The following is a 110,822-nucleotide window of genomic DNA, read 5'->3' as shown; positions in this document are numbered from 1 at the left end:
TCCCCAGGAGGGGCAGACATGAAACGATTCAATATCGATCTCGAAGCAGCCGATGCGTCGTCGTACAAAGACGGGATGACAGAAGTCTTTGTCAAAGTCACGGTTCGAGAGCCATCCGAATTGAACGCCGAGTTCAGCTCTCTGCACATGTCGGAGGCCACAATGCGCCGGTTGCACAAGATGCTCGGCAACCACATTCGAAATTTGGACGAATACAGAGAAAACACCTAGTCGCCCCCTTGCTTGCGCGGCGATTTCAGCAATGCAATCAATGCGCTCAGCTCCTCACTGTTGAGGCGCATAACGAAGCCACCCACATCAATGCACGCGGCGCCACTTGGCAACTCGGTAATGCTTACTGGGCGAATAGCCATAACCTCTTCCGAGGTCATCGCGGCGAACGCTTCCCGCACTCCTTCGTGCTTCGCCATGGCTTCTTCTAGCCCCGGCTGGAGCGCCGGATCCCTGAATTTCGGCGGGCTGAAGGTCTGTTCTTCGTGCAAGCGTTCGATGGCCGCAGCCATCGTGCGCTGCGCTACTTCCAGCGCATGTGTCGCGTCCGCGTATGACAAGCCATCCAGTTGGCGGAGCACATCAACAGCTTTCGCCTTGATGGATTCAGGGGTGATAAGGCTTTTAACCATGGGCCACCTCCTTGCGCTTGGGAGTAGGCTCAATTGAAGTTGCTCCTGCGACATGCATGCGCCACAAAGCAGCTTGAACGCGGTCGGCTAGCTTGGGAGTTAGAGGGTCGGGCCATTGGGAAATGGCCTGTGATTTGATTCCGATAGACTCTGCGGCCAGCGCCACTGAACCACCCAATAGTTGAATCGCTTCTTGCTTATTCATCGCACAAGGTTAGCATACTTACAGAATGATCACGAGCACGCTAACACAAATTGCAAGTAAGCTAACTTACATGAGCACACTCCAAGAACGCATTGCCGAAATCATGCGCACCGCCAATATGTCCGTTGGAGAGATTGCATCAATAGCGGAGGTGACTTCATCTGCGGTCACGCAGTGGAAAGACGGTCCCACTAAGACGCTAAAAACGGCTCCAGCAGCCAAGCTTTCCCAGCGCACTGGGTTCAATACCATGTGGATTGCGACTGGAGAGGGACAAAAAAAGCTCCCAACTTCTTCTGCGAACACCGAGCCTGGGCCTGATGTGCGGGGCAAAGTACCCCTTATTTCTTGGGTAAGAGCTGGAGAATGGTGTGAGGCTATGGATCCATTCCAGCCGGGAGACGCTGAGCGGTGGATGGAATGCCCCGTAACACACAGCAGCTCGACTTTCGCGCTTCGAGTGAGAGGCGACTCAATGACAGCCCCTAGTGGAGCGAACAGAACTTATCCCGAGGGTTGCATCATTTTTGTAGACCCTGAACGTCGAACCCCAGTGAATGGAGATCGAGTGGTAGCCTGCATAGAGGGTGCGAGGGACGTAACCTTTAAGGTGTACAAAAACGAAGATGGTCGGCAGTGGCTCATGCCGCTGAACCCACTGCACGAGCCGATCCGCGAACCGTTCCATATCTTGGGAACAGTTCTGGGCAAGTGGGAAGATGGTTGACATCAATAGGGACACAGCATATGGCGACGAATCGCACCTACGAGGATGCACTTAACCCTGAAAAAGCGCTGATCTTCCGGATTGTTCATGTCAACAACCTGCCTTGGATTTTGGACAATGGGCTATACTGTGGCAACAGTGCGATCCAGCATCCCCAATGGGTGTCAATCGGTAACGCTGACTTAACAAATAGACGCGCCACTCATGCCGTCAAAGCCCCGTATGAGGGGCTTCTGAACGACTACGTGCCGTTCTACTTCACCCCGTTCTCGCCGATGTTTCTTAACATCAAGTCTGGACGCAATGGTGTGACGCAAAGACCCAACTCAGAAATTGCTATTCTTGTATCTAGTCTGCACAAGATACAAAGCGAGGGACGTCGTTTTCTGTTCACCGATGCACACGCTTACTTTGTTGCAAGCAACTACTATCATGATCTCAGTGATCTGAACAAAATTGACTGGTCCATTCTTCAGCGTCGCGACTTCCAACGAGATCCGGAGAACGACCCTCGCAAAGTTGAGCGCTACCAGGCTGAAGCGCTGGTACACGATCACTTGCCAGTTGCGTCACTACTTGGCATAGTGTGTTACTCACCTGCTATCGAAAACTCCATCAAGCAGGAGCTGCTTCAAAGACAGTTAAAATTGTCAGTTTTTGCCCGGCCTGCGTGGTACTTCCAATGATCAGATTCGTACAAGGCAACTTGCTTGACTCTAGTGCGCAAGCGCTGGTCAACACTGTTAACACCGTGGGGGTCATGGGGAAAGGGATTGCGCTCATGTTCAAAGAGCGTTTTCCACAAAATTATCTGCTCTACTCCCGAGCTTGCAAAGCGGGCGAGGTCCATACTGGCGCTATGTTTGTCACCGCAACTGATGAGCTAGATGGGCCTAAATGGATCGTGAATTTTCCTACCAAACAGCATTGGAGGGGAGATTCACGTATAGAGTGGATAGAGGCAGGTCTGGCTGATTTACGCAATTGGATTGAGCTCTCTGCAGTCGAGTCTATCGCGCTTCCTCCACTTGGCGCGGGAAATGGTGGCCTTGACTGGAATCTAGTGCACCCGCTTATCACCAGAGCTCTCAGTGGACTGGAGGCTGAGATCATTGTGTACGAACCAACCACCCAGTATCAGAATGTGGAAAAACGCTCCGGCGTGCAGCGTCTAACGCCTGCCCGAGCACTGATCACTGAACTGGTTCACCGCTATGCAGTGATGGGAATGGATTGCAGCTTGCTAGAAATTCAAAAGCTTGCTTGGTTCTTAGAGCGGGCCATCCTACGCCGTGCAGAGCTTCCTAATACGCTGAATTTGGAGTTCAGGGCGCACCTGTATGGTCCATACGCACCAAAGCTCAGTCACCTACTCAACTCACTTGATGGGAGTTATTTGCACAGTGACAAGAGGATTGGCGATGCCAATCCGATGGACACCATTTGGATAGACAGGGAAAGAGTTCCGTTGATTCAAGCCTATCTTCAAAGCGAGGCAAAGATGTACGCTACGGCGTTGGAGGAGATCTCGGTGTTGATCGACGGTTTTCAGTCACCGTTTGGCATGGAATTGCTTGCCACTTGTGACTGGCTTTTGCACAAGGAAAAAGTTGAGCCCTCCATTGCAGGAATTCGCAATGGTCTCGCTAACTGGTCAGCGGGAGAATGGGCAGCACAACGCAAGTCACGTATTTTTCATGACGATGAAGTACTGACGGCAACTCTTGGCAGACTACAGTCCAGTTCATGGAACGCCTACGCATGAAAGATTAGGGCCGACAACCCCATTCAGTAAAACCGCCATAGGGCGGTTTTTTTTGCGCCTATTCAAAAACAATCCAGTTCACTTATCTTTTTCGTAAGTATACTTGACATAATTTGTTAGCACACTTACATTAAAGGCATTGCAGCAATGAACGCGAAACGACCCCGGCAAGCGATACGAAGCCGGTAAGCCCTACAGGACGCAGCGGGCGGGTCTAGCTCCAGTGGAGCGCAGCGTGCAGCGATAGCGAAGTGCAGTGTTAGACAGCGCGGAGCTAACCGCTATGACCCGAGGACGACCCACGTTCCGGCGAGTGCGAAGGGTGGAGGATTGGCTACCGCAATAGGCCAAGTGCTGGGACCGCTTCGGCGGGTTAGATCAGCCAACCCCGGTCAGGCCGGGGGAGAAAACCAAAGCGCTTCTCATGGAGTGCTTTGGTCTTCTAGTCTGCCTCTGCGCTTCCAAGCGGCATCTGCCACAAGGATTCGCTCTATCGCTTTGGTGAGCGAAAGAAGCGCTGTGACCCAGAGCAGCCATGCCGGCAGAAACAGCGCAATGGCTACCGCCGCGAGAAAGATCACGATGAATGGCCAAGATAAGAACGCCAAATACAGGTTGCGCGAGCGACTGTGTATGGCCCAGCGAAGCACCTTCTTAGTCATAGCAGGAGCCTGGAGCGTGGACTTCTTTTTGAAGCCTGCCGCTGCCATCGCTCTGTATTTGAATCTGCTGGTACTGGCTGTGATCATTGCTGCACTCTCGCTCCAGGTGGCGTTGATGCGCAAATAGTAACAGCCGGATACACCACCGAGCAATCGGTGCTTGCCTCTGGCTAACAACAAACGGAAAGCCTAAATCATTACGACCTAGTGTCTATTTTGGCCTACGCACAGCATTGCAATTTTCGCGTAGCTCTAGTCTCGAGACCAAATTATGAACGTCACGTACAGCGCATATATCAACGCAAACACGATCCAGATCATGAAAAACATGTTTGACCAGTAGTCACTAGGATGCGCTGCAAGTGTGTAGACCTGTCCAGAACAAGATCTACCGAGGCATGACACCTCACCCCGAATTAGCGCGCGCAGCGCACCGAAGACCAGGTAGCAGGTCAAGGCTGCAGACAGCAAAAATCCAAATGGCCCAAAAATTCCCGTGGTCGGTTCATCATTTTCATCACGATGCCCTTGACGAAGTAGCTTCTGCCCGAACTTGTACCAAGCATATCCAAGCATGAGCATCAGCAAGTAGTAAACGATGTTGCGCATTTCTTCATATGTTCATATTGCAATCGCTTGAATGGTAACCGAGCTTACAGATTCATTGCCGACAGAGATGCAATGCATAGATAAGGTCGGGGCTGGAATGCTTGATCCACCCTTCCCGCTCGATACGCCATCTGCGTACGAGCCACCCTAGCTTATGGATTTTTATCCCAAAGCACGCTGACCTTCCAGTCAGTGTCCCCGCCCGCCCACCAAGGCGGGCATTTTTATTCCCGGAATGAGCAAATGACCTTAGCACTCACACGCGCCCAGGCCAGCTGGGATTCCATGCTCCCTGACGATCCGACAGAGGATCCTGTACGGGCCCACCTTGAAGCCCAAAACGCCCAGTTGCTGGAACTGATCAAGGGTTACCAGGAAATTGGAATCGAGGCAGCGGACAAGCTCGACCGTATCTCACCGGCCGGCGGCCACCGCGTGCGCCGGGTGCTTGATGAACTGCAGGAGGATCTGAAATGCGTCATCCACTGAACCGCTCAACACCTCGAACGATGGGACAGGCCTGGGGCCACGGCCCAGGGTACTACGACCCCTTCGAGCACTACACCAAGCCGCTAACCCAGCGGCTTTCCTTTTGGCTGGCACTGGTCATCGTGCTGGGCCTGATCGCTTTCATCTGGAGCCGCTATGCGTAAGAACGCAATTCACACCGCATGCATGCTGGCCGCCCTCTTGGCGGTCATTTTCTTTTCTGACCCAGAGAGCGATCTCGCAGTCGAGCGCGCCACTGCCGCCGATGTGCAGGACGCCATCACTGTCGCGCAGCGCCTGGCTGTCGCACAAGCACAAGGAATCCAAGAATGAAGGACAAGCTGCTGTTCGCGGCCATCTACTGCGCTTTCAGCGCTATCTGCATCGCTGCTGCTGCGCACATTGCGGCATGGGGCGCCTTTTGATTTCCAGCTCACCACCCCAAAAACCATGACCACTTCACCATCCAACAGCCAGTTGGCGCCACGCCAAAACACGCAGGTCGACCTGTCGCCCCAAACCTTCGAGCAGGCGCTGACATTCGCCCAGTACCTATCCGACAGCAACATGGTGCCCAAGGACTTCCAAGGCAAGCCGGCCAACTGCCTGATCGCCATGCAGTGGGGCACCGAGCTCGGGATGAAGCCGCTGCAGGCGATCCAGAACATTGCGGTGATCAACGGCCGCCCCGCTCTCTGGGGTGATGCAGTCATCGCCCTGGTGCTCGCCAGCCCGGTCTGCGACTACGTCACAGAAGAAGATGACGGCACCACCGCCACCTGCCGTGTTCGGCGCAAGGGCGGTGAAGAGCAGATCCGATCCTTCAGCACAGAAGATGCTCGCATGGCCGGCCTGGCTGGCAAGCAAGGCCCCTGGACGCAGTACCCCAAGCGCATGCGCCAATTGCGCGCCCGCGCATTCGCCCTGCGCGACGTGTTCCCTGATGTGCTGCGCGGCATGGCAGTGGCCGAAGAACTGCAGGACATGGAGACTTCGGCCAAGCCTCCGATCAATAAAGACATGGGACAGGCTCAGGTTGTGAAGGAGCCCTACCCAGAAGACCAGTTCGAAGGCAACTTCTTGAAGTGGAAGGAGGTGATTACCGGTGGGCGCAAGACGGCTGATGAGCTGATTGCATTCACCTACTCGCGCAATCCAAGCCTGGAGTTCACCGACGAGCAGGTCAAAAAGCTGCGGGCGTTGGACCTCAAGCCAACCGCGGCAGCCAAGCAAGAGGTTACTGATGTCCAGCCCAAGGACACGCAGGACGCTGACGCGCCGGCGCTGAGCCCAGAGAAGCTGGAAGCCGACATGAAGGCCGCCGCCGCCTTGGACAAGCTCTACGAGCTGGGCAGCCTGCTGGAAGGCATCCCTGATGAAGCGCAGCGCCTGCGCCTGAACGAAGTTTTCGACGCTCGCGTGGCCGAGCTGGAAGGGTAATCAATGAAAGTCGTGAATCTCACACAGGGCACGCCAGCCTGGCACGCGCACCGGGCCGCCCACTTCAACGCGAGCGACGCGCCGGCCATGATGGGCTGCAGCAGCTACACCAGCCGCTCGGAATTGATCAAGCGCCTGTCCACCGGCATAGAGCCGGAAGTGGATGCCGCCACCCAGCGCCGCTTTGACCAAGGTCACCAGTTTGAAGAGCTGGCCCGGCCACTGGCCGAGAAGATCGTCGGCGAGGAACTGGCGCCGTTGGTGGGCACCAACGGCAAGAACAGCGCGAGCTTTGACGGCCTGACCCTCATGGGCGAGACGGCGTGGGAGCACAAGAGCTTGAATGAGCGGCTGCGCAACGCGATGACCCCGAGCGCTACTGGTACCGACCTGCCACTGGAATACCAGGTGCAGATGGAACACCAAGCCATGGTTGCCGAAACGGTGGAGCGAACGCTGTTCTTGGCCAGCAAATGGGTGCTGGACCAAAGCACTGGCGAATGGATCTGCGAAGAACAGCGCAGCTGCTGGTACACGCCGAACCCTGAGCTGCGTGCCAAGATCGTGGCCGGCTGGGCACAGCTGGAGCAGGAAGTGACAGCCTATCAGCCGGAAGCTGAGGCCGCCAAACCGGCCCCTGAAGCTAAGCTGCGCGATGCACTTCCCGCTCTGCGCCTCGATGCCAAGGGAGAGATCACCACCAGCAATCTGGATGAATTCAAGGCCGGAGCGCTGACCCGCATCAACAGCATCAACACGGTGCTGGAGACGGACCAGCAGTTTGCCGAAGCCGATGACGACGCAAAGTGGCTGCGCGATGTGGCTGAGGCCATGAAGCAGGCTGGCAAGCGAGTTCGCGCCAACATGCAGAGCGTGGACGAAGCGCTGACGGTGCTGGAGCAGCTGGACGAGATCGCCACTTCAAAGGCCATCGCTCTGGAAAAGCGCGTGAAGTCTGAAAAGGATGCTCGCAAACAGTCGCTAGTTCTCCAGGCTCAGCAGGATCTGGACAGCCACACTGCCGCGCTCAACCAGCGCTTGGGCACCAACTGGCTGCCGCGCCTGGCCGGCGGATTCGCCGAAGTGATCAAAGGCCTGAAGTCGCTCGACAGCATGCGCGACAGGGTGGCGGTGGCGCTGACCAATGCCAAGGTGGACGCGAACGCGCTGGCCGACCAGCTTGATGCCAACCGCAAGCACCTAGTGCAGGACAGTGGTGACTGGATCACCCTCTTCCCGGACTTTGGCACCGTGGGCGCTAAGGCCTCCGAAGACTTCCGGGCGCTGGCCGCCCTGCGCATTGGTCAGCACCAGGCGGCGGAGGCCAAAAAACTGGAGGCCCAGCGCGAGCGCATCCGCGCAGAAGAGCAAGCGAAAGCTCAGGCAGATGTTGCTGAAGAGCGCAAGCGCATTCAGGAGCAGAGCCTGAGCGCGCAGGCTGATATTGGCCAGGCAGTGCAGGCCGGCACGCTGGCGGCGCCTGTGGCAGACGACCTGGCTCACTTGGCCGCCAGCAATGCAGCGGAGGCTGTCGCCGGGATTGACGCCAAGCAGGTGATCAGCGCAGTTCAGGCGCGAGCAGCATCACGCGTTGATGATGGCCGGCGTATCACCTTGGGCCAGATCAAGGCACTGATCGCCCCCTTAACCATAGACTCTGCAGGCATGGCTCAACTAGGTTTTCCTCATGTGGCCGCAGAGAAGGCATCAAAGCTGTATCGCGCCTGCGACCTGCCCGCGATCCGCGATGCGATGGTCAAGCACCTGGCAGCCTTGAGCTTTGAACTGCCCGTGGCTGTCTGAGCTTCCCCAGACACTTTCCCGAGCCCGCCACTGTGCGGGGCTGCCGCATTTCTGGAACACCAATGTTTAAAAATCTGATCATCTACCGCATTTCCGAATCCTGGCAGCCCGACCAGGCGCAACTCGACCAGGCGCTGGCCAAGCAACAGTTTGAGCCGTGTGGCGCCACGCAAGAGCAGTCCACCGGCTGGGTGCCGCCACGCGGCGAAGAGCACGGCGCCATGGTTGAATCCGTGGGCGGCCACTGGATCCTGCGCCTGATGAGCGAGAGCAAGATGCTGCCGGGCAGCGTGCTCAACCGCAAGCTCGATGAGAAGGTGGCCCACATCGAGGAAACCGAGGGCCGCAAGCCTGGCCGGAAAGAGCGCCAAGACCTGAAGGAAGAGTGCAAGCTGGAACTGCTGCCAATGGCCTTCACCAAGCAGGCGGGCACCTGGGTATGGATCGACCCTGCCGCGCGCCTGCTGGTAATCGACGCCAGCGCGCAGGGCCGGGCCGACACGGTGGTGACCATGCTGGTGGAGGCCTCGCCCGGCTTTGCCGTGGCACTGCTGGACACCAAGGCCAGCCCTCAAGGCGCAATGGCCGCCTGGCTGCACAGCTACGACGCGCCGGCCGGCTTCTGCATCGACCAAGAGTGCGAGCTCAAGGGCACCGATGAAGCCAAAGCGGTTGTGCGCTACGGCCGCCACCCGCTGGGCATTGACGAAGTCCGTGAGCACATCGACCAGGGCAAGCTGCCCACCAAGCTGGCCTTGACCTGGGATGACCGGGTGAGCTTCGTGCTGACCGAAGGCCTGCAGCTCAAAAGGGTAGAACTGCTGGGCGTGGTGCTGGAGGACAAGCCCGACGAAAACGGCTTCGATGCTGATGTGGCAATTGCCACGGGCGAGCTGTCGAAGCTGATCCCCGATCTGATCGACGCACTGGGCGGCGAAGGCCGCACTGAGCTGGGCACCCTGCCCCAGGCAAGCGCCCTGACCCCTGCTGGATCTGGCGACGGCTCACAGGACCTGATGTACGAGCAGGCCGTGGAAGCTGTCCGTGCAGAGAACAAGGGCAGCATTTCCATGGTGCAGCGCCGCCTCCGGATCGGCTACAACCGCGCCGCCAGCCTGCTGGAGGCCATGGAGCACCAGGGCATCGTCTCCAAGATGGATAGCTCCGGCGCGCGAAAGGTGATCGGATGACCCAGCAAGTAACCCCGCCCAGCGGCCGTGGAGCGCGAACCAATACCAGGTGAAGGCCTGCCTTGCGGTCGTTGATTCTCCCATTAATCAACAGGATCGAGAGCCGCCCTCTTAAACACATAGTCCACTAATTTCCTACTGATTAATATTGACTATCAATCAGGAAATAGAGATTCTGCAAAATTGACGGATTAAAAGAGCATGAAGCTCAAACGCACTTTATGGTCTACACAAGATTTAGCCCAATTAATGCAAATGAGGCTTACACATAACGCACGACAAATAGCCGAAACGTTTGGCAGAACTGAGCATGCTGTGTTGCAGAAGCTGGGAAAGCTAAAGGTTAAGAGCTTACCAATACGGAAGTGGAGCGAAAGCGAAGAGTTTGTTATGCGAGGCATGTTTTTCAGAGGCGCTCATGCTGCAGATGTTGCAAAAGTTTTAGGCCGAACGGTTATGTCAGTACGAAATCGGCTATTTAGTAATGGGCTCACACGCCGCAAGCATGTATGTCCGGTTGGAACTGAGACATTGCTCAAATGCGGACTGAAGATACGAAAGATATCCAGCACTGGCCCTGCTAGTGACAGGTGGAAACGCGTTGACATCATTGAATGGGAAGAGATTCATGGGCCGATCCCGAAGGAATACACATTAATGATTATCAATAACTACTTGCCACGAACTCTGCAAAATCTTCGATTAATTAGGAAAGACGAAATATGGGAAGCCATAACAGGGTCTCACTTGCCTCCAGAGGTGCGCGAACTGGTTCAGTTAAAACGCCGAATCGAAAAAGAAGCCAAGAAGCAAAAGCAGAAATGATTGCAACGCTCCGCGCTTTACGAGCGGGCCATATCCCTCCTGAGCGAATGACGGCGGTATTAGGGACGATCTCAACAATCGTTGATTCATTCACATTGGACTATTTGGACGATAGAAAAAATGAACATCAGCAAAAACACCGGCGAACACCTCCGTCAAATGCTCTTCAAGCAGCTCGAAGCGCTGACCGATCCTGATAAGGACATCGACCTCAAGCGCGCCGAAATCGCCAATAACACGGCGCAGGCCATCATCAACAGCGCCAAGGTCGAAGTTGACTATGTGAAGGCCATCGACGGCGCTATCACGCTGCCCTACGTCGAAGGCCAGAACGGTGTCACAGAGCGGCCCTACCGCCCTGCTGTGCCAACAGCCGAGCCAGCGCCTCAATTCGCAGAGCCAGAGCCGCGAACGCCTGAAGAACGAGAGCAGGCTCTTTTGAACTCGGGCCCTCGGCCAGGCCACCCTTGGCACGGCCTCGGAAGTCGCAAGCATCTCATCAAAGGATAGCCATGACCCATGCAACCTGCCATTCAGCGGCACCGGTGGTCCTCAACGGTCACCAGCTGCTTGACGCACTCAATGCCATCGCTCCGGAGCGGACAGAAAAACAGCTGAATGACCGGGTTTGCATCGGCCTGGATCCGACCATTGCTCTCGTCATGCCAGGTGTGCAAAGCCTCCACTGCTGGCTGGCTGACTATCCGGAGAGCGGCAGCATCTTGTTGCACCAGGCTATCCCGGAAGGCGGCAAGGCGCCCTGCGACGTGGTGAGCATCGCCCTGCAGCTGATCGCCGCCGCGCGCTGGGTTGGCCAGCATGCACATGCCCGCAAGCAGCCCGAGGCCCGCGCGCTGGCCAAGGCCATCCTGAAGCTCACCAGCCCGATCATTGAAGAGTACGCCGTGAGCAGGGGCGGCCCGCCGGGCGACTCCGTTCTGGTCACAGGGCCCGCAGAAGCGGGCATTTTCTTTTCAGAGGCCGAAATCCTTGAAGTGCAGGCGGCTGGGCCTTCGGGCCCGGTCCACCAAAAGCGGCGCTCGGCAGACGAGATTGCCCAGGACACAGCAGACCAGGTCCACGACACCAACGCCCAGGATGCCCAGCGCTTGCGCGCGTTCGCCCAGGCAGCGCACTTCAACGACGAAACATTCCAGCGTGCCATGGACGCGTTTGGCGGCCGTGGCCAGCACTACGAGTCGGCGCTCGACCACCTGCGCGCCGTGCTCGATTCCGCAATAGAAGCAACCCGTGAACGGGAAGAAACATGACCAGCCACTATCCCAACACCGACCAGTCACAACCTAACAGCGACCTCCCCGCCGCTGGTGCAGCAGCGCTCAAGGCGTATCTGGACACCTGCGAGAAGAATGCCATCGTGCCCGATGTGGGCGGCGCTTGGGCCAACGCCTTCCGGGCCGGCGCCGACTATGCAGCCCAGGCGATGGCCACACAAGCGGGCCCGGCTACCTGGGACCTGATCGAACAGCTGGTGCAGCTGGAATGCAGCAGAGAGCGGCTGCATATGGAATACATGGGCAAGGCAATGCCGGCCGATGTGTACCTGCGCTTCCAGAAGCTGCGCGACGAGCGTATCCCTGCTCTGCGGGCCCAACTGCATGCCGACCTGGCTGCAACTGAGCGGATGCCGCTGAGCCATGAGGCAGCCCGAAAACTGGTTTGGTCTGCGAGTACCTGGAGCCGCTCCGAGGGGGTCAGTGAGGATGACGTGCTTGAAGTAATCGCCGCAGTCGAGCGTGCACAGGGAATAGGAGCCACCAATGACAACCTCTGACCATCATCGCATCAGCCCTGAGGGCCGCATGCTGGGCGCCCAGCTGGTGCGCCTAGTTGAGCCCGTCATCAAAGCGCTTGAGGCCCAGGGCGAACCCGACGAGCGCTGCAAATCCTGCGCATTCCGCGCCGGCACCGTGCCCAATGGCTGCATGCAGACCATGGCCGACGCCGTCAAGGCCACGCTGGAGCAGACACCATTCCTCTGCCATGTTGACCGGCTAGCGGACGGATCGCACAAAGCCTGCTCCGGCTGGCTGGCCGCCATCTGGGCCACCGGTGACAAGCCACCCACGCAATGCCCTTGGGAATTCTCCCCGCCTGACGATCCGGAAACCCCGCTTGAAGCGTAGGAAGGAAAGATGAAACCCAAGCTCTCACCTGCCCAGCGCACCATGCTGCACAACGCAGTCAGCGGCCAGCCCCTGCTGCTTGGGCTGACCCGCAACAGCTTTAGCCACCGCACGCACAGCACTGTGCAGGCCCTGCACCGGGCCGGGATGTTGCAAGGTTCGGACCGCAAACCCACTTAAGCTGGTCTTGCCAATTTCAAGCAACACTAGAACGAATGGCCCACCGATCCAGGGCATAAATGGGGATTTCGAGAATCATTTTCGACACAGACCGCCTACCGGCGGTCATTTTTTTGAGTCTTCGTCATGAGCACAATTGCTTTCCCTCCATACCTCACGGATGAAGAGATTGATGAAATCTGCGCGCCGCTGAAGATCGGTGCGGCAAAGCGTAAGCGCCTTGAACGCATGGGCATGCTGGTCAAGCTCAAGCCCAATGGCCGCCCGTTGGTGGCGCGAGCTGAATTCGACCGCGTAATGACCGGCGGCCAGGTTGAAGCGTCTTCATCGTCAAATCCAGAAATAGCTGGGCCCAATGTCTTGGGTCTGAAAGACTTCTTCATGAATCGTAAACATGGGACGCGCACGTAAAGATGGAGACCCATTGGGTCTCGCAGGAACACGGCTGTCGTTTCGCCACAATGCGTTTTATTACCGTCATCGGGAAGGTCGATGGGAGCGGCTTGGAACTGACCTCAGGCTGGCCAAAGAACGCGCAGCTATTTACAACAGCCCATCCGACAACTTCGGAACCATGTCATATTGGCTCGACCAATTTCTGGACAATTGCGCGGCGCGCGTCAAAGCAGAGGATCTATCTGCGCGAACGCTCAGCGACTACACCAAAGACGTAGTTCCGCTGAAAGTGTTCTTCGGGCGAATGCTCCCTGAGCACATCGAGCCACATCATGTTCAGGCATATCTGGACGCCGGAGCGGTAGCCGAGCGCCCAGTGCGCGCCAACCGGGAGAAAGCCTGTCTCAGCTCCTGCATTTCTTGGATGATCCGCACAAACAGGACCAAGCTCAAGATCAACCCATGCATGCAGAAAAGCGGCACAAAGGAAAATGCAGAGAGCAAAAGGGATCGTTATGTGACCCACGAGGAATATCGGGTTGTCTACGAAGCGGCTGGCACTCAGGTGCGGGTTCTCATGGAACTGACGTATCGCACCCTCCAGCGACCAGAAAGTGACATCATTTACTGGACGCCGCATGTACTAGCGAGAGATCCTCACACGGGTCAGCGGATCATCACCTTCGAGCAAGGCAAGACCAAAACCCGGTTGAAGATCGCCATGACAGAAACTCTTGAGAGGCTGATCAATCGGGTGACCGGTTCAAAGCCACAGATGGACTTGCCCTTGGTACACAACCAAGCTGGCGATTCCTACACCTACTCGGGCATCACATCCATGTTGGGCCAGGCCATCAAAAGAGTTAACTCTGGCCGGGAAGCCATGGGGCTGGGCCCTATCCCTTCCTTTGGCTTTCGAGATCTAAAGGGTAAGGGAGCAACTGATATGTGGCTCGCTGGTGTTCCGATCGAGCAGATTCAGTTGCTATGCGGACACTCGGATAAGACCACAACCGAGCGCTACATCAAGGCCAGATGGAACGCCACAGCCCAACCTAACGACACCCCTATGGCATGAGTTGCCCGGTACTGGATATGTGACACGTCTCATATCGCGTCACATAAACGAAAAACCCTGCTACCTAAAAGATAGCAGGGTTTCTTTGTTCTATATGGTGGGTCCTGCGAGATTCGAACTCGCGACCAACGGATTAAAAGTCCGCTGCTCTACCGACTGAGCTAAAGACCCGCCGTGCTTACTTGACAATTCCCGAAGAAGAGGTCTTGCTCACAACAGACTTAGATTATAGCGTAGGTTTTTTGTCATTTTTTGGAATGCGCTAATTTTTCCAAAATCCAACTGGCAGCGCACATGCCGAAGGTGGCGGTGACGGCTACCGATGAGCCATAGCCGTGGCAGTTCAGCGAGCCATCACCGTCTACCGCACAGGATGGATCCGGGCCTGCGACTGCCTCTTGGCTGAAGATACAGGCCACGTTCATCTTTTTGCCATCCTTGGGGGCACCGTATTCTTTGCGCAAGCGGTAACGCACTTGGGCCAGCAAGGGGTCGTGGGTGGTTTGGGCCAGGTCGGCCTGCTCTACCTTCCAGGCCAGGCGTTTGCCACCGGCAGCGCCAATGCAAACAAAGGGCCGCTGGTTGCGTCTGCCCCAGTTGGCCATGGCGGCCTTGGCACGCACTTGGTCGCAGGCATCGACAAAGCCGTCGACGCCATCCAGGAGCGCTGCACAGTTGTCGGCGGTAAGGAAATCCTCCACCACCTCCACCTGGCAATGGGGATTGATCTGGCGGATGCGGGCGCGCATGGCATCCACCTTGGCCATGCCGATGGTGTCGGTCAGTGCGTGAATCTGGCGGTTGATATTGGACTCGGCCACATTGTCCAAGTCGATCAGCCGCAGGCGAGAGACGCCACTGCGGGCAAGGGCCTCGGCAGTCCAGGAGCCCACGCCCCCGATGCCGATGACCGCAATGCAGCTGGCCTGCATCTGCGCGGCCGGAGCCACACCAAACAATCGATCCAGGCCGCCAAAGCGCCTTTGCATGTCAACGTCCGCCTCGGCGTCCTGCCGATCGGGCGCCGATGGAGACGCTGCGTTCATATCACTTCAGTTTGGAGAGGCGCTCTTTGGCGGCATTGGCTGCATCGCTCTGCGGGTAGGCGTTGATCAGGTCTTCCAAGGTCTTGCGGGCAGCCTTGGTGTCCTTCAATTCAATCTGGCAATTGGCGATGGACAGTGCCGAATCGGGCGCGCGCATGTGCTCGGGTGCCTGAGCCAGAATCAGCTTGAAATTATCGATAGCAGGCTTGTAGTCTCGGGTGGCGTAGTAGGCGTTGCCCAGCCAAAACCGTGCGGATGGCACATAGCCGCTCTTGGGGTAGCGCTGGATAAAGCTGCTGAAGACGCCGGCAGCATCGGCAAATTTGCCGCTGCGAAAGACGCCGAGCGCCGCTTCAAAATCACGCTTTTCGGCAGGGTCAGCCTTGAACTCCTGCCCATCTACGGTGACGGAGACGGGCTCAAACTGCTGGAGCCGGGCTTCTACGCCCTTGGCCAGATCGGTTTGACCCCGTTTCAAATCGGCAACCTCACGCCGCAGTGTCTCGTTTTCTCCGCGCAACTTGTTCATCTCGCCACGCATGGATTCAATCTGAGATTGGAAGTCCAGCAGGCTGCGACGCACTTGCGAGGTGTCCTCGCCGTTTTGGTTGTTGCCTTGCGTCAGCTGATCGACACGCTGACGCAATTCAATGATGGCGCGACGTGCGTCGCCATCTTCAAACAATGCGGCTTGGGATGTGCTTGCACAGGCCAGCAGAGCGGCCAGTGCAATCCAACGGGGAGTACTGCGGGTGAGGTTCATGGAGCCTATTAACGGTAGTTCAGTTCAACGCGGCGGTTTTGTGCATGCGCATCTTCCGAGCTACCTTCTGCAGCCAGCTTTTCCTTGCCGAAGGAGACGGCTTCGAGCTGGTTGTCGCTCACGCCCAGCACGTTCAGCGAACGACGCACCGCTTCTGCACGCTTTTGGCCCAGGGCCAGGTTGTACTCACGGCCACCGCGGTTGTCGGTATTGCCTTCGAGCATGACCTTGCGCGAAGGGTTGGCCTTCAGGAAGCGGGCATGGGCGTCGAGCATCGATTGTGCATCGGCCTTGACAGAGTAGCTGTCGAAGTCAAAGTACACAATGCGAGCAACACCGACCGGGCCTTGGCCGTTGGCAGCGCTGTTGTTCAGGTCCACACCACCAACGGTGCTTTGGCCAGCACCACCGGTGCCTGCGCCGTTACCGGCAGTGGCTGCACCCTTGTCTTCGACAGGTGCGTTATCCAGGGAAGGTGCAGAGCTGCAACCAGCCAACACGGCAGCGGCCACCAGGGCCAGCGAAGCTTTTTTCAATGACAACATGTAAAACTCTCCGAAACGATTTTCTCGTATAAAAATAATGACTCGCCAAAAACCAATCTTAGGGCTGGTATGGGCCCCAATCGGGCTCCCGTATGTCTCCACTCTGCCCTGCCAGTCGTGCCTTGATCTTGCCGTCCAACGTGGTGGTCATGAGGGCTTCACGACCGCCTTCACGGGTGGCATAGACGATGAGTCGGCTGTTCGGAGCAAAACTGGGGCTTTCATCGCTCGTGGTATCGGTGACCGATGCTACGCTGCTGGAAGCCAAATCCATGACCTGCAATTTATAACCACCACCGGCGCGGGTGATGTAGGCAAGTGTCCTGCCATCAGGACTGATGGAAGGAGAAATATTGTAGGAGCCACTAAACGTGACGCGCTCAGCGTTGCCGCCCTGGGTACCGACACGGTAGATTTGCGGGGCACCGCCTCGGTCACTGACAAAGTAGATGTAGCGACCGTCCTTGGAATAGGTCGGCTCGGTGTCGATGCCGCTGCTTTGCATCAGGCGGCGCGGCTCACCACCGCTCGATGGGATGGTGTAGAGCTGCGAGCCACCATCGCGGCTCAAGGTCACGGCCAGGGTGCTGCCATCAGGCGACCAGGCAGGCGCGCTGTTGGAGCCCCGGAAATTGGCAATCAGGCGGCGGCGGCCGGACGATACCTCGTGTACATAGACCACGGGCTTGCGCGACTCGAAGGACACATAGGCCAGTTGCGTGCCAGCAGGCGACCAAGTGGGCGAGATGATGGGCTCTGGGCTGGCCAGCGCCGACTGCGCATTCTCACCGTCCGAGTCCGCCACCCACAAGGTGTAGCGGGGGCCGGCCTTGGTCACGTAGGCGATGCGGGTGGAGAACACGCCTTTCTCGCCCGTGATTTTTTCGTAGATGTAGTCGGCAATCTTGTGCGCCACCAAGCGCAGATCGGCTTGCGGCACGTTGTAGCTCTGCCCACCCAGGTCAGCGCCCTTGACTGCATCCCACAAGCGGAAGCGCACATCAAAACCGTTGCTGCCTCGGGTGACGCTGCCTACCGACAGGTATTCCGCACCATTGGCCGTCCACTTGGCCACATCGGGGCGCGAGCTTTCGTCCAGTTGCTCGCCGGATGCGTCGATGGATTTGAAACGACCGCTGCGCACCAAGTCAGCCTGCACGATGGCGGAGATCTTTTGCGGCGCGCCGTCTTCACCACGAAACTGGGGCAGCGCAATAGGGATTTGCCTGATGCCAACGCCAGTGATTTCGACCCGGAACTGTGCCAGGGCGGGGACTGCAGGGGCCGCCAAAGCAGCACCCAAAACGTGACGACGATGGAATAGCGGCTTGGCCGCCTCCGTGATGAGAGATGGGAAGCGTGTTTTAGTCATTACCGACCATCATAAATGCGCTATGCATGACATGCCTTGAAGGCTGCAGGATGTTACACACCCCACAAATTCTTTATTATCGTCCAACGTCGACAGCCGTGCATTTTAGAATCACCTCCACATGTCCACAACTGAAAAACCATCTTCTGCGCGTGCATCTGATGCATCCACCGGTACAGCAGGCAACAATCCTGCTAGCGGCGTTGCGCAGATGCCACTGCGCGCGCGCCTGTCGCGCCTAGCGCCCTACTTTGGCTATCAACGCTGGACTTGGGTGCTGGCCATTCTGGCCACCGTCGTCGTTGCCGCGACCGAGCCTGCCATCCCCGCCCTGCTCAAGCCCTTGCTCGACCAGGGGTTTACCGGCGGTACCCTGCCGCTATGGGCAGTGCCAGTCACGATCGTGGGGGTATTTTTTATCCGTGGCCTGGCCCAGTTCATCAACCAATATGCGCTCGCTCGCATCGCCAACGACGGCATGATGCGCCTGCGCGAGAACCTCTTTGGTCGCGTGCTGGACGCCAACCTGAGCCTGTTCAGCAAGCAGTCGGCCAGCGCGCTGTCGAACACGGTGGTGTATGAGGTGCAAAACGGCTCCACCCTCATCGTGCAGGCATTGCTGATGCTCTCACGCGATGGCTTCACCGTTATTGCGCTGTTGATGTATTTGCTCTACCTCAACTGGCAGCTGACGCTGATCGTGTCGGTGCTGCTGCCCAGCGTGTCGTGGATCATGAAAAAGCTCTCAAAGCGGCTCTACCACATCACCAAGGCCAGCCAACAGGCCACCGATGAGCTGGCCTATGTGGTGGAAGAAAACGTGCTGGCACACCGCATGGTGCGCATCCATGCTGCGCAGCATGGGCAGTCCGGACGGTTCCAGATCCTCAGCCGCAAGCTGCGCCAACTCGCCATCAAGGCCACGATCGCCTCGGCAGCGATGACACCGCTGACCCAATTGTTGGCAGCGGTGGCCCTGTCAGCCGTGATTTGCATCGCGCTGTGGCAAAGCCGCACCACGGGCATCAATGCCAAGGATGTGACTGTCGGTGGCTTTGTGGCCTTTATCTCCGCCATGCTGATGCTGATTGCGCCCATCCGCCGCCTGGCGGATGTGGCCAACCCACTGACCCGTGGCGTTGCAGCACTGGAGCGCGGCTTGGGCCTGCTGGAGGAAATCCCCCCTGAACAAGGCGGCGGCTACAAGGCAGCGCAAGCGCGTGGCGCCATCAGCTTGCAGGATGTCAGCGTCGGCTTTGGCGTGGACAAGGCACCGGCGCTGCGCCATTTGAGCCTGAGCATCCACCCCGGTGAAGTCGTCGCCCTGGTCGGCCCCTCGGGCGCCGGCAAAACCACCCTGGTCAACCTGCTGCCGCGCTTCATCGAACCCAGCGAAGGCCGCATCAGCATCGACGGCGTGGCCTTGCCCGAGTGGGACCTGCACAGCCTGCGCAGCCAGTTTGCAATGGTCAGCCAGGATGTGGTGATGTTCAACGACAGCATCGCTGCCAATGTGGCGCTGGGCCAGGACGTGGATGAAAAGCGCCTGCTGGAGTGCCTGGCCGCTGCCAATCTGCAGGACTTTGTGGAGCGCCAGCCCCAGGGTATCCACAGCGTCGTCGGCCACAACGCCAACCAGCTGTCTGGCGGCCAGCGCCAGCGCTTGGCCATTGCCCGTGCGCTGTACAAGAACGCACCGATTCTGATCCTGGACGAGGCCACCTCTGCCCTGGACACCGAATCCGAGCGCCTGGTGCAAGAAGCCCTCTCGCGCCTGATGCAGGGCCGCACCACCTTGGTCATCGCCCACCGCCTGTCCACGATTGAGCATGCCGACCGTGTGGTGGTGATGGAGCGCGGCCAAGTGGTCGAGCAAGGCACCCACCAACAGCTGATGGACTTGGGCGGGCTCTATGCACGCCTGCAATCCCGGCCGCATTAAACCCCCGAGCTGCGCAGCCCCCAACATCTGCTTACCCGCCATCGTGCAGCCACGGGTTACGGATGGAGGCTATCAGATATAGCATTCCGATAGTCGATCATCCCGGTCGCACTCTCAGGGGGCTGCATGCGCATTCTTTCTTATCCATGGTGGCGGGCGCTGGCAGGGGCAGCGCTTTTCTCATGCCTCACTGCCCTGGCCCACGCCAGCGACAAGCCCGCCTTGTGGCTGGCCCAAAATTACCCGGGCGGGCTGGATCTGCAGCAATACTGGGTCAGCGAGAAATACGATGGCGTACGCGGCTACTGGGATGGCCGGGCGCTGTGGACACGCCAGGGCATCGCCATCGCCGCCCCGCTCTGGTACACGGCGGGCTGGCCCAGCACGCCGATGGAGGGCGAGCTCTGGGCCGGGCGCGGGCAGTTTGCACGGGCCCAATCCACCACCCGCAAAGCCCTGCCGCTGGATGCTGACTGGAAGGCCTTGCGCTTTATGGTGTTTGACGCGCCCGCAGCGCCAGGCAGTTTTACCGAGCGCCTGCCGGCCATCACGCAATTTGTAGCTGCCGTGCAGCAGCCCTGGGTGCAGGCCACGCCGCAATGGATCGAGACCGACGAGACCCGCCTGATGGCGCATATGGAACGCATCGTGCGCGATGGTGGTGAAGGGCTGATGCTGCACAAAGGCAGCGCCGTGTACCGCAGCGGCCGCAGCGATGATGTGCTCAAGCTCAAGCCCTACGAAGACGCCGAAGCCCAGGTCGTGGGCTATGCCCCCGGCCGCGGAAAGTACCTGGGCATGACAGGCGCCTTGCTGGTGCGCACGGCCGAAGGCATTGCGTTCAAGCTGGGCAGCGGTCTCAGTGATGCGCAGCGCCACCACCCTCCCGCCATTGGCAGCTGGGTCACCTACCGCTACCGCGGCCTGCACGACAGCGGCAAGCCACGCTTTGCGACATTCTGGCGTGTACGTGAAGAAGGCATGCCGCCCGCAGCCGCCAGCCACAAAAGGCCGGCACCCTGAGCCGCAACTGGGCATAAAAAACACCCCCTGGGTTGGACGGGAGTCCAACCCAGGGGGTGCAGTTCATGAGGCCGTGCTTTTCAGCCAGGGCAAGGCAGAGGACTCACCCCCCCGCCCACACCCGCCTGGCCATCAGACCTTGGGCATGCGCGGCTTGGCCACGCGGCGCGGCTTAGGCGCCGCCTGCGGGGTTTTGGCCACCGGCGAGACAAGACCGGCACTGGCATCACCCATGGGCTTTTCTGCCTGGAGCGACTTCTTCATCGCCGCTGTTGAGCGCTTTTTGGCCGATGAAGCGGGCGCCTTGCCAGCCAGCATGGGGCTGCGCTTTTTGGACGACGCCACCGGGGCCGAGACCACCTGGGTCTGCACGGCCTGGTCGCTGGAATCCAAGGCCACGCAGTCAGCGTAGTAGCGCACTTCACCGTCCTCATCCACCAACTCCACCAAACCGTGGATATCGGTCTCGAAGCCCGGGCAGAGCTTGGAGAACTCACGCGCAAACATGAGGTAATCCACAATCTTCTTGTTGAAGACTTCGCCCGGAATCAGCAGCGGAATGCCGGGTGGGTATGGCGTGACCAAGCCCACGGTGACACGGCCTTCGAGTTGGTCGATCTCCACCCGGTCCGTCTTGCGGCGTGCGATATGCGCAAACGCATCCGAGGGCTTCATCGCTGGCGTCAGGTCCGACAGGTACATCTCCGTGGTCAGACGGGCGATGTCGTACTTGGCGTAAAGCTGGTGCACGTGCTGGCACAGGTCCTTGAGGCCCATGCGCTCATAGCGCTTGTGCTGCTGGCAAAACTCGGGAAGGATGCGCCACATCGGCTGGTTCTTCTCGTAGTCGTCCTTGAACTGCTGCAGCGCCGTCAGCATGGTGTTCCAGCGGCCCTTGGTGATACCGATGGTGAACATGATGAAGAACGAATACAGGCCCGTCTTCTCGACCACCACGCCGTGCTCGGCCAGGTACTTGGTGACGATGGATGCAGGAATACCGGTCTCGTCAAAGTCGCCATCCAGGTCCAAGCCTGGCGTCACGATGGTGGACTTGATCGGGTCCAGCATGTTGAAGCCATCGGCCAGATCGCCAAAGCCATGCCAGTTATCGAACTCCTTGCCGTTCTTACCCTTGGTCTTGCGCGAAGCGTCGGGGCCGCGAATGATCCAATCCTGGGCCGAACCCACACCTTCGTCTGCCAAGGCATCGGGGCCCCAAACCTGGAACCACCAATCGTCCTCACCGAATTCGTCATCCACCTTGCGCATGGCGCGGCGGAAGTCCAGCGCCTCCAGGATCGACTCTTCCACCAGCGCAGTGCCGCCGGGCGGCTCCATCATGGCCGCGGCCACATCGCAGCTGGCGATGATGCTGTACTGCGGGCTGGTCGAGGTGTGCATCAGGTACGCCTCGTTGAACAGGTTGAAGTCCAGCTTTTGCGTCTGGCTGTCTTGCACCAGCACGTGCGAAGCTTGGCTGATACCGGCCAGCAGCTTGTGGATGGACTGGGTGGCGTAGACCACCGAGTGCTTCGGGCGCGCGCGCTTCTTACCCATGGCGTGGTAGCTGCCATAGAAGGGGTGGAAGGCGGCATGCGGCAGCCAGGCCTCGTCAAAGTGCAGGTTGTCCACATAGCCATCGAGCTTTTGCTTGATGGTCTCGGTGTTGTAGAGCACGCCGTCGTAGGTCGATTGCGTCAGCGTCAGAACACGTGGCTTGACCTTCTTCGCATCCACGCCCTTCAGCAGCGGGTTGGCCGCAATCTTGGCTTCGATGGTCTTGGGCGAGAACTCGCTCTCATGGATGGGGCCGATGATGCCGAAATGGTTGCGCGTGGGCTTGAGGAACACCGGAATCGCACCGGTCATGATGATCGAGTGCAGGATGGACTTGTGGCAGTTGCGGTCCACGACCACCACATCGCCCGGTGCCACCGTGTGGTGCCAGACCATCTTGTTGGAGGTGGATGTACCGTTGGTCACAAAAAAGCAGTGGTCGGCATTGAAAATGCGGGCCGCATTGCGCTCGCTCTCGCCAATCGCGCCGTTGTGGTCCAGCAGCTGACCCAGCTCTTCCACGGCATTGCAGACGTCGGCGCGCAGCATGTTCTCACCATAGAACTGGTGGTACATCTGGCCAATCGGGCTCTTCAAGAAAGCCACACCGCCGCCGTGGCCGGGGCAATGCCAGCTGTAGGAGCCGTCTTCGGCATAGTCCAGCAGCGCCTTGAAGAAAGGCGGCTGGATGCCTTCGAGGTAGTTCTTGGCTTCGCGCAAAATGTGCTTGGCCACGAACTCGGGCGTGTCCTCAAACATGTGGATGAAGCCGTGCAGCTCGCGCAGAATGTCGTTGGGCAGGTGGCGGCTGGTCTTGGTCTCACCGTAGATGTAGATGGGTACATCCGGGTTCTTGCGGCGAACCTCGGTGATGAAGTCACGCAGGTTGTGGATGATGGGGTCATCACCGCCGCCCAGCTGAAACTCCTCGTCGTCAATCGACAGGATAAAAGCGCTGGCACGGCTTTGCTGCTGCGCGAACTGGCTCAAATCGCCATAGCTGGTCACGCCCAGCACCTCAAAGCCCTCCTCCTCGATGGCATGCGCCAGATCGCGGATGCTCAGGCCGGAAGTGTTTTCCGAGCGAAAGTCCTCGTCAATGATGACGATGGGAAAGCGAAATTTCATGGGCGTTCCCGCAGTGCGGGCCTCAATAAAACAATCGAAACAGGCGCGAAGTGTACGGAATTTGCACCGCCTTTTTATGTATCCCGCGTCAATTGCCGCAAAATTGGTCGGCATATCGCACAATCGGGCAACAAACCTAATCGAACAAGGAGGGAGCTATGGAGATTTCAACCGTGTGGTGGCTGCTGACCGGCCTGGCCGTAGTCGCCGAGCTGCTCACCGGCACGCTGTATTTGCTGATGGTGGCCATCGGCATGGCCGCCGCCGCCATTGCCGCACACTTGGGCGCCAACGAAGTGGTGCAAATCCTGGTGGCAGCCATCGTGGGCGCCGCCACGGTGCTCGCCTGCTACATGCGCCAAAAGCGCCACGGCTCACTGCTCTCGGGTGAGCGCGATCAGGACATGCACCTGGACATTGGCGAGCAGATCCATATCGAGCAATGGGACGCCGACCGCAGCGCCCAGGTACGCTACCGTGGCGCGCCATGGACAGCGGCGCTTTTGGGCCAACACCCTGCCCTGCCCGGCACCTACCGCGTGGTGCGGCTCGAAGGCAACCGCTTGCTGGTAGAACCCGCCGAGCAGGCCGCGCACTAAAAACCGGGGCATACAAAACATAACAGGCGCAGCCAAACGCATGCCCCGCAACCCCCGCTTGGTCCGTCACACCACCATGGTGTAATGACCAAGACCTTTGAGCCAGGGGCCCACCCCCAGCCAATCACCGAAAAACTGGCGCGTTGTACTGTCAATGCGCCCATGAGGAGAGTCCATGGAAGTCGCCATCATCATATTTGTCATCGCCATCATTTTCATTGCGATGTCCGTCAAGATCGTGCCCCAGCAGCACGCCTGGGTCAAAGAGCGCCTGGGCCGTTACGCCGGCACCCTGGCCCCCGGCCCCCGCTTCATCATCCCCTTTGTCGACAAAGTCGCCTACAAGCACAGCCTTAAGGAAATTCCACTGGATGTCCCCAGCCAGGTCTGTATTACGCGCGACAACACGCAGCTGCAAGTGGACGGGATCCTGTACTTCCAGGTCACCGACCCGATGCGCGCCAGCTACGGCTCGTCCAACTACATCATGGCCGTCACCCAGCTGGCCCAAACCTCGCTGCGCAGCGTGATCGGCAAGCTGGAGCTGGACAAGACCTTTGAAGAGCGCAGCATGATCAATGCCCAGATCGTCTCTGCAATCGATGAGGCTGCACTCAACTGGGGCGTGAAGGTGCTGCGCTACGAAATCAAGGATTTGACGCCACCGGCAGAAATCCTGCGCTCCATGCAAGCCCAGATCACCGCCGAGCGTGAAAAGCGCGCCCTGATTGCCGCCTCCGAAGGCCGCCGCCAGGAACAAATCAATATCGCCACCGGCGAACGCGAGGCCTTCATCGCCCGCTCCGAAGGTGAGAAGCAAGCGGCCATCAACAAGGCACAAGGCGAAGCCGCATCGATCACCGCCGTGGCAGACGCAACCGCGCTGGCACTGGAGCGCATTGCCACAGCCATCCGCCAGCCGGGCGGCGAGCAAGCCGTGCAACTGAAGGTGGCCGAGCAAGCCGTGCACGCCTACGGCAAGCTGGCCAGCGATGCCACCACCACCTTGGTGGTGCCCAGCAACATGACCGAGGTCTCCAGCCTGATCACGTCGGCCATGCGCATGATCCAGACCGGCAAGGGCCAGTAACCGTCTGGCAAACGCACATGCAGCGCGTGCCCACTGGGGCCGCGCTGCATTTTTGCCAAACAACGCCCCGCTTTGCCGGAAGGCGCCAAATTTCAGGCTAGAATACACGCTTCACCGACTGGAGAGGTGGATGAGTGGTTTAAGTCGCACGCCTGGAAAGCGTGTGTGGGTTAATAGCCCACCGCGGGTTCGAATCCCGCCCTCTCCGCCAGTCAACAGGTGAAATGTCAGCCAAGCTGTCCACGCTTGGCTTTTTATTTCCTGGCCACCACAGGATTTAAAAAGTACAAAACATGCGGAGAGGTGGATGAGTGGTTTAAGTCGCACGCCTGGAAAGCGTGTGTGGGTTAATAGCCCACCGCGGGTTCGAATCCCGCCTTCTCCGCCACAGTCAATTAATTCAAAAGCTCGCAAGCGCTTTTGAATCTGGCGCTACCAGATGGCGCACAAAGCAAAGGCTGCAAACTTCGGTTTGCGGCCTTTTTTGTTGTTGGCTTGGGTCAGGCAATGCAGCCTAGCGCAGATAAAACCGGAACCGCGCACCAGGCTCCCCCACACCACTCAGCAGTTCAATAGAGCTGTCGTGCAGCTGCAAAATGCGGTGCACGATCATCAACCCCAAGCCCCCAGATCGGCCATCGCTGCGGCTGTGCATGCGGCTCAAGGTGGGGCGTTCGAACAGGCTGTCGCGCAGCGCGGGCGGGATGCCGGGGCCGGTATCCTGCACGGTCACGCTGATGCGGCCCTGCTCCGCCGCGCGCAGCTCGACCTGGATATCACCGCCTTGCGGGGTAGCGCGGATCGCGTTGTCGATCAGGTTGACCAGCACGCGCTCAAGCATGCCTAGGTCGGCGGTGACAGGGGGCAGATCGGGGTCTATCACGGCGTGCAGGCGCTGCGCTTTGGCCTCGGCTGCCAGTTCGAACTTCTGGAACACGTCCTGCAGCAGGTCGGGCAGAAAGAAACGCTCGGGCTCGGGCTTGACCACACCGTATTCCAGCCGCGCCAGCTCGAACAGTTTCTGCGCCAGATCGCCCAGCTTGCGGCTTTGGTCAAGCGCAATGCCCAGGTAACGGCGCCGCTCGTCTGGAGACAGCACATCCGCTTTGACCTGCAGGGTCTCCAGATAGCCATGCAACGAGGTCAGGGGCGTGCGCAGATCGTGGGAGATATTGGCGAACAACTCGCGCCGCTGCTGATCCTGGGTGCGCAGCTTTTGCCATTGCTCCGAGGCTCTTTGCGCCAGCTGTGCAAAGGCTTGGCTGAGCACGGCAATATCGGCACCACCGTGCGCGGCCTGCCGCAGTTTGGTTTGGGCTTGCGAGAGATCGGCCAGGCCATCGGTTTGCAGTTCCTGCACCGCTGCCGTCAAGCGCCGCAGCGGCCGGGTGATCAAACCAAACGCCACGGCTGCCGCTACCGCACCGAGCACCACCACCACGAGCAGCGACCAGAGCAGCGTGCGGAGTGCCCCATCGCTGCTCACGCGTGCGGCCAAGCTGTCGCGCCCCTGGCCTTGCAAGATCACATAGACATACCCTGCTCTCTGGCCACCCCGCATCAAAGGGGCAGCGCTGAATACCTTGCGCTCGGTCATGCTGCGCGGGTCGTCGCCCAACACGGGCAGAGCTGCACCCGCAAACAAGCGCTGCAAGGGCTCCAGATCGACCCTTTGGCGCAGCACGCGTTCTGGCGGCGCATCGTAAGCCTGGATGGCGCCCGCGTCATCGAGCAGGTAGACCTCAACGCTGGGATTGACCTGCATCAGCTTGCCGAACAACTCGCGGCTGGCCCCAGTGTTGAGGCCGTCGGCACGCATCAGCTCGGGGTAGCGGGCGATACGTGCCGCCAAATCTTGCGACAGGCGCTGCACCACCTCTTGCTCGCGCTGGTCAAACACCCGCATCTGCAGCCAGACCGTTGCCGCACTGCAGGCCAGCAGCAGCAGCACAAAGACCAAGGTCAGGCGCTGCGCCAAGGTGGTGGAAGCGAGCTTCATGGGGTAGTGTCCTCCGCCCATTTGTAGCCATGGCCCCAGACGGTCAGAATGCGCCGGGGCGTGCCAGGATCGGCTTCGATCTTGGTTCTCAGCCGGTTGATATGGGTGTTGACGGTGTGCTCATAGCCATCATGGCGGTAGCCCCAAACCTGGTTGAGCAAGTCAAACCGGGAGAACACCTTACCGGGGTTGCGCACAAAAAAATGCAGCAGATCAAACTCGCGCGGTGTCAGCTCGACCTGGCTGCCCTCCACTTTTACCTCGCGTGATATCGGGTCGATCACCAGATTGCCCAACACCAGCACCCCTGCATCCAACCTGGCGTTCTGCGCCAAGGCCTGGCTGCGGCGCAATAGCGCACGCACTCTTGCTACCAGTTCCAGTACTGAAAACGGCTTGGCCAGGTAATCATCTGCCCCCAGCTCCAAGCCCAGGATGCGGTGCATTTCGCTCGATCGGGCACTGGTGATGATGATCGGCACGTAGTAGGCCATTGCGCGGGCGCGTCGGCAGATCTCCAGGCCATCAACGCCCGGCAGCATCAGGTCCAGCACCAGGGCATCCCAGCCGCCGCGCTCCAAGGCTTGCAAGCCTTGGTTGCCATCGGCCATGTGCACCACCTCATAGCCCTCATCGCGCAGATGCAGCTGCAGCAGCTCGGCGATGGGGGCGTCATCTTCGACGATCAAGATACGTTTGCTGGCGTTCATGCTGTGATTGTGCGGCAGACCGCTGTGTTCAATACCGCAATGCGGAGGCTGCGAGGCGCGAACATGCGCAAATAGACTGCGGTGGTGTCCACCGCGCCGGGGCGGTGCCTGCGTACGGGACCGCTACCCGCGCTGAAAGGCCACTAGCGGTTAACCAGCTGCGCGGCCCCAGGCCAGCCATCAAACCCTCGCAGCCTGCGCTGCTTTTGCTGCTTTTGCTGCTTTTGCTGCCGCCAACATGCGCTTGCGCTTCAAGAAAACCCAGCGCGCTGCCAGCAAGCCCGCCAACACCAGTCCATACAGCCACACTTCGGCAAAGTTGTTCTTGCCCGAGCGCATCCACCAAAAATGCAGCACGGCCAGCGCTGCCACGCCGTACACCGCCCGGTGCAACATTTGCCAGCGCTTGCCACCCATGCGCCGGATCAGCTGGGGGATGGAGGTGATGGCCAGCACCAGCAATACCAACCAGGCCAAGGTGCCAATCAAAATGAAGGGGCGCTTGATCAGATCCGCGACGATGGCGCTCCAGTCCACACCCATGTCGAACACCACATAGGCCAACCAGTGCAGGCTGGCGTAGAAGAAGGCATAGAGCCCCAGCATGCGCCGGTAAGCGGCCAGCGCGTTCCAGCCCAGCCACTGGCGCAGCGGCGTCACCGCCAAGGCAACGCAGACAAAACGGATCGCCCAAATGCCCAATGCGCGCAGCAAGGCCTCTGCCGGGTTGGCGCCCAGGCCATCCGTGGCCGCCAGGTAAAAAAGCCATGCAGCGGGTGACAGACACAGCAGGTGCAACAGCAGCCGCTGCACAGATTTGGCAGACAAGCTCATCGGCGGCGTTCAGTAGTCTTTGCGCAGGTCCATGCCGGCATACAGTTGGCCCACCTGGGCTTCATAGCCGTTGAACAGCAGGGTTTTGTGGCGCTTGGCAAACAGGCCACCTTCGCCGATGCGGCGCTCGGTCGCCTGGCTCCAGCGGGGGTGCGGCACATCTGGGTTCACATTGGAGTAAAAGCCGTACTCGTTGCGCGCAGCCTTGTTCCAGGCGGTGCCGGGCTGCTTCTCCAACACGCGGATGGTCACGATGCTCTTGGCGCTTTTGAAGCCGTACTTCCAGGGCAGGACCAAGCGCAGCGGCGCACCGTTTTGCGGTGTCAGCTCTTTGCCGTACATGCCAAAGGCCAGCAAACTCAAGGGGTGCATGGCCTCGTCCATGCGCAAGCCTTCGGTGTAGGGCCAGTCCAGCACGCCGCTGCGCAGGCCAGGCATGGTCTTGCTGTCGGCCAAGGTGACAAACTCCACGTACTTGGCGCTGCCCTGCGGTTCCACCTGGGCCAGCAGCTTGGAGAGCGAGTAACCGATCCAGGGGATCACCATGGACCAGCCTTCGACACAGCGCAGGCGGTAAATACGCTCTTCTTGGGCGCTGAGCTTGAGCAGCTCTTCGATATCAAAGGTCTTGGGTTTGTTGACCAGGCCCTCGACCCGCACCGTCCAGGGCCGCGTCTTCAAGGTATGGGCGTAGCGCGCAGGATCGCTTTTGTCCAGACCGAACTCGTAGTAATTGTTGTAGGTGCTGGCATCCTGGAACGAGGTCGGGGTCTCCATCGACAGCGCACCCGGCACCGTGGACTTGACCGAGCTCAGGGCCTTGAGACTGTCGGCCTTGGCCGCTTGGGCCCATGCGCCCCCGGAGGCCAGCACCGAGCCGCCAGCTGCGCCCCATTTGAGCAGGTCGCGCCGGCTGAAATACAGGCCTTGCGGCGTGATTTCGCTGCTGTTGCCATGGTCAAAGCCCGAGTTGTGCGTACGTATCAGCATGGTTGCGCTCCGGAAATCAGTGATTGCAGATCAGGCAGATCACGAGGTCTGCCTGCGTTACCCCTGAATAGACACCAAGTGCGGCGGAAAGATTTCAACCACTGCTCAGCATTTGTTAAACAAAAAGTTATAAATGCGCTGCTTCACAGCGCTTGGCCCCAAGCGGCCCGCAGCAGCAATCGGCCAGTCACCAGTGGCAGCGTCTCACAGGTCGCGAAAGCCATTGTCGTAGAAAGCAATGTGGCGGGCTATCCAGATCTGCAGCCCCCGGCATACCACCACTTTGCTGGCCACCATGGCGGTGCTGCAGTGCTAGGCGCCAGGATGGTGCGCAAAAGCCACCCCATTCAGAGGTGGCCAGGGCTGGCAGCGCTACCAGACCACTACGGAAAAACACATGGCACAACTACGCCGGGAATGGGTTTGGGCCGAAGATGCCCTGCTGCATGCTGGGCGGGCAAGCCATACCGTTGATAGCGATGCAGGACCAGGCGGGCTCTTCCTCGTAAGAGGAAATGCCCCAGACGCTGTTGCGCGCCAGATGGTGCTTGAAGGCCTCTACCGCTACCGGGAAGGCAGGCGGCTGGGAGGCAGCAGAGGGCAAGACGCCCGTCGGTGCCGGATGGCTGTAGGGCTCCACTTCCTGAAAAAGGAAGTCCGGGGCGCTAGGGGGAGGCGCATCGCGCTGTAGCTCGTCGAAGACGTTCTGCGATGGATCAGCGCCGAACGGACCGCTGTCCGTGACGGCATAGGGTTGCGCCGACAGACGGAAGAACGCGCTGCCGATCACCCCGGGTGGCGCCGATGGACTGGCATGCATGACCGTGCTGGCAAGGCGCAACGGCGGGTTGAAGGCATGGCGCCCGGGGTTGACCACCGGCTCGAACCGGGTGGATGAGAAGGGCTGCTGATGCGGTATGGGCGCCGCATTTTGCGGATTGCCGATGGTGTTGAAGAAAGGGTTGCCGGATGGCATAGCCTGCGTCACCGGCCCTGTTTGCGCATGTGCGGGCAGGAATGCCAGCAGTACTGCGGCTGTGGTGATGGATCGAATAAACATACATCGCCTCCTATGTGGCTAAGACCGTTTAAAAACTCATTGATATTGACTATCAACGAGGATTCAATGATAGACTATTTGGTTTTTAAAAACCACGCAGGAATTGTTTGAAAATGAAATGCCTCCCCAGTGATTAATGGCTATCTGTATAACCACCAGATGGAAGCCCGGGGGAAATTATTCAATAGCAATAAATACCCAGTTTATATACGGCTGGCAGAGACCGCCATGCGCCCTCGCCCCCAGCACCCGGGCACCGGGCGGGCTACATGGGGAACCGTGATGTTTAAGGTTCTGAAATGCAAGAATGGCGGTACACGTATACAAGATATAAAAGGCAGACCTCCGCAGTATTTAATGCCTTGTTACTCCTTTGCATCCGCCTGCAAATCCATTACCTCCCGAGATTTTTTAAAGCTTGGTTTCATTTATCACCAAGCATCCCCGTCGCCATATTCCGGGAATCCGCTTGGCGCCCTCCCCTCCGGGGAGGAGCACCCGCCAAGCGCCACAACAAAGCGCCCCCAAGCTTGTAGCAGCGCACCAAGGGCTGTGCTGGCGGCGCTTAAAACTGGTAGCGTGCCGACAGATAAACACTGCGCGGATCACCATACACGCCGGTGCCATAAGAGCCCATGCCCGGCATATAGGTTTTGTTCAACACATTGCTCAAGTTGAGCGCCAGCGACAGCTGCGAATCCACCTCCCAGCGGGCCATCAGCCCCAGCAAGGTGTAGGCCGGCTGGGTGGCGCGCCACTGCTGGTCGCCAGCTTGCTGGTAATAGGTTTCGCTTTGCCAGCTGAGCGAGCCGCCCACGGTCACGGGCTTCCACTGCCCCGGCAGGCGGTAGCTGGTGCTCAGCTTGACCAGGTGCTTGGGCTGGTTGGTATTGACCGCGCTCAGGATCACATCGGGCTGGTAGCCCAAGGTCGACTCGCGGTAGGTGTAGCCCGCATACAGGTTCCAGGCCGGGGTGATCTGGCCGGAGACCTCCATCTCCACGCCCCGGCTTTTGACGCCCTTGGCAGCGATATAGATTTCCTCACCAGTAGCCGGGTTGGAATCCACATATTGCGCAGCGTTGGTTTGCTGGGTGTGGAACAGCGCCACCGAGGTGTTGAGCTTGCCATCCAGCAGCGCAGCCTTGATGCCGATTTCCTTGCTCTTGCCCGTCAGCGGTGGCAGGGCCGTGCCGCCCGCATCCTTGTAGTAGGTCTGCGGGTTGAAGATATCGGTATAGCTGGCATAGACCGACCATTGCTTGCTGAAGTCATAGACCACACCCGCATACGGAATTACTTTGTGGCTCACCTGCAGCCTGTCGTTGAGGGTATAGACACCGCTTTGCAGATCGGTGTCCCCATCAATCAGCCGGTACCAGCTGACCCGCGCGCCCAGAATGACGGACAGCGCATCGGTAGGCCGCAGACGCACAGCGCCAAAAGCCCCCTTCTCGGTCAGGCGCGCGTTGCGGTCGCTGATCCGATCAAATTGCGGCTCTGGTGCATAGCCCTGCCATTCAAAATAATTGTCCACGGGGTCGTAGCTGGAGGTGTAGCCCGGTGCTCCACGGCGCCCGCGCGACCAACCCGCCCCCAAGGTCAGCTCATGGCTGCGGCCCAGCAGCTCAAACGGCCCCGACAGCACGGCGTTGAGCGAGTCGGTGGTCGAGGTGGTGGGGATTTTGACCGACAGTCGGTTGATGCCCTGCCCCGTTACCGGATCGAGCTGGCCATAAGCGGCCACGCCCACCTGCACATCGCGGCTTTGGCGCAGGTGGCTGCCGGCCAGCTCCAGCTTCCAGCCGTTGTCAAACACATGCTTTAGATCCGCAAACAGGTTGGTGCTGTCGTTGTTCCAGTATGACCAGCGCGTAGCAGGGTTGAGCGATGTGGGGAAATGGGTCTGCCCGCCATCTGAGAAGAACAGCGGCAGATGGCCATAAGAGGCACCGTTGGCCCGGGTCTGCATGTAGTCGATGCCCAGCGCCGCCGTGGTGCGGGGCGCTAGGTCGGCCTCCACAATGCCGTAGAGGTTGCGGGTGTCACGGCTGTAGTAGTCCACATGCGAATCGGCATTCTGCGCGGCGGCCACCATGCGCGCGCGCACGCTGCCGTCGGCGTTCAAGGGGCCCGCTACATCGGCCACACCGCGCTGCTTGCGCCAGGATCCCACACCGCCCTCCACCGATGCCTGGAACGCCTTGGTCGGCCGCTTGCGCACCAGGTTGACGACCGCGCCCGGGTTGCCCGCGCCGGTCAGCAGGCCGGTGGCGCCTTTGACCACTTCCACCCGGTCATAGATGGCGCTGTCGGCCAACGAGGTGGTGTACTGGTTGGCCGAGTCCATCGTGTTGGGCATGCCATCGAACTGGAAGTTCTCGACCGTAAAGCCCCGTGAATAGAAGGTGGCACGCTCGCTGTCATTGCGGCCCACGGTAAAGCCCGTCACCTTGTCCAGAATCTCGGGCAGGTTGCTCAGGCCCTGGTCGTCCATTTGCTGGCGGGTGATCACCGTCACCGACTGCGGCGTCTCGCGCAGCGACAGCCCCATGCGCGTGGCAGTATTCGACTCGGCCGTCGTGTAAGAGCCCGTGTGCTCCGAGGCTGCTACCCGGTCTGCCTGGGCTTGCACGATCACCGGCGCCAGCAGCATCTCGCCCGCCACCGGGGCCTGGGTAGCCGCAACGCGCTTGCGCAGCACATAAGAGCGGGCACCCGCAGGCACCGCCTCCAGCCCCGTGCCAGCCAGTAGCTGCTGCAGTGCTTGGGCGATGGGCAAGGCCCCGTTCACACCGGGCGACTGCACAGCGCTGACCAGCTCTGGCGTGCCGCTGACGCTGACACCGGTTTGCGATGCAAAGGCCACCAGCGCGGCAGGCAGTGGCCCGGCCGGCACCTGCAAGGATTGCGCCGCGCCAGCCGCTGCGGTTGCCTGGTCAGCGGCGGTTTGGGCATGGGCCGGCACGGCCAGCCCCAGCATGGCGCTGACGCCCATGGTGAGCATGGCGGCCTGCACTGCGCGGGCCAGCGTTGAGGGCATGGGTTGTGCCAATACTTGGCCGGCTTGCGGGTGACGAGAGATGGTTGGCATAAGGCTTCCTGCTTGGGGTCGGTACAGATAAATTCGCTATCCCTACCCAGGACAGCCGACCGCCGCCAAAGGGGCCAAAATTGCAGAAAATTTTTTATGCGCTAGCCCATAGGCCGTTTTACAAAGGCAGCACCGTGATCCAGTAAGGGGTTCGGGCGCTGATCTGCACCGGCAGCAGATGGGCCAGGTTGGCCAGCACCGCATCGGTATCGGCCAGCTGGAAGGCACCCGAGACACGCAGCGCCGCCACCTGCGGGTCGCAGCGCAGCCAGCCCCTGCGGTAACGGGCCAGCTCGGCCAAAAAGGCATCCAGACGCATGTTGTCGGCCGCCAGCACGCCTTGCGCCCACTGGCTGGCACGGGCTTGCGCCGCTTGTGGCTGCTCAGCGTCTTGATCGCTAAAGCGCAGTTGCTGGCCGGCCTGCAAGCGCAGTGCTGCAGCGCCGCCGCGTGGCCGTACCTCCACGGCATCTTGCTGCACGGCCACATCGCTGTATCCATCACCACAACGCACACTAAAGCGTGTGCCCAGTGCGCGTACCTCGCCCTGCTCGGTGGTCACCAGAAAGGGCCTTGCGCTGGCCTGCGGATCGGGCGCCGTCTCCACATAGAGCGCGCCAGCGCGCAGATGGATGCGGCGCTGCAGCGCATCGAACTGCACATCGGCAGCGCTGGCGGTATCGAGCACCATACGGCTGCCATCGGCCAAGGTCCAGCTGCGCCATTCGCCCGTGGCGGTGGCGTGGCTGGCCGTCCACTGCTGCACCGGGGCCATGCGCCAGGCCAGCCAGCCTGCCGGCACGGCGGCAACCAGCACCGCCAGCGCGCGCACGGTATCGCGGCGCGTGGCACGGCGCTGGGGCCGCGACAGCGCGGGCGAGCCCAGCGATGCCGGAATGGAGCCCGCCTGCAGACTGACGGCCATCGCCCGCTGCCAGGCACGTTCATGCGCAGGCGATTGCGCCCGCCAGCGTGCCAGCTCCGCCTGGGCATCGGCGCTGCCGGCCTCCTCTTGCAGGCGCACAAACCATTCTGCCGCCTGCATCGCCACTTCGCGGGTGATGATGGGCGCGGGTGCCGGGCTCCAGGCGGTCATGGGCTGTGCCTCAGTCCGCCAGCAAAATGCATTCGGCCATGGCCTGGGCCATATAGCGCTTGACCGAGCGCAGCCCCACGCCCAGCGCCTGGGCGATCTCGCCGTAGGTCAGGCCATCGATCTGCGAGAGGATAAACACCGCCCGCACCTTAGCCGGCAGTGCATCGAGCATCGCATCGACCTCCTGCAAAGCTTGCAAAATGACCAGTTGCCGCTCGGGCGAGATGGCTTCGGGCTCGGGCAACACAGCCAGCGCCTGCAGATAGGCCTGCTCCAGCGACTGGCGGCGCAAGTGGTTGACCAGCACATGCTTGGCCACCGTGGCCAGGTAGGCACGCGGCGCGCGCAGCGCAGCGGCCGGCGGCGTAGCCGCGCTGGCATCGCCATGGCTGGCAGCTGGGCTCAGCAGCCGTACAAAGGTGTCTTGCGCCAGGTCAGCCGCCTGGTGCGCATCGCCGAGCCGGCGGCGCAGCCACCCTTGCAGCCAGCCATGGTGTTCCACATACAGCGCGGCAATATCGGGCAGTGCGGCTGTAGTGCGGAGGGGCACGGGGCTGGTCGCAGTCATGGGGCACACCGCAGTCCGGCTGTCAGCGCTTAAAAGTCCACACTGGCGCTGACCGTGAAGCTGCGCGGGTTGGACAGCACCAGGTAGCCGGTGGAGCCCACCGATGCCCAGTAGTTGCGGTTGGCGGCATTCTCGACACGGGCACGGAAGGTGACCAGGCGGCCATCGATCTCGGTCAGGTAACGGGCACCCAGGTCAAAGCGCGTCCAGCCTGCCACTTGCAAGCTATTGGTTGCATTGGCATAGCTGCTGCCGGTGGCCACCGCACGGCCATCCAGGGTCAGGCCACGCACGCCCGGCACATCCCATTCCAGGCCCAGGTTGCCCTGCTGGCGGGGCACACCAATCACGCGCTTGCCGGCGTTGGGGTTTTGGCCATCGGCCAGTTGCTTGGCATCCAGCCAGGTCAGGCCGCCCAGCACCCGCAAACCGCGCGTCACCTGGCCAAACACGTTCAGCTCCAGGCCGCGATGGCGGTCCATGCCTTCAGGGCCGTAGGCGCCCGAGACCGCGTTGCGGAACACCCGGGGCTTGTCGGTGGTAAACCAGGCCAGGCCCGCGCCGATATCGCCGCCATCCCACTTGATGCCCAGCTCCTTTTGCTTGGACACATAGGGCGCAAGCGCCTCGCCGGCATTGGCCACGGGCAGACCTGCCGACAGCGCTGGCGCAATCTCGCCCGGGGTCAGGCCTTCGATGTAGTTGGCGTAGAGCGATATCCGCTCCGCCGGCTTGAAGACCACGGCCGCCATCGGGCTGGTGCGGCTCTTGTCCACCTTGGGCGCTGCAATACCGGTGTTGTAGGCAAAGGTCTGTGTCTCGATGGTCTGGTGGCGCAACCCAACGGTCAGCAGCAGGCGCTCGTCAAACATCGACAAGGTGTCCGACAAGGCCAGGCTCGACAGCTTGATGCGCGCCTGCAGCGCCGGGTCATCGAGGTCATTGGAGCTGGTGCCCAGCGGCGGCGCCACGCCATACACCGGCGTGTACAGGTTGGTGGCAAAGGCGCTGGCCGCCGGCTGCGAATAGAAGGCGTTCTTGCGCTTGTCCGAGAAAGTCGATGCCGCCAGCACCAGGCTGTGGCCAATGCTGCCGGTCGTCAGCTTGCCGCGCAGGCCCACTTCACCGGTGTAGATGTCATCGGCGCGGGTATTGTCAAAGCGAGCCTGTGTGCCGCTGCCGGTGCTGCCGTTGTTCAGGGTCAGGTTGGCGAGCGAATTGCGTTCGCGCCCGAAGCGGGCGCCGCCTGCCACCCAGGCCGTCAGCCGGCTGTTGATGTCGTACTCGGCGCGCACCGAGCCAAAGCTGTCGCGCTCGTTCGAGTAGCTCCAGGGCTGGGCAAAGTTGCGGTGGCTGTCGGGCGCACTGGGCACCTGGGTCACGGCCGCATTCAAGGTCACGTTGGGGCGCGGCGATGTCAGCTTGTGGCTTTGGTAGCCCACATCGGCCGACAGGCGCAGTTGGCTGGAGCGCCAGTCCACCCCCAAGGACACCACACTCAGATCCACCCCTTCACCATCGATGGCGGTATCGCCCTTGCGCTTGGCCACATTCAGGCGCAGGCCGGTGGCTTGGTCCGGGCCAAAGCGGCGGCTGATGTCGGCGGCCGCATAGCCTTGCGCGCCGCTGGAGCCCCCGACGCTGACCCGCGTCAGCGGCTCGTTCGAGGCGCGCTTGGGCAGCAGGTTCAAAGCGCCGCCAATGCTGTCGCCTGCGGGCGAGGCACCATTCAAAAAGCCACTTGCGCCGCGCAGCAGCTCCACCCGTTCAAACAGCTCAGCCGATACGTACTGGCGGGGCAGCAGCCCATACAAGCCGTTGTAGGCAATGCTGTCCGAGCCAAGCACAAAGCCGCGCACAAAATACGATTCTTGGAAGTTGCCAAAACCGCGCGACACCCGTACCGAGGCATCGTTTTGCAGCACATCGCCTACGCTGCGCGCCTGCTGGTCGCGGATCAAGTCCTGGGTGTAGGCCGTGGTGGAGAACGGCGTGTTCATGATGTCTTCGGTGCCCAGAATGCCCACACGCCCACCGCGTGCCACCTGGCCGCCGGCATAGGGCTTGGACAGGCCTTGCGCCGAGGCATCGGCACTGGCGCTGACTGTCACGGTCGGCAACAGGCTGTCTTCACTGGCAGGCTGCGCTGTTGCAGCAGCAGCCCCATCGGCAGCGACTGGCTGGGTTTGGGCCCCAGCAGGAGCACCAGCAAAGGACAACAGCAGCGCGACCGCGCCAGCCACGGGATGGCGCGCAAAACGGGAAGAGAACAACATACAAAACCAGCCAAGAAGCAAATGAGACTGATTATCAATCATGCATTTAACGGACCTGGCAAACTGGCGCAAATCAGGGGCTTTGCCCCAGGCAAGTGTTGCCTGCAGCTGACATTTCCATACACTGGCCTGCCCCGCCCCAAAAGCAAAGGCCGGATGTGGTGCATGCACCCTCCGGCCTCGGTTCTGTTCGCAAGTGCCCAGCTTTAAGCCGGGCAGCCGCTATCAGGCGAAATTGCTTTCCGCAAACTTCCAGTTCACCAGCTTGTCGAAGAAGGTTTCGACAAACTTCGGACGGGCATTGCGGTAGTCGATGTAGTAGGCGTGTTCCCAGACGTCCACGGTCAGCAGTGCCTTGTCATCGGTGGTCAGCGGGGTGCCAGCGGCGCCGGTGTTGACGATGTCCACCGAGCCATCGGGCTTCTTGACCAGCCAGGTCCAGCCCGAACCGAAGTTGCCCACGGCCGATGCCTGGAAGGCCTTCTTGAACTCGGCGTAGCTGCCCCACTTCTTGTTGATGGCTTCAGCCAGCGCGCCGCTGGGTTCAGCGCCACCGTTGGGAGCCATGCAGTTCCAGAAGAAGGTGTGGTTCCAGATTTGAGCGGCCTGGTTGTAGATACCACCGCTGGCCTTCTTGATCACGGCTTCCAGCTCCAGGTTCTCGAACTCGGTGCCCTTTTGCAGCTCGTTGAGCTTGTCCACATAGGCCTTGTGGTGCTTGCCGTGGTGGTATTCCAGCGTTTCCTGGCTGTAGGCCGGGGCCAGAGCATCAATCGCATAGGGCAGGGGTGGCAGAGTGCGTTCCATCGTGGTTTCCTCGTGGTTGGTATAGGTTGCAAAGCCGGGACCAGACAGTGTTGGCAAGCAACACGCCCGGCAGGAGCTGCAGTGGTCAATTGTAAAAAGGAAAATCGACCCGTTGATGAATACGGGTTCAGCCAAATTACTATAGCGACGATAGCATGCAAGCCAGGCAGCACGGCGTCAGAAAGCGCCGCCAATTGCCCTGGCGCTGGCCTGCAGGGGTCGCGGCGCAGGCGACCGTTGGCGCGCGCTTGCCCCCTGCTCCTGCACGGGCTGCCACGCGGCCCGTGGCACTGTTGCCCGGCGCTATACCAGCAGGCGCTGGGTGACCACCACATCCACACTGCCATCCGCCAACTCGGCATGCAGGGGCTTGCCCGGTGTCGCCTGGGTTACGGCGCTCACCACCTGGCCCTGCATATCGGTGAGCAAGGCGTAGCCGCGTGAGAGGACCTGGCGCGGGTTGAGCAGCTCCAGCCGCGCATGCAACTGCGCCAGGCGCTGCTCGCTGCGCTCCAGATGGCGCGCCGCGACGGAGGGGAAGACGCTGGCCAAGTGCTGCACGCGCTTGTCCTGGCCATGCAACTGGTTTTGCGCAGCGCTTTGCAGGCGGCGGCCCAGGCGGTCCAGCAGTTGCTGCTGGCCATGCACCAGGGATGAGGGCCTGCCGATCTGGCGCGCGGCCATGTCCAGCCGCTGCTGCTGGCGGTCCAGATGGCGCTCGACGCCATCGACGAGGCGCTGCTCTGCGAGCTGCAGCGCCCCCAGCCAGACATCGCGCGGCTGGCAGACCAGCTCGGCTGCCGCCGTGGGCGTGGGCGCGCGCAGGTCGGCACAAAAATCGGCGATCGTGAAGTCGGTCTCATGCCCCACGCCGCTGACCAGCGGCACCGGGCTTTGCACCACGGTGCGGGCCAGTTGCTCGTCGTTGAAAGCCCAGAGGTCTTCCAGCGAGCCGCCGCCGCGCACCAGCAAGATGGTGTCGATGGCCACCGCAGGTGCGTCGATGCCAAGGCCGGCGTCGTATGCGATCTGGGCCTCTGCCATGCGGTAGAGCTTTTGCAGTGCCGCCACCATCGAAGGCGCGGCTTGCGCGCCCTGCACCAGCGCGGGCACCAGCAGCACCGGCAAATGGGGCACCCGGCGGCGCAGTGCCGTGACCACATCGTGCAGGGCCGCGGCGCCCAGCGAGGTGACGATGCCAATGCCGCGTGGCATCAAGGGCAAACTGCGCTTGCGCTGCGCGTCAAACAGGCCTTCGGATTCCAACTGCGCCTTGAGGCGCAAGAACTGCTCGAACAAGGCCCCCTGCCCCGCGCGGCGCATGCCTTCAACGATCAACTGCAGATCGCCGCGCTGCTCATAGACCCCCAGCTTGCCGACCACTTCCACCAGCTCGCCGTCGCGGGGGTTGAAGTCCAGCGCCTGCGCGGCGCGGCGAAACATCGCACAGCGCACCTGGCCGTTGGCATCCTTGAGGTTGAAGTAGCAGTGGCCGCTGGCGGCGCGCGAGAAACCGCTGAGCTCGCCGCGCACCTCTACCGGGTTAAAGCGGGCAGCCAGCGCATCGGCCACCGCCCGGCACAGCGCCCCCACCTCCCAAATGCGAGGGCTGGGCGGAGGGCTGGCAGTGGCGGAAGCGGGCAAAGAGTGGGTATCCATAAAAATGGCCTGCGGGGGGCAGACTCTGCATTACAGGTAAAAAGTGGCCTGCCTCGGGCGTGCTGCCAGGCAAGCACCCGGGCCGGCTGGCAAGGCCGATCCAGGGACCGATAAGGGGCTCGCCAGCTGCTGCCGAATAGCTGCCCAGTTGCTGCCAATTAGCTGCCAGCGCAACAACCAGCGCCTGGCATTTTTCTCCGTCACAGCAAGGACATACGCCGCGAAAGCGCGTGCAAAACACACAGTTTCTCACAGGCCGCTACGCCATTAGTCCACAAGAAGGCCGCTCTGTGACAGCGTCATGCATACGTCATACTCTGTAGCACAAAATATTGAACCCACGTACAAGCTTTTGATTTTTAAATATTTTTATCAGCTTATTTTTTAAGCAATCTAAGAAAAACCCCGTAAATTGGGGAATTTTTCCAACTGATGACACATTACCCACAAAGTTATCCACATTTTCTGTGGATGACTGGGTCTTTCCGGCATCCCGGGACTGTGGGTTGGACGCAGCGCTCAGCCGGATTTTAGGCTGTCCGGCGGTGGCCTTGGGCCATAATGGCCGCTGAAAAAAGAAAGAGCGGAGAGAGAATTTTGTTTTCCATCATCCAAGCAGCAGGCTGGCCGATCTGGCCCTTGATTGCCTGCTCCATCCTGGCCCTGGCATTGATCGTTGAGCGCTTTTTGGCGCTGAAAACCGCCAAGGTTGCGCCTGCCAACCTGCTCCAGGAAGCCATTTCCGTGTCCGCCAATGGCGTACCCAGCGCCGAAGTGGTCAACCAGCTCGGCCAGAACTCGTCCTTGGGCGAAGTGCTGGCCAGCGGCCTGCGCACCATCACGCTGGAGCCCCGCATCTCCGAAGCCGATCTGCGCGCTTCACTGGAGAGCACCGGCCGCCGCGAGGCCCAAAAACTGGAAAAGTACCTCACCGCGCTGGCCACCATCGCCTCGGCTGCCCCCTTGCTGGGCCTGCTGGGCACGGTGATCGGCATGATCGAGATTTTTGGTTCACAAAGCAGTGGCGGCAGCAACCCAACCATGCTGGCCCACGGCATCTCGATTGCGCTGTACAACACCGCGTTTGGCCTGATGGTCGCGATCCCTGCGCTGATCTTCTGGCGCTATTTCCGCAGCCAGGTTGATGGCTACCTGCTCACGCTGGAGCTGTCGGCCGAGCAGTTCCTGCGCCACCTGAACAAGCTGCGCCGCAGCTGATCGCCGGGCAGGAGCCAGCATGAACTTTCGCCCCCGCACCACGACGGAGCCCGAGATCAATCTGATCCCGTTCATTGATGTGCTGCTGGTCGTCCTCATCTTCTTGATGCTCTCGACCACCTACAGCAAATTCACCGAGCTGCAACTGACTTTGCCCACGGCCAATGCAGAGCAACTGCGTGACCGGCCCAAGGAGATCATCGTCTCGGTCGCCTCTGACGGCCGCTACGCTGTGGGCAAAGTCGCGCTGGAAGGCAAGACCGTTGCCGACATGGCCGAAGCTCTGCGCAATGCCGCCACCGCCGGCAAGGACAGCGTCATCATCATCAGCGCCGATGCGCTGGCGCCCCACCAATCAGTCGTCTCGGTGATGGAAGCCGCCCGCCGCGTTGGCCTGCAGCAGATCACCTTCGCCACCCAAACGGCCGCCCAGTAAAGGCCTGCCCCTTGCCGGGGCAGTGCTAGCATGCAGCTTGCATGACCGCCCCCCCCTCCTCCCCCCCGAAATCGCCGACCGCTGCCACGCGCCCCTGGTCGGCGCACATCACCGAGGCCTGGCAGCGCAAAGGGCCGCTCGCTATCGCGCTGCTGCCGCTGTCCTGGTGCAATGCCGCGCTGGGCGCCATGCGCCGCAGCCTCTACCGTGTGGGTCTGTGCAAGGCTTATCGCGCACCGGTGCCAGTGGTGGTGGTGGGCAATGTGATCGCCGGGGGCGCGGGCAAGACCCCCGTCACCCTGCACTTGGTGCAAGCGCTGCAAGCCCAGGGCTGGCGGCCTGCCATCATTTCGCGTGGCTATGGGCGCGAGAACAGCGAAGAGCCCGAGGCGATTGCCGTCACAGTCAGCAGCAACCCAAGCCTGGTGGGCGACGAGCCCTTGCTGATGGCCCAGCGCAGTGGCGTGCCCGTGTATGTGGCAGCCCGGCGTGCCACCGCCGCCCAGGCCGCCTTGCAGGCCCACCCTGAGGTGGATGTGCTGGTCTGCGACGACGGCCTGCAGCACCTGGCCCTGGCCCGCGATGTGGAGATTGCAGTCTTCAACGCCCAAGGCATTGGCAATGGCTGGCAGTTGCCGGCCGGCCCGCTGCGCGAGCCCTGGCCTAAACGGCTGGACATGGTGCTGTACGCCGGCCAGCCGCCACAAGACCTGGCACACAGCGGCGCGGCGGCCTGGCCGCTGCAGCGCAGCCTGGCCCCCTACGCCGTTGGGCAGGATGGCCGCCGCCATCCGCTGGCCGATTTGCGCGATCGGCCCGTGCATGCGCTGGCAGCCATTGCCTATCCGCAGGAATTTTTTGCCATGCTGCAAGCCCAAGGCCTGCAGCTGCTGCGCAGCGATGCCCTGCCCGACCATGCGCCGCTGGACGACCCGCAGTGGCTGGCCAGCTTGGGGATTGCAGCGGCGAGCGGACCTACAATAGCCGCTGCAGATACCCCCGTGTTGCTGTGCACCGAAAAAGACGCGCACAAGCTCTGGCGCATTGCCCCGCAGGCCTTGGCCGTCCCGCTGGAGGTGGCGATTGACCCCGCTTTTGGCGCGCAGGCCAACGCGCTGCTGCGCCAACGCCAGGCCACCCTCTCCCTTATCAAGAAAGACTGATTGCCGCTATGGACCCGAAACTGCTCGAACTGCTGGTGTGCCCCGTCACCAAAGGCCCCCTGCGCTATGACCGTGAACGCCAGGAACTCGTTTCGCGCAGTGCACGCCTGGCCTACCCGGTGCGCGATGGCATGCCGATCATGCTTGAAGGTGAGGCCCGTCCGCTCAGCGACGAGGAAATCGAGGCTTTGTCTGCTGCAGATTAAGAATGGGGGCTGATGCCGGCGACGCTGGCACCAAAAAGGTGCCTCGCACAGGCAAACCCCAATAGCGGTATTGTTAAAAACAGACACAATTTGCTGAAATTTTAGGCATCCGTCCATCCAGACATGTTCTTGAAACATGTTTCAGGGCCAGCCTGTTGGATTGCATCCATCCCTTTCCGCAAATTGCCATGCATACCCTCATCCTCAAAAAGACCGACAAAGGCATGGAGGCGCTGCGCGCCCGAGACCCGGCCTTGCCCCACCGCATGCGCCCCGCCTTCATCATGTTTGATGGCCAAAAAAGCATCGAGCAAGTGATGGCCCTGGCACCGTCGGCTGGCGGGCAGTTGCAGGTACTCGAAGACATCAAGCAACTGCTGCAGCAAGGCCTGCTGGAATTGCTGCGCAGCGGCGATGCCAGCCAGGCACCACCCAGTGCCAACGCCACTGCCACTGCCAGCGACATCATCGACAGCCTGGCGGTGCCCGCACCCATGGCACAGCCGGCCGCTGCGCCTGCTGCGCCGCTCACCGCACCGGCAACCATCAGCGATCCCGGCGAGCGCTATATCAAGGCCTACGCCGCAGCCAGCCAGCTCGTCAGCGGGCTGGGGCTCAAGGGCTTTCGCCTGCAACTGCAGCTTGAAAGAGCCCAGGGCTATGACGGCTTGGTGGCCATCCTGCCCAAGCTGCGTGAGGTGATTGACGCCAAAAAACTGCGCCCTATCGAGGCCATTTTGCTGGGCTCGAACGAGTCCAACACACCGGTCAAACCAGCCCCTTGAGCCCAGACGCCTAGCAGCGCCAACCCGCCTGCACCCTACGCGCCGGCTTGCGTGGGGCTTGGGCCGCCTGCCACACCGCCTGAGCTGACTACAATTCCTGCCGGGCCCACTCTCATCTATGACTGCACCATGGCATCCGCTCCCGCGCCGTTCACCGTTTTGATTCCTTCGCGCATGGCCTCCTCGCGCCTGCCCAACAAGCCCCTGGTCGACATTGCCGGCCTGCCCATGGTGGTGCGCGTGGCCAAGCGCGCGCAGGAAAGCGCAGCCCAGCGCGTGGTCGTCGCTGCCGACGATGCGCGTATTGTGGATGCCTGCAAAAAGCACGGCGTGCAAGCCGTGATGACCTCAGCCCAGCACCCCAGCGGCAGTGACCGCCTGGCCGAAGCCTGCAGCTTGCTGCAGCTGGGCGGCGATGACATCGTCGTCAATGTGCAAGGCGACGAGCCCTTGATCGCACCGGCGCTGATCGATGCCGTCGCCGCGCTGCTCAGCGAGCGCCCCGAGGCCAGCATGGGCACCGTCGCCCACCCAATCGCCGATCTGGAATCGCTGCTCAGCCCCAATGTCGTCAAGGTGGTACTCGACGCCCAGGGCCTGGCCAGCTATTTCAGCCGCGCGCCCATCCCCTGGGGGCGCGACTTTGTCAATGTGGCCTGGTGGAAGAACCCCGGCACCACCGGCACACCCGGGTTTGCGCCGCTGCACCATATGGGCATTTACAGCTACCGCGCCCAGTTCTTGCATACCTTTCCCACACTCAGCCAGGCGCCCACTGAACAGATCGAGATGCTCGAGCAGCTGCGCGCGCTGTGGCATGGCTACCGCATTGCCGTGCACGTCACGCGGCAGATACCGGGCTCGGGGGTGGACACGCCAGAAGACCTGGTGCGTGTGCGACAACTGCTTGGCGCGGTGATGTAGGGCCCTGCATGCACAGCCCACCCTGCCCGCTTTCTGCCCTGCAAGCGCTCCGTAAGCAAAAAGGCGCAGCATGCCACTTTGCGCCACCGAGACAGCGCATTGGCGCGCAGTTGGCTGACCCTCCCCTGCGGCGTGATATGCTCAAGCCCAGTTTCTGTGTGTAAAAGCGGGCTTTGATGCCCGCTTTTGCCGTGCAAGTTTTCTAATCTCCAAGGACCGTCATGAAATTAATTCTTTTGGGAGCACCCGGCGCCGGCAAAGGCACACAAGCTGCCTTCATCTGCGAAAAATACGGTATTCCCCAGATTTCCACCGGTGACATGCTGCGCGCTGCCGTTAAGGCTGGCACGCCGCTGGGCTTGCAGGCCAAGGCCGTGATGGATGCCGGTCAGCTGGTCAGCGACGATCTGATCATCAACCTGGTCAAGGAACGCATTGCACAGGCCGACTGCGCCAACGGCTTCCTGTTTGACGGCTTCCCCCGCACCATTCCCCAGGCCGATGCCATGAAGGCCGCCGGCGTCAAGCTGGACTATGTGCTGGAAATCGATGTGCCGTTTGACGCCATCATCGAGCGCATGAGCGGCCGCCGCAGCCACCCCGCATCGGGCCGTACCTACCACGTCAAGTTCAACCCGCCCAAGATCGAAGGCGTGGACGACGTGACCGGCGAAGCGCTGGTGCAGCGCGAAGACGACAAGGAAGAGACCGTCAAGAAGCGCCTGGACGTCTACAGCAACCAGACCCGCCCTCTCGTGGATTACTACAGCAGCTGGGCCGCCCAAGACCCTGCCGCCGCCCCCAAGTACCGCGCCATCAGCGGCATGGGCACGGTGGACGAGATCACGCAGCGCGCCATTGCCGCCTTGCAGGCCTGATAGCGCAACGCCCATCCGCACAGCCACTGTCTTGTCGACAGTGGCTTTTTTCATGGCGAAGGCGTCGTGCCAACCTTGGGCTGCAGCAGCCAACGCTGCTGTCGCGGCACTGCCTGCCGAGCATCAAGCTTGTGCTTGCGCCTGCACCAAAGCCAGCTGCAAGCTCACCCGGCATTTGCAGGGCGTCAAAGCCACGGCCAGGTCGGCGGCCAGGTCGGCAGGCCCGGGCAGCACCGCATCACTGATAACGCCCTCGCTGCAGCGGCTGCTGCGCCATACGGCCACCCCTTGCTGGCGCGCCCGCTCTGCAGCGCTCAGCAGCACTTCATGCACCGTGCCATTGCCCGTGGTCGCCAGCACCAGGCCTTCAACGCCCTGGCTCAGCAAGGCATCCACCAGCCCCGCCCTCAGCCCGGCATGGCTGCTGACGATCTCCACCCAGGGCCAGGCTTTTTGCGCGGGTTGCGGCAACGCAGCCAACCACTGGCTGCCGGTGTAGCCATCCGCTGCGCCTTGCGTATCGGCGGCACAACCCTGGCGCAGCCGCAGGCGCCTGCCATCCACCCAGCCCAGCGGCCCCTGCTCGCCCGATGCAAATGCCATCAAGCGGTGCGGATGGACCTTTTGCAGCCAGCGCGCACTGTGCAGCTCGCCGCCTCCGGTCACCGCGACCACTTCGCGCAGCAAGGGCTGGCCGTCGGCATCGCAGGCCGCAGCGGCTGCCACCGCGTCCTTGAGGTTCTGCGGACCATCGGGCATCAGCGCATTGGCCGGGCGCATCGCACAGGTCAGCACCACGGGCTTGGGCAGGCGGCCCAAGCAGCAATGCAAAAACCAGGCCGTGTCTTCCAGCGTATCGGTTCCGTGGGTGATAACAACAGCGCGCACCCCCTCATCGCGCATGGCCGCATCACAGGCCTCAAGCAGCGCATGCCAGACCCCGTCGTGCATGTCCTTGCTATCAATTTGCGCTATCTGCACCGCATCCAGTGGGCCTGCTGCGGCTTTCTCAAGGCCGCTTACCCCCGCCAACAGGGCCGCAACCGAGAGCGCTGCCGCACGGTACTGGCCGGGTTTCTCGGCATCATCGGCCATGCCGGCAATAGTGCCGCCGGTGCCGATGATCAAAATTTTTGGCTGCAAGGCTTGCCTCCTGCAAAAAACTGGTTAAAAATACAGGTACTGGATTGATGTACAGGTGTTGGAATGCACAGTAGCTTTGTTTGTGCCATACACCCCAGATCACACGGAGATCTTATGCGAGACCATCCCAAACTGACCGCGCGCCAACAAGAAATTCTGGACCTGATCCAGACCGCCATTTCGCGCACCGGCGCGCCCCCAACCCGGGCCGAAATCGCCAGCAAGCTGGGTTTCAAATCGGCCAATTCGGCAGAAGACCACCTCAAGGCACTGGCCCGCAAGGGCGTGATCGAGCTGGTCAGTGGCACCTCGCGGGGAATCCGCCTGCAAAGCGATGCGGTGCGCTCCATCAATGCAGCGCGCGGCACGCGTTTTTCGTCGCCGCTGGCAGCCGTGTCCAACGCCACGGCCGGCATGGGCCGGGTGGTGCAAGAGCTGGCCCAGCTGGCCTTGCCGCTGATTGGCCGCGTCTCGGCGGGCTCGCCCATCCTGGCGCAAGAGCATGTGGACCAAACCTATACCGTCGAAGGCGGTCTGTTCCAGCAGCAGCCCGATTACCTGCTCAAGGTGCGCGGCATGTCCATGCGCGATATCGGCATCATCGATGGCGATCTGTTGGCGGTCAAATCCACCCGCGAGGCCCGCAACGGCCAGATCATCGTGGCCCGCCTGGGCGATGATGTCACCGTCAAACGCCTGCAGCGCACCAAGGACGGCATCGAGCTGCTGGCCGAAAACCCGGATTACCTGCCCATCATCGTGCAGCCCGGCGAACCCTTCGAGATCGAAGGCATCGCCGTGGGCCTGATTCGCAACACGATGCTGAACTAGGCCCAGCGCCTTACCTCTCTCTGCGCAACCCCAGGTAGCGGGCGTTGTGGGCACCCGGCCCACAACCCTGAGGGATGCGCTCGCCTAGCGCAATCCTGCTGTTACCCGTATACCAAGGAGTCTCCTATGCTCGTAGCAGAAGCATTGCGCGCGCTTGCGCCCTTTTCCCTCGTCGCTGGCCTGCCCTGGTTCCAGTCCATCAAGCATGCCGCCGTGCGTGGCAGCCGTCGGCGCCAGCCGGGCCCAGCCTCCGCCAATGACGGCCAGCTTGCCGCCCGGGTGCACTGCTTTGCGGCAGCTTCCTCTGTCGCCGCACAGCGCGGTGCTGCGCAGCAACTGAGCCTGTTGGACGGCCCTGCGGACAACCCGGCCGCATCTGCAGCCAGCGATGGCGCTGACGAGCCTCCGGTGCAGCGGCCCATCGACCGCATCCGCCTGCCCCGCAAACCTGCTGCGCGCCGTCGCCTCTCTGTAGCGGCCCAGTCCCAGGCCCGCCCCTTTCTGTCGGTACAGCGCTGCAGCGCCCAGGCGGCCAATGATGCCGCTGTCAAAATGTACTGGGCCCAGCCTGCCAGCCTGCACCGCCAAAAAGGTATGCGCTGGGCCATGTCCGGCAGCATGGCCGACATCTGCGCCGAGCTGGAACGCCTGGAGCGGCTGGAGCACCTGCACGCGGTGTAAACCACTGAAGGTGGCCGCTACAAGCGTGCTGCTGATTGCAGGTGCAAGTAGCAGGTGCAACTAGCAGCTACGAGTAGCAGGCACAAGTAGCAGGTAGCGGCATGCGGTATGCAGCGGCAGGGCCGGCGCTGGCCTGTACCGGCCAGCCTGCCGCTCACACTGGTACACACACCCGGGAGCGAACGCCCAGGGTCTGCGGGCCCCCAGCCTTCCACTGCGAATTTCCGGTTGCCAGGCTGCCACTGCCTGGCCCGCTGGCCATCAACGCGCGGCGGTCAGGGCGCCTTGGGCCTGGCGCTTGAACGGTTCCAGCTGCGCTCGCAACACGTCACGCGCGGCATCCACCGCGGTGGCCACCGCATCGGGCCCAAACACCAGGCCCTGCAGCAAGACAAAATGCACATTGCGAATGCCGATGGAGGCCAGCGCGTAGCGCAGGTACGGCGTCAGGAAATCTTCCTGCCTCGCGCGGGGGCCCGTGTGGAAGCCACCTGAGCTCACCAGCACCAAGGTCGGCCGGTCTTTTATCAGGCCGATCTTGCCTTCAGGGGTGGATTCAAAACTGCGGTGGATGCGGATCACATGGTCCAGCCAGAGCTTGAGCGTGGCCGGAATCGCAAAGTTGTGCATGGGGGTCACGATCAGCAGCAGCTCACTGGCTTCCAGCTCGCTGATCAGCGTCTCCGACCAGGCCAGTGCCGGTGCCTCCGCACTTGCGCCGGAGGTCACGGCCAGCACATAGTCCCGGCCGATCGGCGGTATCGGGCTGGCCAGCAGATCGCGCTCCACCAGCTGCTGTTGCGAAAGGCCCAACTCGGCCAGCATCTCTGCAGCCAGTTGGTAGCCATGGCTGGCCTGGCCATGGGGGCCGCTGTTCAATAGCAAAGTACGTGTCATACGAATTCCAATCATCAAGAAATAGTCAGGCCGAATTTTCAGACTTCGGGGCCCATTCAAATACGGGTTGCCACGAGCGATCCACGCGCCGTACGCCATCCATCGCAACTAGGGACCCTCTGCAAAACTCCCTGCCGTGGTCTGAACGCGGGCTCGGGCGATCCGCTGCGTTGTCTTCCTTGTCAATAGCTACGGCTATTGACTGCAAAAGACGCCTTGCGTCTCATCCCGATCCGCATCCATCCCGCTTGGCGAGGGTTATGCAGAGGATCCCTAGGCCTTGCTTTGGCTTTGCAGCAGCCCAGATTTGCAGACCCAGGCTGCCAAGGTGGTGCTTCCCAGCCGCGCCGGCCCTGCGGGCAACAGGCAGCCATCTTCCAAACGCAGGCCGTGGTAGAGCGCATCCCCATCGGGCACCACGCTGCGGGGGTCACCCCGCAAATGCAAGTACTGCTGCATCCAGTCGGCCATACCCATGCGCTGCGGGCCGGCGGCATCCATGCAAGCGCCCAATGGCTGCGCCAACGCGGCATCGGCCATGACCATCGCCAGATCCTCCGCCGCCATCGCTTGCACTGCTGCCACTGGCACATGCAGCACCACACCGGCGGGGCTGCATTGCGCCCAGCGCGCCAGGCATTCATACAGCGGCGCCGCACGCACGATGGTGTAGGCCGTGCTGCCGGCCTGAACCATGCACTCTTGCACCGCCTTGGCGCGGTAGTAGGCGCTGCCCTGCATGCGCAATAAGCCCAGGGCCGACAGCGCAATATGGTGCGCTACGCCCGCAGCCGCCATGGCGGCGTTCAAACGGCAAGCGCTGGCCTCGAAAGCACCCAATGCCCCTGCTGCCTGCGGCGACGGGGGCTCGCGCACATCGATCAGCACCTCCACCCCGCGCAGCGCCGCAGCCAGCCTTGGGTCGGCATCGGCATCAATGCTTGCGCCTGGCGATGCGGTGACCACCGGGTAGCCCAGCTGCCGCAGGTTGCTGGCAACTTTGGCTCCCAGCAAGCTACAAGCGCCGAGGACCAGGATTTTCATAGACTGCGTTGCGGTGCGCCGGTGCGTGCTTGCTTAAACAGGCATCTTGCGAAAGGCGATGGCAAAGCGGTTCCAGCTGTTGATCGAGGTGACCACGGCGGTCAGCTCCATCAGCTCGGCATCGGTGAAGTGCGGGCGCACGGCTTCCCATACGGCATCGGGCACATGGTTTTGCGAGACCAGGGTGAGCGATTCGGTCCACTCCAGGGCTGCGCGCTCGCGTGCGCTGAAAAACGGCGTCTCGCGCCAGGCGGCCACGGTGGCCAGGCGGCGGCTGGATTCACCTGCCTTGCTGGCGTCAGTCACGTGCATGTCCAGGCAAAAGGCGCAGCCGTTGATCTGGGAGGCGCGCAGGCGCACCAGCTCCTTGAGCAGAATGTCCAGGCTGCCTTTGGCAATCTGGTTTTCCACCCCCATCAAGGCCTTCATGATGGCGGGGTCAGCGGTGTAGAAGTCGAGTCGGGTTTGCATATCAATCTCCATCAGAGGGGGTGCGTCGGCGAAAGTCCGTTGCTGATCGCCAGTATGCAAGCCTCTTGGCCAAGCCAAAAGAGCCAAGAAATGCAAAAATGACTAGGCCATGATTTCTGACACCTCCCACACCGATCCCCTGCAAACGCTGCAATTGCCGGTGGACCGCAGCTTGCAGCAGCCCATGTACCTGCAGATCTGCCAGCGCTTCAAAACCGCCATTGCACAGGGCCATTTGCGTGCCGGCGACCGGGTGCCTGCCGCCCGCGCCCTGGCCACTGCACTGAACCTGGCACGGGGCACGGTCGATCTGGCCTACCGCATCCTGGCCGATGAAGGCTATTTTTTGGTGCGCGGCGCAGCCGGTACCGTCGTGTCGCCTAGCTTGCCCCAGGCAGCGCTGGTGCCCCCGCCGCAGGCCTTGGCCAGGCCGCCGGCGGCCGATATCGTCGACCATGACGGCCTGCACCCAAGACCCTTGCAACTGGGTCTGCCGGCGCTCGATGCGTTTCCGCGCAAGGTCTGGAACCGGCTGGTCACCCATCGCCTGCGCAGCAGCGAGCCCTACCGCCTGGCCTACCCCAACCCGCAGGGCGATGAGGAACTGCGCCAGCGCATTGCCGCATACCTGGCAGTCTCACGCGGCGTCACCTGCGTGCCCGAGCAGGTTTTTATCACCACCGGCCTGCGCAATACCCTGGAGCTAAGCCTGCGCAGCCTCGCCAGCCCCAGCGATGCCTTCTGGTTCGAGGACCCGGGCTACATCCTGGCGCGCCCGTTTTTGCAAAATGCGGCCGTGCAGATCGTGCCGGTGCCAGTTGATGCGCAAGGCCTGCAGGTCGATGCGGGTCGTCAGCTCAGTCCCTACGCCAAATTTGCGATGGTGACGCCCTCGCACCAAAGCCCGCTGGGAGTGACCTTGTCGCTGGAGCGGCGCATGGCGCTGCTCGACTGGGCGAGCGAGGCCGGCAGCTGGATCATCGAAGACGACTACGACAGCGAGTTCCGCTACCAGGGCCGGCCGCTGCCCGCCCTCAAAAGCCTGGACCGCCGCGACCGCGTCATTTATGCCGGCACCTTCAGCAAGGTGCTGTTTCCCGGCCTGCGCCTGGCCTATACCGTCGTGCCGCTGGAGGTGGTGCCACGCTTTCAGGCTGTCAGCTCCAACCTCAATGCGGGCTGCCCCTATCTGCTGCAGGCCAGCGTGGCCGACTTCATGGCCCAGGGCCATTTTGCCCGCCACCTCAAGAAAATGCGCCTGCTCTATGCCGAGCGCCGCGCCATGGCGCAGCGCAGCTTTCAAAGCGTGCTGGGGGATCGCCTGCGCATTGACTTGCAGCCCGGCGGCCTGCATCTGCTTGGCCAAATCGGCGACGGCGACAACGACAGCCTGGTGGCCCAGCGCGCCCGCGTGCAGGGCCTGGCCACGCACCCGCTCTCGCGCTGGTACATCGATGCCGCACCCCGCCAGGGCCTGCTGATGGGTTTTGCCAATATCACCAGCGAGGCGCAGGCGCTGCAGCTGGCCGCCCAGATCCAGCAGGCCTTTGGCTAGGACACTGGGCGGAGCCGCTTAGCCCTTGAACTCGGGCGTGCGCTTGTCCAGGAATGCACTCACCGCTTCGCGGTGATCGGCCGTCTGGTGGGCCAGCGCCTGGTAGGCGGCTGACAGCTCCAGCAACGATGCCAAGCTCTGGTGCATGCCCTCGCGCATCAGCTTCTTGGTCATGCGGGTGACCTGGGGCGGGTTGGCCGCAATCTCATTGGCCAGCGCGTTCGCGGCGCCCAGCAATTCCTCAGGCGGCACCACTTGCGATACCAGACCCCACTGCAAGGCCGTGGCCGCATCGATCATGCGGCCGGTCAGCGACAGCTCGGCCGCGCGTGCCATACCAATCACCCGAGGCAGCAGCCAGGCACCGCCGTCGCCAGGGATGATGCCCATCTTCACAAAGCTCTCGGCAAAACGGGCCTTGTCCGAGGCCACGCGCAAGTCGCACATGCAGGCCAGGTCCAGGCCCGCGCCCACCGCTGCGCCATTGATGGCGGCAATGGTAGGTACCTCCAGGTTGAACAGGGCCAGCGGCAGGCGCTGAATACCCCTGCGGTAGTCGTCGCGGATACGCATGCCATCGACCTCGCCAAAGGACTGCTGCTGCATGGTCTTGATATCACCTCCCGAGGAGAACGCCGGGCCTTCGCCCGTCAGGATGACCGCACGCACGCTGCTGTCAGCCGCAATGGTCTCGCAGGCGGCCAGAATCTCGGCCACCGCCGTGTTGCCCGTCAGCGGATTGCGGCGCTCGGGCTGGCTCATCGTCAAGGTCACAACATGGCCTTGCTGTTCGTACTTCAAAAATGCAGTCATGGATGGGGCTCCTGGTTCCGGGTAGGTCTGGGGTGTGCGATATGGCTGCCAAGCATACGGGTAAAGGCCACATCTGCTTGCATATCAGCTGAGAGCAATTTGGTATTGGACGCTGCCTGAAAACGGCCCTAGCCTGCATGGATGCGGGGGCAGGCAGCGCCCTACATGCCCATAACGATATGCTGCCTAGGAGACACTTCATGGACCCAACCAGACGCCAGTTCAGCCACCGGCTTGTGCAACTGGGCGCCGCCGCCAGCCTGGCCAGCCCCTGGCTGGCGCGCGCCGCCGATGCCCCCCTGCGTTGGGTGGTGCCCTACCCCGCAGGGGGCGCTGCCGATCAGATCACCCGCATCGTGGCCCATGACGTGGCGCAGGCCGGCGGCCAGCCCATCATCATTGAGAACAAGGCCGGCGCGGCAGGCATGATTGCTGCCGAAACCGTGCTGCGCGCGCCAGCCGATGGACTGGCGTTTTTTGTCGGCTCCAATGCGCCCCTGGTCATCAACAGCGCCATCTACGCCAAGATGAACTACGACCCCGCCAAGGACTTTGTGCCCGTGGCAGGCCTGGGCAAAGCACCCTTGCTGCTGGTCACCCGCAAGGACCTGGGTGCCAGCGATCTGCGTGCGCTGATTGCGCTGGCCCAGCAAGCCCAGCGCCAGGGCAAGACGCTCAGCATGGGCTCGGCCAGCAGCGGCAACATCACCCACCTGGCGGGCGAATATGCCAGCGAGCGCATGGGCTTCCAAGCCACCCACGTGCCGTTCTCCGGCAGTGCGCCAGCCATCACCAGCATGATGGGCGGCAATGTAGACATCATGTTTGATGCCCTGCCTTCGTGCATGCAACAAGCCATTGGCGGGCGCATTGTGCCGCTGGCCATTTTGGACAAGCAGCGCTTTGCACCGCTGGCCCAGGTGCCTACCCTGGCCGAGCTGGGCTTTGGCAATACCGAGGCCAGCGCCTGGTTTGGCCTGGTGGCCCGCAGCGGCACCCCAGCCGAGGCGATTGCGCGCATGAACCAGGCCGTCAACCAGTCACTGGCCAAGCCCGATGTGCAAGAGCGCTTGCGTCGCATAGGTGCGCAACCCATCGCGGCAAGCACCGCAGAATGGGGACAGTTCGTCGCGTCCGAGCGCGAACGCTGGATACCGGTAGCCCAGAAGCTGGGGATCCGCGCTGAATAGCCGCAGCCCTTGCCCGACTCCGCCGCTTTATTTTTAAACTGATTGCTATGACCGCCCTCACCCTGAGCATGCACGGCGCCACCGCCGTGTTGACCATGAACCGCCCCCAGGCCCGCAACGCGCTCGATGAGCAGATGCGCGAGGATTTCACACGCCTGATTCCCCAGGTGCGCGATGACCGCGCCATCAAAGCCGTGGTGCTGACCGGCGCCGGCGGCCACTTCTGCGCCGGGGGCGATATCAAGAGCATGCAGGCCACTGTTGCCGGCAAGCAAGATGTGTTTGACAGCCGCAACCGCATGCTGGGCCTGCACCGCTGGTTTGATGAGCTGCTGGACATGGAAAAGCCCGTCATCAGCGCCGTGCAGGGCAGCGCCTTTGGTGCCGGCCTGTCGCTGGCCTTGGCCGGCGATTTTGTGCTGGCTGCGCCGTCGGCCAAGTTCTGCTGCGTGTTCGCCAAGATCGGCTTTGTGCCCGATCTGGCCGGCATGTATTTGCTGCCCCGCCTGGTGGGCTTGCAAACGGCCAAGGAGCTGGCCTTTACCGCCCGCGTGGTGGCCGCCGACGAGGCCCAGCAACTGGGCATGGTCTACAAGCTGACCAGCGAAGACGTGCTGGCCGAGGCGCTGGCCTTTGCCGAGCGCTTTGCCAGCGCCCCGACCGAAGCCATTGGCTACACCAAGCGCGTGATGAACCGCGCCTTTGAGACCCAGCGCGCCGAGGTCTACCAGCAAGAAGCGCTGGCCCAGACCCTGTGCCGCGAAAGCGCCTTCCACCAAGAGGCGATTGCCCGCTTTGTGGGCAAGCAGCCACCGCTGTACCAGTGGCAGGACTGAGCGCAGTCTGACGCCGCACCAGCAAACAGCCAAGGCGTTGCTGGCGGGTAATTCGCTTCAGTACTTCACATTCACAATCGTCGCCTGCAGCAGCGCCACCACCTTCGGTGGCACTGCCGCATCCGCGCCATAGGCCAGCACCTCGCCGCTGCACACCGTCAGCAGCTTGCCGGCATTGACGACCTTGCCAATGGCCACAAAGCGCTCGCCAATGGCCGGGCGCATCAGGTTGATCTTGAACTCGGCCGTCACCACCTCATAGCCCTCGGCTGCCACCGTCAGCGCCGCATAGCCGGCAGCGCTGTCGACCACGCTGCTCACCGCGCCGGCATGCAAAAAACCATGCTGTTGGGACAGCGACTTTTGAAAAGGCAGTGCAATCTGCACCTCGCCCGGTGCCACCGACAGCAGGCTGGCGCCCAAAGTCTGCATCAAGCCCTGGGCATTAAAGCTGGCAGCGATGCGCTCAAACAGATCGTTCATGGTCGTATGCCTCAGGGGCTTGGCTTTTGGGGAATGGGCCAATCTAGCACGCAGCGCCGCCCAAAACCTGAGCGCGCGTCCTGCACATGACAGCGGCCTTTGCCGCTATGCTGGCGGCCATGGAGTGCCCGCAACTGCTCATCGTCTATCACAGCCACACGGATGGCAGCCGCCAGATGGCTGAGGCCGCGCGCGCTGGTGCCGCCAGCCAGGCGGGCGTGGACGTACGCCTGCTGCGCGCGCCCGATGCCGGGCCTGCCGACGTGCTGGCCGCCAGCGCCTACCTGTTTGCCTGCCCCGAAAACCTGGCGGCCATGAGCGGGCTGATGAAGGACTTTTTTGACCGCTGCTACTACCCGGCGCTCGACCGCATCCAGGGCCGCCCCTATGCCAGCCTGGTCTGCGCCGGCAGCGATGGCAGCAACGCCGCGCGCCAGATGGCCCGCATTGCGACGGGCTGGCGGCTCAAAGCCATCGCCGAGCCGCTCATTGTCTGCACCCACGCCCAAACGCCTGAGGCCATTGCCGCGACCAAAAAGATTGGGGCGGACGACTTGCAGCGCTGCCATGCGCTGGGCGAAGCCCTGGCCGCTGGTTTGGCTATGGGTATTTTCTAAGGCAGACAAGTATCCCGCGCCAAGGGCGGGTTGCCGCTTACCATAGCGCACCCCCACACCACAACATGGCTCCCCCGATGCTCTACATCATTCTCAAAACCGTGCACCTGCTCGCCATCATCGTCTGGCTGGGCGGCATGGCCTTTGCGCATTTCTTTCTGCGCCCTGCGCTGCAGCAGCTCGAACCACCCCAGCGCCTGGTGCTGATGCGCGATGTGCTGGGGCGCTTTTTTGCCGTGGTGCTGGTCATCATCGCTGCCGTGCTGCTGTCGGGCATCGGCATGATGGGCCTGGTCCACCAGATGGCCGCGCAGGCGGGGGCCAAGTTCAGCATGCCCGTGTCCTGGATGGTGATGGCCGTGTTGGGCCTGGCGATGATGGCCGTGTTTGGCCATATCCGCTTTGCGCTGTTCAAGCGGCTGGACCGCGCCGTCAATGCCAAGGACTGGCCCGCAGGCGGCAAGGCCCTGGGCCAGATTCGCCAGCTGGTGGCGCTGAACCTGGCATTGGGAACGGTGATCGTGCTTTTTCTGCGCGTCCCGCTCTGAACGTTCCAGTCCACAGCGCCGCTACCGGCTCCTGCACGGCAGCGGCGCGGGCCCGCATCAGAACTTCATGTCCCCCCGCAGCCACAGGGTGCGACCCGGCTCATGGATGCGCACCCCACCGGGGAAGCCAAAGCCGGCATTGCCCGCCAGGTTCAGGTGCTCGGCATAGGTCTTGTTGAAGACGTTGTCGATGCCAGCAGTCAGGCGCAGCTGCTCGCTGATCTTGTAGCCGGCATTGAGCGACAGCACACCAAAGCCCGCGCTTGCCCCCAGATCCTGGCCCACGACATTGCCCTGGCCTATGGCATAGCGGTGCTGGGCGGCGACCAGGCGCCACAGCGCGCCGGCGCTCCAGGGGCCTTGCCGGTAGTCCAGGCCCAGCTTGGCTTCGAGCGGCGGCACCTGCGGCAGTGGCTTGCCATCGCTGCGGTTGCGCGCCCAGCTGTAGGCCAAGGTGGCCTGGGCGGTCAAGCCGGTGGCCACTTGATAACTGCCACCCAACTCTGCACCAGCAGTGCGCGCCTGCACATTGCGCACGTTGGAGGCCATGCCGGCGTAGTCAAACAGCAGGTAGTCCTGCACCTGGCCGACATAGGCGGAGGTCCACAGCTGCCAGTCCGCGCCCTTCCAGCTGGCACCCACATCGAGCTGGGTGGTTTTCTCGGGCTGCAGGCGGTTAAAGGCATCGCCTTGGTCTGCCGCGCTGTTGCTGGGCGATATCAGCTCCCAGTAATCCGGAAAACGCTGCACATGGCCAAGGCCGGCATACACGGTGCTGCCATCGGCGCGGGCGCGCTCCCAGCGCAGAAAACCACTGGGCAAGGCACGGCGCTCACGGTGGTTGCGCGCGGTGGCGGGCATGCCGCCATCCATAGCGCCCATGGCCTGCATGCCCGCCATGCCACCCATATCGCCCATCCCATCCATGCCGCCCATACCACCCATACCGCTTTTGCTGGGGTAGCGCCAGGCCTGGGCGCGGTCCAGCCGCAGGCCGGCCACCAGCTTGTCTTCACTACCCAAATGCTGCGTGGCCTGCGCAAACAAGCCCTGGTTGCTGAACTTGGCATCCCGCGCCCAGTCCTTGCTGCGGTAGGACTGCATGGGCGTGCCCGATCGGCTGTCGTGCGGGCTGTCCATCGCATCCACGCCCAGCACCGCTTCGGTATGCGGGCCCAGCTGCCAGGTGCTTGCCACCCGCATGCCGGTGGTGGTGCGCCGCACATTGGCGGCCATGGGCATGGACATGCCCCCTTCCGGCACAAAGGGGCGCAGGCTGAAGTTGTCCATCACATGGTCGGCGCGGTTGTAGTACAGCTGCGCTTCGAGCTTGGTCCAGCGCTCGCTCAGGTTCTTTTTTTCCAGCCGCAGGCCATAGCTTTCGCGTTTGAACTGGGTCCCGTCCATGCCGCGCCCGCCGTAGCGCGCCTCGCCGTCGCCCTGGCCGGCACTCAGCTCCAGCCAGGTGTTGGCATCGGGCGTCCAGCCAAAGGCCACATCGGTGTTCCATTTGTCCCAGTGCGAAGGCACGCGCTGGCCATCGCCATCGCGGTAGTCCTTGCTTTGCGAGTGGTTGGCGGTCAGGCGCAGGTAATACTCAGCGTTGCCAGCCAGCAGGTCGATGTTCTGGTCACTGCGCGCTGCTGTGCCGCCTTGCAAACTGGCAGATAGGCGTACCTGGCCGCTGTCCAGCGCCGGCCGCTCACGGTCAAAACGCACCACGCCAGCCGATGCACCCGGCCCCCAGATCACCGTCTGCGGGCCCTTGACCACCGTCAGCACATCGTAGGTCTCCGGCGAGATATAGGAACTGGGCGAATCCATGCGCGCCGGGCATGCGCCCAACAAGGTTTGGCCGTTGCTGAGGATCGGCAGGCGCGAACCAAACTGGCCCCGGAACACCGGGTCGCTGTTGGAACCGCCACTGCGGATCGCCGAAAAGCCCGGAATGCTTTTGAGGTAGTCGGCCGCGTCACTCGCCGGCACCGGTTGGCGCGGCTGCTTGGGATCGGCCACCACCTGCAATGGCGAATGCTCATGCACGGCCGTCACCACGGTTTCTTGCAAGCTGATTTCCGCAGGGGTGTAGGGGGGCATATCCGAAGCGCTTGGTGTTTGCGCCCAGGCCGAGGTGGTGGCCAGTACCAGGACGGAGAGCGCCGCCTGCGGTCGCTGTCGCCGGGCACGCGGCACGGCAGGCAGGCGCAACGCAGGCGCTGCCGCTAAGAAGGAAGAAGTCATCAATGTCTCTCGCAGCAAGCCCCGCATCGTGCGGCGGCTTGCGCTTAAAAGAGGCGGCACAGCGCGGCATGCATCGCAGCGGCGCTTGCACCAAGGCGGGCACCCGCAGCCATGCCCCAGCCCCTGAGCCACACAAGGCAGCCAAGCAAGGCGTGAGAAGGCAAAAACTACCAGGCCCATGGGCCGCAGGCGATGCACGGCCGCCCTCAGCGCATCAACGTGCGCGGGGAGTGGCAAGCAGGATCACTGCGGCAAGATTGCGCTAGGCAAGCTGTGGTGGGCCGCGCGCGGGCAGCGGCGCGCCCGGCGCTTGGGGGGTGTGCGCAGCCTGCGCCTGCCACTGCTGGCGGAAGGCGGGCGCCGCAGGCCGGTGCACATCGGCGGCAAACGCCTGGGGCAGCGCCATCGCAATACACAGCACGCAATCCGCACCGTGTGCCGCATGGCCGGCATGGCTGTCACTGCCCTCGGGAGCAAGATCGTCCGAGGTTGCATGGTCCGCATGGGCCAGTGCCAGATCCAGCGCTGGGGCATTGACGCTGCAGACATCGGCCGCCAGTGCGGCCGCAATGGGCTGGGCCAGCACCCGTACCTGCACGCCTGCCAGCGATGCCACCAGCAGCAGCAACGCAAAAACCGCCGTGATCAGGGCGGAAAAGCGGGGGCGGCTGCGCAGGCGTTGGAGCATGGTGAGGCAGAAGTGTAGGTGAGTTCCTGCTGAGTAGCTGAAGAATCTATTAGATGATTAGCTCAATCAAAAACGGGCCGGGTTGCGCAAAGCTGGCTTTCATCAGGCTGGCGCACTGCTCCAGGCTGGTGGCCCGGGCGGCCTCCACGCCCATGCCCTCTGCCAGCTTGACCCAGTCGATCGATGGGTTGCCCAGGTCCAGCATCTGCATGGCAGTGGCACCTGGGGTGGCGCCCACGCCCTTGTACTCGCCAATCAGGATGTTGTAGCGGCTGTTGTTCAGCACGATGGTGGTGACGGGCAGCTGCTCGCGCGCCTGCGTCCACAGCGATTGCAGCGAATACATGGCAGAGCCATCGGCCTGCAGGTTGATCACCCGGCGCTGTTTGCCCGCGCCAATGGCCGCGCCTGTCGCGACCGGCATGCCATCCCCAATGGCGCCGCCGGCCAGGTGCAACCAGTCATGGGCCGGCGCCGCATGGGTGTGCGGGTAAAAGCCCCGGCCGTAGGAGATGCTCTCGTCCGAGATGATGGCCCCCTCGGGCATCAGCGCCGCCACCGTGCGGGCCAGGCCCTCGGGCGTGGGCGCACCGGTCGCAGCTTCTGGCCGGGGGCCTGCATCGGGGATGGCCGCCTGCGGTGCCTGCAGCGCATCCACCAGCGCTTGCAGGGCGGCCAGCGGCTCTTGCTCGGGGCGTGTCAACACATGCAACTGGGCGCTGGCCGGGTACTGGGTGGAGGGCATGCCGGGGTAGGCAAAAAAGCCCACCGGCGGCTTGGCCCCCACCAGGATGATGTGCTCAAACCGGGCCAGGGTTTTGATGGCGGCCTCCATGCCATAGGGCACGCGCTCCAGCGCCATGCGGCCCCTGCCGCGCTGCAGGTGCGAGGCGCCGTACTCCGCCAGCACCGCAGCCCCGCTGGCCTGCGCCAGCCGCCACACCAGCGCCTGCGCTGGCGCAAACACCGCTGCGCCGGACAGCAGGATCAAGGCCTTGCCGCCCGCCTGGCGCAGCACCTTTGCCACTTCATCAATGGCATGGCCATCCACTGCGGGCGGCGCAGGCACGGGCAGCGGCTGCGCCACCACGCCGCCCTCGTCCCAAGAGACATTGGCCGGCAAAATCAGGCTGGCAATCTGGCCGGGAAAGGTCGATGCCGCGCGCACCGCCATGGCTGCATCCTCGCCCAGCTCAGCGCTGTGGGTGCTGGTATGCACCCAGCCTGAGACGGTGCGGGCCAGGCCGTCGGTGTCGGCCGTCAGCGGTGCATCAAAAGGGCGGTGGTAGGTGGCCTGGTCGCCCACAATGTTGACGATGCCGCTGCGTGCGCGGCGGGCATTGTGCAAATTGGCCAGGCCATTGGCGAGGCCCGGGCCGCAGTGCAGCAAGGTACAGGCGGGCTTGCGTGCCAGGCGGTAATAGCCATCGGCCATGCCGGTCACCACGTTCTCCTGCAGGCCCAGCACGCAGTGCATGCCCGGGATTTGGTCCAAAGCTGCTACAAAGTGCATCTCGCTGGTGCCGGGGTTGGCAAAGCAGGTATCCACACCTGCTGCCAGCAAAGTCTTGACCAGACTGTGTGCGCCGTTCATCTCGAATTCCTTATGGGGTTGCGTTTCACTGCGCGACACCATAGCCGCTTCGGCGCAAAAACCGGGTCGCCAACATGAAAGCAGGCCGCCCAGTAGCCGCTTGTCTCGCCCATGGCGCCTGGGGCCTACGCATGCAGCAGCTATGTAGGCTAATTCTCAGAGGCTCTTAAGGCATTGGATGGCGCAGCAAGCGCATGGGCTGCGGCACAGTCGGTAAACACCCAAGCCGCCTGTACGGAAGTCTGTACGGATGGTGGTTTTGGCATTGCGAGTCGGCGGCAAAACGCCCGCGCAATGCCTGTTTCATCCCCTGCATCTGAACACCAAGTGTTACGCCTGCCGCGCCCACTGCGCCTAGGATGGCCGGATGCAAAACCACACCAAGGAAACCCGCATGCACCGTATGTCTCGCCACGCCCTGTTGTCCACCACCCTGGCCTGCGCCGCTTTGGCCGCCCAAGCCCAGAACAACCCAGGCACGGCCACCGCGCCCGCTGCAGCCCCCGCGCCCAGCGCGGAAGCCGCCCCCCAGGCACCAGCGCCCAACCCGGCCGCTGAAAAAGCCCTGGCCCAGCGCTTCCAGGCACTGCTGGCCGCCTTTGAAGGCAAGGCCGCTGTACCCGATTCCAAGACATTCACCGAAGACTTCAACAAGCAAGTCACGGCCGACCAGATGAAGCAGGTGTTCAACGATGTGCACCAAAGCGTGGGCAGCTGCAAGGTGGGCGCGCAGATGACCAGCCCCACGCCCTACATCACCAGCTATCTGCTGCAGTGTGACAAGGCCTATGTGCCGATGGACATCGGCATCGAGGAAAAGGCGCCCTACCGCGTCCACAGCCTGCTGATCCGCCCGGGTTACTGGAAGAAGTAAGCACCTGTATACGTCTTCCGCACAAACGTTTCGACAAAATAGATGATCGAAACGTCTGTCACAACCCATACTTATTAGTGTTTCCCTGGATAGGGCGTAAAAATTGACGCTTCAACGTCGATTTTTGCGCCGGGCGGCCGTTTAGGCTGGTGATAATGCGCACAAGCTCGCCGCTTTGCCTCAAAGCACGGCACCGAGCTGTCGCCGGGTCGCCACAAGCTGTTTTAGACCCCGACGGCGGGCAGCAAAAGCACTAGCATGCTAGCCACCTTATCAACATTAGGATCCGAGGATTCACTATGCGTAAAACCTTGATCGCATTGGCTGTGGCCGCTATCGCTGCCCCCGCATTTGCTGCAGACCTGAAAGTAGCGGTCGACCCGACCTACGAACCGTTTACCTACAAAACGCCTCAGGGCGAAGTCACCGGTTTTGATGTGGACATCGCCAAGGCGGTGTGCGAGCAGATCAAACGCAAGTGCGTGTTTGTCGAACAGGTCTGGGACAGCATGATCCCCGGCCTGCAGGCCAAAAAGTATGACGTGATCGTCAGCTCCATGTCGATGACCGACGAGCGCCGCCGCGTGGTGGATTTCAGCGACCGCTACTACAAGACCCCCAGCGCCGTGGTGCTGAAGAAGAGCGTGGAATACAAGGGCCCCGCTTCTGCCAAGGGCCTGAAGATTGGCGTGCTCAAGGGCTCCACCCAAGAGAAGTGGGCCAACGGCGAGCTCAAGCCCGCAGGCGCCACCATCGTGCCTTACGAAGCCCAGGACCAGGTCTACCTGGATGTGAAATCCGGCCGTCTGGATGGCACCGTGGCCGACAAGGTCGAAGTCAATGGCGGCTTCCTGCGCAAGCCCGAAGGTGCGGACTATGGCTACAAGGGCCCTGACCAGTACGAGACCAAGTACTACGGTGACGGAATCGGCATTGCGCTGCGCAAAAACCAGGGCGACCTGAAAAAGCAGATCAACGAAGCGATCAAGACCATCCGCAGCAATGGCACCTATGCCACCATTGCCAAGAAGTACTTCGACTTCGATCCCTACGGCAATTGATCGTTGCAAGGCGCTGTGGCACCCAAGCTGCCGCAGCGTTTTTGATCAGGGCTAACACCAAGCGGCGCGCTGCTCCAGAGTCTTCATACTGGAACGCGCCGCAATTGCTTGGTGCAAAGCCCTATTTGCAAGCGCCCTCAGAGGCATACACCAGGCCATCCACGCGCCCGATAGCACACAGCGATTGCGGCGCCTAAGGCCAAAAACTATGAGTGATTACTTTCAATCGATCCTGATGGGCTCGCTGCTGACGGTGGCGGTCTCGCTGGCATCGGCCGCCATCGCCACCGTGCTGGGGCTGCTGGGCGCCAGCGCCAAGCTCTCGGGGCGCCGCCCGCTGGTGGTGCTGGCAACGGTCTATACCTCGGTCGTGCGCGGCATCCCCGAGCTGGTGATGATGCTGCTGATCTTTTACGGCGGCGCCATCGGCCTCAATACCTTGCTCGAAAAAATGGGCAGCGAAAGCTCGGTCGACCTCAACCCCTTTGTCGCCGGCTCCTTCACCATTGGCTTTATCTACGGCGCCTACATGACCGAGACCTTCCGGGGCGCGATCCTGGCCATCCCCAAGGGGCAGATGGAAGCGGCCTGGGCTTTTGGCATGAGCCCGCTCAAGACCTTTTTCCGCATCACCCTGCCGCAGATGGTGCGCTATGCGCTGCCCGGCTTTACCAATAACTGGCTGGTGCTGATCAAGGCCACCGCGCTGGTCAGCCTGATCGGCCTGCAAGACATGACCTACCTGGCCAAACAGGCCAGCGCGGCGGCGCGCGAGCCCTTCATCTTCTTCTTGTTCACCGCTGCCTTGTACCTCGTCTACACATCGGTCTCTCTGTGGGCGCTGGGCCGCCTCAATGCTCGCTACAGCCTGGGAACCGAAAAGGTGCAGCTATGAACTGGGACGTCATTTTTCAGCCCGACACCATTGCACTGTACGGTGAGGGCCTGGTCACCACCCTCAAGCTGCTGCTGTCCAGCCTGTTCATTGGCGCAGTTTTGGCGCTGCTGGGCGCGCTGGCGCTGGTCAGCCGCTCCTGGCTGCTGCGCAAAACCGTGGGGGCCTTCACCTACTTCATGCGCGGCACGCCGCTGCTGATCCAGGTCTACCTGATCTACTACGGCTTCTCCCAGCTCGAATGGGTGCAGGCGCGCTGGGACACGGTCTGGCCTTGGACCTATTTCAAAGAGCCCTTCTTCTGCGCCTTCCTGGCCTTCACCTTGAACACGGCCGCCTACACGGCCGAGATGTTGGCCGGCTCCATCCGCGAAACCTACAAGGGCGAAGTGGAGGCCGCCCGCGCCATGGGCATGAGCCGCTGGCAGCTGATGCGCCGCATCGTCATGCCCAGCGCCATCCGCCGCACCTTGCCCGCCTACAGCAACGAGGTGGTGATGATGCTGCACTCGACCAGCCTGGCCTCCATCGTGCCGTCGCTGGTCGATCTGACCGGCGCGGCCAGCCGGGTGTACTCGGACTACTACCTGCCGTTTGAAGCCTATATCGCGGCGGCGGTGATCTACCTGAGCATCACCTTCATCCTGATTGGCATCTTCCGCCTGGCAGAGCGCCGTTTCCTGGGCTATCTGGCCCCGCGCAAGGCCTAAGACATTTGAGCATCGAGATATGAACGCATCCAACTACAAACTGCAGGCGCTGGACATCCACAAGAGCTATGGCAGCAACCAGGTGCTCAAGGGCGTCTCACTCAACGCCTGCGCTGGCGACGTGATCAGCATCATCGGCAGTTCTGGCTCGGGCAAGAGCACCTTTTTGCGCTGCATCAACCTGCTGGAGCAGCCGCAGCAAGGGCAAATCATCGTGGCTGGCGAAAGCCTGCAGCTGCGTACCGACCGCAACGGCGCGCTGAACGCGGTCGACCCCAAGCAACTCCAACGCCTGCGCAGCAAGCTGGCCATGGTGTTCCAGCACTTCAACCTCTGGGCGCATATGACGGTGATGCAGAACATCATCGAAGTGCCCGTGCATGTGCTGGGCCTGAGCAAGGACGAGGCCGTGGCCCGTGCCCGCAAGTACCTCAAACTGGTGGGCCTGGAGAGCAAGGAAGACAGCTACCCCAACCACATGAGCGGCGGCCAGCAGCAGCGCGTGGCCATTGCCCGCGCACTGGCGGTAGAGCCCGAGGTGATGCTGTTTGACGAGCCCACCTCGGCCCTCGACCCCGAGCTGGTCGGCGAAGTGCTGCGCGTGATGCAGGTGCTGGCCCAGGAAGGCCGCACCATGCTGGTCGTGACCCACGAGATGGGCTTTGCCCGCGAGGTCTCCAACCACGTGATCTTCCTGCACCAGGGCCTGATCGAAGAACAAGGCCCGCCCCGCGAGGTGCTGGCCAACCCCAAGAGCGAGCGCCTGGCGCGCTTCCTCTCGGGCAGCCTCAAGTAAGCAGACTAAGCCGCGTTCTGCCCGCGACAGGATCAGCGCCATCCAAGCGCCGGGTAGGCGCAAAATAGGGCCCGAGGCTGCTGCGCTTGAAGAAGTTCTTGGCAGCGCCAAGCACCCTTCGGGCCACCAGCGCAGATTCGCACCCCCCTCACCGCCACCATGGGCACGCCCAGCTCCCCTCCCCCCGCACCGGATCCCGTAGCAGGCACAAGCGCAGATTTCTCGCTGCGCCGCATTGCCGTGGCGGCCTTTGGCCCCTCGCTGCTTTTTGGCATTGGCGAGGGTGCGGTGCTGCCGGTGATCGTGCTGATGGCGCGCGATCTGGGCGCATCCGTATCTATGGCGGCGCTGGTGGTGGCACTGATCAGCATCGGCTCCTTGCTGAGCAATATTCCGGCCTCGCTGATCACGGCGCGCTGGGGCGAACGCTGGGCGATTGTGGCGGCTGGCCTGTGGAGCGCCCTGGGCATGGCGCTCTGCATGGCCACCGCGCAGCTGTGGCTGTTTGCGCTGGGCTGCCTGATGGTGGGCATGTCGCAGGCGGTTTACAACCTGGCGCGGCAAAGCTATTTGACCGAGGCCGTGCCGGTGTCATTCCGCGCGCGGGCACTGTCCACCTTGGGCGGGGTGATGCGCATCGGCATGTTTATCGGGCCCTTTATCGGCGCCTGGGCCATGCATGCCTGGGGCCTGCATGCCGCATTTGCGGTGGGCATCGTGGGCGTGCTCTGCGCCGCAGCCATTGGCTTGCGCGTGCCCGATCTCGCTGCCCCCACCGGGCTGCCAGGCCAGCCGGTACCGACCGAGGCACCGTCGATCGCCGGCATCCTGCGCGCGCACCACAAGCTGTTTCTCACCCTCGGCCTGGGCGTGTTGCTGGTCAGCGCCGTGCGCGCCTCGCGCCAAGTGGTCATTCCGCTGTGGGCCGACCACCTGGGCCTGGCGCCAGCGGCTGCCTCGCTGGTTTACGGGCTGGCGGGCGCTATCGATATGCTGGTCTTCTACCCCGCAGGCAAGCTGATGGATCTGAAAGGCCGGCGCTGGGTGGCCGTGCCGTCGATGCTGGTGATGGGCGCCGCCATGCTGTTGATGCCCTTGACCAGCACGGTGACCACGCTGCTGCTGGCCGCCATGGCACTGGGCTTTGGCAATGGCATCGGCTCGGGGCTGATCATGACCTTGGGCGCCGACCATGCGCCGCGCCATGCCAGGGCACATTTTCTGGGGCTATGGCGACTGGCGGCCGACCTGGGCTCGTCCCTTGGGCCGGCTCTGCTGTCGTTCCTGGCCGGCAGCCTGTCCCTGGCCAGCGGCATCGCTTGCATCGGCCTGCTGGCCTGGGGCGCAGCCGCTGCACTGGCGCGCTGGATACCGCCTGGCAAACGCTGAGTCTGACGCGCCTACCAAACGACGGGCTCGGGCTCCAGCTGGATTCCAAAGCGCTCGTAAACGCTGGTCTGGATGGCACGCGCCAAGGTGACCACCTCACCACCAGTAACGCTGCCCTCGCCCTCACCCAGGTTGACCAGCACCAGCGCCTGGCGGTCATACACACCGGCCTTGCCAATGCTTTTGCCCCGCCAGCCGCAGGCATCGATCATCCAGCCCGCCGCCAGCTTGATGCTGCCATCCAGCATGGGGTAGTGCACAATTTTGGGTTCGCGCGCGATGATGTCCTCGCACTGGTCGGCCGTAACCTGCGGGTTTTTGAAAAAGCTGCCGGCATTGCCGATCTGCGCCGGGTCGGGCAGCTTGGCGCGGCGAATCTCGACCACCCAGTCAAAGATGTCCTGGGCCGTCGGCTGCGCAATGCCTTTTTCGGCCTGCTTGCGGGCCAGGTCCAGGTAGCCCAGCTCGGGCTTCCAATCCTTGGCCAGGCGCAGGCGCACATGGGTGATGACGGCGCGGCCCGCCAGCCCCATGCCCCGGGGCTCGGCCACGCCGGTGGCGCGGGCGATCATGGTCAGCGGCATGGTTTCGGCCGGCGCATGCTTGAACACCGAATCCCGGTAGCCAAACGCGCATTGCGCCGCCTGCAGGCTGAAATGCTGGCCATTGCTCAGATCCATCGCATCGAGCGAGTCAAAGCGATCTTGCAACTCCACACCATAGGCACCAATGTTCTGTACCGGCGCGGCACCTGCGGTGCCAGGGATCAGCGCCAGGTTCTCCAGCCCCGGGTAGCCCTGGGCCAGGCTCCAGGCCACCACCTCGTGCCAAACCTCGCCGGCACCCACTTCAATGATGTAGTGCTTGTCGGTCTCTTCGACCAGGCGCTTGCCCATGATTTCCATCTTGAAGACGGTGGGCTCGACATCGCCGGTGATGACAATATTGCTGCCACCCCCAAGCACCACCACCTGGCGGCTGGCGCCCAGCGGAGGCTGCGCCAAAAATTCTGGGATATCTTGGGGGGATTGCACGCGCACCAGGTTCATGGCCCGCGCCATGATGCCAAAGGTGTTGTATTGCTGCAGCGGGGCATTTTTCTCGACTAACATCGCTAGATTGTCGCACTTGTCGCGACCCACTCAGGCGCTCAGCCTGGCCTGCAAGGAGAGTATTTATGCCATCGTTTGACACGGTTTGCGAAGCCGACTTCGTCGAGGTGAAAAACGCTGTTGAGAATTCCGCCAAGGAAATTGGCACCCGTTTCGACTTCAAGGGAAGCTCGGCCGGCATCGAGCTCAAGGACAAAGAGATCGTCATGTTCGGCGATGCCGATTTTCAGCTGGTGCAGGTCGAAGACATCCTGCGCAACAAGCTGACCAAGCGCAATGTGGATGTGCGCTTTTTGGACAAGGGCCCCGTGCAGAAGGTCGGCGGCGACAAGGTCAAGCAAGTGATCAAGGTGCGCAACGGCATCGAGCAAGAGCTGGCCAAGAAGATCCAAAAGCTCATCAAGGACAGCAAGATGAAGGTGCAAGCTGCCATCCAGGGCGATGCCGTGCGCGTCACCGGCACCAAGCGCGATGACCTGCAAGCCGCGATGGCGCTGCTGAAAAAAGACGTGACCGACGTGCCGATTTCGTTCAACAATTTCCGCGACTGATCCACCTTCGGTCACAAACAAACAGGCCGCGCTGCAAGCTATGCAGCGCGGCCTGTTTTTATGGCGCCAAGCCGTTTAGAACTGGTAGTTCGCGCTCAGCAAAGCACCACGGGGCGTGCCGGGCATGCTGCTGCTGCGCCAGTATTCCTTGTTGGTCAGGTTGGAGACGGCCAGGGTGACGGTCCACGGCGCTGCGCGCCAGCCCACCAGGCCATCCCAGCGGGTGTAGCCCGGCACGCGCGCGGTGTTGGCGTCATTGGTATAGCGCGCGCTGGTGTGGGTCACACCCAGCTCCGCATACCAGTTGCCCGCAGGCGCATAGCGCAGGAACACATTGCCATTGCGGCGCGCGGTGTTGGCCAGGTAGTTGCCTTCCAGCGCGGGGTTGGACTTGTTCTCGGTGACCTTGGCCGCCATGATGCCGACGCCGCCGCGCACATACCAAAACGGTGCCACACGGCCGGCGGCACTGAACTCAATACCGCGCGAGCGCTCTTTGCCGCGCACCGCCCAGGTGAAGGGGTCGTTGTCCGGATCGGGGCGGTAGCGGATGTTGTAGTGCTCCAGCTGGTAGACGGCCAGCTGCGTCGACAGCGCGCCATCCAGCCAGTCGCTTTTGACACCCATCTCGTACTGCTGCGAATGCTGGGGCTCATCATCGAGCACCGCACCGGCACCCGTATCCACCGACAGCGTGCCCCGGCCGCCATAGGGCGAGAAGCTGCGGCTCCAGGAGGCATACAGGCTGTGATCACGCACCGGCTGCCAGACAATGCCAGCACGGGGGCTGACGGAGTTGCCGTCGGTGCTGCGGCTGGCATTGGTCAGCTGGTTGGTGCTGTTGAAGTCGAAGTTGTCGTAGCGCGCGCCCAGCAGCAGCTTCCACTGGTCGCTGAGGCTGATCAAATCCTGCAGATACAGCGCGCGGGCCGTGCCTTTGTGCAGGTTGTGCTGCGATGGCGCGCCTTGCGGTGGCCGCACGGCATCAAACACCGGGTTGTTCGGGTCGATATAGCCATTGCTGTTGGCGGTGCTGAACAGGCGCGGCGCACGCTCTTCCTCGCTATGCTCCACACCCAGCAGCAGCTCATGGCGCATGCCGGCCAGGTCCAACTTGCCGGTCAGATCCACCGTGTGGGTGGTGGTGCGGTTCTCGGTTTGCTGCCAGGCATAGCTTTGGCGCAGTAGGCCGGGGTTGGCGCACTTGGCACCCGCAGGCGTCAGACCTTGGGGGTTGCAATAGGTGCCGGCAAAGTAGTGGTCAAAATCCTGGCTGGCTTCGCGCTTGCTGGCCACCCAGCGCACACTCCAGGCCGGGTTGAACTCATAGGACAGGTCCGAGCGCAGCACGCGCAGGCGGTCTTCAACAAAATCGCCCGGCTGGGCAAAGCCCTGGCGCAGCGACATGCCCGGCGGCATCTGCTCGTACGTGGGGCCCCGGTCGGGCACACGCCAGACATTGTCATAGGTGTACTGGCCGGTCCAGCGCAGGCCCGTGCGCGTGTCCACCAGAATGCTGGGCGAGACCATCTCGTTGCGGTTGCGGATGCCGCTGCGAAAGCTGTGCGCCTGCTCGCGGTCGGCCGTCAGCCGCACGACCACATTGGGGCTGAGCACCTTGTTGATGTCGATGGTGCCGCCCACGTTCTCCCAGGAGCCGCCTCGCAAGGTCACGCTGCTGACGCCGTCAAAGCGCGCCTGCTTGCTGACCATGTTGACCACACCGCCGCCAGCGCCACGGCCATACAGCACCGAGGCGGGGCCTTTCAGAATCTCGATGCGCTCCACGTTCGCGGTGCTGCGGCGCACCTGGCCGGATTCGCGCACACCATCGCGGTAGATGTCTCCGCTGTCGGCATTGAAGCCCCGAATCATCACGCCCTCGCCGCGCATGTCGTAGCTGGTGTTCACGCCCGGCACGCCATCGAGCATCACCGACAGGTCATTGATGCCATAGCTCTTGTACTTGTTGACCTCCAGGGTGTCGATGGTCTGCGGGATGTCCTTGGGCGCCATATAGGTCTTGGTCGCCGTGGTCACGCCTTCGGGGCGCACATCATCGGGGTCGTAATGGTCGGCAGACACCTGGACCGTTGGCAAGGTGTGCTCTTGCGCGATGGCGGGCACATAGGCCAGCATCAACAGCGCCGCCACCGACAGGCTGGCACGCTCGCCTCTTGTACGCGCGAGGGTCTCGCTGCGAAGGGCTTGGATCATTGAAAACTCCTGAAACAATAATTCCGTTTGGTAAACGGCTTGTAAAAATTGAGTGAGGAATGCTAATGATAACGATTATCAATAGCAATGTATTAACCTTAATCCTGCATTTAGATTTCCAAAAAACAACGATCTAGCCTCTCTGCGAAAAAAATAAATCTCTGCTTCTGGCATCCAAGGCTTGCTTTACGATGTAAAGCAAATGCCCTGCTCCCTGCGGGCGATAGACTCGGCGCTGCACGGTGTTGCTGTGCGCCCGCTGCCCCAGATACCTATGAACTCTCTGTTTTCTCCGCTCAGCCCACGCGCAGGCTGGATGCCGGGCCTGCTGGTGGCTCTGTGCTGCAGCGCTGGCTTTGCAGCCCTTGCACAAGACACGGCCGATGCCCCCCGCTCGGTGGCACTGGCCGGCATTCTGGGCGACAAGGCCTTGCTGGTCATTGATGGCCGGGCGCCCAAGGCCGTGGCAGCCGGTAGCAGCTACCAGCAGGTGCAGGTCATCAGCGTCAAAGATGGGCAGGCGCAGGTACGCATTGCCGGCGTGGCCCATAGCCTGCGCATGGGCGAATCACCCGTCAGCGTCTCCGATGCAGCGCTGCCGGTGAGCAATACCGGGCGCATCGTGCTGTCGGCCGACGCCACCGGCCACTTCATGACCGCCGGCATGATCAATGGCAAGTCCACGCGCTTTATGGTGGATACCGGCGCCACCACCGTCAGCCTGGGGGTGAGCGAGGCCCGCAAACTGGGCATCGACTACAGCAAGGGCCGTGCGGTGCGCATGGGCACGGCCAATGGCGTGGGCCATGGCTGGTACCTCAAGCTCAATAGCGTGCGCATCTCCGATGTGGAGCTGCGCAATGTGGATGCCGTGGTCACCTCGTCCGACATGCCCTTTGTGCTGCTGGGCAATAGCTTTCTCAATGCCTTCGAGATGAAGCGCGCCGGCCCGCAGATGACCTTGGACCGGATCAAATAAAACCCCCGCCTTTGCCGCGCCGCCGCACAAAACAAAAGGGCTGAACCCGCAATGGTGTTCAGCCCTTGTCCCGTCTGCGCGATGGCAGCGCGGTGCATCACTTGCTTTTCTTTTGGCCCAGCTTGGATTCCTTGCCTTCGACCAGGCGCTGGATATTGAGTTTGTGGCGGTAGACCAGCAAGGCTGACATGGCCAACACGGCGATAAAAATCTCGGCATGGAAATCCCAGAGTTCGCCGCCGATGAGGATATAGAACACCGGTGCCAGCACCGCCGCCACCAGCGACGACAGCGATGAATAGCGCCAGATGGCTGCCACAGCCACCCAGGCCAACAAGACCAGCAGCCCCAGCCAGCCGCTAAAGCCCAGCAGCACGCCCAGCGCCGTGGCCACGCCCTTGCCGCCTTCAAACTTGAAGAACACCGGCCACAAATGGCCCAGAAATGCGGCAATGCCCACCAGTGCAATGGTGCCCTCTGCCAGGCCATAGGGTTTGCCAAACCAGGTGACCAAGGCCACCGGCAGCCAGCCCTTGGCGGCATCCAGCAACAAGGTCACTACCGCTGCGGCCTTGCTGCCCGAGCGCAGCACATTGGTAGCGCCCGGGTTTTTGCTGCCATAGGTGCGCGGGTCATTGAGGCCCATGGTTCGGCTGACGATCACCGCAAACGACAGCGACCCGATGAGGTAGGCCAAGATGGTGGCCAAAAAGGAATAAACGGTACTCAAATTGCTCCCCTTGCCTGTGCGCCTGGGCTGCAGGCGTAGGCTGGTATATGTATGACGAATGCAGGCCTCATTCTGCCAGCGCGCACTGCACAGGCTGGGCACCCAATACCTCAACGCAGGCTTTGGGGTCGATCTGCACCAAAAAACCACGCCGCCCGCCATTGATGGCGATGCGCGGCAGCGCCAGAATCGTCTCTTGTATATACACCGGCATGGGCTTGCGCAGGCCAAAGGGCGATGTCCCCCCCACCAGGTAGCCGCTGTGGCGGCTGGCCACCTCGGGCGTGCAAGGCTCCACACTCTTGGCGCCAATCTGGCGCGCCAGGCTCTTGGTCGATACCTTGCAGTCGCCATGCATCAGCACGATCAGCGGCTTGGCATCCTGGTTCTGCATCACCAGGGTCTTGACCACCACATGCTCATCGAGCCCCAGCTGGCGGGCGGACTCTGCTGTGCCGCCGTGCTCCACATAGTCGTAAGGATGCTCGGTAAATGCCACCTTGTGCGCCTTCAAAAACTGGGTGGCAGGCGTTTCGCTGATATGGTTTTTTTTGCTCATCGTTAAAGAGGTGGCCACAGGTACCACACAAAATCTGCCGTTATTGTCTCGAAAAAAATGGGCTGGGCGAGCCGCCAAGCATAGCGGCCTTGGCAACGCCAAAGGCCCTGGTTTGCACCAGGGCCCGCAGGTCACCGCATCAACCAGCTCCCCGAGAGGGGAGCCACAGGCTTACTGCGCCGGATCGCCCAGCGCCCAGCGCAGGGCATCGATCTCTTGGAGCACGGCCTCGGACAGCTGGGTGCCCCAGATGTTGAGGTCCTCGTCCAGTTGCTCCATGGTGCGCACGCCGATGATGGTGCTGGCCACCTGCCATTTGGTGTAGCAAAACGCCAGCGCCAAAGCGGTGGGGGTCAGGCCATGGTCGCGGGCCAGCTGGTTGTAGCGCTTGGCAGCGTCCAGCGCCTCAGGGCGGCCCCAGCGCTGCTTGCGCACCGATTCATAGCTGGCAATGCGTGCGCCCTGCGGTGCCTGGGGGCCGGTGATACCGCTGTCGTCGTACTTGCCGGTCAGCAGGCCAAAGGCGAGGGGCGAGTACGCCAGCAGCGACACACCCAGCCGGTCGCAGGTTTCATCCAGGCCGTTTTCCCAACTGCGGTTGATGAGGCAGTACGGGTTTTGCACGCTGGCCACGCGCGGCAGGCCATGCTGCTCGGCCAGGCGCACAAACTCATGCACGCCATAAGGCGTCTCGTTGGACAGGCCGATGTGGCGAATCTTGCCTGCCTTGACCAAGCCGGCCAGCGCCTGCAACTGCTCGCCAATCGTCGTCTCGCTGGTTTCCTTTTGGGGGTCGTAGTACAGATTGCCAAAGGCGGGCACATGGCGCTCGGGCCAGTGGATCTGGTAGAGATCGATCACATCGGTCTGCAGGCGGCGCAGGCTGGCGTCGCAAGAGGCGACGATGTCGGCGGCCGTCATGCCCTTGCCTTCACGCACCCAGGGCATGCCGCGCGTTGGCCCGGCCACCTTGCTGGCCAGCACCACTTTGTCGCGCAGGCCCGGGTTGGCCTTGAACCAGTTGCCGATGATGGTTTCGGTCGCACCAAAGGTCTCGGCGCGTGCGGGCACTGCGTACATCTCTGCCGTGTCCCAAAAGTACACGCCCCGCTCCAGCGAGTGGCTGAGCATGGCATGCGCATCCGCCTCGCTCACCTGCTCGCCAAACGTCATCGTGCCCAGGCAAATGGGCGAAACCTTCAAATCACTGCGGCCAAGTAGGATGTCTTGCATAAAAAATTCAGCGGTGTCGGTCAAAAAAAACCAAGTGTAAAAGCATTTTTTGACAGCGCGCTGGCCATGGCCACCATCTGCAGGCTCTGGTAGCCAAACGCGGGCCCATGGCGCCCACCCAAGGGCCAGCAGATCACGCCGCTGTCAAGCCTGATCTGGCGCTCTTTTGATCTGCATCAGCTGCCAACATCCCGTAAGTTCTATCGAAGTTTGGCTCTTTACTATTGAGAAAAGCTATTGATTCCATCGCTTTGTTCAATTGAGATTGAGAGCCCGCCCCCCATGCCCCAACAAGACCATCGCCACAGCCATCCGCCGCCCTCACCCCGGCCTGAGAAAGCCTGCGATTGCGGGCCACAGCCCGACAGGCGCATGGCCAGGCCCTGCACCAGCGGCGATTGTGAAAAGCGGGCACCCGCCGGCGCCCAGGCACTCGCCACCAACCGCCTTCCACACCACAAGTTCAGCACATCGGCCTGCCCCAGCACGCCAGCGTCCCGCCGCACGGACGACAGCATCATTCACTGCATGCTCTGTGACACCAGCGGACATGCCCACGGCACCGTGCGGCTGATTTTTGAACCGCAAGGGCCCCTCCCGTACCGCCAGGGCCAGCTTTTGCGGGTGCTACTGCCCGGCAGCTGCGGGCTCGAGATCCTCATTACCTCCCACCCCAGCCACGCCGGCGTCATGCATGGCAGGCTACTCGTGCCCCGTGGCGAATCGCTGCCCGCACAGTTCGGGCCAGAGGCCTCGTTTGGCCTGATGTTCCAGGTCTGCGCACCGCCCAAAGCCCGGTCCAGCTAAGCCAGCCAGGGGCGCTGTCCCGCCGGTACCCCCGGGCAGGCCAACCCGCTTCTACAATGCACCTGCCCTATGCCCCACAACATGCCCCTGAGCGACGCCCTGCGATCGCGCATCCACACCCGCCTGCAGCACTTTGCCGTGCAGCGGATGGCCGGCGGCGACCAGGCCCAGGCCGCCGTGGCACTGGTGCTGCTGGACGAAGGCCCGGGCGCCGGGCTGGAAGGCATGCCCCCACCCGCCCAGTGGAGTGAAGACGCCGCGCTGCTGCTGACACGCCGCGCGCTGCATATGCGCAACCACCCCGGCCAATGGGCCTTGCCTGGTGGCCGCATTGAGCCGGGAGAGACCGCCGAGCAGGCGGCCTTGCGCGAGCTGCATGAAGAAGCAGGTCTGTTGCTGCCGCCCAGCCAGGTGCTGGGCTGTCTGGATGACTACGCCACACGTTCGGGCTTTGTCATCACGCCCGTGGTGGTATGGGCCGGTGCCACGGCGCAGTTGCAGCCCAACCCCGACGAAGTGGCCAGCGTGCACCGCATCCCGCTGGCCGAGCTGCTGCGCAGCGATGCGCCGATGCTGGAGCACACGCCCGCCTCTGCCCACCCGGTGCTGCGCATGCCCATGGGCCAAAGCTGGGTGGCGGCACCCACCGCCGCCTTTCTTTACCAGTTTCGGGAGGTCTGCCTGCTGGGCCAGCCTACCCGCGTGGCGCATTTTGACCAGCCCCGGTTTGCCTGGAAGTGATTCTCTGGCCCACCCGCAACGCAGGCGGCGCAGGATGGGGCAAAAACATTATTTATCAAGCATATGCCTTAAAGCACCACTGGCCGGCCAGCCCCTGCCAGCATGAGACAATAGCGGGCTAGACCCCAAAAAACAGGACACAGTGACATGGAAGCAGAACGCATCAACCAAATCGGCAACACCCTCGAAGACCTGTCCAGCCGGACAGAAGAGCTTCGGAGGTATCTTTGACTACGATGCCAAATACGAACGTCTGCGCACCGTAAACGCATCGCTGGAAGACCCCAACGTCTGGAACGACCCTAAAAAGGCCCAGGAACTGGGCAAAGAGAAAAAGTCGCTGGACTCGGTCGTGCTGACCCTGCAAAAGCTCACGAGCGAGTTGGCCGATAACTCCGAGCTCTTCGAGATGAGCAAGGAAGAAGGCGATGAAGCGGGCCTGGAGACCATCGAAGCCGAGGCTGCCAAGCTGCGCCCGCTGATCGAGGACCTCGAATTCCGCCGCATGTTCCGCAACGAGGCCGACCCGCTCAACTGCTTTGTCGACATCCAAGCCGGCGCCGGTGGCACCGAAGCCTGCGACTGGGCCAGCATGCTGCTGCGCCAGTACCTCAAGTACGCCGAGCGCAAGGGCTTCAAGGCCACGGTCGAAGAAGAAACCCCGGGCGATGTGGCCGGCATCAAGAGCGCCACGATCAAGATCGAGGGAGAGTACGCCTTTGGCCTGCTGCGCACCGAAACCGGTGTGCACCGCCTCGTGCGCAAGAGCCCGTTTGACTCGTCCGGCGGCCGCCACACCAGCTTCTCGTCGCTGTTTGTCTACCCCGAGATTGATGACTCCATCGAGATCAACATCAACCCCTCGGACGTGCGCACCGACACCTACCGTGCCTCGGGCGCGGGCGGTCAGCACATCAACAAGACCGACTCGGCCGTGCGCCTGACCCACATCCCCACCGGGATCGTCGTGCAATGCCAGGATGGCCGCAGCCAGCACAGCAACCGCGATGTGGCATGGCAGCGCCTGCGCTCGCGTCTGTATGACTTCGAAATGCGCAAGCGCATGGAAGAGCAGCAAAAGCTGGAAGACACCAAGACCGATGTGGGCTGGGGCCACCAGATCCGCAGCTACGTGCTAGACAACAGCCGTATCAAGGACCTGCGCACCAACGTCGAAGTCTCCGCCACCCAAAAGGTGCTGGACGGCGACCTGGACGTGTTCATCGAAGCCTCGCTCAAGCAAGGCGTTTAAGCCGCGCAACCCGGAAATCGCTCCAGCACCATGCCTATGCTTCACCAACGTTTAAGCCCGATCTGGGGCATTGGCGTGCTGGTGTCTGCATTGGCCATGTCCGCTGGGGCGCAATTGCCGGGTGGCGCGCAGCCTGGTGCTGACGACATACGCAAGCTCAAGATCCAGTATCTGGAGGAGTGCTGCTACAACGCCAGCGGGGTATCTGAAGAGAGCATTGCCGCGATCCCGACCGACAAGCTCTTGCAATACCCCGCACTGCGCAAAGCTGCCGAGGCCCAGGTGCCGCGCTTGAACCAGATATTTGCCGGGCGCTACCTCGGAAGCGTCGTGGCACTCGACGGTTTCAAGCCGCATATTCTGTATTTCGTCAAAGGCTTGACTGCTGCAGACAGGGCTCGTGTCACAGCGGACCCAGCACTAGTCGGTGTTCAATTGGCCAACACCGCCTATGCGCAGCGTGATATCCCAGGTCTGACAAGAAAGCTGCAAAAAGAGCAACGCTTGCGCGAACTGTCTCCTCAGGAGAAAGCAGCTTCCTTGCACAGCTACGACATCTACCATGCAAGCCTGCAATCCGTTAACGCTTTGCCGGATGCCGTGTTTATCCAACACTGGCCGGCGGATATGAATGCGCTGTCCGATGCACTGAGCGAGATTTTCGGTGAGCAGTTGGTCTCGATGGCATGGAACAACGATGTTTTGGGCCATGCGACATTGGATGCCTTCATATACCAGGCTCTACCAGCTCAATTGCAGCATTTGCGCGGGGATGCAGAGCTCCGTGATGTTCACGTGGTGCCGTTCCCTATCAGCAAGCGAGAGATTGAGCGGATCCAAAACCGTATCGTTGAGGTCCTTGTCAATCCCTCCAAGTCGAGTGGGCAACCACTGATGGTGAGCTTGTCGTTTGATTATGTGCGGCGCAAGTTTGATGTAGGCGTCCTTGAAGGTCAGGTCGAGAAGGCTCGCCAAGTCTTGTTGAGTCAGGCGGACATTCCTGCAGCTTATTGCGATGTCCAGGAGCGTTTACCGATTCAGCTGTTCAACACTCCGGTTGACGCCCAGTGACCATTTCGATCCTGTATAAACGCCTACCAACCTAGCGTGCAATCTCATTAAAGCAATACTGCACACAATTTTTTTCTTGAATCATGCATGACAGCACCTGTTTAGCCGCCATGCCTCCCGACAGAAAGCCCCAGCCTCAGATGCCTGCGATCCAAGCCCTGATTTTTGACATGGACGGCACCATGGTCGACTCCATGCCCTGGCATACCCAGGCCTGGGTGGAGTACGCACGCCGCCATGCCATGGATCTGGATGTGCCCGCCTTTATGGCGCAGACCACAGGCAAAAACGCCTTTGAATGCGCCTGCGCGCTGATGGGCCGCACGGTGAGCGCCGAAGAAAGCGAGCGCATCACGGCGGAGAAGGAAGGCATCTACCGCGAACTGTTTGCCGCCCACTTCTGCGCCGTGGATGGATTTGCCAGCTTTCATGCCCAGGCGCGTGCGATGGGCCTGAAAGTGGCCATTGGCACCGCAGGCGACCAAGACAATGTGCGCTTTGTGCTGGACAAGCTGCAGATGCAGCCCCCCGCTCAGGCCATTGCCCGGGGCGACGAGGGCCTGCCCGGCAAGCCCCACCCCGATATTTTTCTGAAGGCGGCCGAGCGCCTGGCGATCGACCCCGCCGCCTGCATCGTGTTTGAAGATGCGCCGCACGGCATTGAAGCGGCGCGGCGCGCCGGCATGCGTGCGGTGGGCATTGGCACCACGCACGATGCCCTGCAATTGAGTGGCCCCCATGTTTTGGCATGGGCGCCCAATTTTTCGACCCTGCTCAACAACCAATTTTTGGAGAAGCTCCATGATGCGTGAAGGACAAGCACACACCGTGTACCGCGCCGACTACCAGGCCCCCGCATGGTGGATTGATACGGTCGACCTGACATTCGATCTGGACCCGGCCAAGACACGCGTGCTCAACAAGATGCGCGTGCGCCGCAACCCTGATGTGCCAGCCCAGCCGCTGCACCTCAACGGCGACGAGCTGAACCTGGCCCGCGTGATGGTCAATGGCGCCGCCTCCTCGTTCAAGATGGACGGCTCGGACCTGGTGCTGGAGAACCTGCCCGAAGGCAGCGACCCAGTCGATCTGGAGATCTTCACCACCTGCATGCCCGAGAAGAACACCAAGCTGATGGGCTTGTACACCAGCAATGGCTCGTTCTTCACGCAGTGCGAGGCCGAAGGCTTTCGCCGCATCACCTATTTCCTGGACCGTCCCGATGTGATGGCCATGTACACCGTCACCCTGCGCGCCAACAAGGCCCAGTTCCCGGTGCTGCTGTCCAACGGCAACCTGGTCGAGCACGGTGATCTGCAAGGGGCCGGCAACGAGGGCCGCCACTTTGCCAAGTGGGTCGATCCGCACAAAAAGCCCTGCTACCTGTTTGCACTGGTGGCCGGCAATCTGGTTGCCCGCGAGCAAAAGATCAAGAGCCGCGCCGGCAACGAACACCTGCTGCAGGTCTTTGTGCGCCCCGGCGATCTGGAGAAGACCGAGCACGCGATGAACTCGCTGATGGCCTCCATCGCCTGGGACGAAGCCCGCTTTGGCCTGAGCCTGGACCTGGACCGCTTCATGATCGTCGCCACCAGCGACTTCAACATGGGCGCGATGGAGAACAAGGGCCTGAACATCTTCAACACCAAGTACGTGCTGGCCAGCCAGGCCACAGCGACCGATGCCGACTACGCCAATATCGAGTCGGTGGTCGGCCACGAGTACTTCCACAACTGGACGGGTGACCGCGTCACCTGCCGCGACTGGTTCCAGCTCTCGCTCAAGGAAGGCCTGACCGTCTTCCGCGACCAGGAATTCAGCATGGACATGGCCGGCAGCGCATCGGCCCGCGCCGTCAAGCGCATCGACGATGTGCGCGTGCTGCGCACCGTGCAGTTCCCCGAGGACGCCGGCCCCATGGCCCACCCTGTGCGCCCGGACAGCTACCTCGAAATCAACAACTTCTACACCGTCACCATTTACGAAAAAGGCTCGGAAGTGGTGCGCATGCAGTCCACCCTGGTGGGCCGTGACGGCTTTGCCAAGGGCATGAAGCTCTACTTTGAGCGCCATGACGGCCAGGCCGTGACCTGCGACGACTTTGCCCAAGCCATTGCCGATGCCAACCCCGGCTCGCCGCTGGCCCAGCACCTGCCGCAGTTCAAGCGCTGGTACAGCCAGTCGGGCACGCCCCGCGTGGCCGCGCAAGGTGTGTATGACGCAGAAGCGCAGACCTACACCTTGACCCTGACCCAGTCCTGCCCACCCACCCCGGGCCAGCCTGGCAAGGAGCCCTTTGTGATCCCTGTCACCTTGGGCCTGCTGGCAGCCGATGGCCGCAGCCTGCCGCTGAACATTCGCCCCAGCCAGGCACTCAGCAGCATCGCGCACAGCGCCACCAACCACACCGTGGTGCTGACCGAGGCATCGCACACCATCGTCTTCGACGGTGTCGCGCAAGCCCCTGCCCCATCGCTGCTGCGCAACTTCAGCGCCCCCGTGGTGCTGCAGATCGAAGAGAGCGACGATGCGCTCTTGCACCTGCTGGCCCACGACGAAGACGCCTTCAACCGCTGGGAAGCCGGCCAACGCCTGGGCCTGCGCATTGCGCTGCAAGCGATTGCCGCACGCAGCGGTGCCGATGCACCTGCACTGCAAGCCAATCTGCTGCCCGCCTCCTTCGTGCAAGCCATGCGTGCCGTGCTGCGCGATCCGCAGCTCGATGCCGCTTTCAAGGACCTGGCCCTCACCCTGCCGTCCGAGGCCTATATCACCGAGCAGCTCGACCCCGTCGATCCGCAAACCGTGCACGCCGTGCGCGAAGCCATGCGCCAGCAACTGGCCACCGAGCTGGCAGCGGACTGGGCCTGGGCCTACGACGAATGCAGCCACACCGGCGCCTATGTGCCTGATGCGGTGAGCGCCGGCAAACGCGCACTGGCCGGCCATGCGCTGCTGATGCTCTGCGTGGCCGCCCGTGAATCGGGCGACAAGGTCTGGCCTGGCAAGACCCTGCAGCGCTACAAGGACGCGGGCAACATGACCGACCGCTATAACGCCCTGAGCGCGCTGGTGGTGAGCGGCAGCCCGCTGGCCGACGCGGCGATCCAAAGCTTCCACCAGCTGTTCAAGAACGACGAGCTGGTGCTGGACAAATGGTTTGCGCTGCAAGCGGGCGCACCGGACACCAACGGCAGCGCCCTGCCCGCCGTGCGCGCGCTGATGAAGCAGCCCGACTTCAACATCAAAAACCCCAACCGCGCCCGCAGCGTGATCTTTAGCTACTGCAACGGCAACCCCGGTGGCTTCCACCGCGCCGATGGTGCAGGCTACGCCTTCTGGGCCGAGCAAGTGGTGGCGCTGGACGCCTTCAACCCGCAAGTGGCCGCCCGCCTGGCCCGCGCGCTGGACCGCTGGAAAAAGCTGGCCGAGCCCTACCGCAGCGCGGCGGGCGACGCCATCGCCAAGGTCGCCGCCAAGCCCAAGCTCAGCAACGACCTGCGCGAGATCATCACCCGCGCAATGGCCGACTGATGCGCCAAGGCATGCGCCAACAGCTGCTGGCCCAGGGCATTGCCGCCCTGGCCGGCTTGGCTGCAGCCATGCCCACCGTGGCCAGCGCGCAAGCCGGCCGCAATGCCCCGGCAGCGGTCTCATCCTCGGCTGATGCGCTGCCCACCACCGCCAGCAACAATTTTGAAAAGCGCTTTGCCCCGCTCTACGCCGCCGTGTTCAGCGAAGGCGGGCGCTTTAGCGGCAGTGCGATGAGCGCTGATTTGCAGGCGCTGGAGCCCCTACTCAAGCGCACGAAAGCGCCGCCGCTGGATTTTTTCCGGCTGTACTACACCCAGGCCACGATTTTCAGCCGACGCGGTATGACCGCCGAAGCCGGCCAGGCTGCGCAAAAGGCCTTGGTAGCTATGCCCAAACCCAGCGATCCGCAATGGGCCTACCAGCATCTGGAACTGAGCATTGCCAGCATCCGCTGGTTGGCGGATAGCGGGCGCTATGAGGCAGCGCTCAAACCGGCGCAGGCCCTCGCCGTGCAATACCCGCTGGCGCAAATCGCCAAACTGCCCACGCAAATGCGCTGGGACAACAGCCGCCCTATCCCCCAGCCGGCCGACTACCCCACCCAGCTGCAGATACTGGGCGTGTACGAAGACCTGGGCTATGTGCTACACGAGCAAGGCCAGTACCGCCAGGCCCTGCAGACCAACCAGTGGCTGCTGCCGGTAGCGCGCGAGCGCCTGCAAGCGATGGGCGAGACCCCGCGCCTGCGCGGCCTGCTGGCCAACCTGGCACAAAACAGCTACAAGCTCGGCCAGATGGACGCCGCCCGCAAGTACCTGCAAGAGCGCCTGCAGATCGCCCTTGGCGCTGGCGACCATGACACCGTCTACGACAGCTATTTCCAGCTGATGGTGCTGGCCCATGAGCAAAATGACCCGCAGCAAGCGCGCCAGTGGCTCAGCACTTACGAGCAATACGCCCGCGCCCAGGGCCACAGCGACCAACTGGCCCGCGCCCAACAGCTGCGCGATGAGCTGAACGGCCGCGAAGCAGTGCCCCCGCCGCAACAGCCAGCCCCACAGCCACCGCGCCAGCCCAAGCGCTGAGCCCACCCAGATTGACCAAGTTTGAAGGAGTTCAACCCATGAAGAAAAACATCACCCTCAGCCGCTACCTTGTCGAGCAGCAACGCGTCGACGGCCTCATCCCCGCCCAGCTGCGCCTGCTGATCGAAGTGGTGGCCCGCGCCTGCAAGCGCATCAGCCACAGCGTCAACAAAGGCGCACTGGGCGATGTGCTGGGCACGGCCGGCAGCGAGAACGTACAAGGCGAAGTGCAGAAAAAGCTCGACATCATCGCCAACGAAGTGCTGATCGAAGCCAATGAATGGGGTGGCCACCTGGCCGCCATGGCCTCCGAAGAGATGGACAGCATCTACCTGGTGCCCAACCGCTACCCGCAAGGCGAATACCTGCTGATGTTCGACCCGCTCGACGGCTCGTCCAACATCGATGTGAACGTGTCCATCGGCACCATCTTCAGCGTGCTTAAAAAACCCGAAGGCCACCCTGGCGTGACCGAAGAGGACTTTTTGCAACCCGGCACCCAGCAAGTGGCCGCCGGCTACTGCGTCTACGGCCCGCAAACCACCCTGGTGCTGACCTTTGGCGACGGCGTGGCCATGTTCACCCTGGACCGTGAGCAAGGCAGCTTTGTGCTGACCCAAGAGAACGTGCGCATCCCCGAAGACACCAAGGAATTCGCCATCAACATGAGCAATATGCGCCACTGGGATGAACCGGTGAAGCGCTATGTGGACGAATGCCTGGCCGGTGTGGAAGGCCCCCGCAACAAGGACTTCAACATGCGCTGGATCGCCTCGATGGTGGCCGACGTACACCGCATCCTCACCCGTGGCGGCGTCTTCATGTACCCCTGGGACAAGCGCGAACCCAACAAGCCCGGCAAGCTGCGCCTGATGTACGAAGCCAACCCCATGAGCTGGCTGGTAGAACAAGCCGGCGGCGCCGCCACCAACGGCCGCGAACGCATCCTCGACATCCAACCCACCAAGCTGCACGAGCGCGTCAGCGTGGTCCTGGGCTCGAAGAACGAGGTCGAGCGCATCACCCGTTACCATACGGAAGCATAAATTCTGCAATTTGGTCTGAGAGCCAAAATTTCACGCTATAATTTCTCTCTAACGCCGGTGTAGCTCAGTCGGTAGAGCAGCTCATTCGTAATGAGAAGGTCGGGTGTTCGATTCATCTCTCCGGCACCACAATTTAGGAGATTTCTCCTCTAAAAAAACCAGTCCCCTCGGGCTGGTTTTTTTTTGCTCATCTTTCCTCGAATCTGCCCGATCTTTCTGTTCCAAATTAGGCAGGAAACAATCGCGACGGCTTTACCATGTACACCTAATAACAGGTAATGAAGGGATAGGCCAACGGCTGCAATCCATTGCAACCGCTATCTGCATTGCCTTCCGTTCCATCGCCAACGCAAGCTCCTCCTTCATGCATTCATCAAAGTCTACCTACGATATGCCTTCCGGAGCCCCTAGCCTCGTCGTCAAAGAAGAGCACATCGAATACGGTTTCATTGGCAAGCTTCAGAACTTGAAGTACGAGTACCGCGAAGACATTCGCGATCGCGCCACGCTGGAAAAAAACTTCCGGGAGAAGTTCGAAGCCCTCAACCGTGTCAAGCTGACAGAAGCCGAGTTCGCCAGGCTCCTGGATGAAATCGTTACCCCAGATGTCTACACCGCCGCCAAGACCCTGCGCGGTATCAACGCCTTCACCCGCGACGATGGCACTCCGTTGAACTACACACTGGTAAACATCAAGGACTGGTGCAAAAACGACTTCGAGATAGTCCACCAGCTCCGGATCAACACCGATAACAGCCATCACCGCTACGACGTTCTCATTCTCATCAACGGCGTGCCGTGCGTGCAGATTGAGCTGAAGACGCTTGGTGTGAATCCACGCAGGGCCATGGAGCAGATCGTCGAATACAAGCACGACCCGGGCAACGGCTACACCAAGACGTTACTGTGCTTCATGCAGTTGTTCATCGTCAGCAACCGCGACCGCACCTACTACTTCGCCAACAACAACGTCCGCCACTTCGCCTTCAATGCCGACGAGCGATTTCTGCCCATCTATGAGTTTGCGGGCGAGGACAACCGCAAGATCACCCAACTCGACGAGTTCGCCGAACACTTCCTGAGAAAGTGCGACCTCGGCCGCACCATCAGCCGCTACATGGTGCTGCTTGCGGGTGAGCAGAAGCTTATGATCATGCGGCCGTACCAAGTCTACGCCGTGCAACATATCGTGAAGTGCATCGACGAGGACAATGGCAACGGCTATATCTGGCATACCACTGGCAGCGGCAAGACGCTCACATCCTTCAAGGCCGCTACCCTGTTGAAGGAAAACGAACACATTCACAAATGTCTGTTCGTCGTTGACCGAAAAGACCTCGACCGTCAGACCCGGGAAGAATTCAACAAATTTCAGGAAGGCTGCGTCGAAGAGAACACTAACACCGCCGCCCTCGTACGCCGCTTGCTTTCTGAGGACTACGCTGACAAGGTTATTGTCACCACCATTCAGAAGCTCGGCCTTGCGCTGGACGAAAACAGCAAGCGCAACAAGCAGCGCAGCAAAAACGGCCAAGCCACCTATAAAAAACAGCTCGAAGCACTGCAGGACAAGCGCATTGTCTTCATCTTCGACGAATGTCACCGTTCGCAGTTTGGCGACAACCACAAGGCTATCAAAGCATTTTTCCCGAAGGCGCAGCTCTTTGGATTCACCGGCACGCCTATCTTTGAGGCTAATGCCTCCTTGCAGAAGATCGAGGATACACAAGCTTCCATGCGAACCACGGAGGATCTCTTCCAGAAGCAGCTCCACGCCTACACCATCACCCATGCTATAGAGGATGGCAACGTCCTGCGCTTCCACATCGATTACTTCAAACCTGAGGGGAAAAAACCACCAAAACCTGGTGAGGCGATCTCCAAGAAGGCCGTCATTGAAGCCATCCTAGCCAAACACAACGCAGCCACCGGTGGACACCGCTTTAATGCAATCCTCGCCACCGCGTCCATCAACGACGCAATCGAATACCACGCTCTGTTCAAGACCATGCAGGCGGACAAGCAGGCCACCGATCCCGACTTCAAGCCGCTGAACATAGCCTGCGTCTTCTCCCCACCTGCCGAAGGCGACGCAGATGTCAAGCAGATCCAGGAAGACCTGCCGCAGGAGCAGGTGGACAACGAAGAAGATCCCGAGGGCAAGAAGGCTGCGCTTAAGGCCATCCTAGCCGACTACAACGCCCGCTACGGCACCAACCACCGTTTTAGTGAGTTCGACCTCTATTACCAGGATGTGCAGAAGCGTATCAAGGACCAGCAGTGGTCCAATGCTGACTACCCGGCCGCGCAGAAGATCGATATAACTATCGTGGTGGATATGCTACTCACCGGCTTTGATTCCAAGTTCCTGAACACGCTCTATGTGGACAAGAACCTCAAGCACCACGGATTGATCCAGGCGTTTTCCCGCACCAATCGCGTGCTCAACGGCACCAAGCCTTACGGTAACATCCTCGACTTTCGCCAGCAGCAAGATTCCGTCGATGCTGCCATCGCCCTCTTCTCCGGAGAGAAGACCGGCGAGCAGGCTCGGGAAATCTGGCTCGTGGACAAGGCTCCTGTGGTCATCCAGAAGCTTCAGACCGCTGTACAGAAGTTGGACGATTTCATGACGTCCCAAAACCTTGCCTGCACGCCATCCGCGGTAGCTAACCTGAAGGGCGACGAGGCCCGCGCCGCATTCATCAGCCACTTCAAGGAAGTCCAGCGACTCAAAACCCAGCTGGACCAATACACTGACCTCAGCGAAGACAACAAGGCTGCCATCGAGCAAGTATTGCCCGATGAAAACTTGCGCGGCTTCAAAGGCCAGTACCTGCAAACTGCCAAAGAACTTAGAGCGCTACAGGGCAAAGACCTCAAGGAAGGCGATGGCTCTAGCAACGATGGCCCGGTGGACCAGCTCGACTTCGAGTTTGTGCTTTTCGCTTCCGCCGTCATCGACTACGACTACATCATGGGCCTCATCGCCAAGTTCTCCGCTAAGGGGCACGGCAAGGCCAAGATGACCCGCGAGGAACTCATCGGCCTCATCAGTGCCGATGCCAAGTTCATGAACGAGCGCGACGCCATCGCCGAATACATCGCCACGCTCCAGGCAGGTGAGGGCCTCTCTGAGGCCGCCATTCGCGACGGCTATACCCGCTTCAAGGCAGAGAAGAGCGCCAAGAAACTCGCCGATATCGCCGCGAAACACGGCCTCCACCTCGCCGCCCTTCAAAGCTTCGTGGACGGCATCCTCGACCGCATGATCTTCGATGGCGAGCAACTCAGTGACCTGATGGCCCCACTCGACCTCGGCTGGAAAGCCCGCACCCAGGCGGAGCTCGCCCTCATGGATGACCTTCACCCCCTCCTCACTAAACGCGCCAGTGGCCGCGAAATTTCAGGACTCAGCGCGTATGAGCAATAAGAAGAAAACCAGCGTCATCAAGGACGAAGTAATGCCCGCATGGGTGCCAAAGCTACGGTTTCCTGAGTTTCGGGAGACAAGTGGTTGGCAACTTATACCGCTAAATCGTTTGGCTATTCGTGCCAAACAGAAAAATCGAGACGAAAAGATAGATCGTGTGTTGACAAACTCTGCTGAATTTGGTGTGTTAGATCAGCGAGATTTTTTTGATAAGGATATCGCTACGCAAGGCAAGCTTGAGGGCTATTTCGTTGTTGAAATTGGTAGCTACGTCTACAACCCAAGAATATCTTCAACAGCGCCCGTAGGCCCACTATCGAAGAACAAGATTGGCACAGGTGTGATGTCGCCCTTGTATACAGTCTTTAAATTCAAAGACGACAGGGACGAATTTTATGAGCACTTTTTCAAGACTACGGGCTGGCATACATACATGCGGCAGGCATCCAGCACTGGTGCACGCCACGATAGGATGGCCATATCAAGCCAGGACTTCATGGCAATGCCTTTACCTACACCGTCACTCGCTGAACAACAAAAAATCGCTGAGTGCCTGAGTTCGGTGGACGAGCTGATCGCCGCTCAAGCGCGTGAAGTGGACTCGCTTAGGACTCTGAAAAGAGGTTTGATGCAGCAGCTCTTTCCGCGCGAAGGCGAAACCCAACCTCACCTCCGTTTCCCCGAATTCCAGCATACCGGGGAGTGGGAGCGTAAGACACTTAAAGAAATCGCAAAAATTACCTCAGGAACTACGCCGCCACGATCAAATTTAGAATTCTTCGCTCACGGAACCATCCCTTGGGTCAAAACGACAGACTTAAACAACGGGCTCATCGTTGAAACCGAAGAAAAAATAACATCCAAAGCAAAGGCTCGGATTAATCCTGCTGACTCGGTCTTGATTGCAATGTATGGGGGTTTTAACCAAATCGGAAGAACTGGACTCTTAAGCTTCCCTGCAGCAACCAATCAAGCAATTTCGGTATTGGCACTAGATCGAAAGGCGGCATTGCCTACTTATGTTTTAGCATGGTTGAATGCCAAAGTCGAAGACTGGAGGAGGATAGCCAGTAGCAGTCGAAAGGATCCAAACATTACGAGTTCAGACGTCGCCAAGTTCACCATTTTTTTACCCGGAATTGACGAACAGCAACGTATCGCCGACTGCCTCAGCAGCCTTGAAACCCTCATCGTCGCTGAAATTCAAAAGCTGGAAGCCTTGAAGACCCATAGGAAAGGGCTGATGCAGCAGCTTTTCCCATTCTCGTTGGAGGCCACGGTATGAGCGGCATTCGCAAATACCAAAGTTTGCGCACTTTGGTAACACGGCTGCGCGACGATCTCAATCAACGCGAGACAGAGTCCGAAAAGAAGGTTGTTAATAAACCTGCAACTATCCTACTTCTCTATGCCTACAACCGAACCGGTAAAACTAGGCTCTCCATGGAGTTCAAGGATGCAGGCAAGCGTCGGAACAAGAAGAACCCCAACGGCAATCCCGATACACTTTATTTCAATGCGTTTACCGAGGACTTGTTTACTTGGGAAAATGATCTGGATGGTGACCGTGTTCGCCATTTGCAGCTAAATAAAAAATCAAAGTTCTTCGACGCTCTACACGATCTCGCTCTAGACGAAACCATAGCTAACTACCTCAGCCGCTACGCAGACTTTGAATTCGATATCGAATACGAAGAATGGAAGATCGTCTTTCGTAAAGACGACGCGGAAAACATCAAAATATCGAGGGGTGAGCAAAACATCTTCGTTTGGTGCCTCTTTATGGCCATTTGCGAACGAATGCTCGACGGTCACGAGTCCTATCAATGGGTAAGATTTCTCTACATTGATGACCCCATCTCCTCACTCGACGACAACAATGCTATTTCTATTGCTTGCGACCTTGCCCAGCTTTTGCGCCGAGCTGCAAGCCGGAAAGACCAAAATGGCGCTCCCGCGCCCATCAAAGTTGTTTTCTCATCTCATCACGCCCTGTTCTTCAACGTGATGTGCAATGAGATTGGCAGAGGGAAAGAGGGCGATCCGAGGGTGGCTCACAAGCGCTACTTCCTGCACCGCCCGGACGGAGACGGTGCATATACTCTGCGAGCGACGGAGGACACGCCATTTTTTCATCACGTCGCGTCACTCGCCGAGCTCCAACTTGCCGCGGCCCCCAGCTCAGGCAAGCTCTACACCTTCCATTTCAATGCGCTGCGCAGCATCATGGAAAAAACGGCGTCGTTCTTCGGTCACGCTGACATATCCTTCTGCCTCAAGGCGCTTAGCATCGAGGGAGACCGTGCACTCTACAATCGCGCGCTGAACCTCCTCAGTCATGGCAAATACGCCATCCATGAACCGACCGAAATGGGCGAGGACAACAAAGAGCTGTTCCGCCGCATTCTGGAAGACTTCACCACCAAATTCCAATTTGACTTGCCTGACATTCTTGTGACCGCACTGACACCGACCCCGACACCGGCCGCAGGAACTATAGGATCCGCCGCCGCACCTGCCACGACCCCATGAACGAATTCAATCAAAAGCAACTCAACCAGACGCTCTGGAGCATCGCTGACCAACTGCGTGGAGCCATGGATGCGGATGACTTCCGCGACTACATGCTGTCCTTCCTATTCCTGCGCTACCTTTCCGACAATTACGAAACAGCGGCGAAGAAGGAGTTGGGGCGGGACTACCCTGATGTGGGAGGCGACATCCGCAAGGTGCCGCTGGCGCTCTGGTATGCGGACAACGCCGACGACATCATGGCGTTCGAGAAGCAGATGCGCCGTAAGGTGCATTACGTCATTCAGCCCGCGCATCTCTGGAACAGCATCGCCAACTTGGCCCGCACCCAAGACGCAGAGCTGTTGAACACACTGCAAGCGGGCTTCAGGTACATTGAGACGGAATCCTTCGAAAGCACTTTTCAAGGTCTGTTCTCCGAAATTGATCTGAGTTCGCCAAAGCTCGGCAAAACCTACGCCGACCGGAACGCTAAGCTCTGCACCATCATCCAGAAAATCGCCGAAGGACTGGCAGAGTTTTCCACTGACATCGACGCACTGGGCGATGCCTATGAATACCTGATAGGCCAGTTTGCCGCTGGGTCTGGGAAGAAGGCAGGTGAGTTCTATACACCGCAGCAGATTTCCGACATCCTCTCCACCATCGTCACGCTGGACGGTCAGGAGCCGAAGACCGGGACCAAGAAGCGGCTGGAAAGTGTTCTGGATTTCGCCTGTGGCTCTGGCTCACTGTTGCTCAACGTGCGAAAGAAAGTAGCCAACGCGAACGGTACCATTGGCAAAATCTTCGGCCAGGAAAAAAACATCACAACCTACAACCTCGCACGCATGAACATGCTGTTGCACGGGGTGAAAGATACTGAGTTTGAGATCTTCCATGGGGATACCTTGCTTAACGAGTGGGACATGATGCGGGAGGAGAACCCGGCCAGGAAGCCCAGCTTTGACGCCATCGTTGCCAACCCGCCCTTCAGCTACCGATGGGAGCCGACCGGTGCGCTGGCCGACGACGTGCGCTTCAAAAGCCACGGCCTCGCGCCCAAGTCCGCTGCCGACTTCGCATTCCTGCTGCACGGCTTCCACTACCTCAAAGACGACGGCGTGATGGCTATCATCCTGCCGCACGGCGTGCTGTTTCGAGGTGGCGCGGAAGAACGCATTCGCACCAAGTTGCTGAAGGACGGGCACGTCGACACGGTGATTGGCCTGCCCGCCAATCTGTTCTATTCCACCGGCATCCCCGTCTGCATCTTGGTACTGAAAAAGTGCAAGAAGCCGAATGATGTCCTGTTCATTAATGCAAGCGGGCCGGAGCACTTCGAGAAAGGCAAACGCCAGAATCAGCTCAAGTCTGAGCACATCGCGAAGATCATCAAGACCTACCAGTTCCGCGAGGAAGAGGCGCGCTACTCACGCAAGGTGGAGATGTCCGAGATCGAGAAGAACGATTTCAATCTGAACATCTCGCGCTATATCAGTACTGCAGTCAACGAAATGGAGATTGATCTGGATAAGACTCACCAAGAGCTGGTGGAAATTGAAAAGGCGATTGCGGCTGCGAAGAATGCGCACAACGTTTTCCTGAGAGAACTAAATTTGAAGTTATTGCCTTAGTCACGCACGCTCGCTGCATCAGTTAGGGCAAAGTGGGCTTCCCCCAGTTTCCTGCACACATCAGTCATTGAATGTGTTCGGGAAACTGGGGGAAGCCCATGTCGTTGTTCTCTAAGAGTTCCGTACTTCAGGATAGTTCAGGCATCTTGGAGGCCGCCCATCTGGCGGTCGAAGGACTGGCGGATCAGGCCCATCACGTACGGCAATTCTTGAAAGCTGCTCAAGCCTATCTCCACATCTCCATTGCCCCAGCTGCCAATGTTGGAGATGTCGCGGACCAAGCCTTTGGGGTCTTCGATGTCAGCTATGCCCACGTTGAGCACCAGCAACAGCCGCTTGGCTTGCGGCACCACATCAACGAAATTCGTCTCTGCTTTGTAGGCCACATAGAGCTTCAAGAACTCTTCGCTGACGCACGGATTAAGCGCCAAGAGTGACTTGCGTAGTGCATCAAACAATTCGCGCATAGGGCTAGTGGCCAGATAGGGGTGGTCCGCCAAGCTGTATTGCTGGCCGGATTTGGCCGTTACAGGTCGATAGGCGTCCAGCACGTCATCGGCCAGTTGCGGTGCAGCCCATACCTTGGCAGCATCCTGGGCCAGGCGGTCAGCGCGGGCCTTAATGCTGGCCTCGTTCCACGTTTTTACTTTGCCGAGCCCAAGGTTCAGCTTTAGCGGACTGTGGGCGAAGCCCACAGGATTGCCGTCTTTGTCCGTGACTTGGTCGCGTTTATAGGCGAAGGAGTGATCGCTGTATTCGCCGTTGTAGCCAGTTAATGTAAGGTTGCCCAAGGTGTGCAGCCAGTCTTGCTGAATGCGCTGCCAGTCTGTGCCAAGCTCGGCCTGCCACTCTTCGGACAGTGCTTGATTCTGAGGGAGGATGTGCTCAATGGTGTAGTCCTCCACCACCACACGTTCCTTGCGGCCATGGTTTTCAAGACGACGTAGCCAGTAGCTTCGGCTACGGAAGTTGTAGAGGTCGCGCAATTTCACGTCACGCTGGAATTCTTCGTCGCTGGGGAAGCGGCGGTATGAGGGCAGCAACAGGAATGCAGCCTGCACACTTTCATAGTAGAAGTCTTTCTTGAGCATGCGACTCATGCCCGCGAAGGTCTTGTTCAACGAGTTGGTAGGAATCGCGCAGATGGCACGGCGGAACACATAGCTCTCTATCAAGCGAACGATGTGCAGCACCTCGTCGCTGGTCAGGCGGCCTTGCTTGTAGTCGTGGTACACGTCCAGTAAGAACGGATAAGCCACATCGACCTTCAGCTCTCGCAGATCATGAAAGGCTTGTTTAATTCCTGCGTCAACCTCTGTGCCCAAGGCCATGGCGCAGTAGTAGGACGCGTAGGCATGGATGTCGGCCACCAAGTCGCGGGTGTTGCCCTTGAGGCTGCGAGCAAAGACCTTGAACGCAACATACACATCGCGCACGTTAGGAATCTCACCTGTTTTCGCCGTCAGGTAGTGCCGCATGAACGCATCGAAGTGCACTACGTAGGCGGCTTGGCCAAACGCCCTTTCCATGGGCCGCCAGTAGGTCTTGTACAGCTCGGTTTGCAGCTTGGGCTCAAGCCCCATCAGGATATAGTTCCGGATGAGATCCGCCTGACTGAGCTCCAGCCCGGTGGAGTTCATGCTCTCAAATATCAACTGCGGATTATCCTGTGCACGGTCCAACGACACGTCCACGATCACCAGCTTTGCGAGACCTTGGCAGATGGCTTCCAACTCGCTTTGGTTTGCGGCGATCAGCTCCTGGAAAAGCGCATAGTTTTCGGTGATGCGGCTGCTTGCCTCCGCGGGCAGGGGCGTGCTTTGCAAGAGGGATAGCAAGGTGTCCTTGTCAGTCTCAGACAAGATCAACTTGAAGCGCCGATCGTCGTCCTCATTGGGGTCAAACAAATAGCGGTCACGTAGCTTCTCTTTCGAGAAAGCCCCTAAAAGCTCCGAAATGTTATATACCTCAAAGTATTTTGCCAACGCGGCAATGAGCAAGGTGCTTGTCGTCAGGCGTTGCTGCCCGTCGATAACCAGCAATGCTTCCTGGCTGGTGACGGAGGACAGACCACGCTCCACATAGACGATGGAGCCTATGAAGTGCGCCTTGACCGTTTCATCGCGGCCCGCGCGCATCAAGTCAGCCCACAGTTGACGACACTGAGTGGCCGTCCATGAATAGTTGCGCTGGTAGATCGGTATGACGAACTGCGGAGATTTTCTAAGGAAATTGAGAAGATTCGCTTCTGTTGCTTTCACTTTAATCCTTTAATGACTACGTGCCACTTGTGGGCGCTATGATTGTCAGCCGATTTGCGCACTAGTTGGAGAGCCAGCGTGCATGCAGCCGATTTCGATTGGCCCGATCGCCATCTCCACCCAAAAAGTCCAGCGCTTCGTCACCGGGCGGCAAGATGAGCTGATCCCTTCGAGCTTAACCAACGCATCGCGCAGTTCGGCATAGGCAAACAGCGAGAACGTCGTGGTGACACAGCCCAACTGGATGTCTGCCTTAAGGTGCGGGCGTACTAGGTCGATGACGCGATCTGCGCCACTGTTTGGAATCAGCCTCATAAGGTTTTCGCCTGCCATGGATTGATGACGGCAACGCCTGCTGCCTCGAATGGGCCAGTATCTCTGGTCGCAACAGCAAACCCGTTGGTCGCCGCAATCGCCGCGATGTAGCCATCAGCCTGGGCAACGGCCAAGCCAGCGCCGCGAGCCTTCGACATCAATGCCGCATAGGCTTGGGTACAGGCTAAGTCGAAGGGCAGTACCCGGCCAGAAAATAAAGGAAGCACGCGCTTTTCCAAGCTCTCTTGCAGGTTTGCTCGACGCTTGCCAGCCGGCAGCAGGGCAACACCCGCCCGCAACTCTGCCAAGGTGATGGAGGACAGGAACAGCGTCTCCAATGCCTGGGCGTCGATCCACTCGATCACTCGCAGCTCAGGTGCTTGGCGGAGCGGCTCGGACATTACATCGGTGTCGAGCAGGATCATTCGAAGCTCACTGGCCGAGCAGACGCCTTGTCGCGCGCCTGTTCAAATACCGCGAATTCTTCATCGCTCAGCTTGGCCTGACGGCCCATGTCGGCCAGAAGCGAACCCAGCTTCACGCGCCCCTTGGGGTTGATTGCGGATTCGAGGATTTCGCGTACCTCCGCTTCCATGCTCTGACCGTGCTGGGCCGCGCGGACGCGCAGAGCACGGTGCACCTCTTCAGGCAGGTTTCGAACTGTCAACATAGCCATGGCGATCTCCTCAAATGCATTCGATGCATGCATTTAACTATATTGCATTCATCCCTAGAGCGCTCTGCGCACTCTCAAGCTAGGCAACACTGTGATTCAACTCGCACTACCCTTCTGCCCCTCGGCAGCTCTCTCATTAGCCCGATGCAACACCCCCTGCGCATCCTCGGTCAGCGCATATAAAGCGCTATGCAGACCACCTTGCAGCCACTTGCTCAGCTTGAACGACCCGCCATCATCCGCACCGATCAGCAGAGCCGATATAGCACTCAAGCCATACAAGCGCGTGTTGATCGCTTGGGCTTCGCACTCCGTCAGCGCCAGGTCGTCCGTAAAGCCGCAGGCCCTGCGGTGGCTGCAAATGTCGTGAATGTCTAAAGGCTGGTCGCCCTGGCCCGCGATGGCCTGGATGGCATCGGCATAAGCGGTATCTGGGCTGGCGGTATCCGAGCGGGTATCCATGCCTGGGTCGGCTTTTGCTGCCGCGCGGGCAGCTTGGGGCTTGCTGTTCATGATGACGCCTCCTGACTCCGGGACAGGTTGCGGAATAGAGGCAGCGCCTGTACGGCCATGTTCAGCGCGTTGTGCGCGTCGGGATGCGGTTGGATAAGGGCGGTTTCGCCCAGGCAGGAGGTGGGCGCAGAGATGCGCGCGAGGGATGACTGAGCCATGGTGGACTCCAAGCAGTGTGGTTTGCAAAAACCACCACCCGGACGCCAATCAGGGCGGCAGCTCGAGCAGGTTGGCGTACCGGACACCGCTTGCGCAAACCGGCGAGCCTCGCGGCTCCCTGCCCAAGCCGCCATAAAAGGGGCACGAACAAACAAGCCGCAGGTACTCTGCGGAGGAGACTGCGGCTTGCGTCGCAGCAATGTGACAGGACGCCAATCCCGGCTGCGCTTGACTGGCACAGCGGCGTAACTGTAGCACGGCAGGAATGGAAGTGCTTAAGTGCGGCGCATTATTGAACCCCGCCTCTGCCCGAGCCTCTCGGCCCTGCTCAGTGAAGCGGTAGTGGCCGGGCTGGGTCGGGAAGCCGTCACGGTCGGTGACGTGATGCGCTCCATCTCGTTGGAGATATATAGGGTCAGTGCTTGGGCATCGTAGGAGATGACTCCAGCGCCCTCGGGTGGCGGTGGAAAACATGCTTCATTGCGCCAATCCCAGCATCGCGCGGATGCCTGCAATATGCCATGCCATACGGCTGCCAATATGCACGGGGCGCAATGCTGCGGGGTGCTTGCCGTAGCAAGCGTCTTTTAGATAGCGGGATTTTTCGTTCTTGGTATTGATTCGCCACACGCATGCGTTTCAACAACCACTCACAGACGCATTCCCAACCAGATAACGGTTTGCGTCGATGCAGCAACCACCGGCGTCAACACTTTGGGCCAGAACTGACCAGGCGCCAGATGCACTACTGACTGCTCCAGATGCTGCTCTTCATCCGCAACTATTTTTGCAATGGCCGCGACCGCAGCATCATCTTGACCTTCCAGCAAGTGGATCTGATGCTTCAAGTGGCCCAACACCACGCGCTCTACGGCAGCGGTCGTTGCGGCAATCGCCTGCAATCCAAAAAGTGCCGTTATCGAGCCCAGTGCAAATCCACCCAGTCCGCACAACCAGTAGCTGCGGCAACGGCTGGTACCTCTGCGCTGAAGCTCGTCCCAGAAGATGGCGCGATGCGATTCTTCATGCGCCTTGAATGCCTAGAGCGTTGGAACGATGGACGGCGCAGTCCATCGCGCGACAAGGATCTGAGCAGCATAGATATTGACAGCGCCATGCTCCCCTGCATGGTTCACCTTAAGTACACGCCCGGCAAAGTCTTTCGCCTTCATAGATCGATCAGTTGCGTCATACCCGGTGTGACATTTGAGATTCGTGAGGTACAGGGCCTTCCAGCCACTCCCAAATGGTTAGGCAAATTCTAGGGGTTGATCGGCTGCGCAACCAGGCGAACGCCGAGCGCTGCACACACACGCCAAATAGTGTCAAAGCGCGGATGGCTGCCCGGACGCAGCGCCTTGTACAGCGCCTCTCGGGTCAGGCCGCTGGCACTTGCTATGTCGCCCATGCCACGCGCGCGCGCAATCACACCCAGGGCATGCGCAAGCTCGGAAGGATCTTCTTCCTCCATCACCAAGGTCAAATAGGCGGCCACCTCTTCATCCGTTTTCAAATGCTCTGCCATGTCAAAGTTGGGCAGGTCTGCAATCTTGACCATCATCTACTCCTTCTCGCCCTCTTCCGGCTCCAAAGTGGCAGCCAGCGCCTGGGCAGCAGCGATATCCGCTTGTTGGCTGGACTTGTCACCACCGCCCAGCATGACTACCACCACATCGCCACGCTGCACGTAGTACATACGCCAGCCTGGGCCAAAGTCTTCGCGCATTTCGTAAACGCCTGCGCCAACGGATTTACAGTCGCCCATCAAACCACGTGTGACCTTGTCCAAACGCTTGGCCAAGCGAATACGCGTCATCGTGTCACGCAGGCCATGGAGCCAGGCATCGAATTCAACAGTGCGCTTGACGGTGAACATTTCCGCATTGTAATCGTTCGTTCACACCAACACCACTTTTTTCATTAGCGGCAGCACACACTCCAGACACCATGCCATCGCTCACAAGGCATGACGCGATGCGCTCGAACAAAGACTTTTGTATAGTTTTGTACACTGCCTCTCCCAGGGCTACATTCGGTCAGACAACCCCTTTGCCAAAGCGCCGCTGGCTTGAACAATCGCTCCGTCAGTTTGACAAAACAACAGCTCCACAAGGATTTGACCATGAGCGCAGCACAAGACAAGGTTCTCTACACCGGCCGCACGACCACCACCGGCGGCCGCTCCGGCGCATCGCGCAGCGATGACGGGCATCTGGACATTCGCCTGACCCAGTTTGGTACGGCGGGCACGGGCACCAACCCCGAGCAGCTGTTTGCGGCGGGCTGGTCGGCCTGCTTTATGGGGGCGATGGCACGCGCGGCGCAGCCGCTGGGCGTCCAGCTGCCGGTAGACCTGGCGGTAGATGCCGAGGTGGACCTGGTGCAAAACGCCGAGGGCTTTGCACTGGCGGCGCGCCTGAACGTCAAGGTGCCCGGCGTGGCACACGACCAGGCGCTCGCTGTGGTGCAGGCGGCGCACCAGATCTGCCCGTACTCCAAGGCGACACGCGGCAATATCCAGGTCGATCTTTCCGTGGCCTGATCGCCCCTTGGCTCCCCACCCGGCTTGACCTCCATGCGCAGCATTCTTCAACGGCTTGTCCCTTCCACCCTGCTGGCGCGCGTCGCCTTGCTGGTGATGCTGGGCATGGGGGTGGCCCAGCTGCTCACCTATATGGCCATTCGCCATGAACGTGAGCAGGCGCTGATGCGGCTGATGATCAGCGGGGTCGAGCGCGATATCGCCAGCTCGGTGGCGCTGATCGACCGGCTGCCGGCGGGCGAGCGCCAGGACTGGTTCCCCAAGCTCGAGCGGCCCAACTACAGTTTTTCTCTGGAGGGCACGGTTGGCAGCGCCGCCCCCACCGACCCGGCGCTGGCCCGCTTTGCGCAGGTGGTAGCCGATGCCTTGCAGCCTTTTCCGGTGCTGGCGATGGGCCAGCTGGGCGACCGGCCCGATGCCGTGCGCATGCAGCTGCGGCTAAGCGATGGCTCGCCGCTGTACATCGTGGCGCGCCGCGTGCCTATGCCCGTGTCGGGCTGGGTCACCTGGCTGCTCGCGGGCCAGCTGCTGGTGCTGGCAGGCCTGGCCTGGCTGGCGGTGCGCCTGGTCACCCGTCCTTTGGCGCGCCTGGCAGCGGCGGCCGACCAGTTGGGGCCGGACCTGCAGCCCGTCGTCGTCGCCGAAGCGGGCCCGGCCGAAGTGGTGCGCGCAGCGCGTGCCTTTAACGCCATGCAGCAGCGCATTGCCGGCTACCTGAACGAGCGCATGCAGATCCTCGCGGCGATCTCGCACGATCTGCAGACCCCCATCACGCGCATGCGCCTGCGGGTGGACCTGATGGACGATATGCCCGATGCCGACAAGTTTCGCCAGGACCTGGAGGCCATGCGCAGCCTGGTGCACGAAGGTGTCAACTACGCCAAGACCCTGCAAGGCTCCGACGAAAAAGTGCGGCGCCTGGATCTGGATGCGCTGCTGCGCAGCATCGTCAATGACTATGCCGACACCGGCAGCCCCGTCACGCTGGAGGGCGCTGCGGGCCAGCCCATCCGCACCCGCCCCCATGCGCTGCGCCGCATTCTGGGCAACCTGATCGACAACGCCCTCAAGTACGGCCAGCGCGCCGATGTGCATCTGCGCCTGCAAGCGGGCCATTGCTACATCGATGTCTGCGATACCGGGCCCGGCATCCCCGAGGAACAGCTTGCAGCTGTGCTACAGCCCTTTTACCGGGTGGAGGCCTCGCGCAACCGCGACACCGGCGGCTCCGGCCTGGGCCTGGCCATTGCCCACCAACTGAGCCTGTCGCTGGGCGGCACGCTGCGCCTGCACAACCGCCCCGAAGGCGGCCTGCGCGCCAGCCTGCAGTTGCCGGCCACCAGCTGATACCACCCATATCACCTGATATCCACTGACATCCACTGACACCACCGCCACCTTCTGCCATGACAACCACCTCCCCCGCCAGCGACCACGTTCTTTTGGTGGATGACGACCGGGATATCCGCGACCTGGTCAGCGCCTACCTGGAAAAAAATGGCCTGCGCGTGACCACCGCGCCCACCGGCCGGCATATGCGGCAGCTGCTGGAGACCGCCGGGCCGTTTGACCTCATCATCCTCGACCTGATGCTGCCCGGCGAGGACGGGCTCACCCTGTGCCGCGACCTGCGCGCCGGCAAGTTCAAGACCACGCCGATCATCATGCTGACGGCGCGCGGCGACGAGACCGACCGGGTGCTAGGCCTGGAGATGGGTGCCGATGACTACATGCCCAAGCCGTTTGCCGCGCGGGAGCTGCTCGCCCGCATCAAATCAGTGCTGCGGCGCACCCGCATGCTGCCGCCCAATATGCGCAGCAGCGAGGAGGCGCGCTTTCTGGCCTTTGGCGAATGGCGGCTCGATACCGCCGAGCGCGTGCTGCTGGACCAGGAAGGCGTGATGGTGTCGCTGAGCGGCGCCGAATACCGGCTGCTGCGCGTGCTGGTGGACCATCCGCAAAAGGTGCTCAGCCGCGACCAGATCCTGTCCATCACCCAAGGGCGCGAGGCCGAGCTGTTTGAGCGCTCCATCGACCTGATGATCAGCCGCCTGCGCAAGTGCCTGAATGACGATGCCCGCGAGCCGCGCTATATCAAGACCGTCCGCAGCGAGGGCTATGTGTTTGCCGCTCAGGTGGAGGCCCAGGATGTTTAGGGTTCGCAAATGGCTGTATGCCTTTATGTTTTTGCTGGGTTGCGCCGCCGCTGAGATCGCCTCGCCCGCTGGCCGCCCCTGCCCCTTGGCCAGCAGCACCCTGCTACGCAAACGCGAGCCCCGCGCTTAAAACGCCCGAGCAACCCCCACCACCCCCAACACCGCCACCTTTGAGGTGGCGGTGGCATTTTCGGGGCTCGCAATCATCGCTTTGTATCGCCGTGTACCAGCCCGGCCCAAGCGCTACACGGCCATGCATTTGGGGGGTGCACATGACACATGCCACATACATGGCGGCGGTCTACTAGCTAACAGCCAAGACAAACAAGTTTCGGCACTCAGCACCCCAACCATCTTCATCATGCAAAGGCCCTCCATGAACCCGATCACCCCCTCCTCCCGCCGCAGCTTTTTGGGCAACGCCGCCCTGGGCCTGGCCTTGGCGCCTATGGGCAGCTTGCTGGCCAGCAGCGCGCGCGCAGCCAGCCCGGCAGGCGCCACCAGCTTTGGCCCGCTCAAGCAGATCGATGCCGGCGACCTGCGGGTGGAATACGCCGAAGCGGGCCCCGCCAACGGCCCCGTCGCCATCCTGCTGCATGGCTGGCCTTATGACATCCATGCTTTTGTCGATGTGGCGCCGCGCCTGGCGGCAGCGGGCTACCGCGTCATCGTGCCGTACTTGCGTGGTTACGGTGGCACGCGTTTTCTGTCGGCCAGCACAGTACGCAATGGCCAGCAAGGCGCGGTTGCGCAGGACATCATTGCGCTGATGGATGCGCTGGGCGTGCGCCAGGCGGTGCTGGGGGCCTTTGACTGGGGTGCGCGCACCGCCTGCATCATGGCGGCGATCTGGCCTGAGCGGGTGCGCGGCCTGGTGTCGGTGAGCGGCTACCTGATCGGCAACCCCCAGGCCAATGCCAAGCCCCAGGCGCCTGCTGCCGAATACGCCTGGTGGTACCAGTCTTACCTCGCCACCGACCGGGGCCGCGACGGCTATGCCGCCAACCCCGCCGCCTTCAACCGCTTTATCTGGCAACAGGCCTCCCCGCAATGGCGGTTTGACGATGCCACCTACCAGCGCAGCGCCCAGGCCTTTGACAACCCGGACCATGTCGCCATCGTGGTGCACAACTACCGCTGGCGCATTGCACTGGCACAAGGCGAATCACGCTTTGATGCACTGGAGGCCCGGCTGGCCAGCGCGCCCCACATCACCGTGCCCAGCATCACGATGGAGGGCGATGCCAACGGCGCGCCACACCCCGCGCCTGCCGCCTATGCCGCCAAGTTCAGCGGCCCCTACCAGCACCGCAATTTGGACGGCGGCATAGGCCACAACCTGCCCCAGGAGGCGCCGGCGGCCTTTGCCCAGGCCGTGATTGACGTGACCCGCTTGTAACCCCCCATCGCCACCCCAAACCACCCCACAACCAGCCACCAATGGAGCTGCCATGGCCTTGTACCTTGTTGCCTTTGCTGCCGGGGTGCTCAGCGTGCTGAGCCCCTGCATCCTCCCCGTTCTGCCCTTTGTCTTTGCACGCCAGGGCCAGCCCAGCCGCCACGGCAACCTGCCGCTGCTGATCGGTATGGCGGTGGCCTTTGCGGCAGCCGCATCGCTGGCCGCTGCCGCCGGCGCCTGGGCGGTGCAGCTGAGCCAGTGGAGCCGGGGCCTGGCGCTGCTGGCCTTGGGCGTTTTTGCAGCATCCCTGTTGTTCCCCAGCTTGGCCGCCTGGTGGAGCCGGCCGCTGGTGCAGATGGGTGTAAAGCTGGCCGCCCAGCAAACCCAGAACCGCTGGCTGCATTCCGCACTGCTGGGCGTTGCCACCGGCCTGATCTGGTCGCCCTGCGCCGGCCCGGTGCTGGGCCTGCTGCTGTCCGGTGCCGCACTGGCGGGGCCGGACACCGCCACCAGCGCGCTGCTGCTGTGCTATGCGGCCGGTGCCGGCCTGGCTTTGTGGGCCGCTTTGCGCATCAGCGCCGGCACCCTGGCTCGCCTGCGTGCGCATTGGCTGCCGGGCGAGCGCGGCCGCCGTGCCGCAGGCGCCGCGATGCTGGCGGCGGTGCTGGCCGTGGCCACCGGGCTGGATAGCCGCCTGCTCGCACAATCGGGCGGACTGGGCGGACTTCTTAATGGCAACGGGTTGGAGAGCAGCCTGCTGCAAGCGGCCATGCCCTCGGCCCAAGCGGCGGAGCTGGCTGGCAGCAACCCGGCGCAAGCAGCCGGCAGCGCCCCTTACATCAGCCCGCTGCCGGTGGAATCGACCCGCCCCAGCCTGGAGGGTGGCACGCAATGGCTGAATGCCGAGCCGCAGTCCATCCCCGCGCTACGCGGCAAGGTGGTGCTGGTCAATTTCTGGACCTACTCCTGCGTCAATTGCCTGCGCACCCTGCCGTATGTCAAATCCTGGGCGCAAAAGTATGCCGATAGCAGCCTGGTCGTGGTGGGGGTACATGCGCCCGAGTTCGCCTTTGAGAAGGACCGCAGCAATGTCGAGAAGGCCTTGCAGCAGCTGAAAATCAGCTACCCAGTGGTACAGGACAACGCATTTCGCATCTGGCGCGCCTTCAACAACCAGTACTGGCCTGCCCTCTACCTGGTCGACGCCCAAGGGCGGGTGCGCCACCACCAGTTTGGCGAAGGCGGCTATGCGGCAACGGAGCGCGCGCTGCAAGAGCTGCTGCGTGAAGCGCAGGCGCCATCAGCTGCTAACGCGCCTGCCAACAACCCCAATGCCAACGCCACCCCCGACACCCAGGGCCTGGGCCTGGCCGCCGACACTGCCAGCCTGCGCAGCCCGGAGATCTACCTGGGCTACGACAAAGGTGGCAGCCTGCGCCTGGCAGGCCGCCCCGCGCCCGACAAGCCCGCCAACTACCAGCCAGCGTCGCTGCGCCTCAACACCTGGACCTTGCAGGGCAACTGGACCTTGATGCCCGAGTTGGTGCAAGCCAATGAGGCGGGCGGGCGCTTGGCGTTGCGCTTTGAGGCCCGTGACGCCAATCTGGTGCTGGGCGCTGCCGGTGCTGGCCCCTTGCGGTTCCGGATCACCATCGACGGCCAGCCCCCGGGCATCCACCACGGCAGCGATGTCGACGCCCAAGGCTACGGCCAGGTGGATGCCACGCGGCTGTACCAGCTGGTTCGCCAGCAAGGCACAGTGAAGGAGCGGACGCTGGAGATCGAGTTTCTGAATCCGGGTGCGCAGGGGTATGCGTTTACGTTTGGCTAACGGGCTAACGGGGCTGACGCGCAGCACATCGCCTTGCCACGCTGACTTACACCTGGCCCGCCTTAAAAGAACGCCCTGGGAACGCACCCTCCCCACAGCCCAGTCACACCACCGCAGCGCTGATCGTCTCCGGCCGCCGCGCCAGCAGATGGGACAGCCGCTGCAGGCCCGCCTTCAAGCGGCTCCTGTCGCGGATGCTGCCCAAAGAGATGCGGATGGCGTTCGGGGCTTTGCCGCCGGTGGCAAACGCCTCTGCCGGCGTGATGGCGATCCCCTCGCTGTCGGCGGCGCGGGCGAGCTGCGAGGGGCTCCAGTACCCGGGCAATTCCAGCCATACATGCAGGCCGTCGCCAGCGCCGCTGTAGCGGCCCGCCAGCACATCCCGGGCCATCCGGTGGCGCAGGCGTGCCTCCTTGCGCACGCCCTCCATCAAGCTTTGGGCCGAACCATCAAAGATCCATTGCGTGGCCAGGGCCGCTGTCAGCGGCGCCACCATCAGCGCAAAGGATCTGAGCGCGACCAACAGGCGTTCGCGCTCCTGCGCGTCGGGCACCCGGACGAAGGCGACGCGCAAGCCGGGGGTCAGGCATTTGGACAGGGTGGAGATGTAGTAGCTCTGCTGCGGGGCAAAGCTGGCAATGGGCGGCGGCGGCGCATCGGCCAGCAGCCAGTAGGGGTCGTCTTCAACGATGGGCACTTCACAGCGCTTGGCAATGCTTGCCAGCTCCTGGCGCCTGCGCTCCGGCATGGTGATGGCGGTCGGGTTCTGCAGCGTTGGATTGAGGTAGACCAGCCCAGGCTTGTGCTGGCGGCAGGCCTGTTCCAGCAGCTCGGGCAGCATGCCATGCTGGTCCGCCTTCACCGCCACGATGCGCCGCCCCAATTGGCTCGCTGCGGTACGCAAGCCGGGGTAAGCCAGGGGCTCGGCCAGGATCACATCGCCAGGCGCTGTCAGCGCCAAAATCAAGGCGGCAATCGCCGCTTGCGCGCCCGGGCAGACGACAACCTGCCCCGCATCCAGCGGCCCCAACATCGGCTCGAGCCATTGGGCGCCCGCCTGGCGGTCGGAGTCACTCCCCCCGCCCAGGTGGTAGGTCATCAGCAACTGGGCATCTGCCCGCATCAGCACCTGAGACAGGCCTTGCTTGAGCAGGTCGTCAAAATCCAGGCCATCGGGGGGTGGCGGGGTGTTCATGCTCATGTCGATGACCGAGGCCAGTTCCACTTTGGGCGCCGCCACATAGGTGCCCCGGGCGCCGCGCCCCTCCAACAGGTGGCGGCGCCTGGCTTCGTCGTAGGCGCGCGTGACGGTGGTCAGGTCCACGCCCAGCTGCGCGGCCAGCAGGCGCTGCGGCGGCAAGCGGTCACCGGGTTGGAGCGATCCAGCGGCCAGCGCGGCCTCCAAGGCATCGGCAATCTGCAAAAACCGTGGCCCACCATGCTGGGCCAGGCGCGGGAGCCAGCGGTACAAGGGCTCATCTTGTATGGTTTCAGACTGGGACATTTTGTCCTCATGTATGGAAATTGCTTTTGCGTACTATGCCCCATAACAGGCAGCACCCTTATCCTTGTATGGCCGTCGCAGGGGTTTTTTTCCCGCACATCGGGGCGCTGGTATTGCCTGCAAACGACAGTGCCAATTCATTGGCTGGAAATTCTCAAAATGATCGATTGGATCCCGGTAGTCTTCGTCATCTTCAAGCTGGCCATGTTCAGCACTTGCATGTTCTTTGCCATCAAATGGCATTACGACCAAGGCAAAAAGGGCAAGGGCAAGGACCTGCGCACGGTGCTGCGCGCAGGCGGCATGGTGGCCACCCTCTTTGTGCTGTCGCTCATGGGCCTGGGGCTGGTCACCTTTGGCCTGGTCAGAACGCTGGGCTTGGACTTGCAATTTCCCTGATGGCCAGGATGGCCTGGCGGGCATCGCCAGGCGGCTGAACGCTTGCCGGGGACACCCGCAGCGCAATGCCCGTGTGCAACGCCCAGCTGCCCGGCAAAAAAATGCCACCTCGGTTGGCAGAGGTGGCAAAAAGCCGGTCAGCGTGGAGTGCTTGTACGACCGGCAGGGGAGATTTGAAATAGTCCCTTGGGCCCGCCTTATTCGGCCATCACGGCCTTAAAAAGCCGCAGGGCGCCATTTGAGCAAGCGCTTTTCCAGCCGGGTCAGCAAAAAGTCGGCGCCCAGGGCCACCACCGCCAGCACAATCATTGCGGCAAATACGCCACTGGCATTGAAAGCGCCCTGCGCGGTGGAGATCAACAGGCCAATGCCCTCTTTGGCACCCAGAAACTCACCCACCACGGCGCCCACCAGCGCAAAGCCAAAGCTCACATGCAGGCTGGCCAAAATCCAGGACATGGCCGATGGAATGACCACCGACAGGGTCACCTGGCGCGGCGATGCGCCCAGGATCTGCGCATTGGCGATCATGTATTTGTCGGCCTCACGCACACCCTGGAAGGCGTTGGCAAACACCACAAAGAAGACCATCACCACCGCCAGCGCCACCTTGGAGGCCATGCCCAGGCCCAGTGCAATCACAAACACGGAGCCCAGCACCACGCGGGGGATGGAGTTGGCAATCTGGATATAGATCGCAAACACATCGGACAGCAGCTTGTTGCGGCCTAGCACAATGCCGCAGATCACGCCGGCGATGGAGCCGATCAGAAAGCCGATCACCGTTTCTTCCAACGTGACCAGTACCTGCTGCCACAGCGGGCCTTGCGAGGTGCCGTCGCGCATCCATTCGACAATCTGGTTCCAGATCATCGAGGGCATGGAATAGAAGAAGGGGTCGATCCACTGCATGCGGGCAGACAGCTCCCAGCCGCCAAGCACAAACACCAGCACCAAGAGGCGCAGGCCGAGGATCAGGGCCTTGCGGCGCTGGATGGCTGCTTGCGCGGCGATGGATTCCTGCGCCAGCGCGGCATCGCTTACGGCAGCGGGGGTGTGGTCTGCCGCTGCCTGCGCGGGGGAGATTCGAGGGTTCATGGTGAGTTCAGACATGGTGTGTTCCTTGCCTTGGTTTACTGGATATGGACTTCTTCGCGCAGGTCATCCCAGATGCGCTTGGACAGGTCGATGAACTGCGGGTCATAGCGCACCTCGCTCATCACGCGGGGACGTGGCAGGTCGATCTCGTACACGCGCTTCAAGGTGGCGGGGCGGGCCGTCAGCACAAAGACACGGTCGGCCAGCGCAATGGCTTCCTCCAGGTCATGCGTCACAAACACCACCGAACCGCCCGAGGCCGACCACAGGCGCAGCAGCTCGTCTTGCATCAAGGTGCGGGTCTGCATGTCCAGGGCAGAGAAGGGCTCGTCCATCAGCAGGATTTCCGGCTGGTTGATAAAGGTCTGCGCCAGCGCCACGCGCTTGCGCATGCCGCCCGAGAGCTGGTGCGGGTAGTGGTTGCCAAAGTTGGCCAGGCCCACGCGGTGGATCCACTCGTCGGCCAGCTTGAGTGCTTGCGCACGCGGTGTACCGCGGAAGATGGGGCCGGCCGCGACGTTGTCGCGCACCGATTTCCAGGGGAAGACGGCATCGGCCTGGAACACAAAGCCGATGCGCGGATCGATCTGCTCGACCTTCTTGCCCATCACACGCACCTCGCCTACCGTGGGCTGCAGCAAGCTGGTGATCAGGTTCAAGGTGGTGGATTTGCCGCTGCCGGTGGGGCCGACGATGGCGATGAATTCGCCTTTGGCCACGCTCATAGAAAAGTTGCGCAGCGCCAAGGTGGCCGTGCCGTCCGGCGCGATAAAGCGCAGCGATACCTTGTCAAATTCGATGGCCGCATCGGTTTGCTGCGCAGAGGCTGCGGTATTTTTGGGCTGCAAGGGGCTGGACGGTTGCTGGCTGGCAACCGCCTGGGTGGCATAGGACATGGGGAGTCTCCCGAAAGGGCTGGGGTTTGTGCGCCAACTGCAGCACGGCATGCCGCGCTGCTGGGCCGGTCGCGCCGATTTTTACTGGGCGCTCAAGTAGGCGTTGGAATAGGTCTTGGCCAGGTCAATGTGTGCGCTCTTCACATTGGGCTTGTAGGCCGACAGCACCCGGAGCACGGTCTCGGGGCCGCCCTCGGGCATCTTGCCGTCCTTGGTGTACATGGGCAGCGAGGCTTTGAGCGCTGCCACATACAGCTCCTTGTCATTGCCGTAGTAGTCCTTGGGCATCTTCTCGGCAATCTCTTCGGCGCTGTGGCTGCTGATGTATTGCATGGTCTTGCCAAAGGCACGCGCCAGCTTGCTGGCTTGCTCCTTGTGGCTGGCGGCCCATTCATTGCGCACGTACAGGCTGGCGGCGGGGTAGAGGCCGCCCAGTGCCGCCTTGGTGCCCTCTTCGCTGCGCATGTCGACGAGCACCTTGGCATCGCCGGTCTTGAGCATTTGCGAGACGGTCGGCTCGGTGGTCATGCCGGCCTGGATGCGGTCCTGCTTCATGCCGGCGATAAAGGAGTTGCCAGCGCCCACGGGCAGCAGCGAGTAGTCCTTGCTGGCCACACCTTCCTTGTCGACCAGGTAGCGGGTCAGGAACTCGGTGGACGAGCCCAGGCCGGTGACGCCCAGGGTCTTGCCCTTGGCATCGGCCATCGATTTAAAGCCGCCTGCGGCTGCCTTGGTGGACACCAGCTCCACCTCACCGGGCACCTTGCAGAACACCGCAATGGCCTGGATCTCCTTGCCCTTGGCTTGCAAGTCGATGGTGTGGTCGTAAAAACCCACCACGCCTTGCACGGCACCGGCGATCAGCTGGTTTTCTGCATCCACGCCAGCGGGTTGCGATTGCAGCTCGACCTTCAGGCCCTCTTCCTTGAAGTAGCCCAGCGACTCGGCCAGCTTGGCGGGTAAATAGATGATCTTGTTGATGCCGCCCACCATGATGGTGACGGTGTCGTCTGCCGCCTGCGCAGCCGTGCTGGCCATGCAGCAGACAGCAGCTGCGGCGATGGCAGCCAGGGCGTTGCGGCGAGAAGCGTGGAACGTGGTCATGCGGTGTCTCCTTGAGGTTGTTGTCCCGGCACCTGCAGTAGCGTCGCACTGGGCGACCGCATAATGCACCGGATAGGAACAGAGTCTAGAAACTGCACCCTTTCAGTGCGCTTTCGCTGCACTGCAGCATTTTTAGTGGTTATCCCTGATCTATTTACGGGCGCCCGGCGTCCCACCTCCTCCGATGAAGATTCTTCTGGTCGAAGACAACCTGGAACTGGCCCAGTCCCTGGCCGAGCTGCTGCGCCAGCATGCCTTTGTGGTGGACCATGTGGACCGTGGCGATGCGGCCGACCAGCTGCTCAGCCAATCGCACTACGACTTGCTGCTGCTGGACCTGAACCTGCCCCAGCTCAGCGGCAAGGCCTTGCTGCGTCGCCTGCGCGAGCGGGGCGACAGCCTGCCGGTGATCGTGCTGACGGCCAGCGACTCGCTCGACCAAAAGGTGCTGTGCCTGGAGATTGGCGCCGATGACTACCTGGTCAAACCGGTGGAAGTGCGCGAGCTGCTCGCGCGCATGCAGGCCATTGCGCGGCGCCAGATGCCTGGGCGCGACAACCAGGTGCGCTGCGGCAATCTGCAGCTTGACTTGCGCACGCGCCTGTTCAGCGTGGCGGGCGAAGAACTGGCCCTGCCCCCGCGCGAGCGCAGCATGCTCGAAGCCTTGATGCTGCAAAACGGCAGCGCACTGTCCAAACAACGGCTGATGGATGTGATCTACGGCATGGACGAAGAGGCCAGCGCCGATGCGGTCGACCTGTATGTGCACCGCCTGCGCAAGAAGCTGCAGGCCAGCGACACCACGATCATGACCTTGCGCGGCGTGGGCTACCTGCTCAAGCAAAAGCTCGCGGGTACCGAATAAATGCTGCACAGCCTGCGCGCCCGCCTGGCCTTGTGGCTGCTGCTGCCGCTGGCCGTGCTGGTCGCAGTCTGCGGCTGGTTTGCCCATGAGCACGCCGAGGACGCGGCCGACTATGTGCAAGACCACGACCTGCTGTCATCGGCCAAGATCCTGGCCGACCGGCTGATCTGGGAGGACGGCGATGTGCGCGCCAGCGTGCCGCCCTCGGCGCTCAGCCTGTTCATGTCGCCCGCGCGCGACCATGTCTACCTGAGCGTGATGGATGCCCAAGGCCAGCTGCTGGCGGGCCAGCAGGATTTTCCGCAACCGCAAAAGCTGCAACTGAGCGGCAGCGACAACGCCCAGTGGTATGACGCGGTGTGGCAGGGCCAACCGATACGCGCCGTCATCACCCGCCGGGCCATGTACGACGTGGCGGGCGCCCGCGAGATCACCATCCTGGTCGGCAAAACCACCCACAGCCGCGACAACATGGTGCAGACCTTGTGGTGGCCGACGCTGGAATACCTGCTCTGGGCCCTTGCCGTGGCCGTGCTGGTAAGCGCCACGGCATTGACCTTGGAGCTGCGCCCGCTGCTGCGCATGGCACGCCAGCTGGCGCAGCGGCCGGCAAAGGATGTGGATTTTCATCTCGACTCGCGCCAGCTGCACCAGGAGCTGCGGCCGCTGGCCGACACCGTCAACCAGTTTGCCCGCACCATCCGCGCCCAGGTGGCGCGCCAGCGCCAGTTCATCTCGGATGCGGCGCACCAGCTGCGCACGCCCCTGGCCATCCAGGCCCATACCTTGGAGCAGGCCCTGGGCCAAACGCAGGCCGAGCTGGCCGCCCTCTCCGTCGCGCAGCGCCTGGCCGTCTTGCAGCGGCTGCAGCGCAGCAACCAGCAATTGCTGAATGTGGCCAACCAGCTGCTCACCCTGGCCCAGGCCGAAGCCGGCAGCGCAGCGCATGCCGCCCACACCCCGCAGTGGGTGGACCTGCGCGCCCTGTGCCTGCAGTGCCTGGAAGCCATGGCGCCGGCGGCAGACCTCAAGCACATCGACCTGGGATGGGAGGAAACCCAAGAGCCCCATGCCCCAGAGCCCGGGCTAGCAGCCGCCAACCCCGACCCCCATGTCTATTGCCTGTACACCAGCAGCCGCCTACTGCCCGAGCTGGTTGCCAACCTGGTGGACAACGCCATCCGCTACACCCCTGCCCAAGGCCAGGTCACCCTGGGTTTGCACGCCAGTGCGGACAGCCTGCTTTTGTTTGTTGCAGACAATGGCCCCGGAATCCCCGCCCAAAGCCGCGACCGGGTGCTGGAGCGCTTTTACCGCC

The 110,822-nt window shown here is 61.5% G+C and carries 109 protein-coding genes, 4 tRNA genes and 1 pseudogene (1 of these 114 running past the window's edge); 68 read left to right on the top strand and 46 right to left on the bottom strand.

The window, feature by feature from the left end; all coding sequences use genetic code 11:
• Window positions 1-18 precede the first annotated feature (18 nt).
• On the top strand, window positions 19-231 hold the full coding sequence (locus M2375_RS04525; protein ID WP_259164218.1) for a hypothetical protein: 213 nt from the start codon (window positions 19-21) through the stop codon (window positions 229-231).
• Here M2375_RS04525 and M2375_RS04520 read toward each other — a convergent pair.
• The gene (locus M2375_RS04520) at window positions 228-644 is read right to left on the bottom strand and encodes a hypothetical protein (RefSeq protein WP_259164217.1); all 417 of its coding nucleotides are present in this window, start codon (window positions 642-644) and stop codon (window positions 228-230) included. The two genes, M2375_RS04525 and M2375_RS04520, sit on opposite strands and share 4 nt — an antisense overlap.
• A gap of 230 nt (window positions 645-874) precedes the next feature.
• Between M2375_RS04520 and M2375_RS04515 the strand changes: the two genes are divergently transcribed.
• From M2375_RS04515 to M2375_RS04500, 4 genes are all read left to right on the top strand, one after another.
• The gene (locus M2375_RS04515) at window positions 875-1,576 is read left to right on the top strand and encodes a S24 family peptidase (RefSeq protein WP_310473162.1); all 702 of its coding nucleotides are present in this window, start codon (window positions 875-877) and stop codon (window positions 1,574-1,576) included.
• A gap of 20 nt (window positions 1,577-1,596) precedes the next feature.
• On the top strand, window positions 1,597-2,262 hold the full coding sequence (locus M2375_RS04510) for a DUF4433 domain-containing protein (RefSeq protein WP_259164216.1): 666 nt from the start codon (window positions 1,597-1,599) through the stop codon (window positions 2,260-2,262).
• Entirely contained in the window at window positions 2,259-3,341 is a 1,083-nt protein-coding gene (locus M2375_RS04505; protein WP_259164215.1) for a macro domain-containing protein, read from the top strand. The genes M2375_RS04510 and M2375_RS04505 overlap by 4 nt, the downstream gene beginning before the upstream one ends.
• 519 nt (window positions 3,342-3,860) lie before the next feature.
• Entirely contained in the window at window positions 3,861-4,130 is a 270-nt protein-coding gene (locus M2375_RS04500) for a hypothetical protein (protein ID WP_259164214.1), read from the top strand.
• A 125-nt stretch (window positions 4,131-4,255) separates the two neighbouring features.
• Here M2375_RS04500 and M2375_RS04495 read toward each other — a convergent pair whose 3' ends face one another.
• A complete protein-coding gene (locus tag M2375_RS04495) occupies window positions 4,256-4,612 on the bottom strand; it encodes a hypothetical protein (protein WP_259164213.1) in 357 nt (118 codons plus the stop codon).
• A 243-nt stretch (window positions 4,613-4,855) separates the two neighbouring features.
• On the opposite strand from M2375_RS04495, the gene M2375_RS04490 reads away from it, so the two are divergent.
• The 14 genes from M2375_RS04490 to M2375_RS04425 all read left to right on the top strand — a co-directional run bounded on the left by M2375_RS04490 (window position 4,856) and on the right by M2375_RS04425 (window position 14,160).
• The gene (locus M2375_RS04490; RefSeq protein ID WP_259164211.1) at window positions 4,856-5,101 is read left to right on the top strand and encodes a hypothetical protein; all 246 of its coding nucleotides are present in this window, start codon (window positions 4,856-4,858) and stop codon (window positions 5,099-5,101) included.
• Window positions 5,086-5,265 (top strand): hypothetical protein, encoded by a 180-nt coding sequence (locus tag M2375_RS04485; protein ID WP_259164209.1) that lies wholly within the window; start codon window positions 5,086-5,088, stop codon window positions 5,263-5,265. The genes M2375_RS04490 and M2375_RS04485 overlap by 16 nt, the downstream gene beginning before the upstream one ends.
• The gene (locus M2375_RS04480; protein ID WP_259164208.1) at window positions 5,258-5,434 is read left to right on the top strand and encodes a hypothetical protein; all 177 of its coding nucleotides are present in this window, start codon (window positions 5,258-5,260) and stop codon (window positions 5,432-5,434) included. The genes M2375_RS04485 and M2375_RS04480 overlap by 8 nt, the downstream gene beginning before the upstream one ends.
• Before the next feature lie 117 nt (window positions 5,435-5,551).
• The gene (locus tag M2375_RS04475; protein ID WP_259164207.1) at window positions 5,552-6,541 is read left to right on the top strand and encodes a recombinase RecT; all 990 of its coding nucleotides are present in this window, start codon (window positions 5,552-5,554) and stop codon (window positions 6,539-6,541) included.
• Between the two features lie 3 nt (window positions 6,542-6,544).
• Entirely contained in the window at window positions 6,545-8,344 is a 1,800-nt protein-coding gene (locus tag M2375_RS04470; RefSeq protein ID WP_259164206.1) for a YqaJ viral recombinase family protein, read from the top strand.
• A gap of 62 nt (window positions 8,345-8,406) precedes the next feature.
• Window positions 8,407-9,534, top strand: coding sequence for a recombination-associated protein RdgC (gene rdgC / locus M2375_RS04465; protein ID WP_259164205.1), 1,128 nt, complete (start codon window positions 8,407-8,409; stop codon window positions 9,532-9,534).
• A 201-nt stretch (window positions 9,535-9,735) separates the two neighbouring features.
• Entirely contained in the window at window positions 9,736-10,359 is a 624-nt protein-coding gene (locus tag M2375_RS04460; RefSeq protein ID WP_259164204.1) for a hypothetical protein, read from the top strand.
• Window positions 10,360-10,479: 120 nt separating this feature from the next.
• The gene (locus M2375_RS04455) at window positions 10,480-10,869 is read left to right on the top strand and encodes a hypothetical protein (RefSeq protein WP_259164203.1); all 390 of its coding nucleotides are present in this window, start codon (window positions 10,480-10,482) and stop codon (window positions 10,867-10,869) included.
• Between the two features lie 2 nt (window positions 10,870-10,871).
• Window positions 10,872-11,630: a hypothetical protein gene (locus M2375_RS04450; RefSeq protein WP_259164202.1), complete on the top strand. Its 759-nt coding sequence runs from the start codon at window positions 10,872-10,874 to the stop codon at window positions 11,628-11,630.
• Window positions 11,627-12,154 (top strand): hypothetical protein, encoded by a 528-nt coding sequence (locus M2375_RS04445; protein ID WP_259164201.1) that lies wholly within the window; start codon window positions 11,627-11,629, stop codon window positions 12,152-12,154. The genes M2375_RS04450 and M2375_RS04445 overlap by 4 nt, the downstream gene beginning before the upstream one ends.
• Window positions 12,141-12,506, top strand: coding sequence for a hypothetical protein (locus tag M2375_RS04440; protein ID WP_259164200.1), 366 nt, complete (start codon window positions 12,141-12,143; stop codon window positions 12,504-12,506). Before M2375_RS04445 ends, M2375_RS04440 begins: the two co-directional genes overlap by 14 nt.
• Window positions 12,507-12,515: 9 nt before the next feature.
• Window positions 12,516-12,686 (top strand): hypothetical protein, encoded by a 171-nt coding sequence (locus M2375_RS04435; protein ID WP_259164199.1) that lies wholly within the window; start codon window positions 12,516-12,518, stop codon window positions 12,684-12,686.
• A gap of 126 nt (window positions 12,687-12,812) precedes the next feature.
• Window positions 12,813-13,097 carry a DUF4224 domain-containing protein gene (locus M2375_RS04430; RefSeq protein ID WP_259164197.1) on the top strand — a complete coding sequence of 95 codons (285 nt, stop codon included), beginning with the start codon at window positions 12,813-12,815 and terminating at the stop codon, window positions 13,095-13,097.
• Window positions 13,081-14,160: a tyrosine-type recombinase/integrase gene (locus tag M2375_RS04425; RefSeq protein ID WP_259164195.1), complete on the top strand. Its 1,080-nt coding sequence runs from the start codon at window positions 13,081-13,083 to the stop codon at window positions 14,158-14,160. The genes M2375_RS04430 and M2375_RS04425 overlap by 17 nt, the downstream gene beginning before the upstream one ends.
• Window positions 14,161-14,255: 95 nt before the next feature.
• Here the strand turns inward: M2375_RS04425 and M2375_RS04420 are convergent.
• From M2375_RS04420 to tolB, 5 genes are all read right to left on the bottom strand, one after another.
• Window positions 14,256-14,331: transfer RNA gene (locus tag M2375_RS04420), tRNA-Lys, on the bottom strand.
• 74 nt (window positions 14,332-14,405) lie between these two features.
• On the bottom strand, window positions 14,406-15,206 hold the full coding sequence (locus M2375_RS04415) for a tRNA threonylcarbamoyladenosine dehydratase (RefSeq protein ID WP_259164194.1): 801 nt from the start codon (window positions 15,204-15,206) through the stop codon (window positions 14,406-14,408).
• 1 nt (window position 15,207) lies between these two features.
• The gene (ybgF, locus tag M2375_RS04410; RefSeq protein WP_259164193.1) at window positions 15,208-15,969 is read right to left on the bottom strand and encodes a tol-pal system protein YbgF; all 762 of its coding nucleotides are present in this window, start codon (window positions 15,967-15,969) and stop codon (window positions 15,208-15,210) included.
• A gap of 8 nt (window positions 15,970-15,977) precedes the next feature.
• Complete coding sequence (pal, locus tag M2375_RS04405; protein ID WP_259164191.1) at window positions 15,978-16,514, bottom strand: peptidoglycan-associated lipoprotein Pal; 537 nt, start codon at window positions 16,512-16,514, stop codon at window positions 15,978-15,980.
• A gap of 58 nt (window positions 16,515-16,572) precedes the next feature.
• Window positions 16,573-17,886, bottom strand: a complete 1,314-nt coding sequence (gene tolB, locus M2375_RS04400) for a Tol-Pal system beta propeller repeat protein TolB (RefSeq protein ID WP_259164188.1) — start codon at window positions 17,884-17,886, stop codon at window positions 16,573-16,575.
• Window positions 17,887-18,097: 211 nt separating this feature from the next.
• Here tolB and msbA point away from each other — a divergent pair, with 211 nt between their 5' ends.
• On the top strand, window positions 18,098-19,828 hold the full coding sequence (gene msbA / locus M2375_RS04395; protein ID WP_259164187.1) for a lipid A export permease/ATP-binding protein MsbA: 1,731 nt from the start codon (window positions 18,098-18,100) through the stop codon (window positions 19,826-19,828).
• 126 nt (window positions 19,829-19,954) lie between these two features.
• Window positions 19,955-20,851: a DNA ligase gene (locus tag M2375_RS04390; protein ID WP_259164186.1), complete on the top strand. Its 897-nt coding sequence runs from the start codon at window positions 19,955-19,957 to the stop codon at window positions 20,849-20,851.
• Window positions 20,852-20,983: 132 nt separating this feature from the next.
• On the opposite strand, the gene M2375_RS04385 is transcribed toward M2375_RS04390, so the two are convergent.
• Complete coding sequence (locus M2375_RS04385) at window positions 20,984-23,539, bottom strand: arginine/lysine/ornithine decarboxylase (protein WP_259164185.1); 2,556 nt, start codon at window positions 23,537-23,539, stop codon at window positions 20,984-20,986.
• A 158-nt stretch (window positions 23,540-23,697) separates the two neighbouring features.
• Here M2375_RS04385 and M2375_RS04380 point away from each other — a divergent pair, with 158 nt between their 5' ends.
• From M2375_RS04380 to M2375_RS04365, 4 genes are all read left to right on the top strand, one after another.
• The gene (locus tag M2375_RS04380; protein ID WP_259164184.1) at window positions 23,698-24,138 is read left to right on the top strand and encodes an NfeD family protein; all 441 of its coding nucleotides are present in this window, start codon (window positions 23,698-23,700) and stop codon (window positions 24,136-24,138) included.
• A 175-nt stretch (window positions 24,139-24,313) separates the two neighbouring features.
• Window positions 24,314-25,228, top strand: a complete 915-nt coding sequence (locus M2375_RS04375; protein ID WP_259164183.1) for an SPFH domain-containing protein — start codon at window positions 24,314-24,316, stop codon at window positions 25,226-25,228.
• A gap of 120 nt (window positions 25,229-25,348) precedes the next feature.
• Window positions 25,349-25,439: transfer RNA gene (locus tag M2375_RS04370), tRNA-Ser, on the top strand.
• An 86-nt stretch (window positions 25,440-25,525) separates the two neighbouring features.
• Window positions 25,526-25,616, top strand: a tRNA-Ser gene (locus M2375_RS04365).
• A gap of 126 nt (window positions 25,617-25,742) precedes the next feature.
• Here the strand turns inward: M2375_RS04365 and M2375_RS04360 are convergent.
• From M2375_RS04360 to xseA, 11 genes are all read right to left on the bottom strand, one after another.
• Complete coding sequence (locus M2375_RS04360) at window positions 25,743-27,227, bottom strand: sensor histidine kinase KdpD (protein WP_259164182.1); 1,485 nt, start codon at window positions 27,225-27,227, stop codon at window positions 25,743-25,745.
• The gene (locus M2375_RS04355) at window positions 27,224-27,937 is read right to left on the bottom strand and encodes a response regulator transcription factor (protein ID WP_259164181.1); all 714 of its coding nucleotides are present in this window, start codon (window positions 27,935-27,937) and stop codon (window positions 27,224-27,226) included. The genes M2375_RS04360 and M2375_RS04355 overlap by 4 nt, the downstream gene beginning before the upstream one ends.
• A 180-nt stretch (window positions 27,938-28,117) precedes the next feature.
• A complete protein-coding gene (locus tag M2375_RS04350; RefSeq protein ID WP_259164180.1) occupies window positions 28,118-28,771 on the bottom strand; it encodes a sulfite oxidase heme-binding subunit YedZ in 654 nt (217 codons plus the stop codon).
• A gap of 9 nt (window positions 28,772-28,780) precedes the next feature.
• Entirely contained in the window at window positions 28,781-29,761 is a 981-nt protein-coding gene (gene msrP, locus M2375_RS04345) for a protein-methionine-sulfoxide reductase catalytic subunit MsrP (protein WP_259164179.1), read from the bottom strand.
• Window positions 29,762-30,167: 406 nt separating this feature from the next.
• Complete coding sequence (locus M2375_RS04340; protein WP_259164178.1) at window positions 30,168-30,821, bottom strand: hypothetical protein; 654 nt, start codon at window positions 30,819-30,821, stop codon at window positions 30,168-30,170.
• A 565-nt stretch (window positions 30,822-31,386) separates the two neighbouring features.
• Complete coding sequence (locus M2375_RS04335; RefSeq protein ID WP_259164177.1) at window positions 31,387-33,915, bottom strand: TonB-dependent receptor; 2,529 nt, start codon at window positions 33,913-33,915, stop codon at window positions 31,387-31,389.
• A 118-nt stretch (window positions 33,916-34,033) separates the two neighbouring features.
• Entirely contained in the window at window positions 34,034-35,011 is a 978-nt protein-coding gene (locus M2375_RS04330) for a FecR domain-containing protein (protein ID WP_259164176.1), read from the bottom strand.
• Between the two features lie 10 nt (window positions 35,012-35,021).
• Window positions 35,022-35,579 (bottom strand): sigma-70 family RNA polymerase sigma factor, encoded by a 558-nt coding sequence (locus M2375_RS04325; protein ID WP_259164175.1) that lies wholly within the window; start codon window positions 35,577-35,579, stop codon window positions 35,022-35,024.
• A gap of 29 nt (window positions 35,580-35,608) precedes the next feature.
• Entirely contained in the window at window positions 35,609-37,855 is a 2,247-nt protein-coding gene (locus tag M2375_RS04320; RefSeq protein ID WP_259164173.1) for a TonB-dependent siderophore receptor, read from the bottom strand.
• A gap of 225 nt (window positions 37,856-38,080) precedes the next feature.
• Window positions 38,081-38,662 carry a superoxide dismutase gene (locus tag M2375_RS04315; RefSeq protein ID WP_259164172.1) on the bottom strand — a complete coding sequence of 194 codons (582 nt, stop codon included), beginning with the start codon at window positions 38,660-38,662 and terminating at the stop codon, window positions 38,081-38,083.
• Between the two features lie 303 nt (window positions 38,663-38,965).
• Entirely contained in the window at window positions 38,966-40,321 is a 1,356-nt protein-coding gene (gene xseA, locus M2375_RS04310) for an exodeoxyribonuclease VII large subunit (RefSeq protein WP_259164171.1), read from the bottom strand.
• A gap of 597 nt (window positions 40,322-40,918) precedes the next feature.
• Here xseA and M2375_RS04305 point away from each other — a divergent pair.
• The 7 genes from M2375_RS04305 to adk all read left to right on the top strand — a co-directional run bounded on the left by M2375_RS04305 (window position 40,919) and on the right by adk (window position 45,931).
• Complete coding sequence (locus M2375_RS04305; protein ID WP_259164170.1) at window positions 40,919-41,539, top strand: MotA/TolQ/ExbB proton channel family protein; 621 nt, start codon at window positions 40,919-40,921, stop codon at window positions 41,537-41,539.
• A 19-nt stretch (window positions 41,540-41,558) separates the two neighbouring features.
• Window positions 41,559-41,975, top strand: coding sequence for a biopolymer transporter ExbD (locus M2375_RS04300; RefSeq protein ID WP_259164169.1), 417 nt, complete (start codon window positions 41,559-41,561; stop codon window positions 41,973-41,975).
• Between the two features lie 41 nt (window positions 41,976-42,016).
• Window positions 42,017-43,138 (top strand): tetraacyldisaccharide 4'-kinase, encoded by a 1,122-nt coding sequence (gene lpxK / locus M2375_RS04295; protein WP_259164168.1) that lies wholly within the window; start codon window positions 42,017-42,019, stop codon window positions 43,136-43,138.
• Window positions 43,139-43,146: 8 nt separating this feature from the next.
• Complete coding sequence (locus M2375_RS04290; RefSeq protein WP_259164167.1) at window positions 43,147-43,344, top strand: Trm112 family protein; 198 nt, start codon at window positions 43,147-43,149, stop codon at window positions 43,342-43,344.
• Window positions 43,345-43,532: 188 nt separating this feature from the next.
• Complete coding sequence (locus M2375_RS04285; RefSeq protein WP_259164165.1) at window positions 43,533-44,129, top strand: hypothetical protein; 597 nt, start codon at window positions 43,533-43,535, stop codon at window positions 44,127-44,129.
• A 129-nt stretch (window positions 44,130-44,258) separates the two neighbouring features.
• Entirely contained in the window at window positions 44,259-45,053 is a 795-nt protein-coding gene (gene kdsB / locus M2375_RS04280) for a 3-deoxy-manno-octulosonate cytidylyltransferase (RefSeq protein ID WP_259164164.1), read from the top strand.
• Between the two features lie 221 nt (window positions 45,054-45,274).
• Complete coding sequence (adk, locus tag M2375_RS04275) at window positions 45,275-45,931, top strand: adenylate kinase (protein ID WP_259164163.1); 657 nt, start codon at window positions 45,275-45,277, stop codon at window positions 45,929-45,931.
• A gap of 123 nt (window positions 45,932-46,054) precedes the next feature.
• Here adk and M2375_RS04270 read toward each other — a convergent pair whose 3' ends face one another.
• Window positions 46,055-47,074: an asparaginase gene (locus tag M2375_RS04270; protein WP_259164162.1), complete on the bottom strand. Its 1,020-nt coding sequence runs from the start codon at window positions 47,072-47,074 to the stop codon at window positions 46,055-46,057.
• Between the two features lie 114 nt (window positions 47,075-47,188).
• On the opposite strand from M2375_RS04270, the gene lexA reads away from it, so the two are divergent.
• Window positions 47,189-47,905 carry a transcriptional repressor LexA gene (gene lexA / locus M2375_RS04265; protein WP_259164161.1) on the top strand — a complete coding sequence of 239 codons (717 nt, stop codon included), beginning with the start codon at window positions 47,189-47,191 and terminating at the stop codon, window positions 47,903-47,905.
• Between the two features lie 126 nt (window positions 47,906-48,031).
• Window positions 48,032-48,586 carry a hypothetical protein gene (locus M2375_RS04260; RefSeq protein WP_259164160.1) on the top strand — a complete coding sequence of 185 codons (555 nt, stop codon included), beginning with the start codon at window positions 48,032-48,034 and terminating at the stop codon, window positions 48,584-48,586.
• 261 nt (window positions 48,587-48,847) lie between these two features.
• Here the strand turns inward: M2375_RS04260 and M2375_RS04255 are convergent, their stop codons facing one another.
• The 3 genes from M2375_RS04255 to M2375_RS04245 all read right to left on the bottom strand — a co-directional run bounded on the left by M2375_RS04255 (window position 48,848) and on the right by M2375_RS04245 (window position 50,998).
• The gene (locus M2375_RS04255) at window positions 48,848-49,483 is read right to left on the bottom strand and encodes an FMN-dependent NADH-azoreductase (protein WP_259164159.1); all 636 of its coding nucleotides are present in this window, start codon (window positions 49,481-49,483) and stop codon (window positions 48,848-48,850) included.
• Between the two features lie 273 nt (window positions 49,484-49,756).
• On the bottom strand, window positions 49,757-50,527 hold the full coding sequence (locus M2375_RS04250) for an SDR family oxidoreductase (protein WP_259164157.1): 771 nt from the start codon (window positions 50,525-50,527) through the stop codon (window positions 49,757-49,759).
• Window positions 50,528-50,560: 33 nt separating this feature from the next.
• Window positions 50,561-50,998: a carboxymuconolactone decarboxylase family protein gene (locus M2375_RS04245; protein ID WP_259164156.1), complete on the bottom strand. Its 438-nt coding sequence runs from the start codon at window positions 50,996-50,998 to the stop codon at window positions 50,561-50,563.
• Between the two features lie 109 nt (window positions 50,999-51,107).
• On the opposite strand from M2375_RS04245, the gene M2375_RS04240 reads away from it, so the two are divergent.
• Window positions 51,108-52,553: a PLP-dependent aminotransferase family protein gene (locus M2375_RS04240; RefSeq protein WP_259164154.1), complete on the top strand. Its 1,446-nt coding sequence runs from the start codon at window positions 51,108-51,110 to the stop codon at window positions 52,551-52,553.
• Between the two features lie 18 nt (window positions 52,554-52,571).
• On the opposite strand, the gene M2375_RS04235 is transcribed toward M2375_RS04240, so the two are convergent.
• Window positions 52,572-53,366 (bottom strand): crotonase/enoyl-CoA hydratase family protein, encoded by a 795-nt coding sequence (locus tag M2375_RS04235; RefSeq protein WP_259164152.1) that lies wholly within the window; start codon window positions 53,364-53,366, stop codon window positions 52,572-52,574.
• Between the two features lie 200 nt (window positions 53,367-53,566).
• On the opposite strand from M2375_RS04235, the gene M2375_RS04230 reads away from it, so the two are divergent.
• The gene (locus M2375_RS04230) at window positions 53,567-54,556 is read left to right on the top strand and encodes a tripartite tricarboxylate transporter substrate binding protein (protein ID WP_259164151.1); all 990 of its coding nucleotides are present in this window, start codon (window positions 53,567-53,569) and stop codon (window positions 54,554-54,556) included.
• Between the two features lie 41 nt (window positions 54,557-54,597).
• On the top strand, window positions 54,598-55,392 hold the full coding sequence (locus tag M2375_RS04225) for an enoyl-CoA hydratase/isomerase family protein (protein ID WP_404979282.1): 795 nt from the start codon (window positions 54,598-54,600) through the stop codon (window positions 55,390-55,392).
• A 57-nt stretch (window positions 55,393-55,449) separates the two neighbouring features.
• Here M2375_RS04225 and M2375_RS04220 read toward each other — a convergent pair whose 3' ends face one another.
• Window positions 55,450-55,875: a PaaI family thioesterase gene (locus M2375_RS04220; RefSeq protein ID WP_259164148.1), complete on the bottom strand. Its 426-nt coding sequence runs from the start codon at window positions 55,873-55,875 to the stop codon at window positions 55,450-55,452.
• 119 nt (window positions 55,876-55,994) lie between these two features.
• Between M2375_RS04220 and M2375_RS04215 the strand changes: the two genes are divergently transcribed.
• Window positions 55,995-56,492, top strand: coding sequence for a flavodoxin family protein (locus M2375_RS04215; RefSeq protein ID WP_259164771.1), 498 nt, complete (start codon window positions 55,995-55,997; stop codon window positions 56,490-56,492).
• Window positions 56,493-56,569: 77 nt separating this feature from the next.
• The gene (locus M2375_RS04210; RefSeq protein WP_259164147.1) at window positions 56,570-57,040 is read left to right on the top strand and encodes a CopD family protein; all 471 of its coding nucleotides are present in this window, start codon (window positions 56,570-56,572) and stop codon (window positions 57,038-57,040) included.
• Between the two features lie 57 nt (window positions 57,041-57,097).
• Here M2375_RS04210 and M2375_RS04205 read toward each other — a convergent pair whose 3' ends face one another.
• From M2375_RS04205 to M2375_RS04195, 3 genes are all read right to left on the bottom strand, one after another.
• Window positions 57,098-59,281 (bottom strand): TonB-dependent copper receptor, encoded by a 2,184-nt coding sequence (locus M2375_RS04205; protein ID WP_259164146.1) that lies wholly within the window; start codon window positions 59,279-59,281, stop codon window positions 57,098-57,100.
• A gap of 262 nt (window positions 59,282-59,543) precedes the next feature.
• Window positions 59,544-59,969: a DUF2946 family protein gene (locus M2375_RS04200; protein ID WP_259164145.1), complete on the bottom strand. Its 426-nt coding sequence runs from the start codon at window positions 59,967-59,969 to the stop codon at window positions 59,544-59,546.
• 49 nt (window positions 59,970-60,018) lie between these two features.
• Window positions 60,019-61,563: an acetolactate synthase large subunit gene (locus M2375_RS04195; protein ID WP_259164144.1), complete on the bottom strand. Its 1,545-nt coding sequence runs from the start codon at window positions 61,561-61,563 to the stop codon at window positions 60,019-60,021.
• A 394-nt stretch (window positions 61,564-61,957) separates the two neighbouring features.
• Here M2375_RS04195 and M2375_RS04190 point away from each other — a divergent pair, with 394 nt between their 5' ends.
• From M2375_RS04190 to M2375_RS04165, 6 genes are all read left to right on the top strand, one after another.
• Complete coding sequence (locus M2375_RS04190) at window positions 61,958-62,437, top strand: hypothetical protein (RefSeq protein WP_259164143.1); 480 nt, start codon at window positions 61,958-61,960, stop codon at window positions 62,435-62,437.
• A 299-nt stretch (window positions 62,438-62,736) separates the two neighbouring features.
• A complete protein-coding gene (locus M2375_RS04185; protein WP_259164142.1) occupies window positions 62,737-63,498 on the top strand; it encodes a transporter substrate-binding domain-containing protein in 762 nt (253 codons plus the stop codon).
• Window positions 63,499-63,706: 208 nt separating this feature from the next.
• Entirely contained in the window at window positions 63,707-64,393 is a 687-nt protein-coding gene (locus M2375_RS04180; RefSeq protein ID WP_259164141.1) for an ABC transporter permease, read from the top strand.
• Complete coding sequence (locus M2375_RS04175) at window positions 64,390-65,103, top strand: ABC transporter permease (RefSeq protein WP_259164139.1); 714 nt, start codon at window positions 64,390-64,392, stop codon at window positions 65,101-65,103. The genes M2375_RS04180 and M2375_RS04175 overlap by 4 nt, the downstream gene beginning before the upstream one ends.
• Before the next feature lie 19 nt (window positions 65,104-65,122).
• Window positions 65,123-65,899, top strand: a complete 777-nt coding sequence (locus tag M2375_RS04170; protein WP_259164138.1) for an ABC transporter ATP-binding protein — start codon at window positions 65,123-65,125, stop codon at window positions 65,897-65,899.
• A gap of 159 nt (window positions 65,900-66,058) precedes the next feature.
• Window positions 66,059-67,288 (top strand): MFS transporter, encoded by a 1,230-nt coding sequence (locus M2375_RS04165; RefSeq protein ID WP_259164137.1) that lies wholly within the window; start codon window positions 66,059-66,061, stop codon window positions 67,286-67,288.
• Window positions 67,289-67,299: 11 nt separating this feature from the next.
• Here the strand turns inward: M2375_RS04165 and murB are convergent, their stop codons facing one another.
• Window positions 67,300-68,400, bottom strand: a complete 1,101-nt coding sequence (murB, locus tag M2375_RS04160) for a UDP-N-acetylmuramate dehydrogenase (protein ID WP_259164136.1) — start codon at window positions 68,398-68,400, stop codon at window positions 67,300-67,302.
• Between the two features lie 65 nt (window positions 68,401-68,465).
• Here murB and M2375_RS04155 point away from each other — a divergent pair, with 65 nt between their 5' ends.
• Window positions 68,466-68,951: a YajQ family cyclic di-GMP-binding protein gene (locus M2375_RS04155; protein ID WP_259164135.1), complete on the top strand. Its 486-nt coding sequence runs from the start codon at window positions 68,466-68,468 to the stop codon at window positions 68,949-68,951.
• 75 nt (window positions 68,952-69,026) lie between these two features.
• On the opposite strand, the gene M2375_RS04150 is transcribed toward M2375_RS04155, so the two are convergent.
• Window positions 69,027-71,168, bottom strand: a complete 2,142-nt coding sequence (locus tag M2375_RS04150; RefSeq protein WP_259164133.1) for a TonB-dependent siderophore receptor — start codon at window positions 71,166-71,168, stop codon at window positions 69,027-69,029.
• A 274-nt stretch (window positions 71,169-71,442) separates the two neighbouring features.
• On the opposite strand from M2375_RS04150, the gene M2375_RS04145 reads away from it, so the two are divergent.
• Entirely contained in the window at window positions 71,443-72,147 is a 705-nt protein-coding gene (locus tag M2375_RS04145; RefSeq protein WP_259164132.1) for a TIGR02281 family clan AA aspartic protease, read from the top strand.
• 97 nt (window positions 72,148-72,244) lie between these two features.
• Here the strand turns inward: M2375_RS04145 and plsY are convergent, their stop codons facing one another.
• The 3 genes from plsY to M2375_RS04130 form a co-directional block, all read right to left on the bottom strand.
• Window positions 72,245-72,877 carry a glycerol-3-phosphate 1-O-acyltransferase PlsY gene (gene plsY, locus M2375_RS04140; protein WP_259164131.1) on the bottom strand — a complete coding sequence of 211 codons (633 nt, stop codon included), beginning with the start codon at window positions 72,875-72,877 and terminating at the stop codon, window positions 72,245-72,247.
• A gap of 67 nt (window positions 72,878-72,944) precedes the next feature.
• Entirely contained in the window at window positions 72,945-73,436 is a 492-nt protein-coding gene (locus M2375_RS04135; protein ID WP_259164130.1) for an aminoacyl-tRNA deacylase, read from the bottom strand.
• A gap of 171 nt (window positions 73,437-73,607) precedes the next feature.
• Window positions 73,608-74,669 carry an aldo/keto reductase gene (locus M2375_RS04130; protein ID WP_259164129.1) on the bottom strand — a complete coding sequence of 354 codons (1,062 nt, stop codon included), beginning with the start codon at window positions 74,667-74,669 and terminating at the stop codon, window positions 73,608-73,610.
• Between the two features lie 282 nt (window positions 74,670-74,951).
• Here M2375_RS04130 and M2375_RS04125 point away from each other — a divergent pair, with 282 nt between their 5' ends.
• From M2375_RS04125 to M2375_RS04065, 13 genes are all read left to right on the top strand, one after another.
• On the top strand, window positions 74,952-75,476 hold the full coding sequence (locus M2375_RS04125) for a hypothetical protein (RefSeq protein ID WP_259164128.1): 525 nt from the start codon (window positions 74,952-74,954) through the stop codon (window positions 75,474-75,476).
• Between the two features lie 69 nt (window positions 75,477-75,545).
• The gene (locus M2375_RS04120) at window positions 75,546-76,217 is read left to right on the top strand and encodes a CoA pyrophosphatase (protein ID WP_259164126.1); all 672 of its coding nucleotides are present in this window, start codon (window positions 75,546-75,548) and stop codon (window positions 76,215-76,217) included.
• A 147-nt stretch (window positions 76,218-76,364) separates the two neighbouring features.
• Window positions 76,365-77,469 (top strand): peptide chain release factor 2 gene (prfB, locus tag M2375_RS04115; protein WP_259164125.1). Its coding sequence is split into 2 segments (ribosomal slippage): window positions 76,365-76,445 and window positions 76,447-77,469, totalling 1,104 coding nucleotides; the frame shifts between segments, so codons are not numbered across the junction.
• Between the two features lie 36 nt (window positions 77,470-77,505).
• Window positions 77,506-78,540 carry a hypothetical protein gene (locus M2375_RS04110; RefSeq protein WP_259164124.1) on the top strand — a complete coding sequence of 345 codons (1,035 nt, stop codon included), beginning with the start codon at window positions 77,506-77,508 and terminating at the stop codon, window positions 78,538-78,540.
• Between the two features lie 140 nt (window positions 78,541-78,680).
• On the top strand, window positions 78,681-79,352 hold the full coding sequence (locus M2375_RS04105; protein ID WP_259164123.1) for an HAD family phosphatase: 672 nt from the start codon (window positions 78,681-78,683) through the stop codon (window positions 79,350-79,352).
• Window positions 79,345-82,074 (top strand): aminopeptidase N, encoded by a 2,730-nt coding sequence (pepN, locus tag M2375_RS04100; protein WP_404979281.1) that lies wholly within the window; start codon window positions 79,345-79,347, stop codon window positions 82,072-82,074. Before M2375_RS04105 ends, pepN begins: the two co-directional genes overlap by 8 nt.
• Before the next feature lie 11 nt (window positions 82,075-82,085).
• Window positions 82,086-83,159 carry a tetratricopeptide repeat protein gene (locus M2375_RS04095; RefSeq protein WP_259164121.1) on the top strand — a complete coding sequence of 358 codons (1,074 nt, stop codon included), beginning with the start codon at window positions 82,086-82,088 and terminating at the stop codon, window positions 83,157-83,159.
• 38 nt (window positions 83,160-83,197) lie between these two features.
• A complete protein-coding gene (locus M2375_RS04090; RefSeq protein WP_259164120.1) occupies window positions 83,198-84,205 on the top strand; it encodes a class 1 fructose-bisphosphatase in 1,008 nt (335 codons plus the stop codon).
• Window positions 84,206-84,258: 53 nt separating this feature from the next.
• Window positions 84,259-84,334 (top strand) — tRNA-Thr (locus M2375_RS04085).
• Between the two features lie 235 nt (window positions 84,335-84,569).
• On the top strand, window positions 84,570-87,638 hold the full coding sequence (locus M2375_RS04080) for a type I restriction endonuclease subunit R (protein WP_404979273.1): 3,069 nt from the start codon (window positions 84,570-84,572) through the stop codon (window positions 87,636-87,638).
• Window positions 87,628-88,923 (top strand): restriction endonuclease subunit S, encoded by a 1,296-nt coding sequence (locus M2375_RS04075; protein ID WP_259164119.1) that lies wholly within the window; start codon window positions 87,628-87,630, stop codon window positions 88,921-88,923. Before M2375_RS04080 ends, M2375_RS04075 begins: the two co-directional genes overlap by 11 nt.
• On the top strand, window positions 88,920-90,170 hold the full coding sequence (locus M2375_RS04070; protein WP_259164117.1) for an AAA family ATPase: 1,251 nt from the start codon (window positions 88,920-88,922) through the stop codon (window positions 90,168-90,170). The genes M2375_RS04075 and M2375_RS04070 overlap by 4 nt, the downstream gene beginning before the upstream one ends.
• A complete protein-coding gene (locus M2375_RS04065) occupies window positions 90,167-91,786 on the top strand; it encodes a type I restriction-modification system subunit M (protein ID WP_259164116.1) in 1,620 nt (539 codons plus the stop codon). The genes M2375_RS04070 and M2375_RS04065 overlap by 4 nt, the downstream gene beginning before the upstream one ends.
• A gap of 137 nt (window positions 91,787-91,923) precedes the next feature.
• Here the strand turns inward: M2375_RS04065 and M2375_RS04060 are convergent, their stop codons facing one another.
• From M2375_RS04060 to M2375_RS04020, 9 genes and pseudogenes are all read right to left on the bottom strand, one after another.
• A complete protein-coding gene (locus M2375_RS04060) occupies window positions 91,924-94,047 on the bottom strand; it encodes a DUF262 domain-containing protein (protein WP_259164115.1) in 2,124 nt (707 codons plus the stop codon).
• A 45-nt stretch (window positions 94,048-94,092) separates the two neighbouring features.
• Window positions 94,093-94,362: a hypothetical protein gene (locus M2375_RS04055; protein WP_259164114.1), complete on the bottom strand. Its 270-nt coding sequence runs from the start codon at window positions 94,360-94,362 to the stop codon at window positions 94,093-94,095.
• A complete protein-coding gene (locus M2375_RS04050; RefSeq protein ID WP_259164113.1) occupies window positions 94,359-94,787 on the bottom strand; it encodes a type II toxin-antitoxin system VapC family toxin in 429 nt (142 codons plus the stop codon). The genes M2375_RS04055 and M2375_RS04050 overlap by 4 nt, the downstream gene beginning before the upstream one ends.
• Entirely contained in the window at window positions 94,784-95,038 is a 255-nt protein-coding gene (locus M2375_RS04045) for a FitA-like ribbon-helix-helix domain-containing protein (RefSeq protein WP_259164112.1), read from the bottom strand. The genes M2375_RS04050 and M2375_RS04045 overlap by 4 nt, the downstream gene beginning before the upstream one ends.
• 96 nt (window positions 95,039-95,134) lie before the next feature.
• The gene (locus M2375_RS04040; protein ID WP_259164111.1) at window positions 95,135-95,551 is read right to left on the bottom strand and encodes a hypothetical protein; all 417 of its coding nucleotides are present in this window, start codon (window positions 95,549-95,551) and stop codon (window positions 95,135-95,137) included.
• The gene (locus M2375_RS04035; RefSeq protein ID WP_259164110.1) at window positions 95,548-95,709 is read right to left on the bottom strand and encodes a hypothetical protein; all 162 of its coding nucleotides are present in this window, start codon (window positions 95,707-95,709) and stop codon (window positions 95,548-95,550) included. Before M2375_RS04035 ends, M2375_RS04040 begins: the two co-directional genes overlap by 4 nt.
• Window positions 95,710-96,360: 651 nt before the next feature.
• Window positions 96,361-96,882: pseudogene (locus M2375_RS04030) on the bottom strand (demethoxyubiquinone hydroxylase family protein).
• Between the two features lie 89 nt (window positions 96,883-96,971).
• Complete coding sequence (locus M2375_RS04025) at window positions 96,972-97,268, bottom strand: addiction module antidote protein (protein WP_259164108.1); 297 nt, start codon at window positions 97,266-97,268, stop codon at window positions 96,972-96,974.
• A gap of 3 nt (window positions 97,269-97,271) precedes the next feature.
• A complete protein-coding gene (locus M2375_RS04020; protein ID WP_021026784.1) occupies window positions 97,272-97,586 on the bottom strand; it encodes a type II toxin-antitoxin system RelE/ParE family toxin in 315 nt (104 codons plus the stop codon).
• A 246-nt stretch (window positions 97,587-97,832) separates the two neighbouring features.
• On the opposite strand from M2375_RS04020, the gene M2375_RS04015 reads away from it, so the two are divergent.
• The 5 genes from M2375_RS04015 (at window position 97,833) to M2375_RS03995 (ending at window position 103,638) form a co-directional block, all read left to right on the top strand.
• Window positions 97,833-98,252 (top strand): Ohr family peroxiredoxin, encoded by a 420-nt coding sequence (locus M2375_RS04015; RefSeq protein ID WP_259164107.1) that lies wholly within the window; start codon window positions 97,833-97,835, stop codon window positions 98,250-98,252.
• A 33-nt stretch (window positions 98,253-98,285) separates the two neighbouring features.
• The gene (locus tag M2375_RS04010) at window positions 98,286-99,599 is read left to right on the top strand and encodes a HAMP domain-containing sensor histidine kinase (protein WP_259164106.1); all 1,314 of its coding nucleotides are present in this window, start codon (window positions 98,286-98,288) and stop codon (window positions 99,597-99,599) included.
• A gap of 59 nt (window positions 99,600-99,658) precedes the next feature.
• Complete coding sequence (locus M2375_RS04005) at window positions 99,659-100,408, top strand: response regulator (protein ID WP_259164105.1); 750 nt, start codon at window positions 99,659-99,661, stop codon at window positions 100,406-100,408.
• Between the two features lie 376 nt (window positions 100,409-100,784).
• Window positions 100,785-101,807 (top strand): alpha/beta fold hydrolase, encoded by a 1,023-nt coding sequence (locus tag M2375_RS04000; RefSeq protein WP_259164104.1) that lies wholly within the window; start codon window positions 100,785-100,787, stop codon window positions 101,805-101,807.
• Window positions 101,808-101,859: 52 nt separating this feature from the next.
• Window positions 101,860-103,638 (top strand): cytochrome c biogenesis protein DipZ, encoded by a 1,779-nt coding sequence (locus M2375_RS03995; RefSeq protein WP_259164103.1) that lies wholly within the window; start codon window positions 101,860-101,862, stop codon window positions 103,636-103,638.
• 103 nt (window positions 103,639-103,741) lie between these two features.
• Here M2375_RS03995 and M2375_RS03990 read toward each other — a convergent pair whose 3' ends face one another.
• Window positions 103,742-105,142 carry a PLP-dependent aminotransferase family protein gene (locus M2375_RS03990; RefSeq protein WP_259164102.1) on the bottom strand — a complete coding sequence of 467 codons (1,401 nt, stop codon included), beginning with the start codon at window positions 105,140-105,142 and terminating at the stop codon, window positions 103,742-103,744.
• A gap of 159 nt (window positions 105,143-105,301) precedes the next feature.
• Between M2375_RS03990 and M2375_RS03985 the strand changes: the two genes are divergently transcribed.
• Complete coding sequence (locus tag M2375_RS03985; protein ID WP_259164101.1) at window positions 105,302-105,541, top strand: hypothetical protein; 240 nt, start codon at window positions 105,302-105,304, stop codon at window positions 105,539-105,541.
• A 216-nt stretch (window positions 105,542-105,757) separates the two neighbouring features.
• Here M2375_RS03985 and M2375_RS03980 read toward each other — a convergent pair whose 3' ends face one another.
• The 3 genes from M2375_RS03980 to M2375_RS03970 all read right to left on the bottom strand — a co-directional run bounded on the left by M2375_RS03980 (window position 105,758) and on the right by M2375_RS03970 (window position 108,573).
• The gene (locus M2375_RS03980; RefSeq protein WP_259164769.1) at window positions 105,758-106,639 is read right to left on the bottom strand and encodes an ABC transporter permease; all 882 of its coding nucleotides are present in this window, start codon (window positions 106,637-106,639) and stop codon (window positions 105,758-105,760) included.
• 35 nt (window positions 106,640-106,674) lie between these two features.
• Window positions 106,675-107,535: an ABC transporter ATP-binding protein gene (locus tag M2375_RS03975; protein WP_259164100.1), complete on the bottom strand. Its 861-nt coding sequence runs from the start codon at window positions 107,533-107,535 to the stop codon at window positions 106,675-106,677.
• 81 nt (window positions 107,536-107,616) lie between these two features.
• Entirely contained in the window at window positions 107,617-108,573 is a 957-nt protein-coding gene (locus M2375_RS03970) for an ABC transporter substrate-binding protein (protein ID WP_259164768.1), read from the bottom strand.
• Window positions 108,574-108,823: 250 nt separating this feature from the next.
• Here M2375_RS03970 and M2375_RS03965 point away from each other — a divergent pair, with 250 nt between their 5' ends.
• Window positions 108,824-109,504: a response regulator transcription factor gene (locus tag M2375_RS03965; protein WP_259164099.1), complete on the top strand. Its 681-nt coding sequence runs from the start codon at window positions 108,824-108,826 to the stop codon at window positions 109,502-109,504.
• Window positions 109,505-110,822, top strand: the 5' portion of a protein-coding gene (locus tag M2375_RS03960) for a sensor histidine kinase (RefSeq protein ID WP_259164098.1). It continues 164 nt past the right edge of the window; 1,318 of the gene's 1,482 nt are visible here — the first part of the coding sequence; it begins with the start codon at window positions 109,505-109,507; its stop codon lies beyond the right edge, outside the window.

This window comes from Comamonas sp. BIGb0152, assembly GCF_024809975.1.
Lineage (GTDB): Bacteria > Pseudomonadota > Gammaproteobacteria > Burkholderiales > Burkholderiaceae_C > Comamonas.
This window is presented reverse-complemented; position numbering and strand designations above follow the sequence as displayed.

What these genes read in the sequence shown, in the direction of transcription:
- M2375_RS04180 (WP_259164141.1), top strand. Translation starts at nt 63,707, where the DNA reads ATGAGTGATTACTTTCAATCGATCCTGATGGGCTCGCTGCTGACGGTG.
- M2375_RS04495 (WP_259164213.1), bottom strand. Translation starts at nt 4,612, where the DNA reads ATGCGCAACATCGTTTACTACTTGCTGATGCTCATGCTTGGATATGCT.
- M2375_RS04320 (WP_259164173.1), bottom strand. Translation starts at nt 37,855, where the DNA reads ATGTTGTTCTCTTCCCGTTTTGCGCGCCATCCCGTGGCTGGCGCGGTC.
- xseA (WP_259164171.1), bottom strand. Translation starts at nt 40,321, where the DNA reads ATGGATACCCACTCTTTGCCCGCTTCCGCCACTGCCAGCCCTCCGCCC.
- M2375_RS04415 (WP_259164194.1), bottom strand. Translation starts at nt 15,206, where the DNA reads ATGAACGCAGCGTCTCCATCGGCGCCCGATCGGCAGGACGCCGAGGCG.
- M2375_RS04455 (WP_259164203.1), top strand. Translation starts at nt 10,480, where the DNA reads ATGAACATCAGCAAAAACACCGGCGAACACCTCCGTCAAATGCTCTTC.
- M2375_RS04375 (WP_259164183.1), top strand. Translation starts at nt 24,314, where the DNA reads ATGGAAGTCGCCATCATCATATTTGTCATCGCCATCATTTTCATTGCG.
- M2375_RS04440 (WP_259164200.1), top strand. Translation starts at nt 12,141, where the DNA reads ATGACAACCTCTGACCATCATCGCATCAGCCCTGAGGGCCGCATGCTG.
- M2375_RS04000 (WP_259164104.1), top strand. Translation starts at nt 100,785, where the DNA reads ATGAACCCGATCACCCCCTCCTCCCGCCGCAGCTTTTTGGGCAACGCC.
- M2375_RS04340 (WP_259164178.1), bottom strand. Translation starts at nt 30,821, where the DNA reads ATGTTTATTCGATCCATCACCACAGCCGCAGTACTGCTGGCATTCCTG.
- M2375_RS04380 (WP_259164184.1), top strand. Translation starts at nt 23,698, where the DNA reads ATGGAGATTTCAACCGTGTGGTGGCTGCTGACCGGCCTGGCCGTAGTC.
- M2375_RS04130 (WP_259164129.1), bottom strand. Translation starts at nt 74,669, where the DNA reads ATGCAAGACATCCTACTTGGCCGCAGTGATTTGAAGGTTTCGCCCATT.
- M2375_RS04040 (WP_259164111.1), bottom strand. Translation starts at nt 95,551, where the DNA reads ATGAACAGCAAGCCCCAAGCTGCCCGCGCGGCAGCAAAAGCCGACCCA.
- M2375_RS04460 (WP_259164204.1), top strand. Translation starts at nt 9,736, where the DNA reads ATGAAGCTCAAACGCACTTTATGGTCTACACAAGATTTAGCCCAATTA.
- M2375_RS04090 (WP_259164120.1), top strand. Translation starts at nt 83,198, where the DNA reads ATGAAGAAAAACATCACCCTCAGCCGCTACCTTGTCGAGCAGCAACGC.
- M2375_RS04285 (WP_259164165.1), top strand. Translation starts at nt 43,533, where the DNA reads ATGCATACCCTCATCCTCAAAAAGACCGACAAAGGCATGGAGGCGCTG.
- M2375_RS04110 (WP_259164124.1), top strand. Translation starts at nt 77,506, where the DNA reads ATGCTTCACCAACGTTTAAGCCCGATCTGGGGCATTGGCGTGCTGGTG.
- M2375_RS04210 (WP_259164147.1), top strand. Translation starts at nt 56,570, where the DNA reads ATGCTCTACATCATTCTCAAAACCGTGCACCTGCTCGCCATCATCGTC.
- M2375_RS04505 (WP_259164215.1), top strand. Translation starts at nt 2,259, where the DNA reads ATGATCAGATTCGTACAAGGCAACTTGCTTGACTCTAGTGCGCAAGCG.
- msrP (WP_259164179.1), bottom strand. Translation starts at nt 29,761, where the DNA reads ATGCTGATACGTACGCACAACTCGGGCTTTGACCATGGCAACAGCAGC.
- M2375_RS04050 (WP_259164113.1), bottom strand. Translation starts at nt 94,787, where the DNA reads ATGATCCTGCTCGACACCGATGTAATGTCCGAGCCGCTCCGCCAAGCA.
- M2375_RS04150 (WP_259164133.1), bottom strand. Translation starts at nt 71,168, where the DNA reads ATGATCCAAGCCCTTCGCAGCGAGACCCTCGCGCGTACAAGAGGCGAG.
- M2375_RS04315 (WP_259164172.1), bottom strand. Translation starts at nt 38,662, where the DNA reads ATGGAACGCACTCTGCCACCCCTGCCCTATGCGATTGATGCTCTGGCC.
- M2375_RS04300 (WP_259164169.1), top strand. Translation starts at nt 41,559, where the DNA reads ATGAACTTTCGCCCCCGCACCACGACGGAGCCCGAGATCAATCTGATC.
- M2375_RS03985 (WP_259164101.1), top strand. Translation starts at nt 105,302, where the DNA reads ATGATCGATTGGATCCCGGTAGTCTTCGTCATCTTCAAGCTGGCCATG.
- M2375_RS04240 (WP_259164154.1), top strand. Translation starts at nt 51,108, where the DNA reads ATGATTTCTGACACCTCCCACACCGATCCCCTGCAAACGCTGCAATTG.
- msbA (WP_259164187.1), top strand. Translation starts at nt 18,098, where the DNA reads ATGCCACTGCGCGCGCGCCTGTCGCGCCTAGCGCCCTACTTTGGCTAT.
- M2375_RS04430 (WP_259164197.1), top strand. Translation starts at nt 12,813, where the DNA reads ATGAGCACAATTGCTTTCCCTCCATACCTCACGGATGAAGAGATTGAT.
- M2375_RS04155 (WP_259164135.1), top strand. Translation starts at nt 68,466, where the DNA reads ATGCCATCGTTTGACACGGTTTGCGAAGCCGACTTCGTCGAGGTGAAA.
- M2375_RS04325 (WP_259164175.1), bottom strand. Translation starts at nt 35,579, where the DNA reads ATGACTGCGACCAGCCCCGTGCCCCTCCGCACTACAGCCGCACTGCCC.
- M2375_RS04080 (WP_404979273.1), top strand. Translation starts at nt 84,570, where the DNA reads ATGCATTCATCAAAGTCTACCTACGATATGCCTTCCGGAGCCCCTAGC.
- M2375_RS04215 (WP_259164771.1), top strand. Translation starts at nt 55,995, where the DNA reads ATGGAGTGCCCGCAACTGCTCATCGTCTATCACAGCCACACGGATGGC.
- adk (WP_259164163.1), top strand. Translation starts at nt 45,275, where the DNA reads ATGAAATTAATTCTTTTGGGAGCACCCGGCGCCGGCAAAGGCACACAA.
- rdgC (WP_259164205.1), top strand. Translation starts at nt 8,407, where the DNA reads ATGTTTAAAAATCTGATCATCTACCGCATTTCCGAATCCTGGCAGCCC.
- M2375_RS04230 (WP_259164151.1), top strand. Translation starts at nt 53,567, where the DNA reads ATGGACCCAACCAGACGCCAGTTCAGCCACCGGCTTGTGCAACTGGGC.
- M2375_RS04005 (WP_259164105.1), top strand. Translation starts at nt 99,659, where the DNA reads ATGACAACCACCTCCCCCGCCAGCGACCACGTTCTTTTGGTGGATGAC.
- M2375_RS04010 (WP_259164106.1), top strand. Translation starts at nt 98,286, where the DNA reads ATGCGCAGCATTCTTCAACGGCTTGTCCCTTCCACCCTGCTGGCGCGC.
- M2375_RS04330 (WP_259164176.1), bottom strand. Translation starts at nt 35,011, where the DNA reads ATGACCGCCTGGAGCCCGGCACCCGCGCCCATCATCACCCGCGAAGTG.
- M2375_RS04490 (WP_259164211.1), top strand. Translation starts at nt 4,856, where the DNA reads ATGACCTTAGCACTCACACGCGCCCAGGCCAGCTGGGATTCCATGCTC.
- M2375_RS04390 (WP_259164186.1), top strand. Translation starts at nt 19,955, where the DNA reads ATGCGCATTCTTTCTTATCCATGGTGGCGGGCGCTGGCAGGGGCAGCG.
- M2375_RS04200 (WP_259164145.1), bottom strand. Translation starts at nt 59,969, where the DNA reads ATGCTCCAACGCCTGCGCAGCCGCCCCCGCTTTTCCGCCCTGATCACG.
- M2375_RS04095 (WP_259164121.1), top strand. Translation starts at nt 82,086, where the DNA reads ATGCGCCAACAGCTGCTGGCCCAGGGCATTGCCGCCCTGGCCGGCTTG.
- M2375_RS04510 (WP_259164216.1), top strand. Translation starts at nt 1,597, where the DNA reads ATGGCGACGAATCGCACCTACGAGGATGCACTTAACCCTGAAAAAGCG.
- M2375_RS04070 (WP_259164117.1), top strand. Translation starts at nt 88,920, where the DNA reads ATGAGCGGCATTCGCAAATACCAAAGTTTGCGCACTTTGGTAACACGG.
- M2375_RS03970 (WP_259164768.1), bottom strand. Translation starts at nt 108,573, where the DNA reads ATGGCCAGCACGGCTGCGCAGGCGGCAGACGACACCGTCACCATCATG.
- M2375_RS04045 (WP_259164112.1), bottom strand. Translation starts at nt 95,038, where the DNA reads ATGGCTATGTTGACAGTTCGAAACCTGCCTGAAGAGGTGCACCGTGCT.
- M2375_RS04235 (WP_259164152.1), bottom strand. Translation starts at nt 53,366, where the DNA reads ATGACTGCATTTTTGAAGTACGAACAGCAAGGCCATGTTGTGACCTTG.
- M2375_RS04525 (WP_259164218.1), top strand. Translation starts at nt 19, where the DNA reads ATGAAACGATTCAATATCGATCTCGAAGCAGCCGATGCGTCGTCGTAC.
- lexA (WP_259164161.1), top strand. Translation starts at nt 47,189, where the DNA reads ATGCGAGACCATCCCAAACTGACCGCGCGCCAACAAGAAATTCTGGAC.
- M2375_RS04105 (WP_259164123.1), top strand. Translation starts at nt 78,681, where the DNA reads ATGCCTGCGATCCAAGCCCTGATTTTTGACATGGACGGCACCATGGTC.
- M2375_RS04185 (WP_259164142.1), top strand. Translation starts at nt 62,737, where the DNA reads ATGCGTAAAACCTTGATCGCATTGGCTGTGGCCGCTATCGCTGCCCCC.
- M2375_RS04355 (WP_259164181.1), bottom strand. Translation starts at nt 27,937, where the DNA reads ATGAACGCCAGCAAACGTATCTTGATCGTCGAAGATGACGCCCCCATC.
- M2375_RS04075 (WP_259164119.1), top strand. Translation starts at nt 87,628, where the DNA reads ATGAGCAATAAGAAGAAAACCAGCGTCATCAAGGACGAAGTAATGCCC.
- M2375_RS04255 (WP_259164159.1), bottom strand. Translation starts at nt 49,483, where the DNA reads ATGACACGTACTTTGCTATTGAACAGCGGCCCCCATGGCCAGGCCAGC.
- M2375_RS04445 (WP_259164201.1), top strand. Translation starts at nt 11,627, where the DNA reads ATGACCAGCCACTATCCCAACACCGACCAGTCACAACCTAACAGCGAC.
- M2375_RS04170 (WP_259164138.1), top strand. Translation starts at nt 65,123, where the DNA reads ATGAACGCATCCAACTACAAACTGCAGGCGCTGGACATCCACAAGAGC.
- kdsB (WP_259164164.1), top strand. Translation starts at nt 44,259, where the DNA reads ATGGCATCCGCTCCCGCGCCGTTCACCGTTTTGATTCCTTCGCGCATG.
- tolB (WP_259164188.1), bottom strand. Translation starts at nt 17,886, where the DNA reads ATGACTAAAACACGCTTCCCATCTCTCATCACGGAGGCGGCCAAGCCG.
- M2375_RS04015 (WP_259164107.1), top strand. Translation starts at nt 97,833, where the DNA reads ATGAGCGCAGCACAAGACAAGGTTCTCTACACCGGCCGCACGACCACC.
- M2375_RS04120 (WP_259164126.1), top strand. Translation starts at nt 75,546, where the DNA reads ATGCCCCACAACATGCCCCTGAGCGACGCCCTGCGATCGCGCATCCAC.
- M2375_RS04520 (WP_259164217.1), bottom strand. Translation starts at nt 644, where the DNA reads ATGGTTAAAAGCCTTATCACCCCTGAATCCATCAAGGCGAAAGCTGTT.
- M2375_RS03965 (WP_259164099.1), top strand. Translation starts at nt 108,824, where the DNA reads ATGAAGATTCTTCTGGTCGAAGACAACCTGGAACTGGCCCAGTCCCTG.
- M2375_RS04135 (WP_259164130.1), bottom strand. Translation starts at nt 73,436, where the DNA reads ATGAGCAAAAAAAACCATATCAGCGAAACGCCTGCCACCCAGTTTTTG.
- M2375_RS04125 (WP_259164128.1), top strand. Translation starts at nt 74,952, where the DNA reads ATGCCCCAACAAGACCATCGCCACAGCCATCCGCCGCCCTCACCCCGG.
- M2375_RS03975 (WP_259164100.1), bottom strand. Translation starts at nt 107,535, where the DNA reads ATGTCCTATGCCACCCAGGCGGTTGCCAGCCAGCAACCGTCCAGCCCC.
- M2375_RS04220 (WP_259164148.1), bottom strand. Translation starts at nt 55,875, where the DNA reads ATGAACGATCTGTTTGAGCGCATCGCTGCCAGCTTTAATGCCCAGGGC.
- M2375_RS04435 (WP_259164199.1), top strand. Translation starts at nt 12,516, where the DNA reads ATGAAACCCAAGCTCTCACCTGCCCAGCGCACCATGCTGCACAACGCA.
- M2375_RS03990 (WP_259164102.1), bottom strand. Translation starts at nt 105,142, where the DNA reads ATGTCCCAGTCTGAAACCATACAAGATGAGCCCTTGTACCGCTGGCTC.
- M2375_RS04245 (WP_259164156.1), bottom strand. Translation starts at nt 50,998, where the DNA reads ATGCAAACCCGACTCGACTTCTACACCGCTGACCCCGCCATCATGAAG.
- M2375_RS04385 (WP_259164185.1), bottom strand. Translation starts at nt 23,539, where the DNA reads ATGAAATTTCGCTTTCCCATCGTCATCATTGACGAGGACTTTCGCTCG.
- M2375_RS04025 (WP_259164108.1), bottom strand. Translation starts at nt 97,268, where the DNA reads ATGGTCAAGATTGCAGACCTGCCCAACTTTGACATGGCAGAGCATTTG.
- M2375_RS04485 (WP_259164209.1), top strand. Translation starts at nt 5,086, where the DNA reads ATGCGTCATCCACTGAACCGCTCAACACCTCGAACGATGGGACAGGCC.
- M2375_RS04055 (WP_259164114.1), bottom strand. Translation starts at nt 94,362, where the DNA reads ATGAGGCTGATTCCAAACAGTGGCGCAGATCGCGTCATCGACCTAGTA.
- lpxK (WP_259164168.1), top strand. Translation starts at nt 42,017, where the DNA reads ATGACCGCCCCCCCCTCCTCCCCCCCGAAATCGCCGACCGCTGCCACG.
- M2375_RS04195 (WP_259164144.1), bottom strand. Translation starts at nt 61,563, where the DNA reads ATGAACGGCGCACACAGTCTGGTCAAGACTTTGCTGGCAGCAGGTGTG.
- M2375_RS04250 (WP_259164157.1), bottom strand. Translation starts at nt 50,527, where the DNA reads ATGAAAATCCTGGTCCTCGGCGCTTGTAGCTTGCTGGGAGCCAAAGTT.
- murB (WP_259164136.1), bottom strand. Translation starts at nt 68,400, where the DNA reads ATGTTAGTCGAGAAAAATGCCCCGCTGCAGCAATACAACACCTTTGGC.
- M2375_RS04260 (WP_259164160.1), top strand. Translation starts at nt 48,032, where the DNA reads ATGCTCGTAGCAGAAGCATTGCGCGCGCTTGCGCCCTTTTCCCTCGTC.
- M2375_RS04360 (WP_259164182.1), bottom strand. Translation starts at nt 27,227, where the DNA reads ATGAAGCTCGCTTCCACCACCTTGGCGCAGCGCCTGACCTTGGTCTTT.
- M2375_RS04065 (WP_259164116.1), top strand. Translation starts at nt 90,167, where the DNA reads ATGAACGAATTCAATCAAAAGCAACTCAACCAGACGCTCTGGAGCATC.
- pal (WP_259164191.1), bottom strand. Translation starts at nt 16,514, where the DNA reads ATGTTGTCATTGAAAAAAGCTTCGCTGGCCCTGGTGGCCGCTGCCGTG.
- M2375_RS04335 (WP_259164177.1), bottom strand. Translation starts at nt 33,915, where the DNA reads ATGCCAACCATCTCTCGTCACCCGCAAGCCGGCCAAGTATTGGCACAA.
- M2375_RS04480 (WP_259164208.1), top strand. Translation starts at nt 5,258, where the DNA reads ATGCGTAAGAACGCAATTCACACCGCATGCATGCTGGCCGCCCTCTTG.
- M2375_RS04020 (WP_021026784.1), bottom strand. Translation starts at nt 97,586, where the DNA reads ATGTTCACCGTCAAGCGCACTGTTGAATTCGATGCCTGGCTCCATGGC.
- M2375_RS04190 (WP_259164143.1), top strand. Translation starts at nt 61,958, where the DNA reads ATGCACCGTATGTCTCGCCACGCCCTGTTGTCCACCACCCTGGCCTGC.
- M2375_RS04425 (WP_259164195.1), top strand. Translation starts at nt 13,081, where the DNA reads ATGGGACGCGCACGTAAAGATGGAGACCCATTGGGTCTCGCAGGAACA.
- pepN (WP_404979281.1), top strand. Translation starts at nt 79,345, where the DNA reads ATGCGTGAAGGACAAGCACACACCGTGTACCGCGCCGACTACCAGGCC.
- M2375_RS04475 (WP_259164207.1), top strand. Translation starts at nt 5,552, where the DNA reads ATGACCACTTCACCATCCAACAGCCAGTTGGCGCCACGCCAAAACACG.
- M2375_RS04035 (WP_259164110.1), bottom strand. Translation starts at nt 95,709, where the DNA reads ATGGCTCAGTCATCCCTCGCGCGCATCTCTGCGCCCACCTCCTGCCTG.
- ybgF (WP_259164193.1), bottom strand. Translation starts at nt 15,969, where the DNA reads ATGAACCTCACCCGCAGTACTCCCCGTTGGATTGCACTGGCCGCTCTG.
- M2375_RS03995 (WP_259164103.1), top strand. Translation starts at nt 101,860, where the DNA reads ATGGCCTTGTACCTTGTTGCCTTTGCTGCCGGGGTGCTCAGCGTGCTG.
- M2375_RS04145 (WP_259164132.1), top strand. Translation starts at nt 71,443, where the DNA reads ATGAACTCTCTGTTTTCTCCGCTCAGCCCACGCGCAGGCTGGATGCCG.
- M2375_RS04450 (WP_259164202.1), top strand. Translation starts at nt 10,872, where the DNA reads ATGACCCATGCAACCTGCCATTCAGCGGCACCGGTGGTCCTCAACGGT.
- M2375_RS04290 (WP_259164167.1), top strand. Translation starts at nt 43,147, where the DNA reads ATGGACCCGAAACTGCTCGAACTGCTGGTGTGCCCCGTCACCAAAGGC.
- M2375_RS03980 (WP_259164769.1), bottom strand. Translation starts at nt 106,639, where the DNA reads ATGAACCCTCGAATCTCCCCCGCGCAGGCAGCGGCAGACCACACCCCC.
- M2375_RS04350 (WP_259164180.1), bottom strand. Translation starts at nt 28,771, where the DNA reads ATGAGCTTGTCTGCCAAATCTGTGCAGCGGCTGCTGTTGCACCTGCTG.
- M2375_RS04515 (WP_310473162.1), top strand. Translation starts at nt 875, where the DNA reads ATGATCACGAGCACGCTAACACAAATTGCAAGTAAGCTAACTTACATG.
- M2375_RS04175 (WP_259164139.1), top strand. Translation starts at nt 64,390, where the DNA reads ATGAACTGGGACGTCATTTTTCAGCCCGACACCATTGCACTGTACGGT.
- M2375_RS04470 (WP_259164206.1), top strand. Translation starts at nt 6,545, where the DNA reads ATGAAAGTCGTGAATCTCACACAGGGCACGCCAGCCTGGCACGCGCAC.
- M2375_RS04205 (WP_259164146.1), bottom strand. Translation starts at nt 59,281, where the DNA reads ATGACTTCTTCCTTCTTAGCGGCAGCGCCTGCGTTGCGCCTGCCTGCC.
- M2375_RS04165 (WP_259164137.1), top strand. Translation starts at nt 66,059, where the DNA reads ATGGGCACGCCCAGCTCCCCTCCCCCCGCACCGGATCCCGTAGCAGGC.